This is a genomic window from Nocardia lasii (assembly GCF_042658545.1).
Lineage (GTDB): Bacteria > Actinomycetota > Actinomycetes > Mycobacteriales > Mycobacteriaceae > Nocardia > Nocardia lasii.
This window is the reverse complement of the sequence record NZ_JBHSQN010000008.1, coordinates 36348-131364: the sequence shown is the minus strand read 5'-3', so window position 1 is coordinate 131364 and position 95017 is coordinate 36348. Positions and strand designations below refer to the sequence as shown.

Genomic DNA, 95017 nt, shown 5'->3' with positions numbered 1-95017 from the left:
GTGCTAACTCGCGCCCCCACAGGGGCCGCGCTCGAGCGCGCCAGCGCTCCAAAAACACAGCTTGCGCACCCCCTGGGACCGCCGAACTCCGGTCCAGTCCACCCCACCAGCCGCACACCGACTCCGCTCCAGTCCACCCACCCCGGGCGCACACCGACTCCCTCCACTGACCCCGACCACCACCTCATCCTGGATCATGAATCAAGACCCCCGCCGCACCGATAAGGAGTAAAACCGCGATGTTCGTGAAGGTGTGTGGCCTGACCACCCAGCAACAGATCGACTGGGCGATCGAGCTCGGCTACTCGGCCATCGGCGTCATGGTGACCCGCAAGAGCAAGCGCTACCGCACCCCCGACCAGGCCCGCGCTCTCGCCGACTACGCGCGCGGCCGCATCGCCACCTTCGCGGTCGCCCTCGAAGCGGACGAGGTCGCCGAGGTGGCCGACGCGTTCGACATCGTCCAGCTTTATCAGTGGACCGACCTGCCCAACCTCGCCTTCTGCTCCGCCACCCCGCCGGAACCCGAGCAGACCAGCGAATACTTCTTCTACGACGCCAGCGCGGGTTCGGGTGTGTTCGAGGAGTTCCCGGACTGGGTGCGTGCCCAGCCGGGTCGGGTGGTGCTGGCGGGCGGTCTCGATCACGACAATGTCGCCGCGGTGATCGACCGCCACCACCCCTACGGTGTGGACGTGTCCAGTTCGGTGGAATCGGCGCCGGGGGTGAAGAGCTATGACCTGATGCGACGGTTCAAAGCGGCCACCGAGCGGCCCGACGTCCTACAGTGATCCCATGATTACCGCGATCGTGATGATCCAGGCGCAGAACTCTCGCATCCCCGAAACCGCGCAGGCCCTGGCCGACACCGACGGCGTCGCCGAGGTCTACTCCTGCGCGGGTGACGTGGACCTGATCGCCATCGTGCGGGTGCGCGACCACGCGCGCATCGCCGAGGTGGTCACCGCGGGGATCGACAAGGTGGACGGGGTGGTGCGCACCACCACCCACATCGCCTTCAAGTCCTATTCCAGCCACGATGTCGAAGCCGGATTCTCCCTGGGGGAGTAGGGCTTTCAGCGTTCGTCGAGGACCTGGGTGAGTTCGGCCCAGCTCGCGAGCAGCTTGGCCGCCGCGCCGCTGTCGATCGCGGCGGCGGCGCGCTCGAGCCCGCCGGCCAGGGCCGCGTCCAGATCCGAGTCGACGTCGCCGATGCCGCGCGACAGGTCGTAGGCCACGATCGCCGCGGCCGAGTTCAGCAGCACCGCGTCGCGCACGGGCCCCGGTGTCCCGGCGAACACCTCGCGCGCGATCCGCGCGTTGACCTCGGCGTCGCCGCCGCGCAGCGCGTCCAGGTCCACCCGGGCGATGCCGAGGCGCGTGGGGTCGAGCACGGTCTGGCGAATCTTGCCGCCGTTGACGACCCACACATCGGTGAGGTCGGAGGTGGTGATCTCGTCGAGGCCGTCGCGACCGCGCACCACCAGCGCGCTGGACCCGCGCGCGGCGAACACTCCCGCGATCACGGGCGCGAGGTCGGCGAACGCGCACCCGACCAGCCCGGCGCGCGGCTGCGCCGGATTCGTCAGCGGCCCCAGCACGTTGAACACGGTCGGAATGCCGATCTCTTTGCGCGCCGCCCCGGCGAACCGCAGTCCGGCGTGGAACAGCGGCGCGAAGCAGAACCCGATCCCGGTCTCGCGCACCGACCGCGCCACCGACTCGGGCCCGAGTGCCAGGTTCACGCCGAGTGCCTCGAGCACGTCGGCGCCGCCGGATTTCGAGGAGGCCGCCCGGTTGCCGTGCTTGACCACCGGCACCCCGGCCGAGGCCACGACCACCGAGGACATGGTGGAGATGTTCACCGAGCCCGAGCGGTCACCGCCGGTGCCGACCACGTCCACCGCGTCACCGTCGATGGTGACCAGGCGCGCGTGCCCGAGCATCCCGGCCACCATGCCCGCGAGTTCGGTCGGGGTGGGGCCCTTGATCTTCATGGCGACGCCGAAGGCCGCGATCTGGGCGGCGGTGGCGTTGTCGGTGAAGATCTCGTCGATCACCCAGGTGGTGTCGTCCGCGGCCAGGTCGCCACCGTCGGCGAGGGTTCCGAGCACCTGGGGCCAGCTGCGCACGCTCATTCGCTCTACTTCTCCTTCGACGACACCGCTGCGTGAACTCTGATCGGACGCACCGGCGTTCCCTACCTCTGATTTCGCAACTCTAATTCGCATCTGAGTGTCGAAATAGAGCTAGCTTAAGGGGCAGGTCGCGGGGGCTGCATGGCGTCCCAGCCATCCGCCACCCCGTCGTGCCGCTGGGCGAGTCCGGCCATCCGCGACCGCTCCTGAGAACAGGTCAGCGGATCGAGTCGTTGCACCCGCCGCAAGATGATCGACACCAGCTCGTCGGACGCAACATCGCCCTCGGCCCGCTCGTATCCGTCGTAGCCGGCGATCTCGCACGCCGCCTCGACCTGCTCGGCGGGCAGGCGCAGATGGTGGCGCAATACCGCCTCGGCCTCCCGGTCCAGCTCGCTCGCCCGGTCCAGCGCCGTCGAACAGGCCTCGGCGTCATCGAAACTCGACGCGACCACCACCAGGTCCTCGCGCGCGGGGTCCAACGCCTGCGCCGATCCGCCGAACAGGCGCCGCCACATCCGCACCACGACCATGTCGCCTCCTTCGTCTCAGGTTATCCACATCCAACGCTGACACAATGAGTGTTCCCACGGGCCCGCGCCAACACGCCGGAAGGGGGCGTAGACCCCCTCTGTGCGTGGGTTTTCCGACTCGCGGCACAAACTTTCGTACCCGGGTACATGTGTCGTACTACGAAGAGTCATACTTACCCGGTGACGACCGCAGTAGGCACCCCAGGATCGGCCATTACTCAGCGTGTGCATTCGCTGAACCGGCCCAACATGGTCAGCGTCGGAACCATCATCTGGCTGTCGAGCGAGTTGATGTTCTTCGCCGGCCTCTTCGCCATGTATTTCGTTGCGCGCGCGCAGGCGCACGGCGACTGGCCCCCGGAGCCGACCGAGCTGAACTTGGCGCTCGCCATCCCGGTGACGACCGTGCTGATCTTGTCGTCGTTCACCTGCCAGATGGGCGTGTTCGCGGCGGAGAAGGGCGACGTGTTCGGCCTGCGCCGCTGGTACACCCTCACCCTGGTGATGGGCGCCATCTTCGTGTTCGGCCAGGGCTACGAGTACTACCACCTGGTGCATGAGGGAACCACGATCGCCGGTAGCTCCTACGGCTCGGTTTTCTACATCACCACCGGTTTCCACGGTCTGCACGTGATCGGCGGTCTGATCGCGTTCGTGTTCCTGCTCATCCGCACCACGCTGAGCAAGTTCACGCCCGCCCAGGCCACCGCCGCGATCGTGGTGTCGTACTACTGGCACTTCGTCGACATCGTCTGGATCGGGCTGTTCGCCACGATCTACTTCGTCCGCTAGCGCGCGGCGCACCCCCAGCATTTGCACAAGTCGGTTCCGTCTACTCCAAAGGGACACAGATGAGTTCATCGCCCCCGTCGGCTCCAGAGCCCGCCGGCCCCGGCAGCGGGCAGGCCGCTCAGGCGTCAAAGCAGGCCCGTAAACAGCGTCGCGCCCGCCGTCGTATCGCGGGTGCGCTCGCGCTGATGATCGGCTTGGTCGGAGCCGGCTTCCTGGCTGCCGCGCTCACCCCGCAGCCGCAGGTCGCCACCGCGCACGAGGACCAGTCCGCGCTCATCCGCGAGGGCAAGCAGCTCTACGACACCTCCTGCATCACGTGCCACGGCGCGAACCTGCAGGGCGTGATCGACCGTGGTCCCAGCCTGATCGGTGTCGGCGAGGCCGCCGTCTACTTCCAGGTGTCCTCCGGTCGTATGCCGATGGCCGCCAACAGCGCCCAGGCCCTGCGCAAGCCGGAGAAGTTCGACGCGCACCAGACCGACGCGCTCGGCGCCTACGTCGCCGCCAACGGCGGTGGCCCCTCGGTGATCCGTGACGCCAACGGCGAGGTCGCCCAGGAGTCGCTGCGCGGCGCCGACATCGCGCGCGGTTCGGAGCTGTTCCGCATGAACTGCGCCTCCTGCCACAACTTCACCGGTCGTGGCGGTGCCCTCTCCAGCGGCAAGTTCGCCCCGCCGCTCGAGCCGGCCAACGAGGCGCAGATCTACAACGCGATGCTCACCGGCCCGCAGAACATGCCCAAGTTCTCCGACCGGCAGCTGACGCCGGAGGAGAAGCGCGACATCGTCGCCTACGTCAAGAACTCCGCCGAGGAGAAGGCCCCCGGCGGCTGGGGTCTCGGCGGTTTCGGTCCGGCCACCGAAGGTCTCGCCATCTGGGTCATCGGCATCACCGCCGTGGTCGGGGCGGCTATGTGGATCGGATCCCGGTCATGAGTAAGGAGCACAGCGACATGGGTCGCGAACCCACCGAAGACGAACTGGACGCGCTGTCGACCGCCGAGCTCGCCGAGCTCGGCACCAAGCGCGACGACGTCGATGTGGTCTACCGCAACGAGCGGTGGCCGGTGCCCGGCACCAGGGCCGAGAAGCGGGCCGAGCGTGAGGTCACGTTCTGGTTCGCCATCTCCGGCCTCGCCGCCGCCGCCCTGATCGGCGTCTACCTGTTCTGGCCATGGGAGTGGAAGGGCAACGGCGACCCGGGTGAGACCGCGTACTCGCTGTTCACCCCGCTGATCGGCCTGACCTTCGGTATCTCGGTGCTGGTCATCGGTATCGCGGTCGTGCTGATCCGCAAGAAGTTCATCCCGGCCGAGATCTCCATCCAGCAGCGCCACGACGGGCCTTCGCCCGAGGTCGAGCGGCGCACCCTGGCGGCCGAGCTGCAGGACGCGCTCGAGACCTCCACCCTGGGTCGTCGCAAGATGATGCTCGGTACCGCGGGCGCCGGTGTCGGCGTGCTCGGTATCGGTTCGGCGCTGGTGTTCATCGGCGGCATGGTCAAGAACCCGTGGGCCAAGGGCGACAAGTCGCCGCTGTGGGTCTCGGGCTGGACCCCGGACTACCCGGGCGAGACCATCTACATCCGTCGCGACACCGGTCGCCCGGAGGACATCGTGCTCGTGCGTCCCGAGGACCTCGACGCCGGTGGCATGGAAACCGTGTTCCCCTGGAAAGAGAAGTGGCGCGGCGATTCCCACGAGACGCTGCAGTCGCTGCGTGGTATCCGTAACGCCGTGATGCTGATCCGTCTGCGCACCGAGGACGCCGAGAAGGCGATCAAGCGCAAGGGCCAGGAGAGCTTCAACTTCGGCGATTACTTCGCCTACTCGAAGATCTGCACCCATCTCGGCTGCCCCACTTCGCTGTTCGAGCAGCAGACCAACCGAATCCTGTGCCCGTGCCACCAGTCGCAGTTCCTGGCGACCGAGTGGGGTAAGCCGATCTTCGGTCCTGCCGCCCGCGCGCTGCCTCAGCTGCCGATCACCGTCAACTCCGAGGGCTTCCTGGTCGCCAACGGCGACTTCATCGAGCCGCTCGGCCCGGCCTTCTGGGAGCGTCGTTCATGAGCGTGGCAAACGTGGCCGCCAATCAGGCCAACGAGATGGACGAGCGGTATCGCGCCGCGGCGTTCGTGAAGCGGTCGATCAACAAGGTCTTCCCGACCCACTGGTCGTTCCTGCTGGGTGAGATCGCGCTCTACGCGTTCATCATCCTGCTGCTGTCGGGTGTGTACCTGACGCTGTTCTTCGACCCGTCGATGGCGCACGTTGTCTACGACGGCGCCTACCAGCCGCTGCGCGGTGTGGGCATGTCGCGGGCGTACGAGACCGCGCTCAACATCTCCTTCGAGGTGCGCGGCGGTCTGTTCGTTCGACAGATCCACCACTGGGCGGCCCTGCTGTTCGCGGCGTCGATCATCATCCACCTGTTCCGCATCTTCTTCACCGGCGCGTTCCGCAAGCCGCGTGAGGCGAACTGGGTGATCGGCTCGCTGCTGCTGATCCTGGCGATGTTCGAAGGCTTCTTCGGCTACTCGCTGCCCGACGATCTGCTCTCGGGCACCGGTCTTCGCGCCGCCTTCTCGGGTATCACCATCGGTGTCCCGGTCGTCGGTACCTGGCTGCACTGGCTGATGTTCGGCGGCGACTTCCCCGGCGACATCATCATCCCGCGCCTGTACGTGGCGCACGTGCTGCTGCTGCCCGGCATCATCCTGGCGCTGATCGGCGCGCACGTGGCGCTGGTCTGGTACCAGAAGCACACGCAGTTCCCCGGACCGGCCCGCACCGAGAACAACGTCGTCGGCGCGCGCATCATCCCGGTGTTCGCCGCCGATCAGGGCGCGTTCTTCGCCTTCACCCTCGGCATCGTGGGCCTGATGGGTGGTCTGCTCCAGATCAACCCGATCTGGAACCTCGGTCCGTACAACCCCTCTCAGGTGTCGGCGGGTTCACAGCCCGACTTCTACATGATGTGGACCGACGGCATGGCGCGTCTGATGCCGCCGTGGGAGATCTACATCGGCAACTACACGATCCCGGCGGTGTTCTGGGTCGCGCTGGTCATGGGCCTGGTGTTCACCCTGCTGATCGCCTACCCGTGGATCGAGAAGCGCCTCACCGGCGACACCACCGCGCATCACAACCTGCTGCAGCGTCCGCGCGACGTGCCGGTGCGTACCGCGATCGGCGCCATGGCGATCTCGTTCTACGTGATCCTCACGCTGTCGTGTGTCAACGACATCATCGCGCTGAAGTTCGACATCTCGTTGAACGCGACCACCTGGATCGGTCGAATCGGCGTGCTGCTGATCCCGCCGCTGGCGTACTTCGTCACCTACCGGTTCTGCATCGGTCTGCAGCGCAGTGACCGGGCGGTGCTCGAGCACGGCATCGAGACCGGCGTGATCAAGCGTCTGCCGCACGGTGAGTACATCGAGATCCACCAGCCGCTGGGTGGTGTCGACTCGCACGGCCACGCCATCCCGCTGGATTACGAGGGTGCCCCGGTGCCCAAGAAGATGAACAAGCTGGGTGCGGCGGGCAAGCCGGGCACCGGTAGCTTCCTGCGGGCCGATCCGAAGGCCGAGGGCGAGACCTGGGCCGAGATCGAGGAGAACGACGAGCACAAGATGCTCACCGCTCTCGCCGAGCAGCAGGCGATCGCCAACAGCAGCGAGCCGTTCGGTCACTGACCGTTCCTCGTGAAAACGTCAGGCCCCGAGTCGAAGTCGACTCGGGGCCTGAGTTTTTCGGTTACAGGCGCGGGCTGCGGCGATAGGTTTCGATGGCCTCGAACTTGGCCAGGTTGTGCCGGGCGTCGGCGAGGGCGTCGTGCGCGTCGTCGGGGATGGGCGGCAGGGCCGGGCTGCCGTTGACCGCCCAGTGCTGGCGCAGCTCGTTGGTGTAGCGCGGCATGCCCTTGGGCAGCGCGGTCATGTCACCCCACAGCTGGCACAGCGCCACATGGTCGTAGGCGCCGACCCACGCCCACAGCTCCGGCACCACCCCGGGTCGGGGCAGGAAGAACTTGAACAGGTCGTCGCGGATCTGCTCCCGGGTGCGATACAGCGGCGACCCGGCGGGCGGTAGCTTGGGCAGCACGTGCTTACGGACCCACGGCCCCGCCTTCGCCGCGTCGAATTCGGTGGAGACGGCATAGTATTCGCGCCCGTCCTCACACACGACGCCGATCGAGATCAGATCGATCGTCACGCCATTCTCAACGAATTCGGAGTCGTAGAAATATCGCAGGGAAATCGCCTCTTCGTGCCGGTGGGGCGCGCGGGGACGTCGGGGGTGACGGTCGGCGCTGGCCCACGGTGGGTTGCCGAAACCCTATGCAGTGTCCTCGCGCCGTCTTCGCACGGGTGGGTGAACCACGCGCACGTCAGGCGGTACTTCGCGCGGGGTGTCTTCGCACCCTACCGCGCACCACGTCGAACGCGGGTACGTATTCTTAGCTGGTGACCTGGACCGTCGACGTACCCATTGACCGCCTGCCGGAACTGCCGCCGCTGCCCTCGGAGTTGCGCAGCCGCCTCGATGCCGCTCTGGCCAGGCCCGCCCTGCAGCAGCCGTCCTGGGACGCCGACGAGGCCGCCACCATGCGCACGGTGCTCGAGAGTGTGCCGCCGATCTGCCTGCCCGCCGAGGTCGAGGACCTCAAGACGCAGCTGGCGGCGGTGGCCCGCGGCGAGGCGTTCCTCATGCAGGGCGGTGACTGCGCGGAGACCTTCGCCGACAACACCGAACCCCACATCCGCGGCAATATCCGCACCCTGCTCCAGATGGCCGTGGTGCTCACCTACGGCGCGAGCATGCCGGTGGTGAAGGTGGCCCGGATCGCGGGCCAGTACGCCAAGCCGCGCTCGTCCGACACCGACGCCCTGGGCCTGAAGTCCTACCGCGGTGACATGGTGAACTCCATCGTCGCCGACGAGGCCCTGCGCCGCCACGACCCGGCGCGCCTGGTCCGCGCCTACGCCAACGCCAGCGCCGCGATGAACCTGGTCCGCGCGCTGACCAGCGCGGGCACCGCCGACCTGCACCGCCTGCACGACTGGAACCGCGACTTCGTCGCCCAGTCGCCCGCAGGCGCGCGCTACGAGACGCTGGCCGAGGAGATCGACAAGGGCCTGCGCTTCATGGCGGCCTGTCAGGTCAACGACCCGAGCCTCAAGACCGCCCGCATCTACGCCTCGCACGAGGCGCTGGTGCTCGACTACGAGCGCGCCATGCTGCGACTGAGCGAGTCCGAGACCGGCGAGCCGCTGCTCTACGACCTGTCGGCGCACTTCCTGTGGATCGGCGAGCGCACCCGTCAGCTCGACGGCGCCCACATCGCCCTGGCCGAACTGCTGGCCAACCCGATCGGCCTCAAGATCGGGCCGACCACCACGCCGGATCAGGCCGTGGAGTACGTCGAGCGCCTCGACCCGAACAACGAGCCCGGCCGACTCACCCTGGTCGCCCGCATGGGCAACGGCAAGGTCCGCGAGGTGCTGCCGCCCATCATCGAGAAGGTGCAGGCCACCGGCCACCAGGTGATCTGGCAGTGCGACCCCATGCACGGCAACACCCACGAGTCGTCCACCGGTTTCAAGACCCGCCACTTCGACCGCATCGTCGACGAGGTCCAGGGCTTCTTCGAGGTCCATCACGCCCTGGGCACCCACCCGGGCGGCCTGCACATCGAGCTGACCGGCGAGAACGTCACCGAATGCCTCGGCGGCGCCCAGGACATCTCCGACCTGGACCTCGAGGACCGGTACGAGACGGCCTGCGACCCGCGCCTGAACACCCAGCAGTCGCTGGAGCTGTCGTTCCTGGTGGCGGAGATGCTGCGCTGAGCCAGGGACCGGGTCCGGTGATCCGGTTGAGGTGGCATAAACGTGCGGGGAGGCGCTGACACGGCTGGTTCCTGGCGTCGGCGGCGCTCGGTCGCACGAATATGCCACCAGTATGGTGCGCGCATGGTGCACGAGCACCTCGCCCCGGTGGCGAGGTGCTCAACTGTCCGAACGGGTTACGGCAGGGCGGTGAGGGTGACGGTGCTGCCCGCTTCGACGTTGGAGTTGATGCCCGGAACCTGGCCGATGACCAGCGAACTGTCGGAGTCGGTGAGGGATTTGACCTCCACCTGCAGGCCGAGCTGTTGCAGTTTGGCGCGGGCGCTGCCCACGGACTGACCCATCACGTTGGGGACCTTGACCGCGTTGGAGACGATCAGGGTGACGGTGTCGCCGGATTGCAGGGTGGTGCCGACGGCGGGGTCGGTGGCGATGGCCTTGTCGCCCTCGACGTTCTTGTCGAACTGGACGCGGGTCTCGCGCACGGTCAGACCGGCCTTGGTCAGGGCGGCGGTGGCGTCCTCGGTGGACTTGCCGCGCACGTCGGGCACATTGACCGGCTGGGAACCCTTGCTGCGGTAGACCTTCACCTGCGCGTTCATCGGCAGGATCGTGCCGGGGCCGGGCTCGACCTTCGCCAGGGACCCCTTGGGTGCGGTGCTCGCGGCCTCGCCGGCGTCGATCGGTTGCAGGCCGGCCTCGCGGATGGCGTCGTTGACGTCGCTGATCTGGTCGCCGGGGGCCATGTCGGGCACGCGGGGCTTGCCGCTCGAGATCAGCACCGAGATCGTGGAACTCTTGGTCACCCGCGACCCGGCGGACGGTTCGGTGCCGACCACGCCGCCGATCGGGATCGTGTCGGAGGGCTTCTGCCGCAACGCCGTTTCGAAGCCGGCTTCCTGCAGCACCGCGACGGCCTGCTCGGAACCCATGCCCGCGATCGGCGGCACGGCGGTGTAGCGGCCGACGCCGAGCCACCAGCCGCCGATCCCGACCAGCAGGGTCAGCGCGGTGACGATGCTCACCCACAGCACGCCGGTGCGGCGCGCGTGATCGCTGCCGAGAACCGGCGCGGGTGCGGCGGCGTACTCCTCCGGGCGCGGGCGCGGGGCGGTGACCACCCGAGTGTGCTGCGGTTCGGGCGCGGGGGAGTGGTGTGCGGCAACGGGATTCGGGGTCGCGGGGCGATCACCGGGGTGATGCGCGGCGCCGGTTCGGTAGGTCTCGCTGAGGTGCTCGGCCGAATCCCGCGGCGCCGGAACACGATACGGCGGCAGGTTCAAGTCCCGGGCGATCGACTGGAGTTGCGCCGCCATCTCGTCGGCGTCGGCGAACCGCAGCGCGGGGTCGCGCGAGGTGGCTTTGGCGACCAGCGCGTCGAACTCCGGGGGCACCCCGCCGATGAACTGGCTCGGCGCGGGCACGTCGTTCTCGACCCGCTGGTAGGCCACCGACAGCGAGTTGTCGCCGGTGAACGGCACCCGCCCGGTGAGCAGTTCGAAGATCAGGATGCCGAAGGCGTACACGTCGCTGCGGGCGTCGGCGGTGCCGGTGGTGACCTGCTCGGGGGCCAGGTAGGCGGCGGTACCCAGGATCACGCTGGCGGAGGTGGTGTTGGCGGCGGCGACCGCGCGCACCAGGCCGAAGTCGGCGATCTTGACCTCGCCGGCGTCGGAGATCAGCACGTTCTCCGGTTTCACGTCGCGGTGCACCAGCCCGGCGTCGTGGGCGGTGCCGATCGCGCGCAACACCGGTTCGGCCACGGCGCGCACGGCGTGCGGCGGCATCGGTCCGCGCTCGCGCAACAGTTCGCGCAGGGTGCCGCCCTCGACCAATTCCATGATCAGGAACGGGTATTCGCCGTCGATGCCCTGGTCGTAGACCGCGACCAGCGAGGAGTGCTTGAGCTTGGCCACCGCCCGCGCCTCGAACTCGAAACGGCTCAGGAACTGCGGGTCACCGGCGAATTTCGGGTCCATCACCTTGATCGCCACGGGACGATCGAGCCGGGTGTCGGTTCCGCGGAAGACCATCGACATCCCGCCGCGAGCGATCGGCGCGTCGATGCGATAGCGCCCTTCCAGCATCTGGCCGATCAAGTGATGTCCTCCGGCATTCCTCCGGCCGCCGGGTGCGGCCACCACGATCGTAACCGGGCGGTGTCGGCATGCCAGAGGACGCGTGTGCGCCGACACGTATTACCGTTGTGCGGGTGAGTGCCTTCCCCAGCAGCAAGGACGTGCTGCCCGACACCGAAACCGTCATCTCGTTGCCCGAGGCCGCCGATCTACTCGGCGTCCCGGTCACCTCGGTGCACCAGTTGCTGCGCGACCACCAGATCCTGGCGGTCCGCCGCGGCGGCGTCGTGAGCATTCCGTCGCGCTTCTTCGACGCCGAGGACGCGATCGTCCGCATGCTGCCCGGCGTCATCACGGTCATGCGCGACGCCAAGTACACCGACGAGGACATCCTCACCTGGCTGTTCACCGACGACTCGACGCTGCCCGGCCGCCCGGTCGACGCCCTGCACGGCCAATTGGCCCGCGAGGTGGTCCGCCGCGCCCACGCCGAACCTTTCTGAGGGGACACGACAACGCCCGGACCGTGGGTCGGTCCGGGCGCGTCGGTCGAACTCAGCGGTGCAGGTCGAAGCGGTCCAGGTTCATCACCTTGTCCCACGCGGCGACGAAGTCGGTGATGAACTTCAAGGTGCCGTCGGCGGCCGCGTAGACCTCGCTGGTGGCGCGCAGTTGCGCGTCCCAGCCGAAGGCCAGGTCGACGCGGCTGGCCGTCCACCGCTGCTCACCGGTGCGGCGGTCGACCCCGAGGTAGGTGCCGTCATCGGAGTCCGACGGCTTCCACTCGGTGCTGATATCGAGCAGGTTGACGAAGAAGTCGTTGGTGAGCGCACCCGGGGTCTTGGTGAACACGCCCAGCGGTGACTGCTTGTAGTTGACGTTCAACGCCCGGAACCCGCCGAGCAGCACCGTCATCTCCGGCGCGCTCAAGGTCAGCTGCGCCGCCTTGTCCAGCAGCAGGTACTCCGGCTGCAACGGCGCGCCCTTCTCGACGAAGTTGCGGAATCCGTCGCCGAAGCCGAGCAGCGCGTCGAAGGCCTCGATCTCGGTCATCTGCTGGACGGCGTCGCCGCGTCCGGGCGTGAACGGCACCGTCACCTGGTGCCCCGCCGCTTTCGCCGCCGCCTCGATGCCCGCCGCGCCGCCGAGCACGACCAGGTCGGCGAACGACACCGCGACGGTGCCGGTCTGGGCGTCGTTGAAGTCCTTCTGGACCTGTTCGATCGCGGAGATGATCCGGGGCAGGTCCTCGGGTTCGTTGCGTTCCCAGTTGCGCTGCGGCGCCAGCCTGATCCGGCCGCCGTTCGCACCGCCGCGCATATCGCTGTCGCGGTAGCACGAGGCCGCCGACCAGGCGGTGTAGATCAGCTGCTGCGGGGTCAGGCCCGAGGCGAGCAGCGCCTTCTTGAGGTTGTCGATGTCGGTGGCGCTGACCAGGTCGTGGGTGACCGGTTCGATCGGGTCCTGGAACAGCTGCGGTTCGGTGGGCACCATCGAGCCGCGGTAGCGAATCAGCGGGCCGAGGTCGCGGTGGATGAGCTTGAACCACGCCTTGCGGAACTCCTCGGCCAGTTCCTGCGGGTTGGCCAGCCAGCGGCGGGTGATCTGCTCGTACATCGGGTCGACCTTGAGCGCGATGTCGGAGGTGAGCATATTGGGCTGGTGGTGGCGGTTGGGATCGTCGGGGAAGGGCACGCTGTCGGCGCCCGCGTGGTTCTTGGGCCGCCACTGCCACAGCCCACCGGCCCCGACGTAGGACTCCCAGTCGTAGCCGTAGAGGTTCTCCAGGAAGGTGTTGTCCCACTGGGTCGGGGTCTGGGTCCAGGTGACCTCGAGTCCGCTCGAGGTGGTGTCGGCGCCGACGCCGGTGCCGTAGGAGTTCTTCCAGCCCAGATCCTGCTGTTCCAGCGGTGCGGCCGCGGGCGGCGGGCCGACCTTGTCCTGCGGGCCCGCGCCGTGGGACTTGCCGAAGGTGTGCCCGCCCACGATCAGCGCGGCGGTCTCGATGTCGTTCATCGCCATCCGGCGGAAGGTCTGGCGCACGTCGGCGGCCGAGGCGACCGGGTCGGGCACGCCGTTGGGGCCCTCGGGATTGACGTAGATCAACCCCATCTGTGTCACCGCGAGCGGCAGGTCGAATTCCTGGCCGTGCGTGCGCCGCTGCTCACTGGGCGCCATCCACACGCGTTCGGGGCCCCACCAGGTGTCGTCGCCCTGCCACCAGTCCTCGCGGCCGCCGCCGAAGCCCATGGTCTCGAAGCCCATGGATTCCAGCGCGCAGTTGCCGGTGAACTCCATCAGGTCCGCCCAGGACAGTTTCCGGCCGTACTTCTGCTTGATCGGCCACAGCAGGCGGCGGGCCTTGTCGAGGTTGGCGTTGTCGGGCCAGCTGTTGAGCGGGGTGAACCGCTGCATGGCGTGGCCCGCGCCGCCGCGACCGTCCTCGGTGCGGTAGGTGCCCGCGGCGTGCCAGGCCATCCTGATGAAGAACGGCGCGTAGTTGCCGAAGTCGGCGGGCCACCAGTCCTGGGAGGTCACGAACAGCGCGTTCAGGTCGGCGCGCACCGCCTCGAGATCGAGGGTGTCGAATTCGGCGCCGTAGTCGAAATCCTCGCCCATCGGGTCGATCGAGGGCGGATTCTGTTGCAGCAGTTTCAGATTGAGCTGTCCCGGCCACCAGTCGGGCACGCCACCGACCGCTTCGGGTCGATTGAAGGCCGGCTTGTGCATCGGACATCCATCGCTGGTGGTGTCGCTGAAGTCGGTATTGCTGTGACTGTGGTCGGGCACTGTCATCGACTGTCCTCTCCAGGGAATCCGCATGGTGGATCGCTGACCGCCAGATATCGGACACCGCCAGCCGAGCCCACCCGCGCATCACCTGGCGCCGAACCGAACGCCCCTCACCCTAGCTTCCCCGTCCGGAAATGCCCGTTCACCTGCGGAGATCGGTGATCAAGTGTCGTGTGTTCGTGATGTGGCCGCGCTTGCCGTCGGTCGGGGCACGGGTGTAGTGCGCTATCGGTGTCGGGTGACCAGGCCGTTGGCGGCCACCAGGATCCGGCGGGTGCGCGGGACCGTGGCTCTGGTGTCGAAGATCTGGTAGTCGGCGGCCTCGATGCGGTCGAGGATCTCCGCGTAGAGGGTGGCGGCGGTGCTGATCGCCGGGCGCACGCGCGGGGCGAGGTGGGCGATGCCCGGGGTGGCCCGGCGGTAGATGTCGCGGTTGACGGCGATCAGGTGGGCCATGGCACGGCGCAGGGGCGCGTCGGTGTGGCGGCGGTGTCGGCAGGCACGCAGGTGGGCCTCGTCGACGCCGAACGCGCCCAGGTCCTCGGTGGGCAGGTAGACGCGGTCGCGGTCGAGGTCCTCGGCGACATCGCGCAGGAAGTTGGTGAGCTGGAAGGCCTCACCCAGCGCGGCGGCGGCCGGTTCGGCCTCGGCGACCGGGCCGACCGTGCCGAGTACCGGGAGCAGTTGCAGGCCGATCGCGGCGGCGGATCCGCGCATGTACTCGCGCAGCTCGGTCATCGTGGCGTAGCGGGTGCGGTGGGTGGGCGTGCCGGGGATGTCCATGCGCATGGCGTCGAGGAACGTCCTGATATGGACGTGGGCGATGTCGTAGCGGGCGATGGTGTCGGCGGTCGCGAGGATGACGCGACGGCGGAGCGGGTCGTCGGTGTCGAGGTGGGTGCCGTCCATGGCCGCGCGCAACTGCTTCTCGATCAGGTCGAGGTGGTCGGCGGGGGAGACCCGGTCGAGGGTGTCCGGCCGGGGCGGGTCGACGGCGGGCACCCGACGGAGAACGGTATCGAGCGGATCGAGGACGTGATGCGGGTGGTCGGCGTGATCGACGATGTCGTCGACCATCCGGGCGAACGCGTACATGGCGTGCACGGCTCGGCGGCGGTCGGGCGAGAGCAGGGCCGTGGCCAGGTAGTACGTGCGGCCGTGCTCGGCGGCGATGCGTCGACAGCTCGCGTACGCGGCGTCGAGGTCGTCGGTGCAGGATCGGTGCTCGGCGGCCACGCTCGGGCGATACCCGCGCGCGGAGAGGTCGCTCATGCTCGGACGGGGGGCGCCGATTCCGTGGCGGTGGGCTTGGCGCGGGCCGAACGTAGGTGCAGCGGATCGACCGTGCGCAGCGACAGCGCCGCGACCACCGCCGCGAAGATCGCCAACGCCACGTGCCAGAAGTTGTACAGCCCGATCGAGCCGTCCGGCTGGAACACCAGCATCAGCCAGGTGCAGATCCCCACCAGCCACATCAGCGTCCTGGTCGAGAGCGCGAAGCCGGCGGCCAGTGCCAGCGGCCACGAGTAGTACCAGGGCAGCGCGGCAGGCGAGAGCAGCACGATCGCCACGAACGCGATGATGATGCCCATCACGGCCTCGCGCTCGCTGTGCCGGAACCGCCACCACGTCGCGACCAGCAGCGCGACCAGGGCGACCTGGCACAGTTTGCGGGTCACCGACAGCACCGAGTCGAAGTCCAGCGGGGTCACCCAGGTGACCATGTGCGCCAGGATCGTCGGCAGCGAGAGCCAGTTGATGATCTTGTTCGAGCCCTGTAGCGCGGTGACCCAGCCGAAGCCGACCCCCGCGATCACCGACGCGGTGCCGAACACCAGCGCGAACACGCCGACGCCGATGCCGGCGATCTTGGTGAACACGAACAGCGGATGGGGCATATCGGCCGACGGTCGGGCCGCGTCGGGATGTTTCTGGTCTTCCAGCGCGGCCGCGTCGGAGTCGGCGGCCGCGCGCTCGGCGGCTCGGCGTTCCTTCTCGTGCAGGATCCAGATCCACACCAGGAACGGCAGCGCCACACCCGCGGTCGCCTTGATCGCGACACCGATGGCGACGACGACGATGCCCGCCACGTGGTGACGTTCCAGGACCAGCGCGGTGCCCGCGCACATGAGCCCGACCATCAGCATCTCGTTGTGCACGCCGCCGATCAGGTGCACCAGCACCAGCGGGTTGAGCACCGCCAACCACAGCGCCACGGTCGGCTTGCCGCCCAGATGCTTGGTCAGATAGGGCACCGCCCACATCATCAGGGCCAGGCCGGGCAGCATCACGAAGCGAAGGGCGATGGTCCCGGCGATCACGTTGTCGCCGGTCAGCGAGGTGATCGCGCGACCCATCAGCAGGAACACCGGCCCGTAGGGCGCGGTGGTGGTGGTCCAGACCGGACTCACATTGTCGAGCAGCACACCGGGATTGGCGACGGGACCCACCTGATAGGGGTCGAAACCGTCGCGCAGCAGGGCGCCCTGGGCGAGATAGGAATAGGCGTCGCGGCTGAACATCGGCGCCGCGAACAGCAACGGGGTGATCCAGATACCGACGATCGCGCGCAGCTCGTTGAGCGTGACGGTGGACCCGCCCTTGCCGAGGGTGGTGCGGCCGAGGCGAACCCACGCGGTGATCATCAGCAGCACGCCGATCCAGATCAGGATCGTCGACAGCGCGTACCCGTGGCCGAACCGCAGCCACGACAGGTGCAGCGCCTCGAGCAGGGGGTCGCGTTTGCGCACCGCACCCGCGCCGAAGCCGCCGAAGGTGATCATGGTCGCGCCGAAGAATCCCATCAGGGCCGCGTGGCCCTCGGGACTGCGGGCGAAGTCACCTGCGATGCGCAGCCGGGTCCGGACGCCGGGGTCGTTCCCGGTGGGCAGGTGGCGCTGACGCTCGAGTGTGCGCGTGATGTCCATGGTGCCTACGGTCGTCTCGGGGAGCGGCATGTTCGGTCGGTCCCCCCGGATGGTCGGCGGTCGCAACCGCGAGCTGATAAGTCGGCCGTCAGTTTACGGCTTCATCCCGGAACACTAACCCGGTGGTCGATCCCGGTGCGCGCCCGGCTGCCGGTGATTCGTGCCGCGGCCAGCTTGCCCGACAGCAGCGTGGTGGGCACACCCACCCCCGGAGTGGTGCCGCAACCTGCGAGAACGATGTTGTCCATCCCCCTTGGCACATTGCGTGGGCGGAAGGGGCCGGTCTGGCGGAAGACGTGCGCGAGGGAGAAGGGTGTGCCCGCGATCATGCCCGCGGCGGCCCACGCGGCCGGTGTGTCGAGTCGGTCGACCCGGAAGTGTTCGGTGATTCCGGTGTAGCCGCGCTGTTCGAGCACGGTGAGCAGCTCGTGGAGGTAGGCCGGGCCGAGCCGTTCCCAGTCCAGCGGGGCCGAGACCAGGTTCGGGCAGGGGGCGAGCAGCGAGAGCGGTTCGTGGCGGCCGTCGGCGCGGTCGATGAACTGGCTCGCGTCGGTGAGCGCGGGTCGGGTGAGCAGCAGCGAGGGGTCGCTCATGAGTTGCCCGCGCCCCTTGCGCGCCGCGATCTCGGCGAAGGTCCGCGCCCAGGCCGCGCCGAAGTCGATGGTGTGATGGGCCTGCACCGGCCAGCGGGCGGCGACCTCGGCGGGGATGGTGCCGTGGGCGACCACGGCCGAGGGCGAGGCGCGCAGCCCGCGCCGTGGACGCAGGCCGAAGCGGCGCAGCGACCCGGTGTCGGCGGTGAGGACCACCGCGTCGCAGCGGTAGACGCGCCCGTCGCGGGTGCGCACGGCGTCGGCGTGGCGTCCGCGCGCGCGGTCGGGCGTGCCGGTGGCGTAGTCGATGCCGGTGACCTCGGCGTCGAGCACGAGGTGCCCGCCCGCCGCGGTGAGGGCGTCGGCGAGCGCGGTGGTGATCGCGCGCATCCCACCCTCGGGGTAGTAGACGCCCAGGCAGGTGTCCATGTTCGGGATCGCGCCGTAGACCGCCAGCGCGTCGTCCGGCGCCATCCCCGCGTACAGGGCCTGGAAGGTGAACAGCCTGGTCAGCCGCTCGTCGCCGAGGAACGACCGCACCCGAGGCCCGAGCCTGCCGAACCCGCCGAGCCGGGCGAGTTTCGCCAGCGCGGCCCTGGCGCGCGGGGTGCGCACCATGTCCAGGGGGGAATCGAAATCGGCGTTCATGAACTCGTCGAACTCGGCGTCGTAGATCCGCCCGAGCCAGCCGCGCAGGCGTCGATAGTTGCGCGCTTCGGCGGGGCCGCAAGCCTTTTCGACCTCGGTCGCCATCTGCTCGGCATCGTCGAACACGCGAATGTCGGTGCCGTCGGCGAAGCGGGCGTGATAGGCCGGGGTGAGGCGGTGGATGCGCAGGTTCACGCTCTCGCGCGTGTGTCCGACGGCGGCCAGTGCGTCGTCGATGACCTCGGGCAGGGTGAGAACCGTTGCTCCGCTGTCGATCTCGTAGTCGTCGAACCGATACCGCCCGACCCGCCCGCCCGGATGATCGGCCCGCTCGAGCACCGTCACCTCGTGGCCCGCGCCCCGCAGATGCAGTGCCGCGGCCAGCCCGGCCAGTCCGGCCCCGACTACGACGACCTGATTCCCTTGTCCCACAGCACTTTTCCTATCAGGCAGCGCGACAGGTGGCCGACAGCGCCATCGCGTGCAACAACTCTTTGGCCCGCGCCGTCGCCGAACTGGTCGCGACGGCGGCGAGCCCGGTGTCGGTGAGTTCGCTGATCCGTCGCTCCACCTCGTCGACCGCGCCCGCGTCGGTGAGCACCGCGCGCAGGGTGTCGACGGCGGCGTCGTCGAGATCGGTGCCGAGGCCGGTGCGGATCAGCGCCGCGGAGTCCGCGTCGGCCCGGCGCAGCGCCTCGGCGATCAGCACCGTGCGCTTGCCTTCGCGCAGGTCGTCGCCCGAGGGTTTGCCGGTCACCGCCGGGTCGCCGAAGACCCCGAGCAGGTCGTCGCGCAGCTGGAAGGCGATCCCCACGTCGGTGCCGTAGGTGCGCAGGGCCGCGACGAGCTCGTCGTCGGCGCCTGCCAGCGCCGCGCCCAGGTGCAGCGGTCGTTCGATCGTGTAGGCAGCGGTCTTGTACCGGTTGATCCGCAGCGCGGCCTCGACCGATTCGTCGCCACCGGCCTCGCCGTTGATATCGAGCAGCTGCCCGCCGAGCACCTCGGTGCGCATCCCCGCCCAGACCGGCGCGAACCGGGCCAGCGCCTCCGGACTCAGCCCGGCGGCGTGCACGAGGTCGTCGGCCCAGGCCAGGGCCAGATCGCCGATCAGGATCGCCACCGCCGACCCGTAGGCGGCGCCGTCGCCGGGCCAGCCCGCCGCGCGATGGCGGTCCTCGAAGTCGATGTGCACGGTCGGGAAACCGCGTCGGGTGCGGGAGGAGTCGATGATGTCGTCGTGCACCAGCGCGCACGCCTGCACCAGTTCCAGCGCCGAACACGCGGTCAGCACCGCCGCCGCGTCGGGTCCGGCGGGGTCGCCGCCGGCGCCGAGCCAGCCGGTCCACGCGAAGCCCGGCCGGGTCCGTTTGCCGCCGCGCACGACGAACTGTTCCATCGCCTCGACCGCGTCGACGAACACCGGGCCGAGCGGTTCGACGATCTCGCGGCGGGTGGCGAAGAAAGCGGTCAGCACCTGCTGCACCGCGTCGACGAACTCGGGCGTGCCCGGGGTCAGCGCGACGAGGTCGACCGAGGTCAGGGCGTCGGCGGCGGACCGGGCGAGCGGGGTACCGATTCCGGCGGACAGAGCGGCCTCCAGGGTCGAAGTGGGATCCGGTCGCGCACTCGACGGCGCGCTCACCAGCGTCGTGTCGAACGATACGCGGAGCGCGGGTGGGCGCGGTCAGCGCACGGTGTCACCGCGACCGAGCCCACATCGGGCCGCGCGCACGCATGTCCGCCGCGTGCGGTGTCCATCGCACTTGACGCGCCGTGACCCGCGTCGGTCGTCGAGTGCCGGGCGACGGTGTGAGCCCGTAACCCCCTCACTAGACTGAACCGGTGACTTTCGACAACGGACGGGGAAATTCGACCCCAGATCGACCCGCCCCCCAGCCGTCGATCGTCTCGAACACCCCCTCGGTGGTGCAGAGTCTGCGCACCCATTCGGGTCGTGGCGTGCCGTTCTCCGTCGAATTCAACCCCCCGCGCGACGAGCAGGGCGAGGCCAGGCTGTGGCGCGCGGTGCGCGAGTTCGAGCGCATGCACCCCGCCTTCGTCTCCATGACCTACGGCGCCGGCGGCTCCACCCGCGACCGCACCGTGCGCATCACCGGCGCCCTCGCGCAGGAAACCACCCTGCTCCCGGTCGCCCACCTCACCGCCGTCGGCCACAGCATCGCCGAACTGCGCTCGCTGATCGGCTCCTACGCCGACTCGGGCATCTGCAATGTCCTGGTCCTGCGCGGCGACCCGCCCGGCGACCCCCTCGGTGACTGGGTCAAGCACCCCGGCGGTGTCGAATACGCCGAGGAACTGGTCCGCATCGTGCGCGACCTCGGCGACTTCCACGTCGGCGTCGCCTCGTTCCCGCAGGGCCACCACCGCTCGCCCGACCTCGACCACGACACCCGCCATCTGGCCGCGAAACTGCGTGCGGGCGCGGAGTATTCGATCACCCAGATGTTCTTCGACGTCGAGCACTACCTGCGTCTGCGCGACCGCGTGATCGCCATGGATCCGATCGAGGGCGCCAAACCGATCATCCCCGAACTGATGCCCATCACCTCCCTGCGCACCGTCGCCCGCGCCGAGGAACTCAGCGGCCGCCCGGTGCCCCCCGAGGTCGTCGCCCGCCTCACCCGCGCCGCGGGCACCGGCCCCGAAGAGGACCGCGCCGCCGTCCGCGCCGAAGGCATCCAGATCGCCACCGAGATGGCCCAGCGCCTCACCGACGAAGGCGCCCCCTGCCTGCACTTCATCACCCTGAACTTCGCGAAGGCCACCAGCGAGGTCCTCACCAACCTCGGCTACGGCGTCACCGCCGCCCCGATCAGCGCGTAGGAACGAGCTCCTACTCGCGCTGCCACTCGGCGCGCTCGGCGATCCGCGCGAGCGCCTCGGGATCGGCGACGGCCTGTGCCGGATCCTCGGGCCAGGCGCGGACCTGCTCGTCGGCCCAGTCGGCCCACTCGGCCACCATGGCGTAGAACTCGGTGAAGAAGGCGCCGGCCAGCATGCCCTGGGCGGCGCGATGCTGGAACGGGCCGTCTCCTGCCGCGTATTCCTGTGCGGCGGAAAGATTCTCCACATTCTGCTGTTCCGCCCACGCGCGCGCCGCAGCCACGGTGCGGAGCGCGTCCTCGCGCGTCCCGTTCTCGGCGAAGCTCAGTTGGACCAGCTGTTCGAACTCCAACACCGGTCCCTGGCCCGGCTGTCGCAGCCATGCGGCGAGCGCTTCGCGTCCGGTGGGGGTGATCGTGTAGACCGTGCGCGGCCGCCGACCCACGACCTCGTTCTCGGCGGTGGCCAGCCCGAGCGCCACGAGCTTCTTCGGCTCGTCGTACAGCCTGCTCTGCGCGCGCGGCCACATGCGGCCGAGGCTGCGATCCATCTGACGCGTCAGTTCGTAGGTACTCCATGGCTGAACGGCGAGCAGGCCGAGCAGGGCATACGAGGTTCCGGTCAGACGCGGGCTTGACACATAGTCTCCTTGGGACGATGCTGAATACTCTCATGGAGAGTATGTCACGACGGTGAGGACGGACCACGATGGTGGCGATCGATGCGACGAACACGGACCAGGCTCGCGCGTGGGACGGCACCGACGGCGCCTTCTGGGCGACCCATCACGAGATCGCCGAGGCGTCGCTGTCGCGGTACATGCCCGCGTTCCTCGCGGCCGCCGCGATCGAGCCCACCCATCGCGTGCTCGATATCGGTTGCGGGACAGGGGCATCGACGCGCGCCGCAGCCGTCGCCGCGTCCGCGGGCACGGTGTTGGGCATCGATCTGTCCACCCGCATGATCGAGCTCGCCCGTGACCTCGCCGCGCGAAAAGGGTTGACCAACATCACTTTCGAGCGAGCCGACGCCCAGGTCTTCGCGTTCGAGCCCGAGACCTACGACATCGTCATCAGCCAGACCGGAGCCATGTTCTTCGGCGCGCCCGCCGTCGCCTTCGCCAATCTGTGGCGCGGCCTGACCCGCGGCGGTCGACTGGTCCTGCTCACCTGGCAACCACCCGACCGCCAGGAGTGGCGCGACGCCTTCACCCAAGCCCTCACCGGCGCAATGCCTCCGACGCCACCGCCCGACGCACCCGGCCCGTTCTCCCTGAGCGAGCCCGACCGCGTGCGCGCGCTGCTCGGCGGTGCCGGTTTCGTCGACATCGCGTGCACGCCCCTGGCCGAGACCACGACCTACGGCCGCACGGTCGAGCAGGCCTACGACTTCCTGTTCGACCTGCTCGGCTGGATGGTCGAGGGCCAGGACGCGGCGCGACGCGAACAGTCCGCGGCGGCGTTGCGGCGCACGCTCGCCGCCCATCACACCGACGACGGCGTCCGATTCCGATCGGCGACCTGGCTCATCACCGCGACCCGACCCTGACCGACCCCCTGCGAAAGCGAGCACGACCATGCCCGAAACCATCCTCGTCACCGGCGCCACCGGCACCGTGGGCCGACATCTCGTCCGTGAGCTCGTCGCCGCCGGAGTCCGGCCGCGCGCACTCGTCCGCGATCAGGCCAGGGGGCGCGAACTGTTCGGCTCCGATGTCGACCTCGCCGTCGGCGACTTCACGGATCCCGCCACTGTCCGCGCCGCGATGACCGACGTGCACCGGCTCTTTCTCGCGTGCGGCAACACGGCCGACCAGGTGGAGTCGGAATGCGCGGCCATCGACGCGGCACGCGCCACCGGCATTCGCCGGGTCGTGAAACTGTCGGCACGTGGCGCCGACCGCGCCGCGAAACCCACCTTCTGGCGCCGACACGCCGCCGTAGAGGCCCATCTCGCCGCGTCCGAACTCCCGGCGACGGTGCTGCGCCCCTCGTTCTACATGTCGAACCTCTTCGCGGCAGCCACCCCCCTCCGTGACCACGGCGTCCTCCCGGCCCCCGTCGGCACCGCCGCCATCGCGATGATCGACCCAGCCGATATCGCCGCCGTGGCCGCCGCCCTCCTCCTCGCGGCCACGATCGAGCCCGGCACGGTCGAGCTGACCGGCCCCGATTCCCTCACCTACCACCACGCGGCACACCACCTCACCACCCTCACCGGCCGCCCGATCACCTACACCGACATCCCCCCGGAAGCAGCCGCCCAGGCGATGATCGCCGACGGCATCCCCGCCCCCGCGGCCGACCAGATCCTCGAGATCTTCGCGGCCCTACGCCACCACGCCCACACCCCAACCAACAACCAGGTCCAACACTGGACCGGCCGCCCCGCCCGGACCCTCATGGACTTCCTGGAAACCCACGCCGCCGTCTTCGCGCCGCATCGGCCGGGGGCACGGGACCGGGACGTGCTCGGCGTATAGCAGTCATGCCCTGAGATCGACTGGCGCCCGATCCCGGCGTGCCTTCGGCAGGTTCGGGACTCAGCCGCAGCCCCTGATCGCGCGAAAACCCGATCAGCGCCGGATCGTCCAGCCGCTCACGGCCAGGTCCGTCGGATCCCCTTCGCGGAGAACGCATATGCGGCGGGGCCGCCACGCAGGATCGCGGGGCGGATCGATTGCTGAGCATGGTGAATGCGCTCGACCATCGCGCTGATGGTCAGCTGCTGGTTGTCGAGGTAGAACATCACCGCCCCGTGCCGTTCCAGCGGTGCCCGTTCGACCGCACGGCCTGTGATCCGTCCGTCTTTGCACAGTGGAACCCTGGCCCTGATCAGCGCGTTGGCAGAGCATCGCTTGTGCTACTTTTCGCCCGATAAGTAGCACAAAACTGTGGCGGTGGTACTTAAGTAGCGCTAGCCTGCATTAGTGATACTTTTCGACCGAAAAGTATCACTGGAGCTGATCCGAGGGGTTGGGCTGATGCGTCTGGAGGACTTCGCTACCGCGCAGCGGGGGAACGTCGTGCGGGCGGACAAGGGGTATCGGGCCTTCGTGCCTCCGCCGCTGCCGCCGAAGGTCGAGATGTCGCCGAAGCTGGTTCGCGGGCTGTCCGGTGCGGATCGGGCGGTCGGTGAGCTGGCGGGTCTCGGGCGAGGGCTGCCGAACCCCGAGTTGTTCGGGCGGGCGCTGGTGCGGCGTGAGGCTGTCCTGTCGAGTCGGATCGAGGGGACCGTCGCGTCGCTGTCGGATGTGGCGATGTACGAGGTCGAGCGGCCCGCTCAGCCGCGAGGTGATGTCGAAGAAGTGTTCAACTATATGAGCGCGTTGGATCACGTCCTCGACCCCGATCGGCGCTTGCCGCTGAGCCTGCCGCTCATTCGTGAGGCGCATCGAATCCTGATGACCGGCGTTCGTGGTGACTACGCGACGCCGGGGGAATTCCGGCACTCTCAGAACTGGATCGGATCTCCCGGTTCCACCATCGAGACGGCGAAATTCGTTCCGCCGCCACCGGAATCGCTGTGGCCGAGCCTGGACGCGCTCGAGAAGTTCCTTCACGCCGACGGTGAGTTGCCGCCGTTGCTGGCGATCGCCGCCGTGCACTACCAGTTCGAGGCGATCCATCCGTTCATCGACGGCAACGGTCGGATCGGTCGGTTGCTGGCGGTATTGCTCCTGGTCGAATGGGGATTGTTGCCAGGTCCCCTGCTCGACCTCTCGTCCTATATCGAGCCGCGTCGGGACCGGTATTACGACGGCTTGCTCCGCGTGTCGACCGAGGGCGACTGGCACGGTTGGTTCGAGTTCTTTCTCGAAGTCATCGAGGAACAGGCTCGTGACAGCCTCGGTCGCGCCGTCCGTCTGGACACTCTGCGAAACGAGCTCAGGCTGCGGGTTGCCAGGGCGCGCTCGTCGGGCTTGCTGCCGATTTTGATCGATGAGCTGTTCCGCTCGCCGATCATCGGCATCGCGAACGCGATGAAAGCCCTCGATGTCACCCACCGGGCCGCCACCTTGAACATCGAGAAGTTGGTGGAGGCGGAGATTCTGGTCGAAGTGACCCGCGGTCGCACCCGCTTCTTCGCCGCCCCCGACGTGCTCGCGGTGATGAACGGGAACTGAGTTCGGCGACGCCTTACTGCTACTTTTCGCGCGATAAGTAGCACAGCGGGCCGGTTGTGCTACTTGGTTATCACTACTGGCCAACAGTGCTACTTATCGACCGAAAAGTAGCACTGGGCCGATCACGGCCGAACGGCCAAGTCGTTCCAGACGCGTTCCCAGCGCCGAGTCATCGCCGGATAGACGATGCCGTACCGGAAGGGCTTGATCAGGGCCATGTACAGGCGGCCCAACCTGCCGTTGGGTTTGACGAGGACTGCCATGTGGAGGTGGTAGCCGGTGTCGTCGGGGGTCCAGCCGAGATGCATGACGCCGTGCATGGTGCTGTTGGCTATTTCGGCGGCGTATTCGGTGGGGAGGATGTAGAGGGGCGTGAGGGGTTTGTTCTCGGTGGGGAGTTCGGTGTCGCGGAGGTCGGCGGGGAGGCGGGTGCGCAGCGAGGTGACGCGGTGGGCGGTGCCGGTGGATTCGTCGTCCCAGCCGAACCATTCGCCGAGCTTCCAGCGGATCTTGAACAGGATTCCGGCGAGGCCGGGGGCTTCGGAGGCTTGTTCGGATTCGGTGAGGGCGGCGAGGAAGGTGGGGAAGTCGTCGGGGCCCGCGCCGGGCATCCGGAACTGCCAGACATCCTCGATGTCGAAGTCGGGCGCGATGTCGTGGATGCGCCAGGGCTGGTCGGTGTGTGCCGATTCGGGGAGTCGCATGGCGGTAGCCTCCATCTATACGGGTACGTATAGGTACGACGGTACCGCTGATATACGTATCCGTATAGAGAGTGTGGGGCGGCGATCCGTGATGGACCGCTGAACGCTCAGTCGAGCGGGGCGTAGAGCTGCTCGAGTCCGATCAGGAGAACCTCCGGTGTGTCGGCGATCTCCCGGCGCAGAGCGTCGCTGAAGCCGACGCCGCTGAACAATGCCACCTTGCAGGCCGAGGTGTCCCAGCCGCGTTCGTTCAGCAGGGTTCGGGCTCGGGTCAGTCGCTCCAGATGCTTCACGCCGATGGTTGTTCCCCATTTCGCTTCGCCCAGCAGGGAGATGGACGGCCCGCGGCCGCCGTCGCCGGGTTCGGTAACGGCGGCGTCGATCTGAATCTGCGATCGCTGGTGTTGATCGGTGACCACGCCGCAACCGACCGTCCCGAAATCGGTGTCCACCCCCAGCTGATCCACGCCGCCGGTCAACAGGAAGGTTCGGCACATCTGCTCGAAGTGGGGGCCCGCGACCTGGGCGTTGAACCGCTCGGTCGATCTGCGCCAGACCTGTTGTGCCTGACCGGTTTCCAGGCGGGCCCAGGCCGGGCGCATGACGGCTTCGTAGAACGAGATCAGTGGTTCGGTGATGCGGTATATCGAACGGCCCGATCGAAAGACGTCGAGTTCGCGGCTGATCAGATGACAATCCTCGAGCACTGCCAGCGGATGGGAGATGTCGACGGATTTGCGGCCGATGTATCCGGCGATGCCGCCGCGGGTGTTGTGTCCTTGGGCGACGGCCGCCAGCACTGAGTGATAGAGCGCGGTATCGCGGATCTCGGCTTCCTCGGCGAGGAGATAGCGCGCTTCGCGGAACAGTGGACTCAACGGCGACAACACAGTTCGGCACAGCCAGTCGTCGAGATCGGCGGCGGAAGCCGGGACGTCGTCGGCGAGGAACTGTCGGCGATACGCGGGGGTTCCGCCGACGATGGCATGCAGGCGCGCTGCCAGCGCGGGGTCGTGCGCGGCGTCCCAGAACTCGGCCGCGGCGCGGTATCCGAAGGGTTGCACGAGGAGCTCGAGCTGGGCTCGACCCCGCAGCGGCGCGTTGGCGGCCAGCAGTCCGCCCATCACCGACATGGCCGACCCGCACAGCAGCAGTCGGATGCCGCTCGGCTCGGTCTGGTATCGGTCGATCTCTCGCTGCACGAGCGACGGCAACTCCGGCACCGACTTCACCAGATAGGGAAACTCGTCGAGCACGACGAGCAGGGGCGACTGCTCTCGGCCGCCGAGTGCGAACAGGTAGGTGATCGCGTGATCCCAATTGTCGAACGCGATCGGCGCGCCCGCGCCGGTGAACTCGCCCAACGCCGCACCGAACTGTCGGAGGGACTCGGTGCCGGTGGCGGTCGTCGCCCCGAAGTAGAAGCCGCCTCGCTGCTCGGCCAGCGCGCGCAAGAGGTAGGTCTTGCCCATGCGTCGTCGACCGCTGACGATGCCGAGTGTCGCGGCCGGGGTTGTCCGCGCCGCGAACGTGACCAGTGCGTTCCACTCGACATCACGGTCGAACAGGTAGGTCGGCTTCGACATGAGGCCCCCGATTAGTTAGGAGTGTAGTCCTTAGGAGTGTACTCCTAACTAATTGGGGACTGCGCGTGTGAGCAACGGACCTGGAGGGAGATCGGCCCAGCTGTTCAGCACGATCAGGCGGCCCACGCCTCTGCCAGGAGGCGGTAGGACTCGAGGCGGTCGGCGTGGTCATACGTGATGGCGGTGATGAGGAGTTCGTTTGCGCCGGTGAGGGTTTGGAGGGCGTGGAGGCGTTCGACCACGGTGGTGGGGGAGCCGACTATCTGGGAGGCGAGGCGGTCGTCGACCAGGCGGTGTTGGTCGGGGGTGAGGGGGGAGGCGGTGGTGGGGTCGAGGTATTCGGCGGCGCCGGCGCCGCTGCGGATGCTGTGGACCCAGTGACCGTAGCTGCTGGTGAGGTGGTGGGCGGTGTCGTCGTCGGCGGCGACCACGACGTCGGCGGAGACGATGACGTGGGGTTCGGCGAGGATCTCGGAGGGTTGGAAGGCGGCGCGGTAGGCCGCGACGGCGTCGAGGGCGGTGCCGGGGGCGACGTGGTAGGCGGCGGCGAACGGGAGGCCCAATTTGCCTGCCAGTTCGGCACTTTCGCCCGCCGAGCTGCCGAACAACCACAGTTGCGCGTCGATGCCCTCGCCGGGCACCGCGTGCAATTCGACCCCTTGCGAGGAGAAGTAGCGGCCCTCGATCAGGGCTTGGACCTCGGCGACCTGGTCGGCGAACTCGGGTGCCTCGGCGCCGAGCTGCTGGAGGGCTTCGATCGAGGCGAGGAACTTGGCGCGGTCGGTGATCCGGCGCGGATCGAACGGCGGCGGCACGACGACGCCGTCGCGGACCTGGGTGCGCCCGGTCACCGCGTCGAGCACCGGGTGCCCGCCCCTGGTGGTGGCCGCCTCGGCCCCGAACTGGCTGCGCCGATGCCCGGACCGGCCCAGACCCAGATCCAACCGTCCGGGATACAGCGCGTCGACGGTGCCGAACGCCTCCACGATCGAGGCCGAGGTGTGGTGTCCGACCTGCACCGCACCGGTCCCGACCCGAATGCGGGAGGTGGCCGCGGCGACCAGTCCGAGCAGGGTCAGCGACGAGGAACTGGCCACCGACACGAAATGGTGTTCGGCCAACCAGTACCGCTCATAGCCCCACTGCTCGGCGTGCCGAGCGAGGTCGACGGTATTGCGCAAAGCCTGTGCGGCGCTGGACCCTTCGCTGATCGGCGACAGGTCGAGAATCGACAGTGGAACGCTCATAGCTTCGGATCCTGTTCTCCCGCTTCGATGGCCACGCGCAGCCGGTTCTCGGTCGGGGCGACGGGGCATGTGGCGAACACGGTGAACGCGCACGGCAGGTTCACCGCCCGGTTGAAGTCGAGGGTGACGGTGCCGTCGGTCTCGACCGCGCCGACGGCGAGCGAGCGGGCGGCGGCGTAGGTGGTGACGCCGCTGGTGGCGTCGGTGAACAGCACCCGCAGGTCCTCGGGGGTGCCGAAGGCGAGCAGGGTCTCGCGGCTGTCGCCGATGCGGAATTCGATGGTGCCCGCGGCCCGGTGGTGGTGCTCGAGGCCGTCGACGACCGCGCCGGTGGTGACGGTGCGCGGCTGGTCGAAGGCGGTGAAGTGGCCGGTGACGACCCAGCGCGGGTCGGCCGGGTAGGCGGTGACGCCGGTGAAGCCGCTCAGGGTCGGCGCGGCCGGGTCGTGCACGCGCACCGCGAACTGCCCGGAGCGGCGGATCACCTCGTAGACCTTCTCCTCGTTGAGCACGTGCACGCCGGGCGCGCCCTCGACCGGCGTCACGATCTGCACGCCGCCGATCCGCTCGCCGTCCACGTCGAGGCGGTCGGCGGGCTGGGCGGTGATGAACACGCGCTCCTCGGTGACCCACCAGGTGCCGGGCAGGCCGTCGAAGCGTTGCGGGCTGTCGGTGAGCCAGTGCAGCCCGGCCAGGCTCAGCCAGCCCAGCGGGTCGCGCAGGTTGTCCTCGCGGGCGTCGTGCCAGCGCGCCCACTCGTCGGCGAAGGCTGTTGTGGTGGTGGGGGATTCGACGGTGATGGTCATGACGCGCGTGCTCCTTCGGCGACGGGGGTGTGGTGGGGGTGACGCAGACCGAGGTGGTCGCGCAGGGTGGTGCCGGTGTACTCGGTGCGGAAGCTGCCGCGTTGCTGGAGTTCGGGCACGACGTGGTCGACGAACTCGTCGAGCCCGGCGGGGGTCAGGTGCGGGACGAGGATGAATCCGTCGGCCGCGTCGGACTGCACGTAGTGGTCGATCTGTTCGGCGACCTGGGCGGGCGTGCCGATGAACTGCTGGCGCGCGGTCACCTCGATGATGAGTTCGCGAATGCTCAGCTTCTCGGCCTCGGCCTTCTCCCGCCACGCTGTCGCCACGGCCAGTGGATCTTTCGCGTGTCGAACGCGGCCACGGGTGATCTCGGTCGCGGCATCGGGTTCGATCTCGGGCAGGGGTCCGTCGGGGTCGTAGGCGGAAAGGTCACGGCCCCAGACCTGTTCGAGGAAGGCGATGGCGGTCTGCGGGCTCACCTGCTGGTAGCGGATGTGCCGGGCGCGCTCGCGAGCCTCGGTCTCGGTGTCGCCCAGCACGAAGGTCGCGGCGGGGAAGACGAGCAATTCGTCGTGGGCGCGACCGTATTTCGCGAGGCGGCCCTTGATGTCGGCGTAGAACTTCTGCCCGGCTTCGAGGGTGCCGTGGGCGGTGAAGATGGCGTCGGCGGCCTTGGCGCCGAACTCGCGACCCTCGTCGGAATCGCCCGCCTGCAACAACACCGGGTGCCCCTGCGGACTCGGCGGCACGACGAACGGCGCCGCGAAGTCGAATTGTGAACCGTGGAAAGCGGTTTCGGGGATGTCGCGGGCGAAGATGCCGCGCTCCCGGTCGATCACCAGCGCGTCGGTGGGCCAGCTGTCCCACAGCGCCCTGGTCGCCTCGACCACCTCCTCGGCCCGCCGATACCGCTGGCTGTGCTCGAGATAGCCGCCGCGCCGGAAGTTCTCGCCGGTGAACGCGTCCGAGGAGGTCACCACGTTCCACGCCGCCCGACCGCCGGAGAGGTGATCGAGGGAGGCGAACTGCTTGGCCAGTTCGAACGGTTCGTTGTAGGTGCTGTTGATGGTGCCCGCCAGCCCGAGCCGCTCGGTCACCGCCGCCACCGCGTTGAGCACGGTGAAGGTATCGGGCCTGCCCACCACGTCCAGGTCGTGGACGCGCCCGCGGTGCTCACGCAACCGCAGGCCCTCGGCCAGGAAGAAGAAGTCGAACAGGCCGCGTTCGGCGGTGCGTGCCAGGTGCTCGAAGGAGGAGAACTCCACCTGCGATCTCGAGGCGGGATCGGCCCACACGGTGGTGTTGTTGACGCCGGGGAAGTGCGCGGCGAGATGGACCTGCTTGCGGGGTTTCGCGGTCACCGCGCGGCTCCTGTCGTGGCGTATCGGCTGAGGGGGCGGGGCAGGTCGAGGCGTGCGCGCAGGGTGGTCGCCTCCGCGGCGGCGGGGCGACGCTTCACGGCCAGCGCCGCGAGGGTGGCGTGCAGGGCCAGCGGCCGCAGCACCACCCCGTCGGCGACGCGGGAGCGCGCGATGGTGTCGAGCAGGTCGTCGAGCGCGGCGACGGTGCCCACGTGGCGCAGACCCTCGTGCGGCGCGGCGGCCCAGCTGTCGAGCTGGGCGACTTCGGCGCGCGCGTCCTCGGCCCAATCCGACAGGTGCACAACCAGATCCAGCAGGATCTCGACGGTGTCGGGGTCGCGGCCCGCGGTGGCGATGGCGGCGCGCAGGGCGAGGCGGTGCTCGGCGGCCGACGCCAGGTCGGGGGCGCTGACGCGGATGATGTCGGCGCGCCGGACAGCGACCTCGGTGGAGGCGGAATCCTCGGCGCGCACGGTCACGATCGGCTGACCCTGCGGGGAGCGCGGGGTGATCGCGGGGCCCTTGACCGAGAAGTTGTCGCCGACGAAGTCGATGTAGTGCAGGCGATCCCGGTCGATGAAACGCCCGGTCGCCACGTCGCGGATCTCCGCGTCGTCCTCCCAGCTGTCCCACAGCCGGGCCACGACCTCCACCGCCTCGTCGGCCTCGTGCCACCGCGCGGTCGCGTCCTGAACCTGCTTGCGGCCGAACGCCTTCGCCTCCTCGGCCGCGGTCGAGACCGTCACCTCCCAGCCCGCGCGACCCCGGCTGGCGAAGTCGAGCGCGGAGACCGCCTTGGACACGTGGAACGGTTCGGTGTGGGTGACCGGCACCTGCGGGATCAGGCCGATCCGGCGGGTGAGCGGGGCGGTTCGGGCCGCGATGGCGACGGCGTCGAGCCTGCCGCGCGTCGCGCCCTCCCCACCGGTTTGCAGGCCGAACGCGTCGGGCAGGAAGACCGCGTCGAACCCGAGCGCCTCGGCCCGGCCGACGATGGTGGTCCAGTAGTCGGCCGTGAACAGGTCTTCGGCGCCGGAGTCGGGGCGCCGCCAGGACGCGGGATGCGTTCCGGTGCCCGCCGTTTCGATGCCGAGGAACAGTCTGGGCTTGCTCATCGGGTGAGATCCTTTCCGTCGAGGGGATCGATCCGGTTGCCCGGTGCGGGGATCGCCGCGAGCAGCTCCCTGGTGTAGGGGTGTCGCGGGTCGGTGAACAGGGTTGCGGTGGGGCCGGTTTCGACGATGCGGCCGTGGCGCATCACCGCGACCCGGTCGCTGATCCGGCGCACCACGGCCAGATCGTGGGAGATGAACAGGTAGCCGAGCGACAGTTCGGCCTGGAGGCTGTCGAGCAGGTCGAGGATCTGCGCCTGCACCGAGGCATCCAGCGCGGAGACCGGTTCGTCGAGGACGAGCAGGTCCGGGCGCAGGGCCAGCGCGCGGGCGATGGCCACGCGCTGGCGCTGGCCGCCGGACAGTTCCGCGGGTCGACGGCTGGTGAACGCGGCGGGCAGCGCGACCTGGTCGAGGAGTTCGGCCACCCGGGCGGCCCGGTTGCCGATGCCGTAGGCGCGCAGGGGTTCGGCGATGATGTCGGCGACGTCCCAGCGCGGGTCCAGCGAGGCGTACGGGTTCTGGTAGACCACCTGGAATCGTCGGCGCAGCAAGCGCAGTCGGTTGCGGCGCACGCCGGCGAGGTTGTGGCCGTCGAAGGTGACGGTGCCGCTGTCGGCGTCGGTGAGGCGCACCGCGATCCGCGCGGTGGTGGACTTGCCGGAACCGGATTCGCCCACCAGCGCCAGTGTTTCGCCCCGATCGAGACTGAATTCGACATCGTCGACGGCGGTGATGGTGCCCGCGCCCGCGTGGAATCGCTTGTGCAGGGCGCGCACCGACAGCAGCGGAGCCTCGGCGCGCGGGCGCACCGGTCGGAACTCGGTGGGCGACAGGGCCGGTGAGGCGGCGAGCAGGCGCTGCGTGTAGGGCTGCCGCGGACGATGCAGCACCTGTGCGGTGGCGCCGGATTCGACGACCTCGCCCTGTTCGAGCACCACGATCCGATCGGCCCGTTCCGCGGCGACGGCCAGATCGTGGGTGATCAGCAGCACCGCCGTGCCGCGCGCCGCGATGCGTTCGGCGAGCCGGTCGAGGACCTGGCGCGCCACCGTCGCGTCGAGGGCGCTGGTCGGTTCGTCGGCGATGATCAACTCCGGCCCGCAGGCCAGCGCGATCGCGATCAACACCCGCTGGCGCTGCCCACCGGACAGCTCGTGCGGGTACTGCCGCGCCCTGACCTCGGGGCGGTCGAGTCCGACCTCGTCGAGCAGGTCGAGGGCCTGGAGTGTCGCCCCGCGCCGATCGGCGAGCCGGTGCACCAGCAGGGCCTCGGCGACCTGATCACCCACGCGCAGCACCGGATTCAGCGACAGACCCGGGTCCTGCGGCACGAGTCCGATGCGCGCGCCGCGCAACCGCCGCAGTGCCTTCTCGTTCTCGGGGTCGACCCGTTCACCGTCGAATTCGACAGTGCCGGAGACGATGCGGGCCGACTCGCCGAGCAGGCCGATCACCGCGTGCGCCAAGGTCGACTTGCCCGACCCCGACTCGCCCACGAGCGCGACGACCTCCCCGCGCGCCACCTCGATCGTGACGCCACGCAGGGCGTCGACCGAGCCGGCGCCCGTGCGGTACGCGATCCGCAGATCCGCCACCCGCAACAGAGTTCGGTCGCTCATCGCTGACCCGTCCTTCCTACGAACCGGCCGACCTGCTGGGCCGACAACACGACGGCGACGATCACCAGACCGGGCACCGTGGTCAACCACCAGGCGGTCGCGATGAAATTGCGGCCCTCCGAGATCAACGAACCCCATTCGGGGGTGGGCGGTTTCGCGCCGTAACCCAGGAAACTCAGCGAGGACACCGCCAGCACCGCCATCCCGAACTCGACCGCGGCCAGGGCCAACACCGGCCCGAACGCATTGGGCAGCACGTGGCGGGCGAGCACGGCGTACCAGCGCACCCCCGAGGCGTGCGCGGCCTCCACATAGGGCGCGTGGCGCACCCGGAGTACTTCCGAGCGCATCACCCTGGCGAAGTTCGCGATCAACGAAATACCCACGGCGATCGCCACATTGCGGGTACCGAAGCCGAGCGCGGTGACCAGGGCCAGGGCCAGCAGCAGCGACGGGATCGACAGCAGCACATCGATCACCCGCATGATCGCGGTGTCGACGATGCCGCCCGCCGCGCCGGACAGCAGCCCGAGCAGCGACCCCGCCACCAGCGCGATGCCGACGGCGGTGAGGGTGGCGGTGAGCGAGAGGCCCGCGCCGTGCACCATGCGGGTGTAGAGGTCGCGGCCGAGGTTGTCGGTGCCGAACCAGTGTGCGGCACTGGGGCCTTGGAACTTCTCGGCGGGCACACCGGTCAGCGGGTCACCGGAGGCGAACAGCGACGGGGCCAGCGCCCAGCCGACGGCGATCGCGAGCACCACCGCGGACACGACGAGCCCGAGATGACCCCGCACCCACCCGAGAACCCCGGCGAGACGGGAGGATTCGGCGACGACAACGGCGGGCTGCTCACGCCGCACGAGGATGTTGACCACGATCACTCCTTTCGGACTCGGACGCGGACGCGGTGTCGGCGGTGGTGACCGGGACCGGTCGCCGCGCCGCGCGGGTACCCGTGATGCGCGGATCCAGCAGCGGATACAGCAGATCGACGGCCAGATTCACCGCGACGAAGATCAGCGCCGATAGCAACACCACCCCCTGCACCACGGGAATGTCCTGGTTGAGCACCGAGGTCTGGGTCAGCCGCCCCACGCCCGCGCGGGCGAACACCGACTCCACCACCACCGACCCGGCCAGCATGTTGCCGACCAGCACCCCGGCCACGGTGAAGGCCGGCACGCTCGCCAGCCGTGCGATGTGGCGGCGCTGCACCCACCACCGCGACGCCCCCTTGGCCAGGGCCACCTCGGCGAACGGCTGCCGCCAGGTCTGCTCGAGTCCGGCGGCCAGCACCTGGGCCAGCACCGCACCGATCGGCAGGGCCAGGGTCAGGGCGGGCAGCAGGGTGCCGTGCAGTCCGGTGCCGCCGAAGGCCGGGAACCAGTGCAGGCGGAACGAGAACACTTGCAGCAGGAGCAATCCCACCCAGAAGGTCGGCACCGAGACGCCCAGCGGTGGCAGGGCGCGCAGGGCGTCGCGCAGCCAGGGGCGGCGCACGTAGGTGGCGGCGAAGGCCAGCGCGGTGCCGCCGATGATCGCGAACAGCGCGGCCAGCGAGGCGAGGGCGAGCGTGGGCGGCAGCGCGTCGGCCAGCGCCGCGGTGACGGGTTGGCCGGTGTTGATGGACCGACCCAGGTCACCGGTGACGGCGTTGCCGAGCGCGGTCACGTACTGCTCCCACAGCGGCTTGTCGAGCCCGTAGCGCGCTTGGAGTTCGGCGATGGCGGCCTGGTCGACCGGGACGCCGCTGCCGACACTGTCGGCCGCCATCGAGACCGGGTCGGCGGGCAGCAGGTACAGCACAACGAACGAGATCGTGAACGCCGCCCACAGCACCCAGACCGCCTGCAGCACACGCGAACCCAGATACCGTGCGGTGCTGCCACCCGTCGACCCGCGCATCTCAGTGCCCGCTCAGCCAGGTGTCGAAGAACTGGAGTCGGGCCGAGGCCTCGAACTTCAGGTCCTGGGTGTGCGCGGCCGCGCCGATCGCCTGCGACAGCTCGATGGTCGGCACGTAGAGCCCGTTGTCGAGGATCTGACGCTGCGCCGACTCGAGCAGGGCCGTGCGCTCGGCGGGATCACCGGCGGCCAACTGCTTGTCGAGGGTCTGGTCGAGCTCCGGGATCGGGCCGCGCACATTGAGATTGCGCCCGGTCAGCGAGAACGAGGTGCGCAGGATATCGCCGTCGGCGCGCGTGGAGTTGCCGTAGGTGGCGTCGAAATCCTTCGACGCCTGCCGGGCGATGGCCTCCGGGGTGGACACCAGATCCAGCCTCAGATCCACACCGACCTGCCGCAGCTGCTGCTGCACCAGCTCGAGAATGGCCTGGTTGCCCGCGAACACCTGGCTGAACGTCACCGAGAAACTCAGGCGCTCACCGTTTTTGGCGCGGATGCCGTCGGAGCCGACGGTCCAGCCCGCCTGGTCGAGGATCGACTTCGCCCGGTCCGGGTCGTAGGCGAGTCGCGCGGACTGATCCAGGTAGGCCGGGGTCGCCGCCGCCAAGGTGGAGGTGGCCGTCTTGAAGTCCGGGCCCAGCACCGTGTCGACGAGCTGCTTGCGGTCGAGCGCCGGGAGCAACGCCTGGCGCACCGCCGGATCGCGCAGTGGACCGCGAGTCACGTTGGGCTGCAAGCCGAACGGCAGTCCGGGGTTCGACGTGGACAGGATCCGACCGCCGGTCGCCTCGATCTGCGGGGCGTCCTGGGGCAGCGCGTCACTGATCGCGTCGAGCTGACCCGAGGCCAGGCTGCCGGTGCGCACGCCCGACTCGGGCACCACGGTGAACTCGATCCGGTCCAGGTACGCCTCACCCTGATGCCCGAAAACCGCGGAGCCCCAGCTGTATCCGGCGCGCTTGGCCAGCGTCACCGAGGTGTCCTGCTTGTAGGCGGCGTAGGTGAACGGGCCGCTGCCGATATTGTCACCGGCGCAGCGGGCCTCGGCGGGCGCGGCATTGGTCGACGCGGCCAGGATGCCGAGCTGCGTAGTCGAGGACGCCTGCAGGAACTGGGCGTTCGGCGCGCTGAATTCGACACGGGCGGTGAGCTTGTCGACCGCGGTGGTGGCGACGTAGTTGGTGAGGTAGCTCGCACCCAGCGGCGCCTTGGCCGCGCCGAGCTTGACCACCGCGTCGAAGGTGTCGCGCACCGAATCGGCGGTGAGCGGGGTGCCGTCACTGAAGGTCACGCCGTCGGCGAGGGTGAACGTGAACACCTTCGCGTCCGGGCTGATCTCCCAGCTCTTGGCCAGCCACGGGGTGATCTCGCCGGTCTCCGGGTCCTGATCGGTCAGCGAGTCGACGATCTGGCGGGCCACGTAGATGGTCTGGTTGGTGCCCGACTGGGCCGGGTCCGAGCAGGTCGGGGCGCCGGACAGGCCGTAGCGCAGGGTGCCGCCGGGCTGCGGCGGACCGGCCTGGCCGCCCGAGCTGCCGGTGTCGCCGCCACAGGCGACCACCGTGGTGGCGGCGGCCAGCACACCGGCGAACGCGGCGAGGCGATGTCGAATCACGAAGTCACTCCAGAGAACTCACGGCCGGCGGCCAGGGGACGGCTCGGAAAACGGCGGCGCAACTCCGGCGCCACCTGCGCCTGGAACAGTTCGAGACTGCCCAGGTGGTCGGCCTCGGTGCGGCCGTCACGCTCGGCGGACAGGTGGATCACCTCGTGGCCGAACTGCTCGTGATAGCGCCCGACCTTGTCGATCACCTGCTCCGGTGACCCGATCAGCGCCGAGGAGCGGGCGATGAAGTCCTCGAGCGTCTCGAACACGATCGGATTGCCGATCGTGCGTTGCAGGGCCAACCGCGCGGTGTAGATCGGGCGGAAGACCTCGACCGCCTCCTGCGAGGTGCGCGCCACATGGAAACCCGCGGTGCCCGCGCCGACCAGGGCGTCGGCGGGGTTGTGCCCATAGTGCGCCCAGCGTTCGCGGTAGTGGCGGATCAGTTCGGCGTACGGCTCGATCGGGTTGGTGACATTGGCCGAGAACACCGGATCACCGTGGCGCGCGGCCAGTTCCACCGACTGGGTGCTGGTGGCGCTGCCGTGCCAGATCCGCACCTTCGGTTGCAGCGGGCGCGGCAGCGCCTTGGCGGCGGTGAGCGAGGGCCGGAACTGCCCCGACCAGGTCACCTCGTCGCTGTCCCACAGTGCCCGGAACAGTTCGTAGCCTTCACGATTGCGGTCCCACTGATCCTCGGTGGTGACGTGGTAGAGCTGGGCCTGGGCGGCGCCGTTGCCCTTGCCGATGATCAGTTCGAGCCTGCCGCCGGACAGATTGTCCAGCGTGGAGTAGTCCTCGAAGGCGCGCACCGGATCCAGCAGGCTCAGGGTCGTGACCGCGGTGAACAGGCTGATCCGCGAGGTGAGCGCCGCGATGTGGCTCAGCACCACCGGCGGCGCGGCCGAGAGGAACGGGTCCTCGTGCCGCTCGCCCACCGCGAAACCGTCGTACCCGAATTCCTCGGCGCGCCTGGCCTGGTCGATCACCTCGCGCAGCCGGTCGGCCGTGGCGGGAACCACGCCGGTGTGCGGATCGGGAACCCTGGTGATCAGGGTCATCAGGAGAAATTTCATGCGGCGGGCTTCTTCGGCAGTCCGGGCGGATTGATCCGCGACTCGGCGACCTTCTCGGTGTCCAGGCCCCAGCGGTCGAGCACCTTCTGGTAGCTGCCGTCGGCGATGGCGTGGGCCAGGGCCGCGTGCACGGCGGCGATCAGGCCGTTGTCCTTCTTGGTGAGCACCGCGATCTCGCCCTGCAAGCCGTCGCCCGCGCCGGAGAAGGTGGCGATGATCTTGGTCTCGCCGGTGGTGGTCGAGTGGTAGACCCCGGTCGGGTTGGGGCCGATGTAGCCGTCGATGCGGTGCGAGCCCAGCGCCAGGTAGTAGTCGGTGGTCTGCTGGTAGTAGGCGATATCGATCGGCGCCAGACCGTCGGCGACGTTCTGCTCGTTCCACTTCACCAGCAGCTGCTCCTGGTTGGTGCCGGCACCGACCCCGATCCGCTTGCCCGCCAGGCTCTTCCGATCGGTGTAGACCAGCGAGCTGTCCTTGGGCACCTCGAGGGCGACATTGTCCTCGCGGTAGGTCGCGAAGTCGTACTTCTCCTTGCGCTCCTCGGTGACGGTCACGTTCGAGATGAACACGTCCACCTCACCGGAATCCACCCGCACGAAGTTCTGCGACCAATCCGCCACCTGCGTCACGAGTTTCAGCCCGAGGACATCGGCCACCAGGGTGGCGAAGTCGATCTCGGATCCGACCACGGTCTTGTCGTCGGTGGCGTAGAAGCGCAGCGGCGGCGCGGCACCGGCGGCACCGGTCACCACCAGGGTGCCCCGGTCGCGGATGGCCTGGGGCACCTGCGCGGCGATCGCGTCGACCTTGGCGACGTGGACACGGTCCTTCTGCTCGGGCGAGAGATCGAAGGTGACATTGCCTGCCTCGACCGTGTTCGCGGCCTCGGGATCGGCGGTGCAGCCGGTGGTCAGCAGGGCTGCCGCCGCGACGATGCCGATCAGGGTGGAGAGCTTCATCAGTGTCGAAACCTGTTCGTGGAAGGGCTGTTCGGAAACGGGTTCAGCGCACGCGCGACAGGAAAGCCTGTGTGCGTGGATGTTCGGGGTGGTCGAGGACGGTGGCGGCGGGGCCCTGTTCGACGATGCGGCCCTCGTCGAGGAACACCACCGTGTCGGCGACCTCACGGGCGAAACCGATCTCGTGGGTGACGATCACCAGGGCGGTGCCGCTGTGCGCGAGATCGCGGATCACCGCGAGCACCTCGCCGACGAGTTCGGGGTCAAGGGCGGAGGTGGGCTCGTCGAACAGGATCAGTCGCGGGCGCAGGGCCAGCGCCCGCGCGATCGCCACGCGCTGCTGCTGGCCGCCGGACAGGCGGCGCGGGTAGGCGTCGACGAAATCGGCGAGGCCGACCCGGGCGAGCAGCTGCTTCGCCTCGGCGACAACCTCCGCCCGGGGCCGACGCTGGGCCGAGACCGGGGCGAGCACCACGTTGTCGAGCACGGTCAGGTGCGGGAACAGATTGAACTGCTGGAACACGAAACCGATCCGGCTGCGCTGGGTCCGCACCGCGTGATCGGGCAGCGGGCGCAGCACGTCGCCGCGCTGCCGGTAGCCGATGAGCTCACCGTCGATGTGCACGGTGCCCGCGTCCTGGGCCTCCAGATGGTTGAGCACCCGTAGCAGGGTGGACTTGCCGGAGCCGGACGGCCCGATCAGCGCCACCACCTCGCCCGCGCGCACGGCCAGGTCGACCCCGCGCAGCACCTCGGTGCCGTGGAAGGACTTGCGGATTCCGCGGGCACGCACCGCTGCGGTCATCGGGTGGCTCCTCGGGGTGCGGCGGCGATCTCGGTCACCTTGGTGCGCACGCGCTGCCACGGTGTCGGCGGCAGCTGACGCTGCGCGCCCTTGGCGTAGTGGCGTTCGATGTAGTACTGGGCGATCGACAGGGCGGTGGTGAGCACGATGTACCAGACCGTGGCCACCATCAGCAGCGGCACCACCCGGCCGTTGCGACCGAAGATCACCTGGACCTGGTAGAACAGCTCGGCGATCGCCATCACCGACACGATCGAGGTGCCCTTGAACAGGCTGATCACCTCGTTGGCCGCGTTGGGCAGGATCGAGCGCATCGCCTGCGGCAACACGATCGTGCGGAACTGACGCCAGCGCGGAATGCCAAGCGCCGCAGCGGCTTCCAGTTGGCCGCCGTCCACCGAGAGCAGACCCGCGCGGATCAGTTCGGCCGAATACGCCGCCTGGTGCAGGGCCAGGCCGATCACCGCGGCGGTGAAACCGCTGATCACGCCGTTGACGCCGAAGTCGAAGAAGGCCGGTCCGAACGGAATACCCACGGACAAGCGGGGATACAGGTAGGCGATGTTGAACCAGAACAGCAGCTGCACGATCAGCGGAATCGACCGGAACGCCCAGATGTAGGTCCAGGCGATCACCCGCAGCACCGGGTTGTCGGAGACCCGCCCGATGGCCAGCAGCGTGCCGAGCGCGAAACCGAGCGCGGTACCCCACAGGGTCAGCTCGATGGTCACCCACAGCGCCGACATCACCGATTTGGCGGTGAAGTACTGGGCGAAGGTGCCCCAGTCCCACCCCGGATTGGTGATCAGGCCGTGCGCGAACTGGGCCACCAGCAGCAGGGCGATGCCCGCGACGACCCAGCGCCACGGGTGCCGGGAACCGGCGATGCGGGGCAGGTTCTCGGCGGCGGTCGCGCGCGGTGGCGGTGCGGGCGCGGTGTCGGCGCCGGTGACGGCGGACGCGGTCATGGGAGTCCTTCGAAAACAGTGGAACGAGGTGCGGTGACCTCCACCCGGCCAGGGCGGGTGCGCGAGCTGGCGGCGCTCAGGCCGGACAGGACATCAGCACGAATATCTCCTCCATCGGTCCCGGCGGAAGCACCCACACCCCGGGACGGGGCGGGTTGCTGCGACGTCGTCGAGCCAGGTCTCTCGGTCGCTCTGGATGGTTGTGCTCGACGGTTGCGGCCCGAGCTGAATCAGCATGTGGCATAGGCGCTACCGCACGCAACGGTAGAAATCAGCGTGAGCCCAGAGGTTGGACGCGGGGGATCGGCGGAGCACAATTGCCCCGATTCGGTGCGGTCAGCGACTCGCGGGCGGGCGAGGGGGACGCTGACGAGAGTGGGTCGAGTCGTGTCCCGGGGGCGGCGGGCCGGGTGGGGGCGAGCGGATTCGGGTCGGTGCGTCGTGGGGGAGCGCGGGGCTGGTCGGCGGGGTCGCTGAAAGGTTGCGACGCGCCGAATCGAGGGTTACTTCACCTGCGTCGAAATTCGGGTGGCGCGCGGTAGCGTCGGCCTTCTCTGCGTCGATGAGGAGTCCGCCGTGTTCGTGTCACGTCGTTCCATCACCCTGACGGCCTGCGCCGCCGCGCTGCTGCTGAGCGCGCCCACCGTCGCGGCCGCCCCGGCACCGCCCGCGGTCACCAGGGACACACCGGCCGTCGCGCCCACCGCCGGGCCCGGTGACCTGCTCACCGCCTACCAGACCGTCGTCGAGACCCTCGAAGCCCTCGGCATCCAGCCGTTCCTGTATCCCACCGCCGCGCTGAACTGCTCCGCCGACGGACCCGGCATCGTCCCCGCCGTCGCGGGCGCGGTCCCCGGCCCGTGGCCCGCCACCGCCCTGCCGCTGCCCGGTCTCGACCTCACCGCCGTGAAATCCGGGCAGACCCTGTTCACCTTCCTGCCCTACGGCATGGCCCCCGACACCGCCGCCACGAATACCGCGGGCATGCAGGTGGCCTGGCTCAACATCAGCAACGGCCGCAGCGGCATGGCCTCGATGGGTCCGATCGGCGACATCGTCGCCGCGATGGTCCCGCCCGAGGTCCCCGTCCAACTCCGCCCGATGGCCGAGGCCGCCATCCGCGACTTCCTCCTGGCCGCCATCCCCGTCGGCGGCGTCCGCGCGGTCCCGGTCGACACCGGCCACGGCACCGTCCTGGCCGCCGTCTTCGGCACCGCCGACAACGCGGGCCGCTCCTGCTTCTTCTTCCCGACCGTCGGCATCATCGACGTCCCCTGATCCGGATGCTCGGTCAGCGGGTCGCGGTCCGGCTCGTGTCGTGGTCGGACGGTGTACCCACCAGCGGGCGCTGCTTCCAACGGAGTCGGCCGGTGCGGTGGCGGTGGTGGGAGCGGGCCCAGAGGGCGAGGTAGTGGGCGGTGGCCAGGGGGTGCGCCAGTGCCGAGGCGAGGTCGGAAGTGGTGGGGGCGCGGTGGGTTTCGATGGTGCGGGCGGTGAGGCGGCTGGTGACGGCGGCCGCGTAGCCGAGCAGGCCGAGGCGGCGGGTGCTGCCCCGGCCGAAGAGGGCGGCCAGCGGGGGCACCCAATACGTCAGGGCGACAACGGTTCCGAGGGCGGCGCCGGTGTCGAGGCGGCCGCCGTAGGCCGACCACAGCCAGCGGGTGTAGCCGTCGGCGAGTTGGGTCGCGTCGGTGTACATCCGGGTGCGGGCGGCCGAGCCCGCGGTGACCAGGGCGGTGTGGTGTCCGGCGCGGCGCAGGGCGCGGGCCAGGTCGAGATCCTCTGTGGCACTGGCCGCTACGGCCGTGTGTCCACCGGCCGCGCGATACGCCTGCGCGTCGACGGCGAGGAACTGGCCGCAGGCCACGGCGGTGGAGGGGCGCAGGCTGCGGTTGGCGGGGCCGATCGGCAGGGTGGAAGCCCACGACCAGGCCAGCAGCGGCTGCATGAGGCGCTCGGCGGGCGAACCGGCGTCCTGGACGGGCCACACCGACACCAGTCCCGCACCGCGCCTACGCAATTCGGTGACCGCCGCCGCGATGGCGTGGGGTGCAAGGCGCACATCGGCGTCGACGAAGACCAGCGCGGGGGTGTCGGCGTGCGCGGCCAGGCGCACACACGCGGCGGCCTTGCCGGTCCAGCCGGGATCGGGGGTGGTGCTGGTCCGCAGCACGGTGAAACGGAGGTCGTCGTCGACGGCGGCCGTGGCGGCCTCGTAGGTGCCGTCGGTCGAGTCGTCGTCGAGGATCAGCACGCGCAGCCGGGGCACGCCGGTCTGGGCGCGCAGGTCGGCGATCAGCGCGGGCAGGCGGTCGGCTTCGTCGCGGGCCGGAACGCACACGGTCACCGGTTCGAGCACGCCGGTCACGCCGCGCGACAGCGCCCGCACGGTGACCAGGTTGTAGGCCGCGGTGACGGCCCCGAGCACGGCCAGGCCGGTGCCCGCCCAGCTCAGGCGGCGGGCCACACCCATCTCAGCGACCAAGGCGGCGGCTGGAGATCTCGCGCCACATCTCCGAGGGGGAGAAACCGCCGCGCGGCGCGTGCGCCGGAGCCGGATTGCGGTCGCGGAACGCCAGACCCGCGATCAACGCCGCCACGGCCAGGGTGATGCCGCCGACGATGCCCGCCCAGCCCGCGAACGAACGGGTGTTGGGGTCGGCGTATTTCACCTCGGCGCGCAGGTTCGACACCTCGCCCGCGGGCAGCTTCCACGACACGGTGTTCTCGCTGTCGGTGGTCTCGCGGGTGCCGTTGGTCTTGGCCACGCGCGCCGGGAACGCCACGGAGAACTGCACATCCGAGCCCTGCGGCGGCAACGATTCCAGGTCCACGCGCCCGTTGAGGCTCACCAGGTCGCCGTTGCGCTGGAACTCCAGGGTGAACATGCCCTGGGTCTGATCCGACAGTCCGCCGAGCTGGCCGACCTCGCCGAAGGACAGGTCGTCGAAGAACACCTGCGTGCCGACGTAGCCGTCCTGGTTGTAGTTCTCCACCCGGATCTTCGACGACAACGAATCCGGCGCCTTCAACTGCGGGCCCTTGTCCTCGGAGTTCTGCGGCACCGCCGCGGCGACGATGCGCCCCGACACCCGGTCGTTGGACGACACCCCCATCGACACCTGCACCCGCAGGCACCCGGTCAGCGCCGGCACCAGCAGGGCCAGCAGGACGGCGACGGCCGCTACGCGCCGCGCGGGCACGGAACGACGCGGCGAAGGAGCGGGCATGTCGGCGACGGGACTCGGCTGCACGGTTGACATCGTGCCAGGCTCAGGCCGCTGAGCCCACACGACGGGCCCACCGGCTCCCGCTCACCCCCGCCGATCAGGACTTTTCGCGTCGAATTCGGCACGGGAAAACGGCGCAAGGCCGCTCCGGGCCCGCATCAGCAACGGAAAACCGAGCACGCCGAGCCCGCAGAAACCCCAGATCGCCGACGCGGGCAGCCCGAGGAACACCGCGTGCGCGAGCGCCGAACCCAGCCAGGTCCACCCGAACACCGCCACCGGCACCGCCACCGACGGATCCCGCGCGGGCGGCAGCACCCGATCGAGCACGGTGAGCAGCACGGCCATGAGCCCGGCCACGAGCGCCCAGCCCAGATAGTTCGTATACGGGATCTGCGGCAGCCCCGGCAGCCCGGCGTCGGTCACCGCCCAGGTCCACTGCCCGTCGGTGACCATCTGCGGATCCAGGAACAGATCCCACCCCACCGCCCCGAGCGCGAACAGCGCCCCGCGGCTCACCGGCGCGGTCGTGAGCAGACTCGCGACGATCCAGATCGGATACAGCCCGCCGGTCCAGGCCAGCGGCACGACCACCGGCACCTCGGCCACGGCCGGGCCGAGCCGGTCGAGCGCGTAGGAGTACGCCCCGAACGGGAACCCGGTGCCGGTCCCGACGATCTCCGAGGCCAGCCCCAACCCCGACACGATGACGAAAAACCCTGCGGCCCACCGCAATCCCCGCGTGGTGGCCGCGTGCGTCAGTGCCGTCACCACGGTCAACACCACCACCGCGACCGTGATCCGATCCCGCGTCACCCCCGCACTCAGCGGATAGGTGATCTGCACCAGCACCAGGGCCAGCGCCGACACCGCCGGAACCGCCCGCCACGGATCCGCCCGAACCCACTGTCGAATTCCCGCGGCGGCCGCCCTGACCCGCCGATCTCCCCTCATCGCGCGGTGAACCGCCATTTACGCTTGTCGCCCAACACCATGCGCGCCGCACTGCGCCCGCTCGCGCCCGAGACACCGCCACCGGGATGGGTGGAGGCCCCCGTCAGGTACAGGCCGGGGGCGCCGGGAACGCGCTGATCCGACAGTTCCGGCAGCGGGCGCCACAGCATCATCTGGTCCAGCGACATCTCCACGTGCATCACATTGCCGCCGCGCAACCCCATCTCGCGTTCCAGATCGACCGGGGTCTGCACGAACCGTTGGCGCACCGACGCGGCGAAACCCGGTGCGTACCTGTCGACTTCGGCGATGATCCGATCCGCCTCGACCTCGGCGTGTGCTGCCCAGTCGCTGCCGTCGGCGAGCTCGTAGGGATGCCACTGCGCCCACAGCGAGAGCTGATGTTCGCCGGGCGGGGCGATGGAGGGGTCGAGCGCGCTGAAACTCATCGCCAGCACCACCGGGCGCGGCGGCAGCGCACCGGCCATGGCGGCGCCGTGGGCGAGGCGCAGCTGCCCGCGATCGGAGACGAGAAACTGCAAACCACGGGCGGATTCGGCGGGGGAGGCGCCGGGATACTCGGGTAACCGGTCGGTTGCCAAGCGCACGACCATGCCGATGCCGGGGCCGACCCGGATACGGCGCTGCCAGTCGTCGAGCACCTCGGGGGCGAAACCGCCGGCCCGCAGCAGGTCGAGGGTCGCCAGGATGTGTGAGCCCGCGACCACGGTGTCGGCGCGCAGCGTCCGGCCCGCCGCGGTCGTCACCTCCCACCCGGCGCCCGCGCGGCGCAGGGAGGTCACGGCGTCGCCGGTGTGCAGCTCGCCGCCGTCGGCCCGCAGTCGCGCGATCAGCGCCGCGCTGAGCGCCCCACTTCCCCCCACGGCCCGGCCGGGCGGCAGCGTGTGCATGAGCGCCGCGAACCCGACCATCGGCGCGGTGCCCGGTTCCGACATCGGCGGACCCGACTGCGCGCCGAACCACGCCAGCGACGCCTTGAGCCGTTCGTCGTCGAACCAGAAATCCAACAGCGCGTCCCCGGACTGCAGGAACTCCCGCGACAACGCCGATCCGCCGGCGCGCGCGTCCAGTCCCCAGAACGAGCGAAGCAGCCTGCCGGGCGTCGGCGGACCGCCGAACGAGCGCATCACCCGCGCGCTGCGCTCGCCCCACACGCCGACGAACCGGCGATAGGCGTCAGCGTCCTTGACACCGCACGCGGTCGCGATCGAGGCGCAGGTCGCGTCCAGGTCGCGGTGGAACACGATCGGCGCGCCCACCCCGTCCGACGGGGTGAAGCCCCACGGATCACAGTCCAGATAGCGCAACCCGAACCGCTCGAGCTCGAGCTCCTCGATGATCCCGGTGTGCCGGACCATGATGTGCGCCGAGGAACCACGGTCCACGAGATGGCCCGGAAACCGCTCCACCGTCGAGACCGCCCCGCCGGGCACCTCGTCGCGTTCGAGCACCCGCACCGCGTGCCCGGCCCTGGCCAGATAGCAGGCCGCCACCAGCGCGTTGTGGCCGGACCCGACCACGATCGTCGTCACGAGGGACCGGGCGGCATCGGCAACCGGCGTCCGAGGATGGCGAACGGTCGGGTGTCGCCCGCGAACACGAAATTGCGGACCACATCGGTGAAACCGGTCCGCCGATAGAGCTTCCAGGCCCGATTGGCCTCCTCGGGCACCTCCGGCGTCGACAACAACACCGCCGCCTCGTCGCGATCGGCCAGCAGCCGCTCGAGCAGCCGCGCCCCGATCCCGCGCCCCTGCGCCGCCGGATGCACGTGCAGTTCGGTGAGTTCGAAGTAGTCCGCGAGCAGCTCGCGCGCGGCCGCGTCGGGCCAGCCGCAGCGGCGCATCCCGGTCTGGACCTGCTGATGCCACCACTGGCGCGGGGCGCCGCGATAGCCGTAGGCGATGGCCACGATCGGCGCCGTGCGCAGGTCGACGCCCCCGGCGTCGTCGGGCAGCACGGCCGCGACCGCCCGCCAGCCCGCCCTGGTGGTGTGTTCGGTCCACATCGGGGCGCGGTGGTGTTCGGTGCCGCGGGGGTAGTCCATGGCGGCGACATACACCGACAGGGCGTCGTGCAGGCGCGCGCGCAGGGCGGCGACGCTGAGGTCGACGACGACGGGTGCGGGGGTGTGCTTCGGCTTGACGGCTGTCATGGCTCTCGTCGATGGCGCGCGAACGCGGGAAGTTGTCGGTGGGTGTCCCTATATTCAATCTCAATTCAAACGTTCGAATGCCAGTTCGATCAGTGCGAGGGGTGAAAGGGGCAGCAGATGGCCGGTCACGGCAATGCTCGAGAGGACGGTCGGGCGCGCGCGGGTCACGACGGGCGGGCGGGCGGCCTACTCCGCCAGGCCGACGCCCTCCTCACCGATTCGGCCTGGGAGCACGAACCCGGCGAGCGATTCCGCACGGCATACCTGGCCGCGCTGCGCGGCGCGGGCGCGATGATCGCGCTCACCGGCGCCGACCGCGCGCCGCGCGCCCGCTCCCGCAGCGCCTGGGTGCTGCTGCGGCGCGCCAGCCCGGAGTACGTCATGTGGGCCGACTACTTCGAGGCGCACTCGCAATTACGGGCCGCGTTGGAGGCCGGATTGGACCGCGCGATCACCGAAACGCAGGCGGATGAGTTCTGCTCACGGGTGGGCGCGTTCCTCTACGACGTCGACGATGCGCTGGTAGCCGCGGCCAAGAGCGGCCCGCAGCCGAGTCGTGGCCGCGACATGACCGCTTAGTTATGACCGAGTAGGTGGTACGCCAACGATCGAACTCGTATTATGGGGAGCAGATAGCCGCCAAGGTCGGCTACCCGTCGCCTACCCGGAGGCGACCAGCCACGCCTAGTGCCGGGGGAGGTACCGTGCCACTCTCCGAGCACGAGCAGCGCATGCTCGAACAGATCGAGAGCGCTCTCTATGCTGAGGATCCGAAGTTCGCCTCGTCCGTCCGAGGCGGACGACTTCGTTCCACGTCGAGTAGACGCAGATTCCAGGCTGCGGCGTTGTTCGCCGTCGGCCTGTTCATGCTCGTCGCCGGCATCGCCGTCAAAGCTGTCCAGATCGGCGGTTTCCCGATCGTCAGTCTGCTCGGATTCCTCGCCATGTTCGGTGCTGGTGTCCTGCTGATGACCGGCAACTCGCGTCGCGCCGGGAAACCGGACGAGACCGAGACCCCAGCGGCGGGCAGCGGCCCGTCGACCGGACCCACGCCCCGCGGCGGTCGCCAGCGCAAGTCCGGCGGCTTCTCCGAGCGGATGGAAGACCGATTCCGGCGGCGGTTCGAGCAGGAATAGCTCAGACCTAGCCGGACACGAAGGCGGCGCCCCACCCAGCACGGGTGCGGCGCCGCCTTCGTGCGTCTCGGGGGACCGGATCACCCGACGCGCGATCCGCGCGGTTCCCCCACTTTCCCCACCGCGCCCCACCCCGTCCCCCACCCGCTGTCCGATTCGTCGTGAAGCTGCGGTATTTGCTGGACGTTGTCGGGACGGCGGATCGGCGACCCGCGCGGGTTGCCCGAACACCCCATAACCGCGAATCTCGGTGATAGCTGGCATGACCTGCGGAATTGTGTTGGCGGGGAGCGAGATCACGCGGGGTTTCGATTGAAAGTGGGGGAAAGTGGGGTAATGTGGGTCGCGCACTACAGGAACGACCGTACGGCTCGGTGAATCCAGTAGGGAGGTGGCCGGGATGTTTCTCGGTACCTACACCCCTCGGCTGGACGACAAAGGGCGGCTGACGTTGCCTGCGAAATTTCGAGACGATCTGGCGGGAGGGTTGATGGTCACGAAAGGCCAAGACCACAGCCTTGCCGTGTATCCCAAAGACGAGTTCACCGCGCTCGCGCGGCGGGCCGCGTCGGCGTCTCGAAGTAACCCGCAGGCAAGGGCTTTCGTTCGAGCACTGGCGGCGGGCACCGACGAACAGCGCCCGGACGCACAGGGTCGGATCACGCTGTCGGCGGACCATCGGCGCTACGCGAACCTCACCCGAGATTGCGTGGTGATCGGGTCGGTCGACTTCCTCGAAATATGGGACAAGCAGGCGTGGGAGACCTACCTCGAAGAACACGAGGAGGACTACGCGCAAGCCGGAGACGAGTCGCTGGGCGGGATCTTCTGACCTCTAGCACGCGAGTGCCGCGAGGCCTCTGCCCGGGCGTGGACCCTGACGTACTTCCCCGACGCCAGGTGCCGTGCCCCGGTCAGAGACCTCGAAGCATTCGCCCCGTCCACCCATTCGACCAGCGTCCATCATTCGACAAGCACTGTGTGGCAAGGCGACCCGTCTGCGACGCGAGCCAGTATCCCGGGAGGTCGAGGTGAACCATGACGCCGAGAACTCCCGTCATGTGCCGGTCCTGCTCGAGCGCGCCGACGACCTGCTCGGCCCCGCGCTGAGCGAACCGGGCGCGGTCTATCTCGACGCCACGCTCGGATTGGGCGGGCACGCAGCGCATTTCCTGCGCACCTACCCCCAGGCCCGCCTGGTCGGCCTCGATCGCGACACCACCGCCCTGCGGTTGGCGGGCGAACGACTCGCGCCCTTCGGCGACCGGGTCACCCTGGTACACACCCGCTACGACGGGATCCCCGCCGCGCTGGCACGCGCGGGGCTCGACGAAATCGGTTCCGTCTCCGCGATTCTCATGGATCTCGGGGTGTCGTCGATGCAGCTCGACGAGGCCGATCGCGGTTTCGCCTACTCCGTCGACGCACCGTTGGACATGCGGATGGACCCCACTACCGGGCCCACCGCCGCCGACGTGCTCAACACCTACAGCCACGGCGACCTCGCCCGGGTGCTCAAAACCTATGGCGACGAACGGTTCGCGGGCAAGATCGCCTCGGAGGTGCTGCGCAGGCGAGCGGTGAAGCCGTTCGCCACCAGCGCCGAACTGGTCGAGGTGCTCTACGCGACCATTCCGGCCGCGGCCCGGCGCACCGGCGGCCACCCGGCCAAGCGTTCGTTCCAGGCGCTGCGGGTGGAGGTCAACGGCGAGCTCGACTCGCTGCGGGCGGCGCTGCCCGCGGCGTTGGATGCACTGCGTGTGGGCGGACGGATCTGCGTCATGTCGTACCAGTCGCTCGAGGATCGACTGGTCAAACACGAACTCGCACCACGGATCATCTCCCGGTCACCGATGGATCTGCCGGTCGAACTGCCCGGCATGGGACCGGAATTCCAGATGCTCACCCGTGGCGCGGAAAAAGCGACCGAGTCCGAGATCGAGGTCAATCCGCGATCCGCGCCGGTGCGGATGCGCGCGGCCGAACGAATCGCGGAGAGGTCAGGGAGGACACAGGAGGGGACGAGATGAGCGTGCGGAGCAGCACTGTCGCGGTGCCGAGCAAGGCGGCGCGACGCGTGGAAGCGGCACAGCGGGTGAAGTCCGGTGCGGCACAGCGGGCCTACGCTCGCAAGCGCACCAGGCAGCAGCTCCTCGACGGCATCGAACTGCCCGAGCGGGCCTCGACGATGGCGGGGCGGATTCCGTTCGTCACCGCGATCATCGGTCTGCTCGGCTGCGGTCTGGCCCTGACCCTGCTGCTCACCACGCGCGCCGCCGAGGACAGCTACCAGCTCGGTGACGCCAGGGCGGTCAACCGCACCCTCGCCGACGAGCGGGCCGCGCTGCAGCGCGAGGTCGCCGCCGCCGACTCGGCTCCCGAATTGGCCGCGCGCGCACGCGAACTCGGCATGATCCCCGCCAAGGATCCGGCCCGGCTCGTGCTCGGCCCCGACGGCGAGGTCACCGTGATCGGCACCCCGATGCCTGCCCAGGGCGCGCCCGCCCCGCCGCTGAACGCCCCGCCGACCACCACGCCCAACGGGCCAACCCCGGGTCACGCGCAGGCGGTCGGCGAGCGGGTGGTGCCGGTGCAGCCCGGTGTGCCGCTCACGAGTCCGGCCGCGCCCCAGGGTGTTCCGAGCAACCCGGCCCCCACGGTGCCGACCGCGAACGCGCCGGTCCCCGCCCCGGTCGAGGCGCCCGCCCCGATCGAAGGCACCACCCCGGCCGACGCGCCGGTGCCGGTCGAGGGCGCGCCGCTCGCGCCGGTAACCGTGCCGGACCGCATCGAGGTGGCCGCCCAGGGCGAACCCCCCGCCGACACACCGCCGCCCCCACCGGTTCTCGACACCGCGGGCCCGATCGCCGGGCAGCGACCCCCGGTCCGGCTCGCCGAGGCGCAACCGAGTGAACAGCCGCAGGTCGTCGAGTCCCAGGATGGTCCCCGATGAAACAGAGCGGGCCCGCGTCGCAGCCGCGACGCGGGCCGGTCTCGTCGAGGGCCCGCTCGCTCTCGCCGGATCGGCCCGTTCGACTCCGGCTCGGCATCGGCCGGGTCGCCCTGCTCGCCACGCTGGGCGTGGTCGCGCTGCAACTGCTCTACATCCAGAGCTTCGCCGCGCCCACGTTGTCCGCGCAGGCGGCCTCGCAGCGCACCATCAAGGCCACCGAGGAGGCCGTGCGCGGTCCCATCACCGACCGCTACGGCAACCAGCTCGCCTTCACCATCACCGCGAAATCGCTGACCTTCCAACCGGTCACGGTCCGCAAGCAGCTCGCCGAGGCCAAGAAACTCAAGCCGAGCGCGCCCGATCCCGACCAGCGACTGATCGAGATCGCGAAGTTCATCCACGACAAGCTCGGCTCCACCCAGGGCGCGCCCACCGAGCAGGAGCTGCTCGAGAAACTGCGCAGCGAGAAGCTGTTCCACTACCTGGCCCGCAATGTCGATCCGCGGGTGGCCGGCGAGATCACCGCCAAGTTCCCCGAGGTCGGCGCCGAACGCACCGACCTGCGCGAATACCCCGGCGGCTCACTGGCTTCCAATGTGGTCGGCGCGATCGGTCGCGACGGGCAGGGGCAGATGGGGCTGGAATCGGCGCTGGACTCGGTGCTCTCGGGCACCGACGGCTCGCGCACCTACGACCAGGGCTCCGACGGCGCGGTCATCCCGGGCAGCTACCGCGATCAGCAGCCCGCGGTCAACGGCAACGGCGTCGAACTCACCCTCGACGCCGACCTGCAGTACTACGTGCAGCAGCAGGTGCAGCAGGCCAAGCAGGTCTCCGGCGCGTCCTCGGCCTCGGCGGTGGTGCTCGACGCCAAGACCGGCCAGGTGCTGGCCATGGCCAACGACGGCACCTTCAATCCCGCACTCGGACCCAATCATTGGGCCTCGGGCAAACTCGGCAACCCCTCGGTCTCCGAACCCTTCGAACCGGGCTCGGTGAACAAGATCGTCACCGCCGCGGCCGCCATCGAATACGGCGTCACCACCCCCGACGAGGTGCTGCAGGTACCCGGCTCGATCAGGATGGCCGGGGTCACCGTCAACGACGCCTGGACCCACGACGTGGCGCCCTACACGACCACCGGCGTGTTCGGAAAGTCCTCCAACGTCGGCACTCTCATGCTGGCCCAGCGGGTGGGCGAGGACCGGTTCGCCGATATGGTCACCCGCTTCGGGCTCGGCCAGCGCACCGGGGTCGGCCTGCCCGGCGAGAGCGGTGGGCAGGTGCCCGCCCGCGATCAGTGGTCGGGCGGTTCCTTCGCCAATCTGCCGATCGGCCAGGGCCTGTCGATGACGACGCTGCAGATGACCGCCATGTTCCAGGCCGTGGCCAACGACGGGCTGCGCATCCCGCCGCGCATCGTGAAGGCCAAGATCGGCCCCGACGGCACCCGCACCGAGGAATCGCAGCCCGACGGCGTGCGCGTGGTGAGCCCGCAGACCGCGCAGACCCTGCGCCAGATCTTCCAGGCCACCGTGCAGAAGGACCCGATGGGCGTGCAGTCGGGCACCGGCGTTCCCGCTGCGATCGAGGGCTACCAGGTGGCGGGCAAGACCGGCACCGCGCAGAAGGTCGACCCCGCGTGCCGGTGCTATTCGACCTCGTCGTTCTACAGCACCTTCGCCGGCATGGCGCCCGCCGACAACCCCCGCTACGTCATCGGCATGATGCTCGACGCGCCGGTCCGCAGCTCCGACGGCACCGGCGGCGGGTCCGCCGCGCCGCTGTTCCACAGCATCGCCTCGTGGGCCCTGCAGCGCGACCGCGTCCCACCCTCGCCCGAGCCCCGGCGACTGGTGCTAGAGGCCGAGTCGTAGCGGTCGGCGAAACTCAACCCGCGTTGCCCATCCGACACCGCGCGTCGGTAACCTGACTCCTCGTCTCGCCCACGCGCTCGATCACTCTCAGAGAGGAGCCTTGTGCCCGCGCAGTCCAGCCCGCACGCGCTCCGGCCGACCACCGCGCCGTCGACATCGCTGCGGGCCCTCCTGGACCTCACCGGCGCCACGACCGCCACCCCGGCCCCCGCCGAGGTGACCGTCACCGGCATCGAGCAGCGTTCCGACGCGGTACGTCCCGGCGACCTGTTCGCCGGCCTGCCCGGCGCGAACTCCCACGGCGCCCGCTTCGCCGTCGACGCCATCGCCAAGGGCGCGGTGGCGGTGTTCACCGACGCCGCGGGCGCGGCGTTGATCGGCGAGGTCGCGGTGCCCGTGCTGGTGCGCGAACAGCCGCGCGCGGTCCTTGGCGAACTCTCCGCCGAGATCTACGGCCACCCCAGCGACCGGCTGCGCATCATCGGCATCACCGGCACCTCCGGCAAGACCACCACCTCCTATCTCGTGGAGGCCGGGCTGGCCGCCGCCGGGCTGGCCACCGGCCTGATCGGCACCATCGAGACCCGCATCGGCGGGCAGCGGGTGCCCAGCGCGCTCACTACCCCCGAGGCGCCGCAGCTGCACGCGATGTTCGCCGCGATGGTCGAGCAGGGCGTGGACGCGGTCGTGATGGAGGTGTCGAGCCACGCGCTGGCACTGGGCCGGGTCGACGGGGTGCGGTTCGCGGTCGGCGCGTTCACCAACCTCTCGCAGGACCACCTGGACTTCCACGCCGACTTCGAGGACTACTTCGCCGCGAAACGTCGCCTCTTCGACGCGGATTCGCCCGTCGCCGCGCGCACCACGGTGATCTGCGTGGACGACGAGTGGGGCACCCGCCTGGCCGGCGACCTGGTCGAGCCCGTCACCGTCTCGACCACCGGCGCGGCCACCTGGGACGTCGTCGGCGAGGTCAAGACCAGCGGCGGCGAACAGGAATTCACCGCCGCCGGACCCGACGGCGAACTCACCGTGCGGCTGCGCCTGCCCGGCCGCTACAACGTCGCCAACGCCCTGCTCGCGGTCGCCACCTGTGCCGCCGCCGGGGTCGATCCCGCCGTCGCGGCGCCCGCGCTGGCCGTGGTCGACGTGCCGGGGCGCATGCAGCGCATCGATCGCGGCCAGGACTTCCTCGCCGTCGTCGACTACGCGCACAAGCCCGCCGCCATCGAATCCGTCGTGCGCACCCTGCGCGGCCACCTCACCGAGGCTGGTCACGGCAGGCTGGCCGTGGTGCTCGGTGCCGGTGGCGACCGCGACGTGGCCAAACGTCCGCTCATGGGCGCCGCCGCCGCGCGCGAGGCCGACCTGGTGATCGTCACCGACGACAACCCCCGCTCCGAGGATCCGGCCGCCATCCGCGCCGCCGTGATCGCCGGGGCACACGAACTCACCGACCGCGGCGAGATCCGCGAGATCGGTGACCGCGCGGCCGCCATCGGCGCCGCGCTCGCCTGGGCTCGTGCGGGCGATGTGGTGCTCGTCGCGGGCAAGGGCCACGAGGCGGGCCAGGAGATCAAGGGCGTCAAGCACCCCTTCGACGACCGCGAGGTGGTCGCGGTGGCGCTGGAATCGCTCCCCGGACGAGACAGTCCGCACACGGACTCGGAGGACTTGACGGTTTCATGATCGAGATGACACTGCGGGAGATCGCGAACGTCGTCGGCGGTGAGCTGCACGACGTAGTCGACCCCCAGGCACTGGTGACCGGTTCGGTCGAATTCGATTCGCGCCGAATCGGTTCCGGCGATCTGTTCCTCGCGCTACCCGGCGCCAACTCCGACGGACACGACTACGCCGCCAAGGCCGTCGCCGCCGGGGCGGTCGCGGTACTCGCGGCCCGCCCGGTCGGCGTGCCCGCGATCGTGGTCCGCCCCGAACACGGTTCGGTCCCGGCCACCTCGGTCGCGCTCAGCCACGACGGCGACGGTTCCGGCGCCGCGGTGCTGGCCGCGCTGGCCGAACTCGCGCGCGTGAGCACCCAGCGGCTGGCCGAGCGCACCGGGCTCACCGTCGTCGGGGTCACCGGGTCCTCCGGCAAGACCTCGACCAAGGACCTGCTGGCCGCGGTCCTGGCGCCGCTGGGCGCCGTGGTCGCCCCGCCCGGTTCCTTCAACAACGAACTCGGCCACCCGTGGACGGCCCTGCGCGCCGACGCCGACACCCGGTTCCTCGCGCTGGAACTGTCCGCGCGCGGTCGCGGCCACATCGCCGAACTGGCCCGCATCGCCCCGCCGCGCATCGGCGTGGTGCTCAATGTCGGCACCGCCCACCTCGGCGAATTCGGCAGCCGCGAGGCCATCGCGCAGACCAAAGGCGAACTGGTCGAAGCACTTCCGCCCGAGGGTTTGGCCGTGCTCAACGCCGACGACCCGAACGTCGCGGCCATGGCCTCGCGCACGAAGGCCCGCGTGGTCACGGTCGGCCTGTCCGGCGACGCCGACATCCGCGCCACCGACGTGGGCACCGACGAGCAGGCTCGCGCGCACTTCACCCTGCACGCCGGGGGCGAGTCGATCCCGATCCAGCTCGCGGTGCACGGCGAACACCAGGTCGGCAACGCCCTGGCCGCCGCGGCCGTCGCCCTCGAATGCGGCGCCGACCTCGCCACCGTCGCCGAAGCGCTGTCCGGGGCCACCGCGGCCTCGGTCCGACGGATGGACGTGACGACCACCGCCGCCGGCGTCACCGTCATCAACGACTCCTACAACGCCAATCCCGACTCGGTGCGCGCGGCGCTCAAAGCGCTGGTCACCCTGGCCAAACCGGCCGAGCGGCGCAGCTGGGCCGTACTCGGCGAGATGGGCGAACTCGGCGACACCTCGGTGATCGAACACGACGCGATCGGACGCCTGGCCGTGCGCCTCGATGTCGACCGGCTGATCGTGGTCGGCACCGGACGACCCTCCCACGGGATGCACCAGGGAGCGGTCATGGAAGGCTCCTGGGGCGAGGAATCCATCCTCGTTCCCGATATCGACGCGGCGATCGCGCTGCTCGACGACGAGATCGCCCCCGGCGATGTGGTACTGGTCAAGGCGTCGAAAGCGGTGGGCCTGTGGGCCGTCGCCGAGCACCTGACCGGGGCAGCGGAAGGTAATACAGCTCGATGAGGCAAATTCTGTTCGCGGCGGGGATCGCGCTGGCGGTGTCGATCCTGTTGACGCCGCTGCTCGTTCGGGTCTTCGCCAAACAGGGCTTCGGCCAGGAGATCCGGGTCGACGGCCCGGCCAGCCACCAGGCCAAGCGCGGCACGCCCACCATGGGTGGCGTCGCCATCCTGATCGGCATGTGGGCGGGCTACCTCGGCTCGCACCTGATCGGCATCGGCTACGACGCGGAAGGCCCGACCGCCTCGGGTCTGCTCGTGCTCGGCCTCACCACCGCGCTGGGCATCGTCGGCTTCCTCGACGACTTCATCAAGCTGCGCAAACAGCGCAACCTCGGACTCTCGGCCGCGGGCAAGTACATCGGACAGACCGCCGCCGCGGTCATCTTCGCGGTGCTGGCCTTGCAATTCCGCAGCCCCGACGGGCTCACCCCCGCCAGCAAGCACCTGTCCTACGTGCGCGACTGGAGCACGGTGTCGATGGGCGCGCTCATCTTCGTGGTGTGGGTGCTGTTCCTGGTCGTGGCCTGGTCCAACGCGGTCAACCTCACCGACGGGCTCGACGGTCTCGCGGCCGGGTCGATGAGCCTGCTGCTGGGCGCCTACGTGATCATCACCTTCTGGCAGTACCGCAACTCCTGCTCCACCAGCCCCGGCCCCGGCTGCTACGACGTGCGCGACCCCCTTGACCTGGCGCTGGTCTGTGCCGCCGCGGCCGCCGCGTGCATCGGCTTCCTCTGGTGGAACGCCGCGCCCGCGCGAATCTTCATGGGCGACACCGGTTCGCTGGCCCTGGGCGGTCTGATCGCCGGTCTGTCGATCACCACCCGCACCGAGCTGCTGATGGCCGTGATCGGCGCGCTGTTCGTCGCCGAGGCCGCCTCGGTGATGCTGCAGGTGGCGGTGTATCGCACCACGCGCAATCGCCTGTTCAAGATGGCGCCGTTCCACCACCACTTCGAGTTGAGCAAGTGGGCCGAGACCACCGTGATCATCCGGTTCTGGATCCTGGCGGGTATCTCCGCCGCGGTCGGCCTCGGTTTGTTCTACAGCGAATATCTGTCACAGGTCGGGTGAGTAGAGACATGGTCGAACACTCGCCCCGCGCCCTGCGTTCCCCGGGCCCCATGCTCGAATTCCTGCGTGGCCGTGACGTTCTCGTCGCCGGTTGGGGCGTCTCAGGACGCTCGCTGATCGAACCGCTGCGCGATATCGGCGCCCACCCCGTGGTCACCGACAACGGCGCCAAGGCGCTGGCCGAGGCCGCCGAACTCGGCCTCGAGATCGCCACCGCGGTCGAACTCGAGAACGCCGACCTGAGCCGCTTCGCGCTGGTGATCACCAGCCCGGGGTGGCGCCCGGACTCGCCGGTGCTGGTCTCGGCCGTCACCGAGGGCGTGCCCGTGTGGGGCGACGTCGAATTCGCCTGGTGGGTCGATCAGGCCCGCATCTACGGTCCGGTGCGCAAGTGGCTGGTGATCACCGGCACCAACGGCAAGACCACCACCACCCAGATGACGCACTCGATCCTGCGCGCCGCCGGCATCCCCAGCGTGGCCTGCGGCAATATCGGCCTGCCGATCCTGGACGCGCTGCGCCGCAACCCCGGCCCGCAGGTACTGGCCGTGGAACTGTCCTCGTTCCAACTGCACTGGGCGCCCTCCGTGCGGCCCGAGGCGGGCGTGGTGCTCAATGTCGCCGAGGACCACCTGGACTGGCACGGCGGGCTCGACGCCTACGCCGCCGCCAAGGCCCGCGCGCTCACCGGCCGCGTCGGCGTGGTCGGCCTCGACGATCCGGTCGCGGGCTCACTGGCCCGAAAGGCCAAGGCGCGGCGCACCGTCGGCTTCCGCATCGGCGTGCCCGCCGACGGCGAACTCGGCGTGGTCGACGGCAAGCTGCTCGACCGCGCCTTCACCAAGGCCGCGATCCTCGCCGAGACCAGCGACATCAGCCCGCAGGGCCCCGCCGGGATCGCCGACGCGCTGGCCGCGTCCGCGCTCACCAGGGCCATCGACGTGGCCCCGCAGTTCATCAAAGAGGGCCTGGCCGAACACAAGGTGGGCCCGCACCGCACCGCGTTCGTGCGCGAACTGGGCGGCGTCGAGTTCATCGACGACTCCAAGGCCACCAACCCGCACGCCGCGCGCGCCTCGATCATGGCGCACCCGCAGGTCGTGTGGGTGGCGGGCGGTCTGCTCAAGGGCGCGAGCGTCGACGATCTGATCGAGGAGATCGGCGATCGACTCGTCGGCGCGGTGCTCTTCGGGGCCGACGCGCCGGTGATCGCCGCCGCGATGACGCGACACGCACCCGAAGTCCCGGTCATCGTGCTGGACGCGGGAGACGATGCAGACATGCAGTCGTCGAGATCCCAGCGCGCCGAAGCGGTCATGGGCCGCGCGGTGCGCGCCGCGGCCGGTCTGGCGCGCTCGGGCGACGTGGTGTTGCTCGCGCCCGCCGCGGCCTCGCTGGACATGTACGACGACTACACCCACCGCGGACGCTGCTTCGTGGACGCGGTGACGGCACTGGAAGATGGTGACATCGGGCGGGCGCTGTGACCACCACGCGCCCGGCCGACCCGTCGCCCACGAGGGGGCAGCATGGGTAAGAGCCAGGCCACCCGGACCGAGCCCGGCGCCGCGCGCGCCGGTTCCGGTCAGCCCAGGTGGGCGGGGGAGCGGTTCGGGGCCTGGCTGGCCCGCCCGCTCGCCTCGTTCCACCTGATCGTCACCATCGCCACCCTGCTCACCGTGCTCGGGCTGGTGATGGTGCTCTCGGCGTCGAGCGTCGAGGCGTATGCCGGTGGCGGGTCGGCGTATTCGCTGTTCATCCAGCAGGCCATGTTCGCCGGGCTCGGCGCGGTCGCGTTCTACATCGCGCTGCGGTTGCCGCTGCGGTTCCTGCGGCAGTGGTCGTTCCCGATCTTCAGCATCTCGGTGCTGGCGCTGGTCCTGGTGCTCATCCCCGGCATCGGCGCCATGCACGGCGGCGCGCGACGCTGGTTCGACATCGGCCCGGTGTCGATCCAGCCCTCCGAAGTGGTCAAGGTGACCCTGATCGTGTGGGGCGCGCACCTGCTCGCCGCCCGGCGCGGCGCCCAGCTCAAAGACATTCTGGTGCCGCTGGTGCCCGCCGGTCTGCTGGTGTGCCTGCTGGTGGTGCTCGAACCGAACCTGTCGACCACGATCGCGCTCGGCATCGTGCTGATGGCGCTGCTGTGGTTCGGCGGGCTGCCGGTGCGGCTGTTCGTCGCCATCGTGGCCGTCGGCACGGTCGCCGCGTCCGTCCTCGCGGTCTCGGCCGGGTACCGCTCCGATCGCGTGCGAGCCTTCTTCAACCCCGGCGACGACCCCCTCGGCGCGAACTACCAGGCGCTGCAAGCCAAGTACTCCCTCGCCGACGGCGGCATCCTCGGCCGCGGGCTCGGGCAGAGCCGCGCGAAGTGGAGCTACCTGCCCAACTCGCACAACGACTTCATCTTCGCCATCATCGGCGAGGAACTCGGCTTCCTCGGCTGCATGGTGGTGCTGGCGCTGCTGGCCCTGTTCGTCTACGCCGGTATCCGCATCGCGCTGCGCTCGGTGGACCCGTTCCTGCGCCTGCTCACCGCCACCGCCACCACCTGGATCACCGCGCAGGCGCTGATCAACATCGGCTACGTCGTCGGACTGCTGCCGGTGACCGGCCTGCAGTTGCCGCTGGTCTCGGCGGGTGGTTCGTCGCTGGCGATCACGCTGTTCATGTTCGGCATCATCGCCAGCGCCGCGCGCCACGAACCCGAGGCGGTCGCGGCGCTCAAGGACGGTCAGGACGGCCGACTCAGCCGCCTGCTGCGCCTGCCGGTGCCCGAGGTCTACACCCCGCCCGCCGCGCCGCGCGCCGCCGCGCCGCGCGAACGGCCACGTCAGACCCCACGACGCCAACCGCCTACCGAACGCAGTCGACGTGCGCCCCAGAGTCGCGGCACGAGTTCGCTACGGTCGACACGAGCATGGGAGCCGACCTACCCGATGCCACACCGCCCGGTGAAACGGCGCAACGGCACGGGAGACGGGTCGTGAACAACCTACAGAGAGAACGAGGTAGATCCAGGTGAGTAACCCGCGATCCGGGTTGTCGGTGATCGTCGCAGGCGGAGGAACCGCAGGCCACATCGAACCCGCGCTGGCCGTGGCCGACGCGCTGCGCAGACTCGACGATTCGATCCGGGTGACCGCCTTGGGTACCGAACGTGGACTCGAGACGAAACTGGTGCCCGAACGCGGGTACCCGCTGGAACTGATCCCCCCGGTTCCGCTGCCGCGCAAGCCCTCCGCCGACCTGCTGCGCCTGCCCGGTCGGGTGCGCGCCTCGGTGAAGGCGACCAGGGCCGTCATCGACGAGGTGCAGGCCGATGTGATCATCGGTTTCGGCGGCTACGTCGCGCTGCCCGCCTACCTCGCCGCGCGCGGCAGCCTGTTCGGGCGTGGGCGCAAGGTGCCCGTCATCGTGCACGAGGCCAACGCCAAGGCGGGTATCGCCAACAAGGTCGGCGCCCGACTGGCGACGAAAGTGCTCGCCGCCGTGCCCGATTCGGGCCTGGCGAACGCGCAGGTCGTCGGCATCCCGGTGCGCGCCTCCATCACCGAACTCGACCGTCCCGCCTTGCGCGCGCAGGCCCGCGAGCACTTCGGGCTGCCCGCCGACGGACCGGTGCTGCTGGTGTTCGGCGGATCGCAGGGCGCGCGCAGCCTCAACGAGGCCGTCTCCGGCGCCGCACCGCAACTCGCCGCCGCCGGCATCTCGGTGCTGCACGCGCACGGGCCCAAGAACAGCGTCGAGGTGAGCACCGCCGACGCCCCCGCGCCGTACGTGGCCGTGCCCTACCTCTCGCGCATGGACCTGGCCTACGCCGCCGCCGACGCGGTGGTGTGCCGCTCCGGGGCGATGACCGTGGCCGAGGTGTCGGCGGTGGGTCTGCCCGCGTTTTACGTGCCGCTGCCGCACGGCAACGGCGAACAGGAATTCAACGCCCGCCCGGTGGTGTCACAGGGTGGTGGCACAATTGTGGCCGACGCCGAGTTGACCCCGAAATACGTGATCGAAGAGGTGATTCCGCTGCTGCTCGACCCCGACCGTCTCACGCAGATGAGCCGCGCCGCCGCAGGCGCGGGCCACCGCGACGCCGCCGACACGGTGGCCAGGATCGTCACCGAGGTCGCCCGATGAACGAGCCGGAGCACGCGATCGGCGAGTCCACCGGCACGGCCCTGCCGCCCGAGCTCGAGCGCGTGCACATGGTCGGCATCGGCGGCGCGGGCATGTCGGGCATCGCCCGGATCCTGCTCGCGCGCGGCGGCAAGGTCTCCGGCTCCGACGCCCGCGAGAGCCGGGGCGTGCTGTCGCTGCGGGCCCGTGGCGCCGAGGTCCGCATCGGCCACGCCGCCGACGCGCTCGACCTGCTGCCCGGCGGCCCCACCGTCGTGGTCACCACCTACGCCGCGATCCCGAAGACCAATCCCGAACTGGTCGAGGCGAACCGGCGCGAGATTCCCGTGCTGATGCGCCCCACCGTGCTCGCCGCCCTGATGCGTGGGCACAAGACCCTGCTGGTCTCGGGCACCCACGGCAAGACCTCCACCACCTCGATGCTGATCGTCACCCTGCAGCACTGCGGCGCCGATCCGTCCTTCGCGGTCGGCGGCGAACTCAACGAGGCGGGCACCAACGCCCACCACGGCAGCGGCGACATCTTCGTGGCCGAGGCCGACGAGTCCGACGGCTCACTGCTGCAATACGACCCCGACGTCGCCGTGGTCACCAATATCGAATCCGACCACCTCGACTACTTCGGCACCGACGAGGCCTACATCCAGGTCTTCGACGACTTCGCCGACCGGCTCGCCCCCGGTGGGCTGCTGGTGGTGTGCCTCGACGATCCCGGTTCGCTGGCCCTGGCCCAGCGCGTGGCCCCGCGCCTGCGCGAACGCGGCATCGACGTACTCGGCTACGGCTCGGGCGACCTCGCCGACGCGCCCGTCACCGTCGGTGCGCGGCTGCTGGACTGGCAGCCGCGCGATGTCGGCGGCATCGTCGAATTCCAGCTCGACGGCGAGACCGTCCCGCGCTCGCTGCGCCTGTCGGTCCCCGGTCGGCACATGGCGCTCAACGCGTTGGCCGCGCTGCTGGCCGCCCGCGCGACCGGCGCCGACACCGACGAGATCGTCCAGGGCCTGGAGGGATTCGGCGGCGTGCACCGCCGGTTCCAGTTCACCGGCCGGGAGAACGGCGTGCGCGTCTTCGACGACTACGCCCACCATCCCACCGAGGTCCGCGCCGTGCTCGAGGCCGCCGCGCAATTGGTCGCCCAGGAAGCCCGCGACGGCGCCCGGATCCGGCGCGGTCGGGTGATCGTGGTGTTCCAGCCCCATCTCTACAGCCGCACAGCCACCTTCGCTACCGAGTTCGGCGCCGCGCTGAGCCTGGCCGACGAGGTGGTCGTGCTCGATGTCTACGGCGCCCGCGAGGACCCGCTGCCCGGTGTCAACGGCGCGCTGGTGGCCCAGTCGGTGACCGTGCCCGTGCACTACCAGCCGGATATGTCCAAGGTGGGCAGGCAGGTCGCCGGGCTCGCGCACGACGGCGACGTCGTGATCACCATGGGCGCGGGCGATGTCACCATGCTCGGCAACCAGATCCTCGACAGCCTGCGGGCCCGGCCCCAACAGGGTGGCCGGTGAGATTGCCGATGCCCGCCGCGCGCGGGTGGCACGGCTACCGCCTGTGGACGGTGGCCGCGGTGCTGGTGGTGAGCCTGGTGGCGGTGCTGGCCTGGTTCACCCCGGCGCTGTCGGTGCGCACGGTGCAGATCGACGGGCTGTCGGTGGTGCCGGACGAGGACGTGCGCGACCGACTCGAAATCCCGGAGGGGCGTTCGATGTTGCGCATCGACACCACCTCGATCGCCCAGCGCGTCGCCGCCATCCCGACGGTGCGCTCGGTCCGGGTGCAGCGTCAATTCCCCTCGACAGTGCTGGTCACGGTCGTGGAGCGAACCCCGGTGGTCTACTACGAGGCGCCCGACGGCGCGCACGTGATCGACGCCGACAGCGTGGAATTCGCGATCGAGCCCGAGAACCCCATCGGGGTGCCGAAATTGATCACCGAGGGCTCGTTCACCGGGCCCGCGGCGACGCAGGCGGCGGTGCAGGTGCTGGTCACCCTGCCCCCGGCCCTGTCGGTGCAGGTGGGCGAGGTTGTCGCGCGGTCGATTTCGGATGTCTCACTGAGCCTTCGCGACGGGAGGAAGGTAGTGTGGGGCGGTACGGGCGACGGCGAGCGCAAAGCTGCCGTCGTACTGCCGCTACTGACCCGCGAGGGGACCGTGTTCGACGTTTCGAGTCCGAATCTGGTCACGGTAAAGTGAGCGACATTCTTTGTGGCACAAGATTCCGGCTCTCGTCTCGGCGCGCCTGCGCCGGGATCGCAGTGGCTGCGAATAGCGTTCCGCAGCAGTCGGATACTTGACATAACGCCAACCCTATGGTTGAGGTTGAGGGTTTAAGATCGAAGGAAGGCGAGAGCCCATGACGCCCCCGCACAACTACCTTGCAGTGATCAAGGTCGTCGGTATCGGCGGCGGCGGCGTGAACGCCGTCAACCGAATGATCGAACAGGGACTCAAGGGAGTCGAGTTCATCGCGGTCAATACCGACGCGCAAGCCCTGCTGATGAGTGACGCCGACGTCAAACTCGATGTCGGACGCGAACTCACCCGCGGCCTCGGAGCCGGCGCCGATCCGGAAGTCGGCCGCAAGGCCGCCGAAGACCACAAGGACGAGATCGAAGAGGTGCTCAAGGGCGCCGACATGGTCTTCGTTACGGCGGGCGAGGGTGGTGGCACCGGTACCGGTGGCGCCCCCGTCGTCGCCAGCATCGCCCGTAAGTTGGGCGCCCTGACTATAGGGGTCGTCACCCGGCCGTTCTCCTTCGAGGGAAAACGGCGTGGGAACCAGGCCGAAGTGGGCATCAACCTGCTTCGCGAGTCGTGCGACACCCTGATCGTCATTCCGAACGACCGACTGCTGCAGCTCGGCGACGCCGCGGTCAGCCTGATGGACGCCTTCCGCTCCGCGGATGAGGTGCTGCTCAACGGTGTTCAGGGCATCACCGACCTGATCACCACCCCCGGTCTGATCAATGTCGACTTCGCCGACGTCAAGAGCGTGATGTCGGGCGCCGGTTCGGCCCTGATGGGCATCGGCTCGGCGCGCGGCGAGGGTCGCTCGGTGAAAGCCGCCGAGACCGCGATCAACTCGCCGCTGCTCGAGGCGTCGATGGACGGCGCGCACGGCGTGCTGCTCTCGATCGCCGGTGGTTCCGATCTCGGTCTGTTCGAGATCAACGAGGCGGCCTCGCTGGTGCAGGAGGCCGCGCACATCGAGGCCAACATCATCTTCGGTACGGTCATCGACGATTCGCTCGGCGACGAAGTGCGCGTCACGGTGATCGCGGCCGGTTTCGACGGTGGTGGTCCGGCGCGGCGCAGCCTGGAGAGCACCACGTCCACGCGCACGGGGTCGAGTCCGATCAGTTCCGGTCGCGCGGGCGAGATCGGGCAGGGGCGCACTCCCGAAGCGCCGCCGCGCACCGTCGAGCCCGCCACGGCCGGGGTGTCCGGTTCTCGGGCCGCGGCCCCGAATTACCGTGACACCGAGCGGTACCGGGAGTCCGAGCGTCAGCGGGTCACCGAGGCGGCCATCAACCGGGTCAACAACCCCGAGGTCCGCGAAGGCGACGACGACGACGAGATCAACGTCCCGGACTTCATGCGTCGCTAGTCCTGACAACACGAAAGCGCCCGAACTCTTCGAGAGTTCGGGCGCTTTCGCGTGCGATCAGGTGGTGGAGCTGCTGACGCAGTAGGTGATCTTGGGCTCGTGGATCACGAGCACCTGGTCGGCGTCCTCACCGCACAGCTGGTCGTCGACCTGGCCGTCGACGCGGGTGACGACCTTGAAGCTGGCGTCGGGCGCGGTGCACGCCACGTACTTGTAGCCGGTCATCATGCCCTCGTTGTAACAGCTGCCCTCCTTGAAATTCGGGACCAGGCACAGGAACGCGACGGTACCGCCGCTGCCGAAGGTCTCCTCGTAGGAGGTGTAGTCCTCGTGGCACTCGACCTTCTTGTCGTGCACCTGGACCACCTGGTAGACGGCGTTGTCGGCCGAGCAGGCGACGGGCTCGGTCTTGGAGTCGACCACCGACGCCGAGATCACGTTGATGCACTCACCGACCTTCGAGCGGGCGGTATCGGACTTGCTCGCGTCCTTGGCCACATCGGCGACCTTGTCCACGGCCGAGCAGCCCGCGGCACCGAGTGCCGCGACCGCCAGCAGTGCGAGCGAGAACCGCGAAACCGTTCCCTTGCCGGTGAACTTCATGCGAACCTTCTTTCTGCAGAACCGCACCGCGGACCCTTCGGCGGTGTCGGACCCGACCACCCAACCCCACCCCGCCCCCGCGAGCATCCGGGAAACCACGGTAATTTCTGTACCCCGATCGCCAGTGAGGTACGGAGTGCCATGTTCCAACGCGCCTTCGTGGGTCGCGCCGCCGAACTGGCCGCGCTCACCACGACGCCCACCGATGCCGACGCGCCGTGGCTCCTGCTGGTGGAAGGCCCCGCCGGCATCGGAAAATCCCGCCTCCTGGCCGAATTCGCCACCACCACACCCGGCCGCGTCCTGTGGGTGACCGGGGTCGAGGACGCGCGCACCCGCCCCCACCACCTCGCCGACGACATCCTCGAACAGCTCGACCCCGTCGGGGTTCTGCGTCCCGACTGGTTGCGCCAGGACGGGCAGAGCACGCCGACTGCGGGCTGTGCGGCGACTCCTCCTGGGGGTTGTGAGTCGACGGCACCTGCGGGCCGTGCGGCAACGCCACCTGCGGTCGTCGCCACCGCTGATCCCCACATGGCTCTCCACGACGACGCCACCGCCGCCCAGGCGGGTGGTCGGGTGCCGCAGGCACCAGGTTCGGCCGAAACCCGGAGTTCGACCGACACATCACCCGCGAGCTGTCACGGCCGGGTGCGGCAAGCCCTCGGCTCGACCGACACCCTGCTCATAGTCGACGACATCGGCTGGGCCGACCCCGAATCCCTGCGCCTGCTCACCTTCCTGATCCGCAACCGCCCCCACCGCGCCTTCCGCCTACTGCTCGCCTTCCGCCCCGGCACCTGCCCGCCGACGATCACCCGACTGCTGGGCGCCCCGCACGCGCGAACCACGCGAATCACCGTCCCACCCCTCACCACCACCGACATCGCCACCCTGCTCCCCGACCACACCCCCCGCCGACGAGCCCACCTCCACACCGCCTCCCACGGCAACCCGCTCTACCTCCTACTCCTCGCCGACCTCCCCGACCACGAACTGGACCGAGCCCTGCACGGCGGCGACCACACACCCGCAACGGCGGCCCCCGCACCTACTTCCGGGTCAATTCGGGCTGATGACCCTGTTCTCGGAATGGCTGTCCCCGCGCCCGCTTCCGGGTCAATTCGGGCCGATGACCCTGTTTTCGGAACGGCGGCCGGGGGAGTGGGCGGCGCCCCCGACTGGTTCGAGGACGACCCCGACGCGGCGGGTCACTACGCCACGCTGGACCGGACGATCGGCGCCGAGCTGGCCCAGCTCCCCGCCGTCGAGCGACTGGTCATCCAGGCGGCCGCCGTGTGCGGTGTTCCCTCGGACCTCGAATTACTCTGCGCGACAGCCGATCTCGACCTGGAATCGGTGGCCACCGCAGTGGATGGGCTGGTCGCGCGTGGGGTGCTCACGGTTGTCGAGGGGGCGGTGAGTTTCACTCACCCGTTGATTCGCACGGCGGCGTACCGGCTGGCCGGCCCCGCCCGGCGGGCCATGGCGCACCGCCGCGCCGCCATCACCCTGCGCGCCCGCGACGCCCCCATGCCGATGCGCGCCCGCCACCTCGAACACGCGCTCCTCGGCGCCGACGAACTCGCCGGGTCCGAACTCCGACTGGCCGCCGAACAGGCCCTGGCCGACGCACCGGCCGCCAGCGCCCGCTGGCTCACCATCGCGGCCCGCATCGCCCCGGCCTGCGCCGACCCACTGGCCGACGCCCTGTCCCTCGGCCGCGCCCACATGCTCTCCGGCGCGGCGGCGAGGGCGGGGGAGACCCTGCACCCGGTGGCGGCCACCGCGGGCCCGCACCAACTCGAAGCCCTGCTGCTCTCGGCCCGCTGCGCCCGGATGCTCGGCCGTGTCGACCAGGCCAGAACGCTGCTCGATCGCGCCGCCCACCTCCCGCGCCGCCCCGGCGACGGTCCCGTGCAACTGGAACTGGCCATCCTGGAGATGCAGGACAACCAGGACGCCGAGGGTCGCGCCCGCCTGGCCGCCCTGTTCGCCTCCGACGCCATCGCCGACCCGGCCATCCGCGCCGCCGCCCTGGCCCTGCGCTGTCTGAGCCTGCTCGCCGACGGCCGCATCGCCGCGGCCGCGCCCCTCTACGACCCCTGCGACCAGGCGTTCGACCAACTCACCGACCAGGCCCTGCGCGAAGTGGTCCACGCCGCACCCGCTTTCGGCTGGTGCGCCTACTTCCTCGACCGCGACTCCACCGGCCTGCACCACCTCGACCGTGCGATCGCCGTGAGCCGCCGCTTCGGCCGCACCTACGCCCTGGCCGAACTCCACACCGTGCGCGCCTACGCCCTGGCCAAACTCGGCCGCCCGCACGAGGCCATCGCCGCCGCCGACGACGCCACCGACACCGCGACCACCTTCCACTACCCCGACCTGCTCTCCTTCGCGGGCGCCCTCAAACTCCGCACCCTCGCCCTCACCGCCCCACCGGATACCGTCACCGCCCAGTGGCACACCGTCGCCGCCCTCCCACGCCCGACCATGCGCTGGTGGCGCCAGGTGGTCGACACCACCCTCGCCGACACCGCCCACCCCCTCAACATCCCCGCTCCGCCCCCACCCACCCCCGAAGACCGCCCCGGCCCACTGCGCCCCACCCACCTGGCCCGAGCCGCCCACCTCGCCCTGGCCGCCGGCGACCTCCCCACCGCCGCCAGCCTGATCACCCGCGCCGAAGCAGCCCTCGCCCCCACCACCCCCACCACGCCCGTAACCACGGCCCTGGCAGACCGAACTCAGTCGCTCGCCGCCATCACCCCCGGCACCCCTGCGTCGTCCGCCGCGTCCGCCGCGTCCGCCGCGTCCGCCGCCGACGTGGCAGTCGCGACCGCTGCGTCATCCTGCCTCGACGACCCCCCACCCGTACCGAATCCACGACTCGACCCGCCCCCGACCGGTCCGGCCGAGGGGCTGGGCAGCCAGGTCGGCGTCACCGCGATGGCGCGGGCCGAATACGCCACAGCCTGCGGCGACACGGCGACCGCACTCGCGGCCACCGAGCGGGCGATCGCGGCGTTCGCCCGCGCCGGGATGGTGGTGCACCGGGCCCGCGCCGAACTGTTCGCCGGTGTCCTCGCGGGTCGGTGCGGCGATTTCGCCGGCGCGAACAGTCGTTTCGCCGCCGCCCGCGCCACCTTCACCACCGCGGGCGCGACCCGCCTGCTCGACGAGGTGACCTCGGCCCAACGCCGCCTCGCCGGCGCCCAACCGACCGGCACCTCCGCCACCCTGACCCGACGCGAACGCGAGGTCGCCGAGCTGGCCGCGCACGGCCACACCAACAAGTCGATCGCCGAGCACCTCTATCTCAGCCCCCGCACCGTCGAGGACCACCTCGGCCGGGTTCTGCGCAAACTCGGACTGACCAGCCGCGCGGGCATCGCGCGCAAGCTCGACGATCTGGTGGGCACTACCCTCGAACCATGACTTCCGCACCCGCCACCGTCACCGTTCGCCGGGTGACCACCACCCGCGCCGGTGGCTTCTCCGCCGCGCCCTACGACTCGTTCAACCTGGGCGACCACGTCGGCGACGACCCGGATGCCGTGCGCCGCAACAGGATTCGCCTGGCCGATGGCATCGGCCTCGCCCCGGACCGGCTGGTGTGGATGGAGCAGGTGCACAGCCGCACCGTCGAGATCGTGGACGGTCCGCGCGCCGAACCCGTGCCGGTCACCGACGCGCTGGTCACCACCGTGCCCGGCCTGGCCCTGGTCGTGCTCACCGCCGACTGCGTGCCGATCCTGCTCTCCGACGACGAGGCGGGCGTCATCGCCGCCGTGCACGCGGGCCGTGTCGGTGCCCGGATCGGCATCGTGCCCCGGGTTCTGGACGCGATGGTCTCCGTGGGCGCCCGGATCGATCGCATCGGCGCCTTCCTCGGCCCCGCCGCCTCCGGTCGCCAGTACGAGGTTCCCGCCGCGATGCGCGCCGATGTCGAGGCCCACCTGCCCGGCAGCGCCACCACCACCGTCCGCAAGACCCCCGGCCTGGACCTGCGCGCGGGCATCCGCCGCCAGCTCACCGAGGCGGGCGTCGCGGGCGTCGCGATCGACCCCCGCTGCACCATCGAGGACAAAACCCTGTTCAGCCACCGCCGCGGCGCCCCCACCGGCCGTATCGCCGGGGTGATCTGGATGGAAGACCACCGCGGCGAAGCCGGCGCGTGACGGCGGACCCGACCAGCACCACTATCGGAGCAGACGCATGACCCTGGACGAAGCCCGCACCGCCGAACTCGCCACTCGCCTCGACGGCCTGCTCACCCGCATCGACACCGCGGTCGCCGCCGCGGGCCGCGCACCGGGTTCGGTTCGGCTCCTGCCGGTGACGAAGTTCTTCCCGGCCTCCGACGTGGCGATCCTGCGCGCGCTGGGCCGACGCGAATTCGGTGAGTCGCGCGAGCAGGAAGCCGCCGCCAAGGTCGCCGAACTCGACTACGACGACGTCGAATGGCACATGATCGGCCGCCTGCAACGCAACAAGGCCCGCGCGGTGGCGCGCTGGGCGCACACCGTGGCCTCGGTCGACAGCGAACGCCTGGCAAACGCGCTGGACCGGGCCGCGCAGGACGCACTCGCAGCCGGTGAGCGTAACGCGCCGCTGCGGGTGCTGCTGCAGGTGAGCCTGGACGCCGACCCCGGACGCGGGGGTGTCGCGCCCGCCGATCTGCTCGCCCTGTCTGACCTCGTAGCGAAGGCGCCCGGTCTGCATCTGGCCGGTCTGATGGCGATTCCACCCCTTGACGCGCCGACTGATGTGTCGTTTGCGAATCTTGCGATGTTGCACACTTCGCTGATTGCGCAACACGCCGACGCGACCGAACTTTCTGCAGGTATGTCGGGTGATTTGGAGATTGCGGTCGAACACGGTTCGACGTGTGTGCGTGTCGGAACCGCCCTGATGGGCATACGACCGATAACCTCGGCGTAGCAAAGAAACCTCATCAGTCACATTCGACACATACGATTGGGCCGAAGAGGCGCTGAGCAAGAACTTCAACACCCGGCCGCCACCGGGGCCGAAGGAAGGTCGACCAGATGAGTACCCTGCATAAGTTCAAGGCGTACTTCGGCATGGTTCCGCTCGATGAGTACGAAGACGACTACGTCGACGACCATGCCCCTCGCGGTGCGCAGGAGCACGTGGGCCGCGCCCGTCCGCGCGGCTACGACCGCTACGGCGAGGACCGCTACGGCGCGGACCGTTTCGCCGACGAGGCCGACGACTTCCCTCAGCCCGCGTACAAGCCGACCTACCAGGCGCGTCGCGACGACTATGTCGCCGACACCTACGCCGACGATCGCTATGAGACGCCGCGTCGCCCCACCAGGATCGAAACGGCGCCGTCGTCGGGTCGATCCTTCCGGGCGGGCGGCGTCGCACCCGGAATGCGTGGCTCCACTCGTGGTGCGCTCGCGGTCGATCCCGACGCCGAGGAGCGCAGGGTGGAGGAGCGCTTGCGCCCCGAGCCCGCGCCCGCGCGGCGGCCTGGGATCTTCGAGGACGGAGGTCCCTTGTCCAAGATCACCACGCTGCGTCCGCGCGACTACAGCGAGGCCAGGATCATCGGTGAACGGTTCCGCGAGGGCAACCCGGTCATCATGGACCTGGTCGACCTGAGCAACGCCGACGCCAAGCGCCTGGTCGACTTCGCGGCCGGACTCGCGTTCGCGCTGCGTGGTTCGTTCGACAAGGTGGCCACGAAGGTGTTCCTGCTCTCACCCGCCGATGTCGACGTATCGGCCGAAGAGCGCCGTCGGATCGCCGAAAACGGCTTCTACAACCAGAAATAGCCACCGCATACCGACCGTCGAGATGGCCGCCCGCGCACCGCGCGGCGCGGCCATTTTGCACGTCGCCGATTTTGCGGCAGAGTGAACCCGTGGCCCAAGCCCTGTTCGCGGTTCTGTACTTCGTACTCTTCCTCTTCTGGCTGCTCCTGATCAGCCGGGTGATCGTCGAGTTCATCCGCAGTTTCGCGCGTGACTGGCGCCCGACCGGTGTGGTGGTGATCATCCTCGAGGTGATTTTCACTGTCACCGACCCTCCGGTGAAACTGCTGAGGCGGTTGATACCTCCTGTGAATCTCGGGGGGATTCGTCTCGATCTTTCGATAATGGTCCTGCTCTTCCTCGTCTTCATCCTGATGTCGATCGTGGGTACGCTCGGGCAGCCCGTGACCTCCGTGTGACACAATGAATCGAGAAGACCGCTTGCTAGTTCTCCACAAGACGCGTGAAGGGATCCTTCGATGCCGCTGACTCCCGCCGATGTGCACAACGTCGCGTTCAGCAAACCGCCGATCGGTAAGCGCGGCTACAACGAGGACGAGGTCGATGCCTTCCTGGATCTCGTCGAGCAGGAGCTTTCGCGCCTGATCGAGGAGAACGCCGACCTGCGTCAGCGGGTCGCCGAACTCGACACCGAGCTTGCCGACGCCAAGAAGAACCGTGGTTCCGCCCCGGTCGCCGCCGTGAAGGCGCCTGTCCAACAGGCACCTCCGCCCGCACCGGAACCGGTGCCGCAGCCTGCTCCGGTCGCGCCGCCCGCGCCGATGCCGGTCGCGGCTCCCGCGCCCGCCGGGCCGGACGCGAACATGCAGGCCGCGAAGGTGCTCACCCTGGCGCAGGAGATGGCCGACCGCCTGACCACCGACGCCAAGACCGAGGCCGAGGGACTGCTCTCGAACGCGCGGGCAAACTCCGAGCGACTCGTCGGCGATGCCCGTACCCGCTCGGAGGCGATGATCGCCGACGCGCGGCAGAAGTCCGACGCGATGCTGGCCGACGCGCAGAACCGCTCCGACACCCAGATCCGTCAGGCCAAGGACAAGGCCGAGGCGCTCACCGCCGACGCCGAGCGTCAGCACGCCGAGATCATGGCCACCATCACCCAGCAGCGCACGGTGCTGGAAAGCCGGATCGAGCAGCTGAAGACCTTCGAGCGCGAGTACCGCGTGCGCCTGAAGTCCTACCTGGAATCGCAGCTGGAAGAGCTCGAGAACCGTGGGTCGGCCGTGCCGGTCGACGGCGGCGAGTTCGCGGGCGAGACCAACGGCTCCGCCAACAGTCTGGCTCCCGCTTCCTTCGCCAAGGGCGGCAAGTAAACTGGTTCCCGAGTCGCGCGACGCAGCGCGTCGCGTGATTCGGGAACGCCCAGTTACCGTCGGGCTGCTCGGTTTGCTTGGGAGTCAGCATGCTCGTCTTGACGCTTGTCCTCGCTACCGCCGGTTTCGGCCTGCTCGTCGCGGCCCTGGCCACCGGTTCGGTGGTCTGGGCATGGGGCTGCATTCTGATCTGTGTGGTCGGTGCCGCGAGTTTGCTCGTGAGCGCGCTGGCCACCCGCACACCCGACAACGATCCGGTTCCCCCGTCGCGACACGCCCGGCGGCACTGACCGGCCGCGAAATATCGGCTGGACGCGCACGGTTAGAATCGACAGATACACGGCACTGATCCGGCCATCACCGGGGAGCCTTCGGAAGAACGGCGCTCGCGCTCAGTAGAACCGAACGGGTGAGCCCGTCACAGCTCACACAACGAGAGGCTCGTCCCGGTCGGGGCGGGCAAACGGGGTGGTACCGCGGTACGGCGCACCGGCGCCGACATCGTCCCCGTGCCCACATCTCGCGCTCACGGCGCGGCGGCACGAGGAGCAGATCCGCGATGGCGGACGAGACAACTACCGGCAGCGCATACCCCCGGGTCGATTTCGGCACGGGCACGTTCCCGGAGCTCGAAACCAGGGTGCTCGACTACTGGGCCACCGACGACACCTTCCGTGCCGGCATCGCGAACCGCGACGGCGACGAGGAATTCGTCTTCTACGACGGCCCGCCCTTCGCCAACGGTCTGCCGCACTACGGCCACCTGCTCACCGGCTACGTCAAGGACCTGATCCCGCGCTTCCAGACCATGCGCGGCAAGAAGGTGGACCGCCGCTTCGGCTGGGACACCCACGGTCTGCCCGCCGAGATCGAGGCGGAGAAGCAGCTCGGCATCACCGACAAGGCCCAGATCGAGCAGATGGGGCTGGCCGAGTTCAACGCCGCCTGTAAGTCCTCGGTGCTGCGCTACACCGGCGAGTGGCGCGACTACGTGACCCGTCAGGCCCGCTGGGTCGATTTCGACAACGACTACAAGACCCTGGACCTGGACTTCATGGAGTCGGTCATGTGGGCGTTCAAGTCGCTGCACGAGAAGGGCCTGATCTACCAGGGCTTCCGCGTGCTGCCCTACAGCTGGTACGAGCAGACGCCGCTGTCGAACCAGGAGACCCGCCTCGACGACGCGTACAAGATGCGCCAAGACCCCGCGGTCACCGTCGACATGGTCCTGTCCGTGCCCGCCGAGCACCCCCTTTCCGCCCTGGACGGCGCGAACGCGCTGATCTGGACCACCACGCCGTGGACCCTGCCGTCCAACCTCGCCGTCGCGGTGCACCCCGACGTGCGCTACGTGCACGTGCGCGGCGCCGACGACAAGCGCTACCTGCTTGCCGCGGAACGTCTTTCGCATTACACCCGTGAACTCGGTGACGAGCCCGAGGTGCTCGGCGAGTACGACGGCGCGGCCCTGGCCGGGCTGTCCTACGCCCCGCCGTTCGACTTCTTCGTCGGCCACCCGAACGCGCACCGCGTGCTCACCGCCGACTACGTGACCACCGACTCCGGCACCGGAATCGTCCACCTCGCACCGGCTTTCGGTGAGGAGGACATGGACGTCGCCACCGCGAACGGCATCGAGATCGTCCAGCCGCTGGATCCGGCGGGCAAGTTCACCTCGATGGTGCCCCCGTACGAGGGCCTGATGGTGTTCGACGCCAACCCGGTGATCATCAAGGACCTCAAGGCCGACGGAAAACTGTTGCGGCACGAGACGATCGAGCACTCCTACCCGCACAGCTGGCGTTCGGGTCAGCCGCTGATCTACATGGCCGTGCCGTCGTGGTTCGTCGCGGTCACCGAGTTCCGTGACCGGATGGTCGAGCTCAACCAGCGGATCAGCTGGGTGCCCGAGCACATCCGCGACGGCCAGTTCGGCAAGTGGCTCGAGGGCGCGCGCGACTGGAACATCAGCCGAAACCGCTACTGGGGCAGCCCGATCCCGGTCTGGGTCTCCGACGACCCGGCCTACCCGCGCACCGATGTCTACGGTTCGCTCGACGAACTCGAGGCCGACTTCGGCGTGCGTCCCACCGACCTGCACCGCCCGTACATCGACGACCTCACCCGGCCCAATCCCGATGACCCGACCGGGAAGTCGACCATGCGCCGGGTGCCCGAGGTGCTCGACTGCTGGTTCGAGTCGGGCTCGATGCCGTTCGCCCAGGTGCACTACCCGTTCGAGAACAAGGACTGGTTCGACAGTCACTTCCCCGGCGATTTCATCGTCGAGTACAACGGGCAGACGCGCGGCTGGTTCTACACCCTGCACGTGCTCTCGACCGCGCTGTTCGACTCGCCCTCGTTCAAAACCGTTGCCGCGCACGGCATCGTGCTCGGTGACGACGGCCTGAAGATGTCGAAGTCGAAGGGTAACTACCCCAACGTCAACGAGGTCTTCGACCGTGACGGCTCCGACGCCATGCGCTGGTTCCTGATGAGTTCGCCCATCCTGCGCGGCGGCAATCTCATCGTCACCGAGCGCGGCATCCGCGAGGGCGTGAGCCACGCGATGCGGCCGCTGTGGAACGCGTGGACGTTCCTGCAGCTCTACGCCTCCAAGCCCGGGGTGTGGCGCACGGATTCGCCGAACGTGCTCGACCGCTACATCCTGGCCAAGCTCGCGGTCACCCGCGACGTGGTCACCGAGGCGCTCGAGACCTACGACATCGCCGGTGCCGCCGACGAACTGCGTGGGTTCGCCGACGCGCTCACCAATTGGTATGTGCGCCGGTCGCGTTCGCGGTTCTGGTCCGAGGATCGCGACGCCGTCGACACCCTGCACACGGTGTTGGAAGTGGTCACCCGCCTCGCCGCGCCGCTGCTGCCGCTGACCACCGAGGTCATCTGGCGTGGGCTCACCGGCGAACGCTCGGTGCACCTGGCCGACTGGCCGAGCGAGTCCGAGTTGCCGCACGATCCCGAGCTGGTCGACTCGATGGACGAGGTGCGCGAGGTCTGCTCCACCGTGCTGAGCCTGCGCAAGGCCCAGAACCTGCGGGTGCGCCTGCCGCTGGCCGAGGCCACCATCGCCGCGGCCGATGCCGAGCGGCTCGCGCCGTTCACGGACCTGATCGCCGACGAGGTCAACGTCAAGAAGGTCGACCTGACCACCGACGTGTCCGCGCACGGCCGGTTCGAGCTGGTCGTCAACGCGCGCGCCGCCGGTCCGCGCATCGGCAAGCAGGTCCAGGCGGTGATCAAGGCCGTGAAGGCAGGGGAGTGGAGCGAGTCCGCCGACGGTGTCGTCACCGCGGCCGGGATCACCCTGCTGCCCGAGGAGTACACCCAGCGGCTGGTGGCCGCCGAACCCGAGTCCACCGCCGCCCTGCCCGGCAATGCCGGTCTGGTGGTGCTGAACTCGGTGGTCACCGAGGAGTTGGAGGCCGAGGGCTGGGCCCGCGACCTCATCCGCGACCTGCAGGAGACCCGCAAGAACCAGGGCCTCGAGGTCTCGGATCGGATCAGCGTGGTGCTCGACGTGCCGGCCGAGCGGGCCGAGTGGGCGGCGACCCACCGCGACCTGATCGCGGGGGAGATCCTCGCCACCGCACTGACTTTCGGTGACGCGGGTGCCGATGCCGCCGAGATCACCGGCGGGGTCAAGGTGTCGGTCGCCAAGGTCTAGGCAGCGAAAAGGGCGGGACTGCGGTCCCGCCCTTTTTCGTGCGAATTCGCTTACTCCACAACCAGTTCCACCGGGATGTTGCCCCGGGTGGCGTTGGAGTACGGGCACACCTGGTGGGTGGCTTCGATGAGCTGCCTGCCCTGCTCGGTGTGCAGGTGCTCGGGCAGTTCCACGCGCAACACGACCGAGAGTCCGAACCGGCCGCCTTCCAGGGCGTTCAACCCGACCTCGGCGGTGACCGAGGCGTCGTCGGCGTCGAGCTTCATGCGCTGGGCGACCAGTTGCAGCGCGCTGGCGAAGCAGGCCGAGTACCCGGCCGCGAAGAGCTGCTCGGGGTTGGTGCCCGCACCGTCGCCGCCCAGCGCCTTGGGCTTGGCCAGGGTCAGGTCGAGCACGCCGTCGTCGGTGTAGGAGCGGCCGTCGCGGCCGACCGAGGTCGCGATCGCGGTGTAGAGGGGTGCCATGGTGTCCTCCTGGGTAGACAGAACTGTCTGTTCACTGGTGAGCATCAGAGTAGACAGACCTGTCTGATACTGTCAAGGGGGCACCCCAGGGGAAAGGTCACCGATATGAGCGCGGCGCGGGAACGTCTACTCGACACAGCCACCCGGTTGTTCTACGCCGAGGGCGTGCACACCGTCGGCATCGACCGCATCATCGCCGAGGCCGGGATCGCCAAGGCCACCTTCTACCGCCACTTCAAAACGAAGGAAGACCTGGTCGTCGCCTATCTCCAGCGCGAATACGACCGCCAGCGCGAAACCCTGGAAGCGATCCCCGAACCCGGCATCGACGGCATCACCACCATCTTCGACACCCTGGTCGCCATCAGCTGCGGCCCCGGCTTCCGCGGCTGCCCCTTCCTCAACGCCGCCGTCGAATTCCCCGACCCCACCCACCCCGTCCGCCGCGTCGTCGACGACTACCGCACCTGGTTTCGCGACCTCATGGCCACCCGCCTGCGCGCCGCGGGCCACCCCACCCCCGACGACACCGCCCGAGCCCTCCTGCTCACCCGCGACGGCGTCACCATCAGCGGCGGCGTCGGCGACACCGCCACCGTCCGAGCCGGCATCGCAGCCGCCCTCACCCTCCTTGCCTGACCCCGACTCCCCGACCCACCCGGCGAGTCCCCCGAGACACGCCGAAGCCCCGGTACCGTCACACCATCTCCCCGCACGCGAGGAGGACGGCCACCCGAAGCCCGGCCGGTCAGCTGACCTGGACAACCGCTCACCACGCCCTGGTGGCGGGAATACGCGAGCGACCCCGTCACCACAGCGTGGTGATCAACCGTTCAGCAGGAGTGGAAAGGGTGTGCGGATGAAGCGGAAGGTGCTGTGGAGGTTGGGGTTCGGGTTGGTGGCTACCACCGTGACCACGCTGGTGTTCGCGGGGGCGGGGGGTTACTCCTCGACGAGTTGGCGCAGGAGGGGGCCGTATTCGGGGTGGGCAAGGGCCGAGGCGAACTGGGCGACGAGGTAGTCGGCGGGGTTGCCGGTGTCGTACCAGCGGCCCTGGATGACCTGGCCGTAGACCGCGTGGTTGGCGGCGTAGTTGTTGATCGCGTCGGTGAGGTAGACCTCGCCGGTCTTGTGGGTGTACCAGTTCTCGGTCTGGGTCTGGAGTTCCTCGATGATGCCGGGGGTGACCACGTAGCCGCCGATCGCCGCGTACGCCGAGGGCGCGTCCTCGGGCTTGGGCTTCTCCATCAGGCCCGAGATGCGCAGCAGGCCGTCGTCGAGGTCCTCGCGGACCACGGGGACGCCGTAGCGCTGGGACTCGCCCGGCTCCATCGGCAGCAGCGCGAGCACCGGGCAGCCGGTGGACTCGTAGGCGGTGATCAGCTGCTGGGCGCGCGGCACCTCGGCGACGAAGACGTCGTCGGGCCACAGCACCAGCATCGGTTCGTCGCCCAGATGGCGGGCGGCGTTGAGCACGGGGGTGCCGTTGCCGTAGGGCCCGTGCTGGTCGAGGTAGGTGATGTGACCGGCGCGCGAGAGCTCGCCGACCTCCTCGACCGCGTCGGCGTAGGCGGCCTTGCCGTCGGCGCGCAACTGGGCGACCAGTGCCGGGTTGGGGCGGAAGTGATCCTGGATCAGCGACTTGCCGCTGCTCACGACGATCGTGATGTCGGTGATCCCGGAGGCCACCAGCTCACGCACCGTGTGCTCGATGACCGGTTTGTCCCCGACCGGCAGCATCTCCTTCGGCGTCGCCTTGGTCAGCGGAAGCAGCCGGGAGCCGATGCCCGCCGCCGGAATGACAGCCTTGCGGATCTTCATGCTCCGATCATCACATATTCTGCCGGGGGATCGGGGTGGCCCGGCGGACAACCGGGTCAGCGGGGGTTGTCGGTGGGCCCGCGTAGATTGCCGAGCGTGCGCACCTCTACCCCGGCCGCCGGTGCTCCGGCCAGGCCCGATGCGGCCGATACGGCCCGCCGCTGGGTGCTGCACATCGATATGGACGCCTTCTTCGCCTCGGCCGAACAGTTGACCAGACCCACCCTGCGCGGTCGCCCGGTCCTGGTCGGCGGGGCCGGTCAGCGCGGGGTGGTGGCCGGCGCGAGTTACGAGGCGCGCGTCTACGGCGCCCGCTCGGCCATGCCGATGCATCAGGCCCGCCGGCTGATCGGCGTGTCGGCGGTGGTGGTGCCGCCGCGTGGCGCGGTGTACTCGGTGCTGAGCGGGCAGGTGTTCGAGACCTTGCGCGGATGCGTGCCGGTGCTCGAGACGCTCTCGTTCGACGAGGCCTTCGCCGAACCGGTCGAGTTGGTCGGCGCGAGCGTGGCGCAGGTGCAGGACTACTGCGCCATGCTGCGCGCGCTGGTGCACGCGCGCACCGGACTCACCGCCTCGATCGGCGCCGCCACCGGCAAACAACTCGCCAAGATCGGCTCGGGCCTGGCCAAACCCGATGGGATGCGGGTCATCTCGCCCTCGGAGCAGGCCGGGCTGTTGGCCGCGCTGCCGGTGCGCAAGCTGTGGGGGATCGGCCCGGTCGCCGAGTCGCGGCTGCGCAGCCTCGGCATCGAGACCGTCGGCGCGTTCGCCGCGCTGCCCGAATCGGAGGCGGCCTCGATCCTGGGCGGCAGCGTCGGCGCCGCCATGCACCGGCTCGCGCGCGGCGTCGACGACCGCCCGGTCGCCGAACGCGCCGAGGCCAAACAGATCAGCGCCGAGAACACCTACCAGCGCGACATCGTCACCATGACCGACCTGCGCGCCGCCGTCACCGCCATGGCCGCCGCGGCCCACCGCCGCCTCGAACACGACGGTCGCGCCGCGCGCACCGTGGTCCTCAAACTCAAGAAATCCGACATGGGCATCGTGACGAGATCGTTCACCCTGCCCTACGCCACCGCCGACCTCGCCACCCTGGCCGCCGCCGCGCAACGCTCCGCGATCGACCCGGCCGAACTCGGACCCATCCGCCTGGTCGGGGTCGGCTACGGCGGGCTGTCGCTGGTCCGGCAGGAATCGCTGTTCCCCGAACTCGACCAGGCGGTGCCGCAAGACCTGAGCACCGTCGACCACGCCGCCGCGCCCGAACCCGAGGAGCCGGCGAATCCCCCAGGGGGCCTGTGGTTTCCGGGTATGGACGTGCGCCACCCCGAGTTCGGGCACGGGTGGGTGCAGGGCGCGGGCTACGGCGTGGTGACCGTGCGCTTCGAGACCAGCTCGACAGGTCCGGGCCCGGCGCGTACCTTTCCCGCCGACGACACGGGGCTGAGCCGGGCCGACCCGCTCGACAGTCTCTGCTGAGGAGTAGCCTCGGCTATCGCGAAGGAACCAATCCCCCTCGAACGCAAAGGACGAGCAGTTGAAGCTTCGTACGACCGGACGTGTAGCGATCGCCGGACTGGCCGTGGTCGCCGCCCTCGGCCTGAGCGCGTGCAGCGACGACAAGGGTGACAAGCCCGCCGCCAAAACCACCACCAGCGCGTCGGCGGCGGCCTCGGCCACCGCGGACCTGCCCCCCGTGCCGACGGTCGAGCAGCTCAACGAGCAGCTGAACACCGCGCTGGACCCCTCGGTCCCCAACGACCAGAAGCTGGACTTCGTCCAGGGCGGCGAAGCCGATCCCGAGCTGCCCAACCGCCTGGCCCAGGCCGCCGCCGACGCCAATGTCCAGGTGCAGGTCACCGAGGTCACCTCCTTCGGCGACAGCGTCACCGCCAAGGCCGACTTCACCGTCAACGGCCAGACCAACGTCGTCGACGTCCCGTTCGTCGCCGAGGACGGCAAGTGGAAGGTCCAGAAGTCGTGGGCCTGCACCATGCTCACCAACCTGGGCCAGACCTCGGTCGCCTGCCCCTGATCCACCCGTGACAGCCCCGCCCGGATACTTCCGGGTGGGGCTTTCCCCTGCCGGTCGAGAACGTGTTTCGCCTGTTGTCGGTCGCGCGGCTAGTATCGGGCCCCGTGGTAGAGACGATCGTGCGGCAGGGGCATCCGCCCAGGGATGTTTCGGAGCCGGTGCGACGTGATCGCGCGGGATGGGCGCGCGTCGTCGCGATCGTCGCCGGACTGATCGGTGTGCTCACCGCCGCGGTGATCCCGTTCCTGCCCGTCCGGGTCGACGCCGCCACCATCTCCTGGCCCCAGCAGGGCTCGCCGGCCGCGGTCGAATCGCCGCTGGTCGCCTACGCGCCCGCCGCCCTCTCGGCCACCGTGCCCTGCTCCGCGCTGAGCTCCCTGGCCGCCGACGGCGGGGTGGCCGTGTCGACGGTGCCGCGCCAGTCCGGCGAGATGGAGCGCTACGGCTTCGTCGTCAAGGTGGTCGCCGATACGCCCGAGCGCGCCGGTCGCGTCGATGTCGTCTCGCGCTCGACCCTGATCTGGACCGCGCCGCTGGCCGAGGTGCTCGACCGCTCGTGCGCGATCGCGGTCGCGCTCACCCCGAGTGAGGCCACCGTCACCGCGACGGGTCTGCCCGAGGGCGCCCTGGTCTCCGCCGATCTGCGACCACAGGTGGTCGGCGTCTTCAGCGAACTGACCGGCGCCGCCCCCGCCGACCTCGCGGTGCGCGTCGACGTCGATGCCCGCTACACCTCCTCGCCGACCTGGCTCAAGACGGCCGCGATCGTGCTGTGCCTGCTGGCCACCGCCGCGGCGTTGTTCGCCCTGCATCGCCTCGACGCCCTCGACGGCCGCTCCACCCGCCGCTTCCTGCCGCAGCGCTGGTGGCGGTTGCGCCCGGTCGACTGGCTGGTGTTCTCGGTGCTGGTGGTGTGGCATTTCATCGGCGCCAACACCTCCGACGACGGCTACATCCTCGGCATGGCTCGCGGTGCGCGCAGCTCGGGCAACATGTCGAACTACTACCGCTGGTTCAGCGTCGACGAGGGCCCGTTCTACACCCCCTACGTCGACATCATCGGCTGGATCACCCACATCTCCGCGGTGAGCCCGCTGGTTCGTCTGCCCGCTCTCGGCGCGGGCATCCTCACCTGGTGGCTGATCAGCCGCGAAGTCCTACCGCGCCTCGGCGTGGCGGTGCGCCGGATGCCGGTCGCGACCTGGACCGCGGCGCTGGTCTTCCTGGCTTTCTGGTTGCCGTACAACAACGGCCTTCGCGCGGAATTCGTTGTCGCGCTCGGTGTTCTAGTCACCTGGATCTCGGTCGAACGCGCGATCGCGACCCGACGACTGTTGCCGTTCGCGATCGCGGTGATCGTGGCCGCGTTCACCCTCACCGGCGCCCCCTCCGGTCTGATCTGCCTGGGCGCGCTCGTCGCCGGTGCGCGGGTCGTCACCGCGGTGACCGTGCACCGGGCGAAGACGGTGGGCTATCTGCCGCTGCTGCTGCCGATCCTGGCGGCGGGCACCGTCGTGCTCACCGTGGTCTTCGCCGACCGGACCTATGCCGGAGTGCGCGAGATGTTCGCCGTGCACGACGCGATCGGGCCGGGGGAGTCCTGGTTCTTCGAATTCCTGCGCTACCAGTATCTGTTGCAGCTCAACGCCGACGGCTGGCTGACGCGGCGCTTCGGTGTCTTCGCCATGCTGATCGGGTTGGTCGTGTGCACGGTGATCATGCTGCGGCGCGGGGGTCACATCCCCGGCATCGCGGTCGGCCCGACCCGGCGCATGCTCGGCATCACCCTGGCCGCGATGGTGCTGATGATGTTCTCGCCCACCAAGTGGACCCACCAGTTCGGTGTGTTCGCCGGGCTCGCCACCTGCGTCGCCGCGGTGACCGCCGTCGCGGTGAGCTCGACCGTGCTGCGCCCGATCCGCAATCGCGCGCTGTTCGCCGCGGGTGTCTTCTTCGCCATGGCGATGACCTGGGTCGGCGCGAACGGCTACTGGTATGTGTCCTCGTGGGGCATCCCGTTCTGGGACAAGCCGCCAACGTTCGCGGGGTACGGCATCTCGACCGGGTTCGTCGGCCTGACGGTCGTCGCGCTCGCCATCGCCGCGTGGTTCCACATTCACCCGAACCCAGGTCCGAAGGTGACGGCCCGGGTGGGTCGTGTGGTCGGCCTGCCCGTCCTGGCCCTCGCGGCCGCGCTGATGGTGCTGTTCGAACTGGCGTCCTTCGCCAAGGCCACCGTCGCCCAGTACCCCGCGTACTCACTGGCCGAATCCAACTTCGACGCGGCCTTCCGCGGCGGCTGCGGGATGGCCGACGAGGTACTCGTCGAGACCGACCCGAACGCCTCGATGCTCGCGCCGCTGTCCGGCGATCTGGCCACCGCCATGAACGGCACCGAATCGACCGGCTTCCGTGAGAACGGCGTCGCCCCCGACCTCACCTCCGACGAGGTGGAATCGACCACGGGCCAAGCCAATTCGGTGTCCGACGATCCCGCCAAACTGCGTGACGCCTCGACCTCGGCCGGTTCGGAATCCCGACAGGGTTCGTTGCAGCTGCCGTTCGGCCTCGACTCCGCGACCACGCCCGTGCTCGGCAGCTACCGCGCCGGTGATCAGGAGCCCGCCGCGCTCACGACGGGTTGGTTCCGCCTGCCCGACGGCCCGCGCGGCTCGCTGCTCGCGGTGTCGGTGGCCGGTCGGATCCGCTCGATCGACTCCGACGGTATCGTCCATCCCGGTCAGGACCTGACGGTCGAATACGGCACCGCCACGAGCGCGGAGGCCGAGGTCGCGGTGGCCGGTGGGGTCGTCCCCATCGACATCGGCCCCGCGCCGACGTGGCGCAACCTGCGCGTCCCGCTCGACCAGCTGCCCGCCGAGGCGAACGTTGTGCGCCTGGTCGCCGCCGACCGCGACCTCGGCCCCGACCAGTGGCTCGCGGTCACTCCGCCGCGCGTGCCCCAGACCACCACGCTGAACGCGCTGGTCGGTGCCCGCAGCCCCGTGCTGCTGGATTGGGCTGTGGGCCTGCACTTCCCGTGCCAGAACCACATGCCCACCCACAACGGCGTAGCCACCCTGCCCGAATACCGCATCCTGCCCGACCGCAACGGCGCCACCATCACCAACCTGTGGCAGGGCCACGACGGCGGCGGCCCCCTCGGCTGGACCCAACTCCTGTTCACCGCCCGCACTCTGCCGACGTACCTGAACAACGACTGGGACCGAGACTGGGGCTCCATCGAGCAGTACCTCCCCCTCGACACCACCGCCACCCCCGCACAGGTAGACATCACCTCCGAAAACCGCTGGGGCACCTGGACCCCCGGCCCCACCATCACGGCCTGGTAGCAACAGCGCCGCACGTCGACAACGGCACACACCAACAGCTGGATGCCCCCGCCATGACCGCACTCCCAGCCCCGCACGACCCGACCTCGAGGAGGGTCCGCCGCGCAGCGGCGTAGCGGCCCGGCCGCGAGTTAGCGCCCGTTGCGTCCGCGGCGCAGCCGCCAGCAACGGGTGCTAACTCGCGGCCCCCACAGGGGCCGCGCTCGAGCGCGCCAGCGCTCCAAAAACACAGCCTGCGTACCCCCTGGGCCACCAAACCTGGGTCCCCAGACCCCCCCCACCCAAACCCCTACCGCGAACTAGTAGCAATCCGCAAAGCAAGATCCGGCAAATCAGCCCCCGTCAACCCCGGATACCCATGCAATATCCCCCGCCACCGAGCAGGCACCGCCGAAGCCCCCCACCGCGCCCCGAGCAACCCACCCGCGATAGCCGCAGTCGTATCAGTATCGTTCCCCGCCCGCACACAGGCTTCCAAGGCAAGCGGAAGATGCTCCGGCGTCGACTGATCCGTAGAACTGATAGCCCACCACGCAGTCTGCAACGCGTGCACCACCCACCCATTATTGGGAAAGTCCGCAGGCGTCCCCTTCTCCGCCTCGTCCAACCGCTCGGTCCAGTACGCCGATTGCGTTGACTCCCGGACGTATTCACGCACCCCACCGAAGTCGGCATTGAGCACCGCGTGCCGGATGGCGTAGGTCCACAGCTTGCACGCCTCGACCGCGTGCTCGTCGTTGTGCGTGAGCAACCCGACCCGCCCCGCCGCCGCGACGCATTCCGCTTCGTCGTCGAGGTAGGCCAGCGCGACCGGCGCGGTCCGCATGAGCGAACCGTTGCCCCCGGTGCGACCGGTGAGTGACATCGCCACCGCTTGCATGTCCATTGCCGAGGACGGCCTGGCGGACAACACGGTTCGGGTCTGATTGCCGATGTCGGGCGGCTTGGAGTCGAACCAGGACACGAACCCGGCCGCGACCGCGTCGAGGTCGATTCCCGGCCCGTTGACCGCGGCGACCGAGACCGCCAGCGCCATGGAGGTGTCGTCGGTCCATTCGCCGGGCGCCCAGTCGAATACCCCGCCGCCGATCATGTCGATCACCGCGTCGGGTCCGGGCTGGGTGAATTCGTACCCGGCTCCCAGCGCGTCACCGGCCGCGGTGCCGACCAGCACCCCGGCTACCCGATCCGAGAATCCCGCATCGTGCACAGCTATCCACCTCTTCCGGGCCGCCCACTCTGGCGTTTGTCCGATTATCGAGCCTACCGGTCGGGATGTGAACACTTGCCGATTCGCGCCGCTACGACACCGAATCGAGCTTTTACCCCGCTCGACAACGCGAGTGTTCGCGGAGCTATCGCCTCGCCACGTCGGTCGGTTCCACCACCGACCCGTGTCGGTTGCGTCGCGCTCGCACCAGCGCGTCGGTGGTGAACACCGCCAGCGCCGCCCAGATCAGCGCGAATCCGGCCCAGCGCGAGGCGGGCATGGGTTCGTGCAGTACCGCCACACCCCATGCCATCTGCAATGCCGGGGTCAGGTATTGCAGGATGCCCAGGGTCGACATCGGCACCCGTTGCGCCGCGACCGCGAACAGCAGCAGCGGCAGCAGGGTCACCGGTCCGGTCGCGAGCATGAGCCCGAAATGGGCGGGGCTGGAGGTCATCTCGCTGCGCCCGGTGGCCATCAGCACGATCAGGAACGCCAGCGCGAACGGCACCGCGACGATGCCCTCGGCGGCGATCCCGCGCAGGGCGTCGAGCCTGATCACCTTCTTCACCAGCCCGTACACCGCGAACGAGCACGCCAGCACCAGCGCGATCACCGGCGGGCGCCCGTAGTCCACGGTCAACACCACCACCGCCAGCGCCCCCAACCCCAGCGCCGCCCACTGCGCCGCGGCGAGGCGTTCCCGGAACACCGCCACTCCGATGGCCACGGTCACCAGCGGGTTGATGAAGTAGCCGAGCGCGCATTCCACGACGTGCCCGGTGGTGACCCCGAGCACGTACACGCCCCAGTTCACCGACAGTGCCGCCGAGGCGACCGCCGCCATCCGCCAGGTGCGCGCGTCGATCCCGCGCAGCTCGCCCAGTCGTCGGGTGAGGGCGAGCAGAACCAACACCACGACGAGTGTCCAGATGATCCGTTGCGCCACGACTTCGGCGGGTGAGGCGAAGGCCAACAGTCCGAAGAAGGCGGCGAACGACCCCCAGATGAGATAAGCCCCCGTCCCGAAAACGACGCCGGGCGGGGACGGGTTGCGCTGCATTCATCCCATGATACGACCGGCTAATCTGACCGTCATGTCCATTTCCGTGCAGGAGCCCGCCGCCACCGGGCTCACCGCCGCCCAGGTCGAGGAGCGCCGTCGCGACGGGCGCACCAATGATGTGCCGGCCAGGGCGAGTCGGTCGGTCGGCGAGATCGTCCGCGCGAACGTCTTCACCCGCATCAACGCCATTCTCGGTGTGCTGTTCGTGCTGGTCCTGTCGACCGGGTCGATCATCGACGGCATGTTCGGGTTGCTCATCGTGGCCAACAGCGCGATCGGCATCATCCAGGAGGTCAGGGCCAAGCGGACCCTCGACGAGCTGGCGATCGTGAGCCAGGCCAGGCCGACCGTGCGCCGTGACGGGGTGGCCCGGCAGATCCCGCCGGGTGAGGTGGTGCTCGACGATCTGATCGAGCTCGGCCCCGGCGATCAGATCGTGGTCGACGGCGAGGTGGCCGAGGCGGCGTCGCTCGAGGTGGACGAGTCGTTGCTCACCGGTGAGGCCGACCCGATCGACAAGGGTGTCGGCGCCCCGGTGATGTCGGGCAGTTTCGTGGTGTCGGGTTCGGGCGCCTACCGGGCCACCAAGGTCGGCCGCGACGCCTACGCCGCGAAGCTGGCCGAGGAGGCCAGCAAGTTCACGCTGGTGCATTCCGAATTGCGTTCGGGCATCGACAAGATCCTCAAGTTCATCACCTACCTGCTCATTCCGGCGGGCCTGCTCAGCATCTACAACCAGCTGTTCTCCAGTCACGAATCCTGGCGCCCGGCGGTGACCGGCATGGTCGCCGCGCTGGTGCCGATGGTGCCGGAGGGCCTGGTGCTGATGACCTCGATCGCGTTCGCGGTCGGTGTGGTGCGCCTGGGCAAACGGCAGTGCCTGGTGCAGGAACTGCCCGCGATCGAGGGCCTGGCCCGCGTGGATGTGGTGTGCGCGGACAAGACCGGCACCCTGACCGAGAACGGCATGCGCCTGGCCCAGGTCGAACCGCTGGGCACCTTCGACGAGGCGACGGTGAAACAGGCCCTCGCCGCCCTGGCGAGCGACGACCCGCGCCCCAATGCCAGCGTCCAGGCCATCGCCGAAGCCCTGACCGAGGCCCCCGGCTGGCAACAGACCGCCGTCGCCCCGTTCTCCTCGGCCAAGAAGTGGAGCGGCATTTCCTATGGGGCGCAGGGGGATTGGCTGCTCGGCGCCGCCGACGTCCTGCTCGACCCCGCCTCCGCCGACGCCGCCCACGCCGAACAACTCGGCTCCTCGGGTCTGCGCGTGCTGCTGCTGGCCCGTAGTGACCGTCCCGTCGACGCCGCCGCCGCGCCCGGTGTGGTGGAGCCCGCCGCGCTGGTCGTGCTCGAACAGAAGGTGCGCCCCGACGCCAAGGAAACCCTCGAATACTTCGCGAGCCAACAGGTGTCGATCAAGGTCATCTCCGGCGACAACGCGGTCTCCGTCGGCGCCGTCGCCTCCTCGCTGGATCTGCCCGGCGGCGACCACGCCGTCGACGCGCGCACCCTGCCCGACGATCAGACCGCCCTGGCCGATGTGCTCGACCACGAGACCACCTTCGGCCGGGTCCGGCCCGATCAGAAGCGCGCCATGGTCGGCGCCCTGCAATCGCGCGGGCACACCGTCGCCATGACCGGGGACGGCGTCAACGACGTGCTCGCCCTCAAGGACGCCGATATCGGTGTGGCGATGGGCGCGGGCAGCCCGGCCACCCGCGCGGTGGCCCAGATCGTGTTGCTGGACAACAAGTTCGCGACCCTGCCGTACGTGGTGGGGGAGGGGCGCCGGGTGATCGGCAATATCGAACGCGTCTCGAACCTGTTCCTCACCAAGACCGTGTACTCGGTGCTGCTGGCGTTCCTGGTCGGCATCGCGGGTGTCGGTTCGCAGATCTTCGGCTACGACCCCATCGGCTACCCGTTCCTGCCGCGCCACGTCACCATCGCGGCCTGGTTCACCATCGGCATCCCCGCCTTCGTGCTGTCGCTGGCGCCCAACAACGAGCGCGCCCGCACCGGTTTCGTCGGCCGGGTGATGCGCCTGGCGGTGCCCTCGGGCATCGTGATCGGCGTGGCGACCTTCGTGTCCTATCTCATCGCCTACGCGGGTCCGGAAGCGTCGGAGACCCAGAAGGTGCAGGCGGGCACCACCGCGCTGATCACGCTGATCATGATCGCCATGTGGGTGCTGGTGCTGGTCGCGCGGCCGTACGTGTGGTGGAAGGTCGTGCTGATCGGGGTGTCGGTGCTGGCGTACGTGGCGCTGTTCACGATCCCGTTCACGCGCGAGTTCTTCAAGCTCGACCCGTCCAATCCGCGCCTGACGCTGGCGGCGGTGGTGTGCGGCGCGGTGGGCATCGTGCTGGTGGAACTGGCGTGGTGGGTGCAGGCGCGGCTGTCGGGTGAGCGGGGCGAACTCGTGCCCGCGGTGGGGGCGCAGGGGGCGTGAGGCGTCGCTGACGCAACCGTAATCGATTCGAGAACCGTTGGGCCGGACGAGGATTCGGTCTTGGAGTACCTTTGCCGGTTATGGAGGTTCAGCTGCCGCACTGTCTCGGGGTGTCCCGGTGACCCCCGCCGAGCTCGACGACCTGTTCGGCGACCTCGTCGCGGAGATCGATCGCCTCGATCCACCGGCCCTCGACCTGATGGCCGATGCCTACGATCGGGCCGGGGATGTGGATCGGGCGCGCGCCCTGTGGGAGCTGGCCGAGACCCGGCGACTATAGCGCTACTCGCTCGGCACCGGTCCGTCGTCGGGTGTCGGGGTGACGACATCGGCACTGTCGGGTAGCAGCGGACTCACCGCGAACCGCCCCGCCACCGCGTCGGCGGGCAACGCCTGCACCGCGCGCACCCCGGATCGCGTTGCGAGATCACGCAATTGGGGCAGGGTGCCGCGCACCACGAGCCCGGCGGTGCACGCGCACCCGGCCCGCAGCCGAGACTCGGCCAGCCGCGCGATCTCTCCGCTGCGGGCATCACGAACCTGCTGTGCCGCAATCAGTCCCGCCGCGGCGTCGGCGGATTTCACCGCGGGTTCGTCGCCCGCGGGCACGGCGACGGTCACCACCGGCGTCTGCACCCGGTCCACCGGCACGTGCTGGATCACCCCCGATACCCGCAATCCGTCGGCGGCGGCCGGGATCTGCGGGGCGGTCAGGTATTCGGTGAACGAGACCAGCGCCCAGCGCGGGTCGGTGTCGTCCCCGAAGAGCGAGTCGCGCGCGTCGTCGAGGTACTGCTGGATCTGTTCGCCGGTCGCGGGTCCGAGCCGGTCGGTCGCCACCGGCGACACGGGTGCCGGTTCACCGAACGCGACGACGAGCAGGATCACCGCGCCGATCGCCGCGGCCCCGTAGATGACGGCGTTGCGCAGCGGGAACCGGCGCCCCGACGCCTCGGTGGGCGGCTCGGCGGGCATGTTCTCGCTGAGTTCCCCGCGGTCGTCCGACGCCGTGTCCGGCGACGGTTGTGACGACCGCGGGTCGTCAGGCATTGCGTAGTACTTCCAGGGCCCCGGCCAGGTCGTCGGGGTACTCGCTGGTGATCTCGAGCCAGCGACCGTCGGCCGGGTGGTGGAAGCCGAGCTGACGCGCGTGCAACCACTGCCGCTCCAGGCCCAGGCGCTTGGCCAGGGTCGGGTCGGCGCCGTAGGTGAGGTCGCCCGCGCAGGGGTGGCGCACCGCGGAGAAGTGCACCCGGATCTGGTGCGTGCGGCCGGTTTCGAGGTGCACGTCGAGCAGGCTGGCGGCCTGGAACGCCTCGATGGTGTCGTAGTGGGTCACGCTGGGGCGCCCGTCGCCGGTCACCGCGAACTTCCAGGCATTGCCCCGCGCGCGACCGATCGGCGCGTCGATGGTGCCGCTGCTCGGATCCGGGTGTCCCTGCACGAGTGCATGGTATTGCTTGTCGACCGTGCGTTCCTTGAAGGCGCGCTTGAGCATCGTGTAGGCGTGTTCGGATTGTGCCACGACCATCACCCCGGAGGTGCCGACGTCGAGCCGGTGCACGATGCCCTGACGCTCGTGCGCGCCCGAGGTGGAGATGCGATAGCCCATCGCGGCCAGCCCGCCCACCACCGTCGGTCCGGTCCAGCCGACCCCGGCGTGCGCGGCGACGCCGATCGGCTTGTCCACCGCGACGATGTCGTCGTCGGCGTAGAGGATGTTCATCCCGTCGACCGGAGTGGCCTCGACGGTGAGTTCGCGCTTGGGTTCGGGGAAGATCACTTCCAGCCACGCGCCCGCGGTCAACCGGTCGGACTTGCCCGCCGCCACCCCGTCGATCTGCACCGAGCCGTCCTCGGTCAGCGCCACGACCGCGGTGCGCGAGAGGCCGAGCAGTCGCGCCAGTCCGGCGTCCACCCGCATCCCGTCCAACCCGTCGGGAACGGGCATCGTCCTGGTTTCTCTCATGCGGTCTCCTCAGAAGAATGTTTGCGACCGCTGCGGGTGCCGTCGGGTTCGAACCCGAACACGGTGAGCGCGACCAGCAGGATCGCCCCGCAGACGATGGCCGAGTCGGCGACGTTGAAGACCGGGAAGGAGCCGACGGCGACGAAGTCGACGACGTGGCCCTGCAGCGGTCCGGGGGAGCGGAAGATGCGGTCGACCAGGTTGCCCAGCGCCCCGCCGAGCACCATGCCGAGGCCGATGCCCCACCACAGCGAGCGCAGGGTGCGCCCGATCCTGATCACCCCGATCACGACCGCGGCGGCGACGAGGGTCAGCAACCAGGTCATGCCGGTCGCCATCGAGAACGCCGCGCCGGGATTTCGTACGAGTCGGAACCCGGCGAAGTCGCCGATGATCGGAATCCACTCGTAGGGCTTGATGTAGGCGACCGCGAGGCACTTGGTCAGCAGGTCGAGGCCGAACAGCACGGCGGCGATCGCCAGCAGCGTCGGCAACCGGCGCCGACCAGCGGGTTTCGCCGTCTCGGCGGCCGCGAGCGCGGGCTCGGCCGTCGGTGCGGCGGGCTCGTCACCGGTGTCGGGGACGGCTGCGTGGTCGGTGGGCCGGTCTTCACTCACCCGTCCATCATTCCCTAGTCGCGATCGGCGCTGCGCCGCGGTGCCGGGGATCCCAGCTGTTACTCAGGAAGCGGTCGTACCCTGATGGCTGTGACGGTGTTGTCTGGTTCCCGCTTACCCCGCTTCGCGCGCCCCGGGGTGTTACTGGTGGCGCTCGTGCTCGGGTTCGCCACGTTCGGCGCCGGGTGCGCCGACCGGTCGTCGGTGTCGGCCGACGGTGACGGCACCGAGCCGCTCGGCATCGGCAAGGAGGTGACCGTGCCGATCACGGCCGCGGTCACCACCCTGGTCTCGCCCGGCGCCGAGCCGCGCGAGCTGCTGCGCCCGCGCTACGCGCCCGGCGCCACGCAGGAGGTGACCTTGCGCACCGACTACCGGATCCAGCAGCAGGTCAACGATCAACCCGCCCGCGACTTCTCACCCGCCGCGCTCACCATCCCGATGACCGCGCGCGCGGGCACCGACGGTGTCGACCTCGTCCTCGGCGCGGTCACCACGCCCGATCCCGCGCTCAACAAGGCGTTCACCGCCGCCGACGGTTCGCACGCCGGGCTGGGCATGAGCGACCTCGGCGCCATCACCGAGCTGCGCCTCGCGCCGTCCCCGGACACCCCGAACAATGCCCGCGCCTCGCTCGAGCAGGCGTTCTATCAGGCGGTGTACCAGTCGATCGCGTTCCCCGACGAGCCCGTGGGGGTCGGCGCGGTGTGGACGGTGCACCAGAAGATCACCGGCGGGGTCACCCTCGACCAGATCGCCACCGCCACCCTCACCGGCCGCGAAGGCGATCGACTCACCATCGATCTGCAGGTGAACCAGACCCCCACCGACACGGTCTGGCAGCTGCCCAACGACGCGGGCTCGCTCGACATCGACGGTTACGTGATGGAGGGTGTGGGTTCGATCACCATCGATCTCGGTATGCCGCTGCCCGTTTCGGGCACGATCGAGCTCGGCGGTCAGCAGACCTACCGGGACACGCGCAGCGTGAGCACCCTGGTGCAGACGCAGTCCACGCGGATCTCCTGGACGGAGTGATGCGAGCGGGTTCCCTGCGCCTGGGCGCGGCCGTTTCGGCGTGCGTGGGTCTGGTCTCGATCGCGGCCTGCGGGTCCGACGACGCCGAGTCGCCGAGTTCGTTCCCCGCGACCGTCGCCGCCGCGCCCGGCACCGGCGCGCCGATCCGCGACTCCGCGCAGTTGGCGGCCGAGCTGCTCGCCGCCGACGACCTGCCCGGCGATTTCGCGGTGGTGCCCCCGCGCGGCGAGTCCACCGGCCCGGCCGTGCCCCCGGCGGCCCTGACCGACCCGCCCGACTGCGCGCGGCTGCTCTCCCCGATCGCCCAGCAGTGGCCCGGCGCCTCGGCGACGGCGTCGGTCCAGTTCGCCGGCCCCAGCTTCGCCACGATCGACATCGACGCGGCGACCTACACGGACACGGCCCTGACCCCGGCCTTCGAGGCCCTGCAAGCCCAACCGCGCCGCTGCGCCCGCTACTCCGGTGACGACGCCGGGGTGCGGATCGACTACCGCGCCACCGGCTTGGACCAGCCCGCCGCCGGGGACGCCAGTTCCGCGTTCACCCTGACCGCCACGAGCGAGGGCCTGACCCTGACCTCGGCGATAGCGCTGGTGCAGGTGGGCAATACGGTGGTGCAGGTCATCGTGACCGCGCCGGAGGTGGTCGATCCCGGGGTCCTCGCGGACCTGACCGCCGCCCAGGTGCGCAAGTTGCGCTAGGACGAGCCCAGCTTCCGGCCGAGGTGGGCGATGTAGCCGCGAACATCCTCGGCGCCGCGATCGGGTAGCCCGAACACGACCTCGGTGACGCCGAGCGCGGACCACCGGTCGAGCTGCTCGGGATCGTGACGACCGGCCAGCGCGATGACCCGAGGTAGCTCCGCCCGACCCGCGTCCTTCCAGATCCGGTGCAGGAGTTCGATTTTGGAGCCCAGTTCGCCCTCGGTGGGCGTGGTGATCCAGCCGTCGGCGTGCGCGGCCAACCACCGGAACGTCTTCTCGGTGCCGCCCGCCCCGAGCAGCACCGGAACCTCGGCGTCGACCGGTTTCGGCCACGACCAACTCGGCCCGAACGTCACGAACTCACCGGCGAACTCCGCCTCCTCGCGCGACCACAGGGCCCGCATGGCGTCGAGATGTTCGCGCAGTACGGTGCGGCGCCTGGTCGGAGGCACGCCGTGGTGGGCGAGTTCGTCGGTGTTCCAGCCGAATCCGACGCCGAGCTCCACCCGACCCCCGGACAGGTGGTCCAGCGAGGCGATGGTCTTGGCCAGGGCGATCGGGTGGTGTTCGGCGGGCAGCGCCACCGCGGTGGACAACGTGATGCGCTCGGTGACCGCGGCGGCGGTGGCCAGCGCGACCCACGGGTCCAGGGTGCGCAGGTAGCGGTCGTCGGGCAGGGTCGCGTCGCCGGTCTGCGGGTGCGCGGCGGCGCGGATCACGGGTATGTGGGTGTGCTCGGGCACGTAGAACGCGTCGAACCCGGCCTCCTCCGCCGCCCGCGCGGCCTCGGCGGGCGTGATGCCCCGGTCACTGGTGAACAACACGACCCCGTAGCGCACGTTCCTGCCTCCGCATCCCGACTGAGAACTAGAACAAGTTCTACATGACCGGATCGGGTTCCGCCAGGTCCTTTCCCCGGCCGGATCGGGGGAATAGGCTGGCCGGGTCCGAGCATCAACCTCGACACGGAGGTATCCGATGTCTGCTGTGTCCCCCATTCCCGAGGGTTATCCGAGGATCTGTCCCGGCATCTCCTGCGCGGGCGCCGCGGTCGCGCTCGACTTCTACATCGACATCTTCGGCGCCACCGAACGCATGCGCATGCAGGCGCCGGACGGCACCGTCATGCACAGCGAACTGCTGATCGGCGATTCGGTCCTGATGGTCGGCGACCCGGTCCCGGAGATGGGTTTCCGCGATCCGAAATCGGTCGGCGGCTCGCCGGTGAACCTCACCGTCTACCTGCCCGACGCCGACGCCGCCTTCACCGCCGCCCTCGCCGCGGGCGCCACCGCGATCACGCCGATGACCGACCAGTTCTACGGCGACCGCAGCGGCTCCTTCGAGGATCCGTGGGGTCACCACTGGACCGTGGCCACCCACGTCGAGGACGTGGCGCCGGACGAGATGCAGCGGCGCATGGCGGAGATGATGAACGCCGGTTGAGCGCCGCCGCCACGCGCCGA

Annotated in this window: 84 protein-coding genes and 1 riboswitch; of the genes, 45 read left to right on the top strand and 39 right to left on the bottom strand. The window is 69.7% G+C overall.

Annotated features, from left to right (window positions below):
• Positions 1-239 precede the first annotated feature (239 nt).
• Both ACFP3H_RS13225 and ACFP3H_RS13220 read left to right on the top strand, forming a co-directional pair.
• A complete protein-coding gene (locus ACFP3H_RS13225; protein WP_378604765.1) occupies positions 240-791 on the top strand; it encodes a phosphoribosylanthranilate isomerase in 552 nt (183 codons plus the stop codon).
• 4 nt (positions 792-795) lie between these two features.
• Positions 796-1071, top strand: a complete 276-nt coding sequence (locus tag ACFP3H_RS13220) for an Lrp/AsnC family transcriptional regulator (protein ID WP_378604762.1) — start codon at positions 796-798, stop codon at positions 1069-1071.
• 5 nt (positions 1072-1076) lie between these two features.
• On the opposite strand, the gene trpD is transcribed toward ACFP3H_RS13220, so the two are convergent.
• Positions 1077-2138, bottom strand: coding sequence for an anthranilate phosphoribosyltransferase (trpD, locus tag ACFP3H_RS13215; protein WP_378604759.1), 1062 nt, complete (start codon positions 2136-2138; stop codon positions 1077-1079).
• 116 nt (positions 2139-2254) lie between these two features.
• On the bottom strand, positions 2255-2671 hold the full coding sequence (locus tag ACFP3H_RS13210; protein ID WP_378604756.1) for a hypothetical protein: 417 nt from the start codon (positions 2669-2671) through the stop codon (positions 2255-2257).
• A 180-nt stretch (positions 2672-2851) separates the two neighbouring features.
• Here ACFP3H_RS13210 and ctaE point away from each other — a divergent pair, with 180 nt between their 5' ends.
• From ctaE to qcrB, 4 genes are read left to right on the top strand one after another with little or no spacing between them, the layout of a single operon-like run.
• Positions 2852-3463 (top strand): aa3-type cytochrome oxidase subunit III, encoded by a 612-nt coding sequence (ctaE, locus tag ACFP3H_RS13205; protein WP_378604753.1) that lies wholly within the window; start codon positions 2852-2854, stop codon positions 3461-3463.
• A gap of 59 nt (positions 3464-3522) precedes the next feature.
• Complete coding sequence (qcrC, locus tag ACFP3H_RS13200) at positions 3523-4398, top strand: cytochrome bc1 complex diheme cytochrome c subunit (protein ID WP_378604750.1); 876 nt, start codon at positions 3523-3525, stop codon at positions 4396-4398.
• On the top strand, positions 4395-5531 hold the full coding sequence (gene qcrA / locus ACFP3H_RS13195) for a cytochrome bc1 complex Rieske iron-sulfur subunit (RefSeq protein ID WP_378604747.1): 1137 nt from the start codon (positions 4395-4397) through the stop codon (positions 5529-5531). Before qcrC ends, qcrA begins: the two co-directional genes overlap by 4 nt.
• A complete protein-coding gene (qcrB, locus tag ACFP3H_RS13190) occupies positions 5528-7159 on the top strand; it encodes a cytochrome bc1 complex cytochrome b subunit (RefSeq protein ID WP_378604744.1) in 1632 nt (543 codons plus the stop codon). Before qcrA ends, qcrB begins: the two co-directional genes overlap by 4 nt.
• A gap of 61 nt (positions 7160-7220) precedes the next feature.
• Here the strand turns inward: qcrB and ACFP3H_RS13185 are convergent, their stop codons facing one another.
• Complete coding sequence (locus tag ACFP3H_RS13185; protein ID WP_378604792.1) at positions 7221-7718, bottom strand: polyadenylate-specific 3'-exoribonuclease AS; 498 nt, start codon at positions 7716-7718, stop codon at positions 7221-7223.
• Positions 7719-7930: 212 nt separating this feature from the next.
• Between ACFP3H_RS13185 and ACFP3H_RS13180 the strand changes: the two genes are divergently transcribed.
• Positions 7931-9316 (top strand): class II 3-deoxy-7-phosphoheptulonate synthase, encoded by a 1386-nt coding sequence (locus ACFP3H_RS13180; RefSeq protein WP_378604741.1) that lies wholly within the window; start codon positions 7931-7933, stop codon positions 9314-9316.
• A gap of 176 nt (positions 9317-9492) precedes the next feature.
• Here ACFP3H_RS13180 and pknB read toward each other — a convergent pair whose 3' ends face one another.
• Positions 9493-11403 (bottom strand): Stk1 family PASTA domain-containing Ser/Thr kinase, encoded by a 1911-nt coding sequence (gene pknB, locus ACFP3H_RS13175; protein WP_378604789.1) that lies wholly within the window; start codon positions 11401-11403, stop codon positions 9493-9495.
• Positions 11404-11528: 125 nt separating this feature from the next.
• Here pknB and ACFP3H_RS13170 point away from each other — a divergent pair, with 125 nt between their 5' ends.
• Positions 11529-11897, top strand: coding sequence for an Rv2175c family DNA-binding protein (locus ACFP3H_RS13170; RefSeq protein WP_378604738.1), 369 nt, complete (start codon positions 11529-11531; stop codon positions 11895-11897).
• 52 nt (positions 11898-11949) lie between these two features.
• On the opposite strand, the gene katG is transcribed toward ACFP3H_RS13170, so the two are convergent.
• The 5 genes from katG to ACFP3H_RS13145 form a co-directional block, all read right to left on the bottom strand.
• Entirely contained in the window at positions 11950-14184 is a 2235-nt protein-coding gene (gene katG, locus ACFP3H_RS13165) for a catalase/peroxidase HPI (protein WP_378604786.1), read from the bottom strand.
• Between the two features lie 228 nt (positions 14185-14412).
• The gene (locus ACFP3H_RS13160; protein ID WP_378604735.1) at positions 14413-15459 is read right to left on the bottom strand and encodes a phytoene/squalene synthase family protein; all 1047 of its coding nucleotides are present in this window, start codon (positions 15457-15459) and stop codon (positions 14413-14415) included.
• Positions 15456-17114, bottom strand: coding sequence for an alpha-(1->6)-mannopyranosyltransferase A (locus ACFP3H_RS13155; protein WP_378604732.1), 1659 nt, complete (start codon positions 17112-17114; stop codon positions 15456-15458). Before ACFP3H_RS13155 ends, ACFP3H_RS13160 begins: the two co-directional genes overlap by 4 nt.
• Before the next feature lie 101 nt (positions 17115-17215).
• The gene (gene crtI, locus ACFP3H_RS13150) at positions 17216-18787 is read right to left on the bottom strand and encodes a phytoene desaturase family protein (protein WP_378604729.1); all 1572 of its coding nucleotides are present in this window, start codon (positions 18785-18787) and stop codon (positions 17216-17218) included.
• A 13-nt stretch (positions 18788-18800) separates the two neighbouring features.
• Complete coding sequence (locus ACFP3H_RS13145; RefSeq protein ID WP_378604783.1) at positions 18801-19955, bottom strand: polyprenyl synthetase family protein; 1155 nt, start codon at positions 19953-19955, stop codon at positions 18801-18803.
• A gap of 242 nt (positions 19956-20197) precedes the next feature.
• Here ACFP3H_RS13145 and ACFP3H_RS13140 point away from each other — a divergent pair, with 242 nt between their 5' ends.
• On the top strand, positions 20198-21199 hold the full coding sequence (locus ACFP3H_RS13140) for a methylenetetrahydrofolate reductase (RefSeq protein ID WP_378604726.1): 1002 nt from the start codon (positions 20198-20200) through the stop codon (positions 21197-21199).
• A gap of 10 nt (positions 21200-21209) precedes the next feature.
• On the opposite strand, the gene ACFP3H_RS13135 is transcribed toward ACFP3H_RS13140, so the two are convergent.
• Positions 21210-21839, bottom strand: a complete 630-nt coding sequence (locus ACFP3H_RS13135) for a PadR family transcriptional regulator (RefSeq protein WP_378604723.1) — start codon at positions 21837-21839, stop codon at positions 21210-21212.
• A gap of 68 nt (positions 21840-21907) precedes the next feature.
• Here ACFP3H_RS13135 and ACFP3H_RS13130 point away from each other — a divergent pair, with 68 nt between their 5' ends.
• Together ACFP3H_RS13130 and ACFP3H_RS13125 are read left to right on the top strand one after the other, a co-directional pair.
• Positions 21908-22747 (top strand): class I SAM-dependent methyltransferase, encoded by an 840-nt coding sequence (locus ACFP3H_RS13130; RefSeq protein WP_378604720.1) that lies wholly within the window; start codon positions 21908-21910, stop codon positions 22745-22747.
• 28 nt (positions 22748-22775) lie between these two features.
• Complete coding sequence (locus ACFP3H_RS13125; protein WP_378604717.1) at positions 22776-23681, top strand: NmrA family NAD(P)-binding protein; 906 nt, start codon at positions 22776-22778, stop codon at positions 23679-23681.
• A 116-nt stretch (positions 23682-23797) separates the two neighbouring features.
• On the opposite strand, the gene ACFP3H_RS13120 is transcribed toward ACFP3H_RS13125, so the two are convergent.
• Positions 23798-23947 (bottom strand): hypothetical protein, encoded by a 150-nt coding sequence (locus ACFP3H_RS13120; protein ID WP_378604714.1) that lies wholly within the window; start codon positions 23945-23947, stop codon positions 23798-23800.
• Positions 23948-24182: 235 nt separating this feature from the next.
• Between ACFP3H_RS13120 and ACFP3H_RS13115 the strand changes: the two genes are divergently transcribed.
• Complete coding sequence (locus tag ACFP3H_RS13115; protein ID WP_378604711.1) at positions 24183-25325, top strand: Fic family protein; 1143 nt, start codon at positions 24183-24185, stop codon at positions 25323-25325.
• A 122-nt stretch (positions 25326-25447) separates the two neighbouring features.
• Here the strand turns inward: ACFP3H_RS13115 and ACFP3H_RS13110 are convergent, their stop codons facing one another.
• From ACFP3H_RS13110 to ACFP3H_RS13045, 14 genes are all read right to left on the bottom strand, one after another.
• Positions 25448-26029, bottom strand: a complete 582-nt coding sequence (locus ACFP3H_RS13110) for a DUF2867 domain-containing protein (RefSeq protein ID WP_378604708.1) — start codon at positions 26027-26029, stop codon at positions 25448-25450.
• Between the two features lie 107 nt (positions 26030-26136).
• Complete coding sequence (locus tag ACFP3H_RS13105; RefSeq protein WP_378604705.1) at positions 26137-27615, bottom strand: AAA family ATPase; 1479 nt, start codon at positions 27613-27615, stop codon at positions 26137-26139.
• Between the two features lie 113 nt (positions 27616-27728).
• The gene (locus ACFP3H_RS13100) at positions 27729-28862 is read right to left on the bottom strand and encodes an LLM class flavin-dependent oxidoreductase (protein WP_378604702.1); all 1134 of its coding nucleotides are present in this window, start codon (positions 28860-28862) and stop codon (positions 27729-27731) included.
• Positions 28859-29668, bottom strand: a complete 810-nt coding sequence (locus ACFP3H_RS13095; RefSeq protein WP_378604699.1) for a DUF1684 domain-containing protein — start codon at positions 29666-29668, stop codon at positions 28859-28861. The genes ACFP3H_RS13100 and ACFP3H_RS13095 overlap by 4 nt, the downstream gene beginning before the upstream one ends.
• Positions 29665-31032: an NtaA/DmoA family FMN-dependent monooxygenase gene (locus ACFP3H_RS13090; protein WP_378604697.1), complete on the bottom strand. Its 1368-nt coding sequence runs from the start codon at positions 31030-31032 to the stop codon at positions 29665-29667. Before ACFP3H_RS13090 ends, ACFP3H_RS13095 begins: the two co-directional genes overlap by 4 nt.
• Positions 31029-32147: an LLM class flavin-dependent oxidoreductase gene (locus ACFP3H_RS13085; RefSeq protein WP_378604694.1), complete on the bottom strand. Its 1119-nt coding sequence runs from the start codon at positions 32145-32147 to the stop codon at positions 31029-31031. Before ACFP3H_RS13085 ends, ACFP3H_RS13090 begins: the two co-directional genes overlap by 4 nt.
• Entirely contained in the window at positions 32144-33766 is a 1623-nt protein-coding gene (locus ACFP3H_RS13080; protein ID WP_378604691.1) for a dipeptide ABC transporter ATP-binding protein, read from the bottom strand. Before ACFP3H_RS13080 ends, ACFP3H_RS13085 begins: the two co-directional genes overlap by 4 nt.
• Positions 33763-34641 (bottom strand): ABC transporter permease, encoded by an 879-nt coding sequence (locus tag ACFP3H_RS13075; RefSeq protein ID WP_378604688.1) that lies wholly within the window; start codon positions 34639-34641, stop codon positions 33763-33765. Before ACFP3H_RS13075 ends, ACFP3H_RS13080 begins: the two co-directional genes overlap by 4 nt.
• Positions 34616-35671 carry an ABC transporter permease gene (locus ACFP3H_RS13070; protein WP_378604685.1) on the bottom strand — a complete coding sequence of 352 codons (1056 nt, stop codon included), beginning with the start codon at positions 35669-35671 and terminating at the stop codon, positions 34616-34618. Before ACFP3H_RS13070 ends, ACFP3H_RS13075 begins: the two co-directional genes overlap by 26 nt.
• Position 35672: 1 nt before the next feature.
• Positions 35673-37286, bottom strand: a complete 1614-nt coding sequence (locus ACFP3H_RS13065) for an ABC transporter substrate-binding protein (RefSeq protein ID WP_378604682.1) — start codon at positions 37284-37286, stop codon at positions 35673-35675.
• Positions 37283-38353, bottom strand: coding sequence for an LLM class flavin-dependent oxidoreductase (locus ACFP3H_RS13060; protein ID WP_378604679.1), 1071 nt, complete (start codon positions 38351-38353; stop codon positions 37283-37285). The genes ACFP3H_RS13065 and ACFP3H_RS13060 overlap by 4 nt, the downstream gene beginning before the upstream one ends.
• On the bottom strand, positions 38350-39312 hold the full coding sequence (locus ACFP3H_RS13055) for a transporter substrate-binding domain-containing protein (RefSeq protein ID WP_378604676.1): 963 nt from the start codon (positions 39310-39312) through the stop codon (positions 38350-38352). Before ACFP3H_RS13055 ends, ACFP3H_RS13060 begins: the two co-directional genes overlap by 4 nt.
• Before the next feature lie 43 nt (positions 39313-39355).
• Positions 39356-40117 (bottom strand): amino acid ABC transporter ATP-binding protein, encoded by a 762-nt coding sequence (locus tag ACFP3H_RS13050; protein WP_378604673.1) that lies wholly within the window; start codon positions 40115-40117, stop codon positions 39356-39358.
• Complete coding sequence (locus ACFP3H_RS13045; protein ID WP_378604670.1) at positions 40114-41085, bottom strand: amino acid ABC transporter permease; 972 nt, start codon at positions 41083-41085, stop codon at positions 40114-40116. The genes ACFP3H_RS13050 and ACFP3H_RS13045 overlap by 4 nt, the downstream gene beginning before the upstream one ends.
• Positions 41086-41193: 108 nt before the next feature.
• A riboswitch (SAM riboswitch) is annotated at positions 41194-41288 on the bottom strand.
• 373 nt (positions 41289-41661) lie between these two features.
• Between ACFP3H_RS13045 and ACFP3H_RS13040 the strand changes: the two genes are divergently transcribed.
• Entirely contained in the window at positions 41662-42363 is a 702-nt protein-coding gene (locus tag ACFP3H_RS13040) for a hypothetical protein (protein WP_378604667.1), read from the top strand.
• Between the two features lie 13 nt (positions 42364-42376).
• Here the strand turns inward: ACFP3H_RS13040 and ACFP3H_RS13035 are convergent, their stop codons facing one another.
• From ACFP3H_RS13035 to ACFP3H_RS13015, 5 genes are all read right to left on the bottom strand, one after another.
• Positions 42377-43558 carry a glycosyltransferase family 2 protein gene (locus tag ACFP3H_RS13035; protein WP_378604665.1) on the bottom strand — a complete coding sequence of 394 codons (1182 nt, stop codon included), beginning with the start codon at positions 43556-43558 and terminating at the stop codon, positions 42377-42379.
• Position 43559: 1 nt separating this feature from the next.
• Entirely contained in the window at positions 43560-44315 is a 756-nt protein-coding gene (locus ACFP3H_RS13030) for a DUF3153 domain-containing protein (protein ID WP_378604780.1), read from the bottom strand.
• Between the two features lie 84 nt (positions 44316-44399).
• Positions 44400-45185: a carotenoid biosynthesis protein gene (locus ACFP3H_RS13025; RefSeq protein ID WP_378604662.1), complete on the bottom strand. Its 786-nt coding sequence runs from the start codon at positions 45183-45185 to the stop codon at positions 44400-44402.
• Positions 45186-45265: 80 nt separating this feature from the next.
• Positions 45266-46822, bottom strand: a complete 1557-nt coding sequence (locus ACFP3H_RS13020) for a phytoene desaturase family protein (RefSeq protein WP_378604659.1) — start codon at positions 46820-46822, stop codon at positions 45266-45268.
• On the bottom strand, positions 46819-47445 hold the full coding sequence (locus ACFP3H_RS13015; protein ID WP_378604656.1) for a GNAT family N-acetyltransferase: 627 nt from the start codon (positions 47443-47445) through the stop codon (positions 46819-46821). The genes ACFP3H_RS13020 and ACFP3H_RS13015 overlap by 4 nt, the downstream gene beginning before the upstream one ends.
• A 117-nt stretch (positions 47446-47562) precedes the next feature.
• On the opposite strand from ACFP3H_RS13015, the gene ACFP3H_RS13010 reads away from it, so the two are divergent.
• The 15 genes from ACFP3H_RS13010 to ftsZ all read left to right on the top strand — a co-directional run bounded on the left by ACFP3H_RS13010 (position 47563) and on the right by ftsZ (position 65405).
• Positions 47563-48024 (top strand): SAV_6107 family HEPN domain-containing protein, encoded by a 462-nt coding sequence (locus ACFP3H_RS13010; protein WP_378604653.1) that lies wholly within the window; start codon positions 47563-47565, stop codon positions 48022-48024.
• 125 nt (positions 48025-48149) lie between these two features.
• On the top strand, positions 48150-48581 hold the full coding sequence (locus ACFP3H_RS13005) for a DUF3040 domain-containing protein (protein ID WP_378604650.1): 432 nt from the start codon (positions 48150-48152) through the stop codon (positions 48579-48581).
• A 400-nt stretch (positions 48582-48981) separates the two neighbouring features.
• Positions 48982-49413, top strand: coding sequence for a division/cell wall cluster transcriptional repressor MraZ (gene mraZ / locus ACFP3H_RS13000; protein WP_378604647.1), 432 nt, complete (start codon positions 48982-48984; stop codon positions 49411-49413).
• Between the two features lie 199 nt (positions 49414-49612).
• Positions 49613-50611, top strand: coding sequence for a 16S rRNA (cytosine(1402)-N(4))-methyltransferase RsmH (gene rsmH / locus ACFP3H_RS12995; RefSeq protein WP_378604644.1), 999 nt, complete (start codon positions 49613-49615; stop codon positions 50609-50611).
• Positions 50608-51534, top strand: a complete 927-nt coding sequence (gene ftsL, locus ACFP3H_RS12990) for a cell division protein FtsL (protein ID WP_378604641.1) — start codon at positions 50608-50610, stop codon at positions 51532-51534. The genes rsmH and ftsL overlap by 4 nt, the downstream gene beginning before the upstream one ends.
• Entirely contained in the window at positions 51531-53411 is a 1881-nt protein-coding gene (locus tag ACFP3H_RS12985) for a peptidoglycan D,D-transpeptidase FtsI family protein (protein ID WP_378604638.1), read from the top strand. Before ftsL ends, ACFP3H_RS12985 begins: the two co-directional genes overlap by 4 nt.
• Positions 53412-53513: 102 nt before the next feature.
• Positions 53514-55100 (top strand): UDP-N-acetylmuramoyl-L-alanyl-D-glutamate--2,6-diaminopimelate ligase, encoded by a 1587-nt coding sequence (locus ACFP3H_RS12980; RefSeq protein WP_378604635.1) that lies wholly within the window; start codon positions 53514-53516, stop codon positions 55098-55100.
• A complete protein-coding gene (locus ACFP3H_RS12975; protein ID WP_378604632.1) occupies positions 55097-56584 on the top strand; it encodes a UDP-N-acetylmuramoyl-tripeptide--D-alanyl-D-alanine ligase in 1488 nt (495 codons plus the stop codon). The genes ACFP3H_RS12980 and ACFP3H_RS12975 overlap by 4 nt, the downstream gene beginning before the upstream one ends.
• Positions 56581-57657: a phospho-N-acetylmuramoyl-pentapeptide-transferase gene (mraY, locus tag ACFP3H_RS12970; RefSeq protein WP_378604629.1), complete on the top strand. Its 1077-nt coding sequence runs from the start codon at positions 56581-56583 to the stop codon at positions 57655-57657. Before ACFP3H_RS12975 ends, mraY begins: the two co-directional genes overlap by 4 nt.
• Positions 57658-57707: 50 nt before the next feature.
• Positions 57708-59144 carry a UDP-N-acetylmuramoyl-L-alanine--D-glutamate ligase gene (gene murD, locus ACFP3H_RS12965; protein ID WP_378604777.1) on the top strand — a complete coding sequence of 479 codons (1437 nt, stop codon included), beginning with the start codon at positions 57708-57710 and terminating at the stop codon, positions 59142-59144.
• A 42-nt stretch (positions 59145-59186) separates the two neighbouring features.
• Positions 59187-60647, top strand: a complete 1461-nt coding sequence (gene ftsW, locus ACFP3H_RS12960) for a putative lipid II flippase FtsW (RefSeq protein WP_378604626.1) — start codon at positions 59187-59189, stop codon at positions 60645-60647.
• Positions 60648-60678: 31 nt separating this feature from the next.
• On the top strand, positions 60679-61794 hold the full coding sequence (gene murG / locus ACFP3H_RS12955; RefSeq protein WP_378604623.1) for an undecaprenyldiphospho-muramoylpentapeptide beta-N-acetylglucosaminyltransferase: 1116 nt from the start codon (positions 60679-60681) through the stop codon (positions 61792-61794).
• A complete protein-coding gene (murC, locus tag ACFP3H_RS12950; RefSeq protein ID WP_378604620.1) occupies positions 61791-63305 on the top strand; it encodes a UDP-N-acetylmuramate--L-alanine ligase in 1515 nt (504 codons plus the stop codon). Before murG ends, murC begins: the two co-directional genes overlap by 4 nt.
• An 8-nt stretch (positions 63306-63313) precedes the next feature.
• Entirely contained in the window at positions 63314-63991 is a 678-nt protein-coding gene (locus ACFP3H_RS12945) for a cell division protein FtsQ/DivIB (RefSeq protein WP_378604774.1), read from the top strand.
• A 160-nt stretch (positions 63992-64151) separates the two neighbouring features.
• On the top strand, positions 64152-65405 hold the full coding sequence (gene ftsZ / locus ACFP3H_RS12940) for a cell division protein FtsZ (protein ID WP_378604617.1): 1254 nt from the start codon (positions 64152-64154) through the stop codon (positions 65403-65405).
• Positions 65406-65462: 57 nt separating this feature from the next.
• On the opposite strand, the gene ACFP3H_RS12935 is transcribed toward ftsZ, so the two are convergent.
• Positions 65463-66008, bottom strand: a complete 546-nt coding sequence (locus tag ACFP3H_RS12935) for an LppU/SCO3897 family protein (RefSeq protein WP_378604614.1) — start codon at positions 66006-66008, stop codon at positions 65463-65465.
• A gap of 141 nt (positions 66009-66149) precedes the next feature.
• Here ACFP3H_RS12935 and ACFP3H_RS12930 point away from each other — a divergent pair, with 141 nt between their 5' ends.
• The 8 genes from ACFP3H_RS12930 (at position 66150) to ileS (ending at position 76816) form a co-directional block, all read left to right on the top strand.
• Entirely contained in the window at positions 66150-69449 is a 3300-nt protein-coding gene (locus ACFP3H_RS12930) for a LuxR C-terminal-related transcriptional regulator (protein WP_378604612.1), read from the top strand.
• A complete protein-coding gene (gene pgeF / locus ACFP3H_RS12925) occupies positions 69446-70192 on the top strand; it encodes a peptidoglycan editing factor PgeF (RefSeq protein WP_378604610.1) in 747 nt (248 codons plus the stop codon). The genes ACFP3H_RS12930 and pgeF overlap by 4 nt, the downstream gene beginning before the upstream one ends.
• 37 nt (positions 70193-70229) lie before the next feature.
• On the top strand, positions 70230-70955 hold the full coding sequence (locus ACFP3H_RS12920; RefSeq protein ID WP_378604607.1) for a YggS family pyridoxal phosphate-dependent enzyme: 726 nt from the start codon (positions 70230-70232) through the stop codon (positions 70953-70955).
• Between the two features lie 107 nt (positions 70956-71062).
• Positions 71063-71818 carry a cell division protein SepF gene (locus tag ACFP3H_RS12915; RefSeq protein ID WP_378604604.1) on the top strand — a complete coding sequence of 252 codons (756 nt, stop codon included), beginning with the start codon at positions 71063-71065 and terminating at the stop codon, positions 71816-71818.
• Between the two features lie 89 nt (positions 71819-71907).
• The gene (locus tag ACFP3H_RS12910) at positions 71908-72216 is read left to right on the top strand and encodes a YggT family protein (protein WP_378604601.1); all 309 of its coding nucleotides are present in this window, start codon (positions 71908-71910) and stop codon (positions 72214-72216) included.
• Between the two features lie 60 nt (positions 72217-72276).
• Positions 72277-73131, top strand: coding sequence for a DivIVA-like cell division protein Wag31 (wag31, locus tag ACFP3H_RS12905; RefSeq protein WP_378604598.1), 855 nt, complete (start codon positions 72277-72279; stop codon positions 73129-73131).
• Positions 73132-73220: 89 nt separating this feature from the next.
• Positions 73221-73421, top strand: a complete 201-nt coding sequence (locus tag ACFP3H_RS12900; RefSeq protein ID WP_378604595.1) for a hypothetical protein — start codon at positions 73221-73223, stop codon at positions 73419-73421.
• 269 nt (positions 73422-73690) lie between these two features.
• On the top strand, positions 73691-76816 hold the full coding sequence (ileS, locus tag ACFP3H_RS12895) for an isoleucine--tRNA ligase (RefSeq protein WP_378604592.1): 3126 nt from the start codon (positions 73691-73693) through the stop codon (positions 76814-76816).
• Positions 76817-76866: 50 nt separating this feature from the next.
• Here ileS and ACFP3H_RS12890 read toward each other — a convergent pair whose 3' ends face one another.
• Complete coding sequence (locus ACFP3H_RS12890; protein ID WP_378604589.1) at positions 76867-77280, bottom strand: organic hydroperoxide resistance protein; 414 nt, start codon at positions 77278-77280, stop codon at positions 76867-76869.
• 105 nt (positions 77281-77385) lie between these two features.
• Between ACFP3H_RS12890 and ACFP3H_RS12885 the strand changes: the two genes are divergently transcribed.
• Entirely contained in the window at positions 77386-77919 is a 534-nt protein-coding gene (locus tag ACFP3H_RS12885; protein WP_378604586.1) for a TetR/AcrR family transcriptional regulator, read from the top strand.
• Positions 77920-78222: 303 nt separating this feature from the next.
• On the opposite strand, the gene ACFP3H_RS12880 is transcribed toward ACFP3H_RS12885, so the two are convergent.
• Positions 78223-79101 (bottom strand): UTP--glucose-1-phosphate uridylyltransferase, encoded by an 879-nt coding sequence (locus ACFP3H_RS12880; protein ID WP_378604583.1) that lies wholly within the window; start codon positions 79099-79101, stop codon positions 78223-78225.
• Positions 79102-79281: 180 nt separating this feature from the next.
• Here ACFP3H_RS12880 and ACFP3H_RS12875 point away from each other — a divergent pair, with 180 nt between their 5' ends.
• The 3 genes from ACFP3H_RS12875 (at position 79282) to ACFP3H_RS12865 (ending at position 84492) form a co-directional block, all read left to right on the top strand.
• The gene (locus ACFP3H_RS12875; protein WP_378604771.1) at positions 79282-80583 is read left to right on the top strand and encodes a DNA polymerase IV; all 1302 of its coding nucleotides are present in this window, start codon (positions 79282-79284) and stop codon (positions 80581-80583) included.
• Between the two features lie 58 nt (positions 80584-80641).
• Positions 80642-81139, top strand: a complete 498-nt coding sequence (locus ACFP3H_RS12870) for a WKL family lipoprotein (protein ID WP_378604580.1) — start codon at positions 80642-80644, stop codon at positions 81137-81139.
• A 104-nt stretch (positions 81140-81243) separates the two neighbouring features.
• On the top strand, positions 81244-84492 hold the full coding sequence (locus tag ACFP3H_RS12865) for an arabinosyltransferase domain-containing protein (protein ID WP_378604578.1): 3249 nt from the start codon (positions 81244-81246) through the stop codon (positions 84490-84492).
• Positions 84493-84781: 289 nt separating this feature from the next.
• Here the strand turns inward: ACFP3H_RS12865 and ACFP3H_RS12860 are convergent, their stop codons facing one another.
• A complete protein-coding gene (locus tag ACFP3H_RS12860; protein WP_378604575.1) occupies positions 84782-85702 on the bottom strand; it encodes an ADP-ribosylglycohydrolase family protein in 921 nt (306 codons plus the stop codon).
• A gap of 145 nt (positions 85703-85847) precedes the next feature.
• Positions 85848-86765 (bottom strand): EamA family transporter RarD, encoded by a 918-nt coding sequence (gene rarD / locus ACFP3H_RS12855; protein WP_378604573.1) that lies wholly within the window; start codon positions 86763-86765, stop codon positions 85848-85850.
• A 34-nt stretch (positions 86766-86799) separates the two neighbouring features.
• Between rarD and ACFP3H_RS12850 the strand changes: the two genes are divergently transcribed.
• Positions 86800-89223: a cation-translocating P-type ATPase gene (locus ACFP3H_RS12850; protein ID WP_378604570.1), complete on the top strand. Its 2424-nt coding sequence runs from the start codon at positions 86800-86802 to the stop codon at positions 89221-89223.
• Positions 89224-89341: 118 nt separating this feature from the next.
• Positions 89342-89503, top strand: coding sequence for a hypothetical protein (locus ACFP3H_RS12845; protein ID WP_378604567.1), 162 nt, complete (start codon positions 89342-89344; stop codon positions 89501-89503).
• Between the two features lie 2 nt (positions 89504-89505).
• On the opposite strand, the gene ACFP3H_RS12840 is transcribed toward ACFP3H_RS12845, so the two are convergent.
• From ACFP3H_RS12840 to lspA, 3 genes are all read right to left on the bottom strand, one after another.
• On the bottom strand, positions 89506-90198 hold the full coding sequence (locus tag ACFP3H_RS12840) for a hypothetical protein (protein WP_378604564.1): 693 nt from the start codon (positions 90196-90198) through the stop codon (positions 89506-89508).
• Between the two features lie 67 nt (positions 90199-90265).
• A complete protein-coding gene (locus tag ACFP3H_RS12835) occupies positions 90266-91192 on the bottom strand; it encodes an RluA family pseudouridine synthase (RefSeq protein ID WP_378604562.1) in 927 nt (308 codons plus the stop codon).
• Complete coding sequence (gene lspA / locus ACFP3H_RS12830; RefSeq protein ID WP_378604559.1) at positions 91189-91809, bottom strand: signal peptidase II; 621 nt, start codon at positions 91807-91809, stop codon at positions 91189-91191. Before lspA ends, ACFP3H_RS12835 begins: the two co-directional genes overlap by 4 nt.
• Before the next feature lie 84 nt (positions 91810-91893).
• Here lspA and ACFP3H_RS12825 point away from each other — a divergent pair, with 84 nt between their 5' ends.
• Together ACFP3H_RS12825 and ACFP3H_RS12820 are read left to right on the top strand one after the other, a co-directional pair.
• The gene (locus ACFP3H_RS12825) at positions 91894-92847 is read left to right on the top strand and encodes a hypothetical protein (RefSeq protein ID WP_378604556.1); all 954 of its coding nucleotides are present in this window, start codon (positions 91894-91896) and stop codon (positions 92845-92847) included.
• Positions 92847-93548: a hypothetical protein gene (locus ACFP3H_RS12820; protein WP_378604553.1), complete on the top strand. Its 702-nt coding sequence runs from the start codon at positions 92847-92849 to the stop codon at positions 93546-93548. Before ACFP3H_RS12825 ends, ACFP3H_RS12820 begins: the two co-directional genes overlap by 1 nt.
• On the opposite strand, the gene ACFP3H_RS12815 is transcribed toward ACFP3H_RS12820, so the two are convergent.
• Positions 93545-94390, bottom strand: coding sequence for a TIGR03619 family F420-dependent LLM class oxidoreductase (locus tag ACFP3H_RS12815; protein WP_378604550.1), 846 nt, complete (start codon positions 94388-94390; stop codon positions 93545-93547). The two genes, ACFP3H_RS12820 and ACFP3H_RS12815, sit on opposite strands and share 4 nt — an antisense overlap.
• Before the next feature lie 139 nt (positions 94391-94529).
• Between ACFP3H_RS12815 and ACFP3H_RS12810 the strand changes: the two genes are divergently transcribed.
• The gene (locus ACFP3H_RS12810) at positions 94530-94997 is read left to right on the top strand and encodes a VOC family protein (RefSeq protein ID WP_378604547.1); all 468 of its coding nucleotides are present in this window, start codon (positions 94530-94532) and stop codon (positions 94995-94997) included.
• Positions 94998-95017: the final 20 nt, after the last annotated feature.

Excerpts from the sequence above, each read along its gene's own strand:
- ACFP3H_RS13110 (WP_378604708.1), bottom strand. The coding sequence starts at position 26,029 with ATGCGACTCCCCGAATCGGCACACACCGACCAGCCCTGGCGCATCCAC.
- ACFP3H_RS12920 (WP_378604607.1), top strand. The coding sequence starts at position 70,230 with ATGACCCTGGACGAAGCCCGCACCGCCGAACTCGCCACTCGCCTCGAC.
- ACFP3H_RS12890 (WP_378604589.1), bottom strand. The coding sequence starts at position 77,280 with ATGGCACCCCTCTACACCGCGATCGCGACCTCGGTCGGCCGCGACGGC.
- ACFP3H_RS12935 (WP_378604614.1), bottom strand. The coding sequence starts at position 66,008 with ATGAAGTTCACCGGCAAGGGAACGGTTTCGCGGTTCTCGCTCGCACTG.
- ACFP3H_RS13115 (WP_378604711.1), top strand. The coding sequence starts at position 24,183 with ATGCGTCTGGAGGACTTCGCTACCGCGCAGCGGGGGAACGTCGTGCGG.
- ACFP3H_RS13125 (WP_378604717.1), top strand. The coding sequence starts at position 22,776 with ATGCCCGAAACCATCCTCGTCACCGGCGCCACCGGCACCGTGGGCCGA.
- ACFP3H_RS12985 (WP_378604638.1), top strand. The coding sequence starts at position 51,531 with ATGAAACAGAGCGGGCCCGCGTCGCAGCCGCGACGCGGGCCGGTCTCG.
- ileS (WP_378604592.1), top strand. The coding sequence starts at position 73,691 with ATGGCGGACGAGACAACTACCGGCAGCGCATACCCCCGGGTCGATTTC.
- ACFP3H_RS12885 (WP_378604586.1), top strand. The coding sequence starts at position 77,386 with ATGAGCGCGGCGCGGGAACGTCTACTCGACACAGCCACCCGGTTGTTC.
- ACFP3H_RS13045 (WP_378604670.1), bottom strand. The coding sequence starts at position 41,085 with ATGACCGCGTCCGCCGTCACCGGCGCCGACACCGCGCCCGCACCGCCA.
- ACFP3H_RS13225 (WP_378604765.1), top strand. The coding sequence starts at position 240 with ATGTTCGTGAAGGTGTGTGGCCTGACCACCCAGCAACAGATCGACTGG.
- ACFP3H_RS13220 (WP_378604762.1), top strand. The coding sequence starts at position 796 with ATGATTACCGCGATCGTGATGATCCAGGCGCAGAACTCTCGCATCCCC.
- ACFP3H_RS13100 (WP_378604702.1), bottom strand. The coding sequence starts at position 28,862 with ATGAGCGTTCCACTGTCGATTCTCGACCTGTCGCCGATCAGCGAAGGG.
- trpD (WP_378604759.1), bottom strand. The coding sequence starts at position 2,138 with ATGAGCGTGCGCAGCTGGCCCCAGGTGCTCGGAACCCTCGCCGACGGT.
- ACFP3H_RS12825 (WP_378604556.1), top strand. The coding sequence starts at position 91,894 with ATGGCTGTGACGGTGTTGTCTGGTTCCCGCTTACCCCGCTTCGCGCGC.
- ACFP3H_RS13105 (WP_378604705.1), bottom strand. The coding sequence starts at position 27,615 with ATGTCGAAGCCGACCTACCTGTTCGACCGTGATGTCGAGTGGAACGCA.
- ACFP3H_RS12930 (WP_378604612.1), top strand. The coding sequence starts at position 66,150 with ATGTTCCAACGCGCCTTCGTGGGTCGCGCCGCCGAACTGGCCGCGCTC.
- ACFP3H_RS12900 (WP_378604595.1), top strand. The coding sequence starts at position 73,221 with ATGCTCGTCTTGACGCTTGTCCTCGCTACCGCCGGTTTCGGCCTGCTC.
- ACFP3H_RS13030 (WP_378604780.1), bottom strand. The coding sequence starts at position 44,315 with ATGCCCGCTCCTTCGCCGCGTCGTTCCGTGCCCGCGCGGCGCGTAGCG.
- ACFP3H_RS13055 (WP_378604676.1), bottom strand. The coding sequence starts at position 39,312 with ATGAAGCTCTCCACCCTGATCGGCATCGTCGCGGCGGCAGCCCTGCTG.
- mraY (WP_378604629.1), top strand. The coding sequence starts at position 56,581 with ATGAGGCAAATTCTGTTCGCGGCGGGGATCGCGCTGGCGGTGTCGATC.
- qcrC (WP_378604750.1), top strand. The coding sequence starts at position 3,523 with ATGAGTTCATCGCCCCCGTCGGCTCCAGAGCCCGCCGGCCCCGGCAGC.
- ACFP3H_RS12875 (WP_378604771.1), top strand. The coding sequence starts at position 79,282 with ATGGACGCCTTCTTCGCCTCGGCCGAACAGTTGACCAGACCCACCCTG.
- ACFP3H_RS13130 (WP_378604720.1), top strand. The coding sequence starts at position 21,908 with ATGGTGGCGATCGATGCGACGAACACGGACCAGGCTCGCGCGTGGGAC.
- murC (WP_378604620.1), top strand. The coding sequence starts at position 61,791 with ATGAACGAGCCGGAGCACGCGATCGGCGAGTCCACCGGCACGGCCCTG.
- ACFP3H_RS12820 (WP_378604553.1), top strand. The coding sequence starts at position 92,847 with ATGCGAGCGGGTTCCCTGCGCCTGGGCGCGGCCGTTTCGGCGTGCGTG.
- ACFP3H_RS13095 (WP_378604699.1), bottom strand. The coding sequence starts at position 29,668 with ATGACCATCACCGTCGAATCCCCCACCACCACAACAGCCTTCGCCGAC.
- rarD (WP_378604573.1), bottom strand. The coding sequence starts at position 86,765 with ATGCAGCGCAACCCGTCCCCGCCCGGCGTCGTTTTCGGGACGGGGGCT.
- ACFP3H_RS13120 (WP_378604714.1), bottom strand. The coding sequence starts at position 23,947 with ATGTTCTACCTCGACAACCAGCAGCTGACCATCAGCGCGATGGTCGAG.
- ftsW (WP_378604626.1), top strand. The coding sequence starts at position 59,187 with ATGGGTAAGAGCCAGGCCACCCGGACCGAGCCCGGCGCCGCGCGCGCC.
- ACFP3H_RS13070 (WP_378604685.1), bottom strand. The coding sequence starts at position 35,671 with ATGCGCGGGTCGACGGGTGGCAGCACCGCACGGTATCTGGGTTCGCGT.
- ACFP3H_RS12835 (WP_378604562.1), bottom strand. The coding sequence starts at position 91,192 with ATGAGAGAAACCAGGACGATGCCCGTTCCCGACGGGTTGGACGGGATG.
- ftsL (WP_378604641.1), top strand. The coding sequence starts at position 50,608 with ATGAGCGTGCGGAGCAGCACTGTCGCGGTGCCGAGCAAGGCGGCGCGA.
- ACFP3H_RS13210 (WP_378604756.1), bottom strand. The coding sequence starts at position 2,671 with ATGGTCGTGGTGCGGATGTGGCGGCGCCTGTTCGGCGGATCGGCGCAG.
- ACFP3H_RS13155 (WP_378604732.1), bottom strand. The coding sequence starts at position 17,114 with ATGGACATCACGCGCACACTCGAGCGTCAGCGCCACCTGCCCACCGGG.
- wag31 (WP_378604598.1), top strand. The coding sequence starts at position 72,277 with ATGCCGCTGACTCCCGCCGATGTGCACAACGTCGCGTTCAGCAAACCG.
- ACFP3H_RS13160 (WP_378604735.1), bottom strand. The coding sequence starts at position 15,459 with ATGAGCGACCTCTCCGCGCGCGGGTATCGCCCGAGCGTGGCCGCCGAG.
- ACFP3H_RS12850 (WP_378604570.1), top strand. The coding sequence starts at position 86,800 with ATGTCCATTTCCGTGCAGGAGCCCGCCGCCACCGGGCTCACCGCCGCC.
- murD (WP_378604777.1), top strand. The coding sequence starts at position 57,708 with ATGCTCGAATTCCTGCGTGGCCGTGACGTTCTCGTCGCCGGTTGGGGC.
- qcrA (WP_378604747.1), top strand. The coding sequence starts at position 4,395 with ATGAGTAAGGAGCACAGCGACATGGGTCGCGAACCCACCGAAGACGAA.
- ACFP3H_RS13085 (WP_378604694.1), bottom strand. The coding sequence starts at position 32,147 with ATGAGCAAGCCCAGACTGTTCCTCGGCATCGAAACGGCGGGCACCGGA.
- ftsZ (WP_378604617.1), top strand. The coding sequence starts at position 64,152 with ATGACGCCCCCGCACAACTACCTTGCAGTGATCAAGGTCGTCGGTATC.
- qcrB (WP_378604744.1), top strand. The coding sequence starts at position 5,528 with ATGAGCGTGGCAAACGTGGCCGCCAATCAGGCCAACGAGATGGACGAG.
- ACFP3H_RS13080 (WP_378604691.1), bottom strand. The coding sequence starts at position 33,766 with ATGAGCGACCGAACTCTGTTGCGGGTGGCGGATCTGCGGATCGCGTAC.
- pgeF (WP_378604610.1), top strand. The coding sequence starts at position 69,446 with ATGACTTCCGCACCCGCCACCGTCACCGTTCGCCGGGTGACCACCACC.
- ACFP3H_RS13015 (WP_378604656.1), bottom strand. The coding sequence starts at position 47,445 with ATGACAGCCGTCAAGCCGAAGCACACCCCCGCACCCGTCGTCGTCGAC.
- ACFP3H_RS13010 (WP_378604653.1), top strand. The coding sequence starts at position 47,563 with ATGGCCGGTCACGGCAATGCTCGAGAGGACGGTCGGGCGCGCGCGGGT.
- ACFP3H_RS13035 (WP_378604665.1), bottom strand. The coding sequence starts at position 43,558 with ATGGGTGTGGCCCGCCGCCTGAGCTGGGCGGGCACCGGCCTGGCCGTG.
- ACFP3H_RS12945 (WP_378604774.1), top strand. The coding sequence starts at position 63,314 with ATGCCCGCCGCGCGCGGGTGGCACGGCTACCGCCTGTGGACGGTGGCC.
- mraZ (WP_378604647.1), top strand. The coding sequence starts at position 48,982 with ATGTTTCTCGGTACCTACACCCCTCGGCTGGACGACAAAGGGCGGCTG.
- ACFP3H_RS13060 (WP_378604679.1), bottom strand. The coding sequence starts at position 38,353 with ATGAAATTTCTCCTGATGACCCTGATCACCAGGGTTCCCGATCCGCAC.
- pknB (WP_378604789.1), bottom strand. The coding sequence starts at position 11,403 with ATGCTGGAAGGGCGCTATCGCATCGACGCGCCGATCGCTCGCGGCGGG.
- ACFP3H_RS12810 (WP_378604547.1), top strand. The coding sequence starts at position 94,530 with ATGTCTGCTGTGTCCCCCATTCCCGAGGGTTATCCGAGGATCTGTCCC.
- ACFP3H_RS12840 (WP_378604564.1), bottom strand. The coding sequence starts at position 90,198 with ATGCCCGCCGAGCCGCCCACCGAGGCGTCGGGGCGCCGGTTCCCGCTG.
- ACFP3H_RS12880 (WP_378604583.1), bottom strand. The coding sequence starts at position 79,101 with ATGAAGATCCGCAAGGCTGTCATTCCGGCGGCGGGCATCGGCTCCCGG.
- ACFP3H_RS13050 (WP_378604673.1), bottom strand. The coding sequence starts at position 40,117 with ATGACCGCAGCGGTGCGTGCCCGCGGAATCCGCAAGTCCTTCCACGGC.
- ACFP3H_RS12975 (WP_378604632.1), top strand. The coding sequence starts at position 55,097 with ATGATCGAGATGACACTGCGGGAGATCGCGAACGTCGTCGGCGGTGAG.
- ACFP3H_RS12915 (WP_378604604.1), top strand. The coding sequence starts at position 71,063 with ATGAGTACCCTGCATAAGTTCAAGGCGTACTTCGGCATGGTTCCGCTC.